99 protein-coding genes, 2 tRNA genes and 5 pseudogenes (1 of these 106 running past the window's edge) are annotated in these 115,343 nt (G+C 51.3%); 44 read left to right on the top strand and 62 right to left on the bottom strand.

What is annotated here, in order from left to right:
- The 11 genes in view from ACN0R1_RS10995 to ACN0R1_RS10945 are tightly spaced (at most 41 nt apart) and all read left to right on the top strand, a layout consistent with a single transcriptional unit that may run on beyond the window.
- Positions 1-284, top strand: partial view of a heme ABC transporter permease gene (locus ACN0R1_RS10995; protein WP_417582751.1) — the end only. It extends 472 nt beyond the left edge of the window; only the last 284 of its 756 coding nucleotides appear in the window; its start codon lies beyond the left edge, outside the window; it ends in the stop codon at positions 282-284.
- A 7-nt stretch (positions 285-291) separates the two neighbouring features.
- Positions 292-471 carry a heme exporter protein CcmD gene (gene ccmD / locus ACN0R1_RS10990; protein WP_417582749.1) on the top strand — a complete coding sequence of 60 codons (180 nt, stop codon included), beginning with the start codon at positions 292-294 and terminating at the stop codon, positions 469-471.
- On the top strand, positions 468-929 hold the full coding sequence (gene ccmE, locus ACN0R1_RS10985) for a cytochrome c maturation protein CcmE (protein WP_417582747.1): 462 nt from the start codon (positions 468-470) through the stop codon (positions 927-929). The genes ccmD and ccmE overlap by 4 nt, the downstream gene beginning before the upstream one ends.
- Positions 926-2,887, top strand: coding sequence for a heme lyase CcmF/NrfE family subunit (locus ACN0R1_RS10980; RefSeq protein WP_417582745.1), 1,962 nt, complete (start codon positions 926-928; stop codon positions 2,885-2,887). Before ccmE ends, ACN0R1_RS10980 begins: the two co-directional genes overlap by 4 nt.
- Before the next feature lie 15 nt (positions 2,888-2,902).
- Positions 2,903-3,454: a DsbE family thiol:disulfide interchange protein gene (locus ACN0R1_RS10975; protein ID WP_417582743.1), complete on the top strand. Its 552-nt coding sequence runs from the start codon at positions 2,903-2,905 to the stop codon at positions 3,452-3,454.
- Positions 3,451-3,972 carry a cytochrome c-type biogenesis protein gene (locus ACN0R1_RS10970; RefSeq protein WP_417582741.1) on the top strand — a complete coding sequence of 174 codons (522 nt, stop codon included), beginning with the start codon at positions 3,451-3,453 and terminating at the stop codon, positions 3,970-3,972. The genes ACN0R1_RS10975 and ACN0R1_RS10970 overlap by 4 nt, the downstream gene beginning before the upstream one ends.
- Positions 3,969-5,213 (top strand): c-type cytochrome biogenesis protein CcmI, encoded by a 1,245-nt coding sequence (gene ccmI / locus ACN0R1_RS10965; RefSeq protein ID WP_417582739.1) that lies wholly within the window; start codon positions 3,969-3,971, stop codon positions 5,211-5,213. The genes ACN0R1_RS10970 and ccmI overlap by 4 nt, the downstream gene beginning before the upstream one ends.
- 35 nt (positions 5,214-5,248) lie before the next feature.
- Entirely contained in the window at positions 5,249-6,622 is a 1,374-nt protein-coding gene (gene zipA / locus ACN0R1_RS10960) for a cell division protein ZipA (protein WP_417582737.1), read from the top strand.
- A gap of 41 nt (positions 6,623-6,663) precedes the next feature.
- A complete protein-coding gene (ligA, locus tag ACN0R1_RS10955; protein WP_417582735.1) occupies positions 6,664-9,027 on the top strand; it encodes an NAD-dependent DNA ligase LigA in 2,364 nt (787 codons plus the stop codon).
- Positions 9,024-9,251 (top strand): YheU family protein, encoded by a 228-nt coding sequence (locus ACN0R1_RS10950; RefSeq protein ID WP_417582733.1) that lies wholly within the window; start codon positions 9,024-9,026, stop codon positions 9,249-9,251. The genes ligA and ACN0R1_RS10950 overlap by 4 nt, the downstream gene beginning before the upstream one ends.
- A 16-nt stretch (positions 9,252-9,267) precedes the next feature.
- Positions 9,268-9,954 (top strand): DUF4126 domain-containing protein, encoded by a 687-nt coding sequence (locus ACN0R1_RS10945; RefSeq protein WP_417582731.1) that lies wholly within the window; start codon positions 9,268-9,270, stop codon positions 9,952-9,954.
- 3 nt (positions 9,955-9,957) lie between these two features.
- Here ACN0R1_RS10945 and ACN0R1_RS10940 read toward each other — a convergent pair whose 3' ends face one another.
- From ACN0R1_RS10940 to rpsU, 19 genes are all read right to left on the bottom strand, one after another.
- Positions 9,958-10,617, bottom strand: coding sequence for an HPP family protein (locus ACN0R1_RS10940; protein ID WP_417582729.1), 660 nt, complete (start codon positions 10,615-10,617; stop codon positions 9,958-9,960).
- A 42-nt stretch (positions 10,618-10,659) separates the two neighbouring features.
- On the bottom strand, positions 10,660-12,636 hold the full coding sequence (gene mnmC / locus ACN0R1_RS10935) for a bifunctional tRNA (5-methylaminomethyl-2-thiouridine)(34)-methyltransferase MnmD/FAD-dependent 5-carboxymethylaminomethyl-2-thiouridine(34) oxidoreductase MnmC (protein ID WP_417582727.1): 1,977 nt from the start codon (positions 12,634-12,636) through the stop codon (positions 10,660-10,662).
- Positions 12,629-13,012, bottom strand: coding sequence for a Na+/H+ antiporter subunit G (locus tag ACN0R1_RS10930; protein ID WP_417582725.1), 384 nt, complete (start codon positions 13,010-13,012; stop codon positions 12,629-12,631). Before ACN0R1_RS10930 ends, mnmC begins: the two co-directional genes overlap by 8 nt.
- 8 nt (positions 13,013-13,020) lie before the next feature.
- Positions 13,021-13,290, bottom strand: a complete 270-nt coding sequence (locus ACN0R1_RS10925) for a K+/H+ antiporter subunit F (RefSeq protein WP_417582723.1) — start codon at positions 13,288-13,290, stop codon at positions 13,021-13,023.
- Positions 13,284-13,778, bottom strand: coding sequence for a Na+/H+ antiporter subunit E (locus tag ACN0R1_RS10920; protein WP_417582721.1), 495 nt, complete (start codon positions 13,776-13,778; stop codon positions 13,284-13,286). Before ACN0R1_RS10920 ends, ACN0R1_RS10925 begins: the two co-directional genes overlap by 7 nt.
- On the bottom strand, positions 13,775-15,286 hold the full coding sequence (locus ACN0R1_RS10915; RefSeq protein WP_417582719.1) for a monovalent cation/H+ antiporter subunit D: 1,512 nt from the start codon (positions 15,284-15,286) through the stop codon (positions 13,775-13,777). Before ACN0R1_RS10915 ends, ACN0R1_RS10920 begins: the two co-directional genes overlap by 4 nt.
- Positions 15,283-15,648 carry a Na+/H+ antiporter subunit C gene (locus ACN0R1_RS10910; RefSeq protein WP_417582717.1) on the bottom strand — a complete coding sequence of 122 codons (366 nt, stop codon included), beginning with the start codon at positions 15,646-15,648 and terminating at the stop codon, positions 15,283-15,285. The genes ACN0R1_RS10915 and ACN0R1_RS10910 overlap by 4 nt, the downstream gene beginning before the upstream one ends.
- A 1-nt stretch (position 15,649) precedes the next feature.
- The gene (locus tag ACN0R1_RS10905) at positions 15,650-18,445 is read right to left on the bottom strand and encodes a monovalent cation/H+ antiporter subunit A (protein ID WP_417582715.1); all 2,796 of its coding nucleotides are present in this window, start codon (positions 18,443-18,445) and stop codon (positions 15,650-15,652) included.
- A 168-nt stretch (positions 18,446-18,613) separates the two neighbouring features.
- The gene (locus ACN0R1_RS10900) at positions 18,614-23,323 is read right to left on the bottom strand and encodes a hybrid sensor histidine kinase/response regulator (RefSeq protein ID WP_417582713.1); all 4,710 of its coding nucleotides are present in this window, start codon (positions 23,321-23,323) and stop codon (positions 18,614-18,616) included.
- Between the two features lie 28 nt (positions 23,324-23,351).
- Positions 23,352-25,166 carry a methyl-accepting chemotaxis protein gene (locus ACN0R1_RS10895; protein WP_417582711.1) on the bottom strand — a complete coding sequence of 605 codons (1,815 nt, stop codon included), beginning with the start codon at positions 25,164-25,166 and terminating at the stop codon, positions 23,352-23,354.
- 10 nt (positions 25,167-25,176) lie between these two features.
- Positions 25,177-25,740, bottom strand: coding sequence for a chemotaxis protein CheW (locus ACN0R1_RS10890; RefSeq protein ID WP_417582709.1), 564 nt, complete (start codon positions 25,738-25,740; stop codon positions 25,177-25,179).
- On the bottom strand, positions 25,733-26,098 hold the full coding sequence (locus tag ACN0R1_RS10885) for a response regulator (protein ID WP_417582707.1): 366 nt from the start codon (positions 26,096-26,098) through the stop codon (positions 25,733-25,735). Before ACN0R1_RS10885 ends, ACN0R1_RS10890 begins: the two co-directional genes overlap by 8 nt.
- 20 nt (positions 26,099-26,118) lie before the next feature.
- Positions 26,119-27,273, bottom strand: coding sequence for a response regulator (locus tag ACN0R1_RS10880; RefSeq protein WP_417582705.1), 1,155 nt, complete (start codon positions 27,271-27,273; stop codon positions 26,119-26,121).
- 239 nt (positions 27,274-27,512) lie between these two features.
- Entirely contained in the window at positions 27,513-28,550 is a 1,038-nt protein-coding gene (locus ACN0R1_RS10875) for a diguanylate cyclase (protein ID WP_417582703.1), read from the bottom strand.
- A gap of 217 nt (positions 28,551-28,767) precedes the next feature.
- A tRNA-Ile gene (locus tag ACN0R1_RS10870) sits at positions 28,768-28,844 on the bottom strand.
- Between the two features lie 60 nt (positions 28,845-28,904).
- Positions 28,905-30,752: an RNA polymerase sigma factor RpoD gene (rpoD, locus tag ACN0R1_RS10865; protein WP_417582701.1), complete on the bottom strand. Its 1,848-nt coding sequence runs from the start codon at positions 30,750-30,752 to the stop codon at positions 28,905-28,907.
- Between the two features lie 174 nt (positions 30,753-30,926).
- Positions 30,927-32,774, bottom strand: coding sequence for a DNA primase (dnaG, locus tag ACN0R1_RS10860; RefSeq protein ID WP_417582699.1), 1,848 nt, complete (start codon positions 32,772-32,774; stop codon positions 30,927-30,929).
- A 39-nt stretch (positions 32,775-32,813) separates the two neighbouring features.
- The gene (locus ACN0R1_RS10855) at positions 32,814-33,257 is read right to left on the bottom strand and encodes a GatB/YqeY domain-containing protein (protein ID WP_417582697.1); all 444 of its coding nucleotides are present in this window, start codon (positions 33,255-33,257) and stop codon (positions 32,814-32,816) included.
- Positions 33,258-33,302: 45 nt separating this feature from the next.
- Complete coding sequence (gene rpsU / locus ACN0R1_RS10850; RefSeq protein WP_417582695.1) at positions 33,303-33,518, bottom strand: 30S ribosomal protein S21; 216 nt, start codon at positions 33,516-33,518, stop codon at positions 33,303-33,305.
- A 168-nt stretch (positions 33,519-33,686) separates the two neighbouring features.
- On the opposite strand from rpsU, the gene tsaD reads away from it, so the two are divergent.
- Positions 33,687-34,715 (top strand): tRNA (adenosine(37)-N6)-threonylcarbamoyltransferase complex transferase subunit TsaD, encoded by a 1,029-nt coding sequence (gene tsaD, locus ACN0R1_RS10845; protein WP_417582767.1) that lies wholly within the window; start codon positions 33,687-33,689, stop codon positions 34,713-34,715.
- 36 nt (positions 34,716-34,751) lie between these two features.
- On the opposite strand, the gene plsY is transcribed toward tsaD, so the two are convergent.
- Positions 34,752-35,333 carry a glycerol-3-phosphate 1-O-acyltransferase PlsY gene (plsY, locus tag ACN0R1_RS10840; RefSeq protein WP_417582693.1) on the bottom strand — a complete coding sequence of 194 codons (582 nt, stop codon included), beginning with the start codon at positions 35,331-35,333 and terminating at the stop codon, positions 34,752-34,754.
- Positions 35,334-35,443: 110 nt separating this feature from the next.
- Here plsY and folB point away from each other — a divergent pair, with 110 nt between their 5' ends.
- Together folB and folK are read left to right on the top strand one after the other, a co-directional pair.
- On the top strand, positions 35,444-35,800 hold the full coding sequence (folB, locus tag ACN0R1_RS10835; RefSeq protein WP_417582691.1) for a dihydroneopterin aldolase: 357 nt from the start codon (positions 35,444-35,446) through the stop codon (positions 35,798-35,800).
- Positions 35,800-36,321, top strand: coding sequence for a 2-amino-4-hydroxy-6-hydroxymethyldihydropteridine diphosphokinase (gene folK, locus ACN0R1_RS10830; RefSeq protein WP_417582689.1), 522 nt, complete (start codon positions 35,800-35,802; stop codon positions 36,319-36,321). The genes folB and folK overlap by 1 nt, the downstream gene beginning before the upstream one ends.
- On the opposite strand, the gene ACN0R1_RS10825 is transcribed toward folK, so the two are convergent.
- The 4 genes from ACN0R1_RS10825 to ACN0R1_RS10810 are packed head-to-tail and all read right to left on the bottom strand — an operon-like array spanning position 36,307 to position 39,315.
- Positions 36,307-37,047, bottom strand: a complete 741-nt coding sequence (locus ACN0R1_RS10825) for a pteridine reductase (RefSeq protein WP_417582687.1) — start codon at positions 37,045-37,047, stop codon at positions 36,307-36,309. The two genes, folK and ACN0R1_RS10825, sit on opposite strands and share 15 nt — an antisense overlap.
- Positions 37,044-38,174, bottom strand: a complete 1,131-nt coding sequence (locus tag ACN0R1_RS10820) for a hypothetical protein (protein ID WP_417582685.1) — start codon at positions 38,172-38,174, stop codon at positions 37,044-37,046. The genes ACN0R1_RS10825 and ACN0R1_RS10820 overlap by 4 nt, the downstream gene beginning before the upstream one ends.
- On the bottom strand, positions 38,174-38,491 hold the full coding sequence (gene glpE, locus ACN0R1_RS10815) for a thiosulfate sulfurtransferase GlpE (protein WP_417582683.1): 318 nt from the start codon (positions 38,489-38,491) through the stop codon (positions 38,174-38,176). The genes ACN0R1_RS10820 and glpE overlap by 1 nt, the downstream gene beginning before the upstream one ends.
- Complete coding sequence (locus tag ACN0R1_RS10810; protein ID WP_417582681.1) at positions 38,491-39,315, bottom strand: symmetrical bis(5'-nucleosyl)-tetraphosphatase; 825 nt, start codon at positions 39,313-39,315, stop codon at positions 38,491-38,493. The genes glpE and ACN0R1_RS10810 overlap by 1 nt, the downstream gene beginning before the upstream one ends.
- 384 nt (positions 39,316-39,699) lie before the next feature.
- Here ACN0R1_RS10810 and ACN0R1_RS10805 point away from each other — a divergent pair, with 384 nt between their 5' ends.
- The 5 genes from ACN0R1_RS10805 (at position 39,700) to ACN0R1_RS10785 (ending at position 45,599) form a co-directional block, all read left to right on the top strand.
- Complete coding sequence (locus tag ACN0R1_RS10805; protein ID WP_417582679.1) at positions 39,700-41,277, top strand: methyl-accepting chemotaxis protein; 1,578 nt, start codon at positions 39,700-39,702, stop codon at positions 41,275-41,277.
- Positions 41,278-41,300: 23 nt separating this feature from the next.
- Positions 41,301-43,343 (top strand): putative bifunctional diguanylate cyclase/phosphodiesterase, encoded by a 2,043-nt coding sequence (locus ACN0R1_RS10800; RefSeq protein WP_417582677.1) that lies wholly within the window; start codon positions 41,301-41,303, stop codon positions 43,341-43,343.
- A 155-nt stretch (positions 43,344-43,498) separates the two neighbouring features.
- Positions 43,499-43,843: a CG2 omega domain protein gene (locus ACN0R1_RS10795; protein WP_417582675.1), complete on the top strand. Its 345-nt coding sequence runs from the start codon at positions 43,499-43,501 to the stop codon at positions 43,841-43,843.
- A gap of 1,181 nt (positions 43,844-45,024) precedes the next feature.
- The gene (locus ACN0R1_RS10790; protein WP_417582673.1) at positions 45,025-45,336 is read left to right on the top strand and encodes a helix-turn-helix domain-containing protein; all 312 of its coding nucleotides are present in this window, start codon (positions 45,025-45,027) and stop codon (positions 45,334-45,336) included.
- Positions 45,312-45,599, top strand: a complete 288-nt coding sequence (locus ACN0R1_RS10785) for a HipA N-terminal domain-containing protein (RefSeq protein ID WP_417582671.1) — start codon at positions 45,312-45,314, stop codon at positions 45,597-45,599. Before ACN0R1_RS10790 ends, ACN0R1_RS10785 begins: the two co-directional genes overlap by 25 nt.
- 139 nt (positions 45,600-45,738) lie before the next feature.
- On the opposite strand, the gene ACN0R1_RS10780 is transcribed toward ACN0R1_RS10785, so the two are convergent.
- The 4 genes from ACN0R1_RS10780 to tatA form a co-directional block, all read right to left on the bottom strand.
- On the bottom strand, positions 45,739-46,029 hold the full coding sequence (locus tag ACN0R1_RS10780) for a hypothetical protein (RefSeq protein WP_417582669.1): 291 nt from the start codon (positions 46,027-46,029) through the stop codon (positions 45,739-45,741).
- 171 nt (positions 46,030-46,200) lie between these two features.
- Positions 46,201-46,938: a twin-arginine translocase subunit TatC gene (tatC, locus tag ACN0R1_RS10775; RefSeq protein ID WP_417582667.1), complete on the bottom strand. Its 738-nt coding sequence runs from the start codon at positions 46,936-46,938 to the stop codon at positions 46,201-46,203.
- Positions 46,938-47,282: a Sec-independent protein translocase protein TatB gene (gene tatB, locus ACN0R1_RS10770; protein ID WP_417582665.1), complete on the bottom strand. Its 345-nt coding sequence runs from the start codon at positions 47,280-47,282 to the stop codon at positions 46,938-46,940. The genes tatC and tatB overlap by 1 nt, the downstream gene beginning before the upstream one ends.
- A gap of 11 nt (positions 47,283-47,293) precedes the next feature.
- Positions 47,294-47,548: a twin-arginine translocase TatA/TatE family subunit gene (gene tatA, locus ACN0R1_RS10765; protein ID WP_417582663.1), complete on the bottom strand. Its 255-nt coding sequence runs from the start codon at positions 47,546-47,548 to the stop codon at positions 47,294-47,296.
- Between the two features lie 245 nt (positions 47,549-47,793).
- On the opposite strand from tatA, the gene ACN0R1_RS10760 reads away from it, so the two are divergent.
- Both ACN0R1_RS10760 and ACN0R1_RS10755 read left to right on the top strand, forming a co-directional pair.
- Positions 47,794-49,071, top strand: coding sequence for a carbohydrate porin (locus ACN0R1_RS10760; RefSeq protein ID WP_417582661.1), 1,278 nt, complete (start codon positions 47,794-47,796; stop codon positions 49,069-49,071).
- Between the two features lie 436 nt (positions 49,072-49,507).
- On the top strand, positions 49,508-51,025 hold the full coding sequence (locus tag ACN0R1_RS10755; RefSeq protein ID WP_417582659.1) for a CoA-transferase: 1,518 nt from the start codon (positions 49,508-49,510) through the stop codon (positions 51,023-51,025).
- Between the two features lie 10 nt (positions 51,026-51,035).
- Here the strand turns inward: ACN0R1_RS10755 and ACN0R1_RS10750 are convergent, their stop codons facing one another.
- Positions 51,036-51,683, bottom strand: a complete 648-nt coding sequence (locus ACN0R1_RS10750) for a TetR/AcrR family transcriptional regulator (RefSeq protein WP_417582658.1) — start codon at positions 51,681-51,683, stop codon at positions 51,036-51,038.
- 153 nt (positions 51,684-51,836) lie between these two features.
- Between ACN0R1_RS10750 and ACN0R1_RS10745 the strand changes: the two genes are divergently transcribed.
- From ACN0R1_RS10745 to ACN0R1_RS10715, 7 genes are all read left to right on the top strand, one after another.
- Positions 51,837-52,619: an enoyl-CoA hydratase/isomerase family protein gene (locus ACN0R1_RS10745; RefSeq protein ID WP_417582656.1), complete on the top strand. Its 783-nt coding sequence runs from the start codon at positions 51,837-51,839 to the stop codon at positions 52,617-52,619.
- Positions 52,620-52,641: 22 nt separating this feature from the next.
- Positions 52,642-54,159 carry an aldehyde dehydrogenase family protein gene (locus ACN0R1_RS10740; protein ID WP_417582654.1) on the top strand — a complete coding sequence of 506 codons (1,518 nt, stop codon included), beginning with the start codon at positions 52,642-52,644 and terminating at the stop codon, positions 54,157-54,159.
- 22 nt (positions 54,160-54,181) lie between these two features.
- Positions 54,182-55,768, top strand: coding sequence for a GMC family oxidoreductase (locus ACN0R1_RS10735; RefSeq protein WP_417582652.1), 1,587 nt, complete (start codon positions 54,182-54,184; stop codon positions 55,766-55,768).
- A 256-nt stretch (positions 55,769-56,024) separates the two neighbouring features.
- A complete protein-coding gene (locus ACN0R1_RS10730) occupies positions 56,025-56,774 on the top strand; it encodes an electron transfer flavoprotein subunit beta/FixA family protein (protein ID WP_417582650.1) in 750 nt (249 codons plus the stop codon).
- 12 nt (positions 56,775-56,786) lie between these two features.
- Positions 56,787-57,728, top strand: coding sequence for an electron transfer flavoprotein subunit alpha/FixB family protein (locus tag ACN0R1_RS10725; RefSeq protein WP_417582648.1), 942 nt, complete (start codon positions 56,787-56,789; stop codon positions 57,726-57,728).
- A 123-nt stretch (positions 57,729-57,851) separates the two neighbouring features.
- On the top strand, positions 57,852-59,501 hold the full coding sequence (locus tag ACN0R1_RS10720) for an electron transfer flavoprotein-ubiquinone oxidoreductase (RefSeq protein ID WP_417582646.1): 1,650 nt from the start codon (positions 57,852-57,854) through the stop codon (positions 59,499-59,501).
- A gap of 77 nt (positions 59,502-59,578) precedes the next feature.
- Positions 59,579-60,415, top strand: a complete 837-nt coding sequence (locus ACN0R1_RS10715; RefSeq protein WP_417582644.1) for an aldo/keto reductase — start codon at positions 59,579-59,581, stop codon at positions 60,413-60,415.
- A 53-nt stretch (positions 60,416-60,468) separates the two neighbouring features.
- Here the strand turns inward: ACN0R1_RS10715 and ACN0R1_RS10710 are convergent, their stop codons facing one another.
- From ACN0R1_RS10710 to ACN0R1_RS10695, 4 genes are all read right to left on the bottom strand, one after another.
- A complete protein-coding gene (locus ACN0R1_RS10710; RefSeq protein WP_417582642.1) occupies positions 60,469-61,104 on the bottom strand; it encodes a TetR/AcrR family transcriptional regulator in 636 nt (211 codons plus the stop codon).
- A gap of 157 nt (positions 61,105-61,261) precedes the next feature.
- Positions 61,262-62,107, bottom strand: a complete 846-nt coding sequence (locus tag ACN0R1_RS10705; protein ID WP_417582640.1) for a sugar phosphate isomerase/epimerase family protein — start codon at positions 62,105-62,107, stop codon at positions 61,262-61,264.
- An 18-nt stretch (positions 62,108-62,125) separates the two neighbouring features.
- The gene (locus ACN0R1_RS10700) at positions 62,126-62,893 is read right to left on the bottom strand and encodes a 3-ketoacyl-ACP reductase (protein ID WP_417582638.1); all 768 of its coding nucleotides are present in this window, start codon (positions 62,891-62,893) and stop codon (positions 62,126-62,128) included.
- 19 nt (positions 62,894-62,912) lie between these two features.
- Positions 62,913-64,043 carry an acyl-CoA dehydrogenase family protein gene (locus tag ACN0R1_RS10695; RefSeq protein WP_417582636.1) on the bottom strand — a complete coding sequence of 377 codons (1,131 nt, stop codon included), beginning with the start codon at positions 64,041-64,043 and terminating at the stop codon, positions 62,913-62,915.
- A gap of 253 nt (positions 64,044-64,296) precedes the next feature.
- Here ACN0R1_RS10695 and ACN0R1_RS10690 point away from each other — a divergent pair, with 253 nt between their 5' ends.
- Entirely contained in the window at positions 64,297-65,463 is a 1,167-nt protein-coding gene (locus ACN0R1_RS10690) for a dihydrodipicolinate synthase family protein (protein WP_417582634.1), read from the top strand.
- Positions 65,464-65,892: 429 nt separating this feature from the next.
- Here ACN0R1_RS10690 and ACN0R1_RS10685 read toward each other — a convergent pair.
- The 7 genes and pseudogenes from ACN0R1_RS10685 to pyk all read right to left on the bottom strand — a co-directional run.
- Positions 65,893-66,044: pseudogene (locus ACN0R1_RS10685) on the bottom strand (integrase core domain-containing protein); the annotation flags it as partial.
- Positions 66,045-66,574: 530 nt separating this feature from the next.
- Positions 66,575-67,594 carry an ABC transporter permease gene (locus ACN0R1_RS10680; protein ID WP_417582632.1) on the bottom strand — a complete coding sequence of 340 codons (1,020 nt, stop codon included), beginning with the start codon at positions 67,592-67,594 and terminating at the stop codon, positions 66,575-66,577.
- A 15-nt stretch (positions 67,595-67,609) separates the two neighbouring features.
- Positions 67,610-69,115 carry a sugar ABC transporter ATP-binding protein gene (locus ACN0R1_RS10675; RefSeq protein ID WP_417582630.1) on the bottom strand — a complete coding sequence of 502 codons (1,506 nt, stop codon included), beginning with the start codon at positions 69,113-69,115 and terminating at the stop codon, positions 67,610-67,612.
- 7 nt (positions 69,116-69,122) lie between these two features.
- Positions 69,123-70,085: an ABC transporter permease gene (locus ACN0R1_RS10670; protein WP_417582628.1), complete on the bottom strand. Its 963-nt coding sequence runs from the start codon at positions 70,083-70,085 to the stop codon at positions 69,123-69,125.
- 83 nt (positions 70,086-70,168) lie between these two features.
- Positions 70,169-71,278, bottom strand: a complete 1,110-nt coding sequence (locus ACN0R1_RS10665; RefSeq protein ID WP_417582626.1) for a sugar ABC transporter substrate-binding protein — start codon at positions 71,276-71,278, stop codon at positions 70,169-70,171.
- A 456-nt stretch (positions 71,279-71,734) separates the two neighbouring features.
- Positions 71,735-73,036, bottom strand: a complete 1,302-nt coding sequence (gene eno / locus ACN0R1_RS10660) for a phosphopyruvate hydratase (protein ID WP_417582624.1) — start codon at positions 73,034-73,036, stop codon at positions 71,735-71,737.
- A 133-nt stretch (positions 73,037-73,169) separates the two neighbouring features.
- On the bottom strand, positions 73,170-74,615 hold the full coding sequence (gene pyk / locus ACN0R1_RS10655; protein ID WP_417582622.1) for a pyruvate kinase: 1,446 nt from the start codon (positions 74,613-74,615) through the stop codon (positions 73,170-73,172).
- Positions 74,616-74,811: 196 nt separating this feature from the next.
- On the opposite strand from pyk, the gene ACN0R1_RS10650 reads away from it, so the two are divergent.
- The 3 genes from ACN0R1_RS10650 to ACN0R1_RS10640 all read left to right on the top strand — a co-directional run bounded on the left by ACN0R1_RS10650 (position 74,812) and on the right by ACN0R1_RS10640 (position 77,639).
- A complete protein-coding gene (locus tag ACN0R1_RS10650; protein WP_417582620.1) occupies positions 74,812-75,972 on the top strand; it encodes a sugar diacid recognition domain-containing protein in 1,161 nt (386 codons plus the stop codon).
- 136 nt (positions 75,973-76,108) lie between these two features.
- Positions 76,109-77,242, top strand: coding sequence for a glycerate kinase (locus ACN0R1_RS10645; protein ID WP_417582618.1), 1,134 nt, complete (start codon positions 76,109-76,111; stop codon positions 77,240-77,242).
- Positions 77,243-77,432: 190 nt separating this feature from the next.
- Entirely contained in the window at positions 77,433-77,639 is a 207-nt protein-coding gene (locus ACN0R1_RS10640; RefSeq protein ID WP_417582616.1) for a hypothetical protein, read from the top strand.
- Between the two features lie 11 nt (positions 77,640-77,650).
- Here ACN0R1_RS10640 and ACN0R1_RS10635 read toward each other — a convergent pair whose 3' ends face one another.
- From ACN0R1_RS10635 to ACN0R1_RS10590, 10 genes and pseudogenes are all read right to left on the bottom strand, one after another.
- Positions 77,651-78,037 (bottom strand): antitoxin Xre-like helix-turn-helix domain-containing protein, encoded by a 387-nt coding sequence (locus ACN0R1_RS10635; protein WP_417582614.1) that lies wholly within the window; start codon positions 78,035-78,037, stop codon positions 77,651-77,653.
- A gap of 195 nt (positions 78,038-78,232) precedes the next feature.
- Complete coding sequence (locus tag ACN0R1_RS10630; protein WP_417582765.1) at positions 78,233-78,805, bottom strand: LysR substrate-binding domain-containing protein; 573 nt, start codon at positions 78,803-78,805, stop codon at positions 78,233-78,235.
- Entirely contained in the window at positions 78,805-79,146 is a 342-nt protein-coding gene (locus ACN0R1_RS10625) for a LysR family transcriptional regulator (protein ID WP_417582612.1), read from the bottom strand. The genes ACN0R1_RS10630 and ACN0R1_RS10625 overlap by 1 nt, the downstream gene beginning before the upstream one ends.
- A 159-nt stretch (positions 79,147-79,305) precedes the next feature.
- Entirely contained in the window at positions 79,306-79,713 is a 408-nt protein-coding gene (locus ACN0R1_RS10620) for a TA system antitoxin ParD family protein (RefSeq protein ID WP_417582610.1), read from the bottom strand.
- A 201-nt stretch (positions 79,714-79,914) separates the two neighbouring features.
- Positions 79,915-80,016, bottom strand: a pseudogene (locus ACN0R1_RS10615) (integrase core domain-containing protein); the annotation flags it as partial.
- 288 nt (positions 80,017-80,304) lie between these two features.
- On the bottom strand, positions 80,305-81,519 hold the full coding sequence (locus tag ACN0R1_RS10610) for a type II toxin-antitoxin system HipA family toxin (RefSeq protein ID WP_417582608.1): 1,215 nt from the start codon (positions 81,517-81,519) through the stop codon (positions 80,305-80,307).
- Positions 81,512-81,823, bottom strand: coding sequence for a helix-turn-helix domain-containing protein (locus ACN0R1_RS10605; protein WP_417582606.1), 312 nt, complete (start codon positions 81,821-81,823; stop codon positions 81,512-81,514). The genes ACN0R1_RS10610 and ACN0R1_RS10605 overlap by 8 nt, the downstream gene beginning before the upstream one ends.
- Before the next feature lie 272 nt (positions 81,824-82,095).
- Positions 82,096-84,423 (bottom strand): TOTE conflict system archaeo-eukaryotic primase domain-containing protein, encoded by a 2,328-nt coding sequence (locus ACN0R1_RS10600; RefSeq protein WP_417582604.1) that lies wholly within the window; start codon positions 84,421-84,423, stop codon positions 82,096-82,098.
- A 501-nt stretch (positions 84,424-84,924) separates the two neighbouring features.
- A pseudogene (locus ACN0R1_RS10595) lies at positions 84,925-85,173 on the bottom strand (IS21 family transposase); the annotation flags it as partial.
- 31 nt (positions 85,174-85,204) lie between these two features.
- A pseudogene (locus ACN0R1_RS10590) lies at positions 85,205-85,611 on the bottom strand (IS30 family transposase); the annotation flags it as partial.
- 101 nt (positions 85,612-85,712) lie between these two features.
- Between ACN0R1_RS10590 and ACN0R1_RS10585 the strand changes: the two are divergent.
- From ACN0R1_RS10585 to ACN0R1_RS10570, 4 genes and pseudogenes are all read left to right on the top strand, one after another.
- A pseudogene (locus ACN0R1_RS10585) lies at positions 85,713-85,868 on the top strand (UvrD-helicase domain-containing protein); the annotation flags it as partial.
- A gap of 122 nt (positions 85,869-85,990) precedes the next feature.
- The gene (locus tag ACN0R1_RS10580; RefSeq protein WP_417582602.1) at positions 85,991-86,545 is read left to right on the top strand and encodes a hypothetical protein; all 555 of its coding nucleotides are present in this window, start codon (positions 85,991-85,993) and stop codon (positions 86,543-86,545) included.
- Positions 86,546-86,672: 127 nt separating this feature from the next.
- Positions 86,673-89,027 carry a hypothetical protein gene (locus ACN0R1_RS10575; protein ID WP_417582600.1) on the top strand — a complete coding sequence of 785 codons (2,355 nt, stop codon included), beginning with the start codon at positions 86,673-86,675 and terminating at the stop codon, positions 89,025-89,027.
- Positions 89,020-92,184: a DNA breaking-rejoining enzyme, catalytic core gene (locus tag ACN0R1_RS10570; RefSeq protein ID WP_417582598.1), complete on the top strand. Its 3,165-nt coding sequence runs from the start codon at positions 89,020-89,022 to the stop codon at positions 92,182-92,184. Before ACN0R1_RS10575 ends, ACN0R1_RS10570 begins: the two co-directional genes overlap by 8 nt.
- Positions 92,185-92,357: 173 nt before the next feature.
- Here the strand turns inward: ACN0R1_RS10570 and ACN0R1_RS10565 are convergent, their stop codons facing one another.
- Positions 92,358-92,588 (bottom strand): hypothetical protein, encoded by a 231-nt coding sequence (locus ACN0R1_RS10565; protein WP_417582596.1) that lies wholly within the window; start codon positions 92,586-92,588, stop codon positions 92,358-92,360.
- A gap of 308 nt (positions 92,589-92,896) precedes the next feature.
- Between ACN0R1_RS10565 and ACN0R1_RS10560 the strand changes: the two genes are divergently transcribed.
- Entirely contained in the window at positions 92,897-93,181 is a 285-nt protein-coding gene (locus tag ACN0R1_RS10560; protein ID WP_417582594.1) for a hypothetical protein, read from the top strand.
- A gap of 7 nt (positions 93,182-93,188) precedes the next feature.
- Here ACN0R1_RS10560 and ACN0R1_RS10555 read toward each other — a convergent pair whose 3' ends face one another.
- Together ACN0R1_RS10555 and ACN0R1_RS10550 are read right to left on the bottom strand one after the other, a co-directional pair.
- Complete coding sequence (locus ACN0R1_RS10555) at positions 93,189-93,863, bottom strand: hypothetical protein (RefSeq protein ID WP_417582592.1); 675 nt, start codon at positions 93,861-93,863, stop codon at positions 93,189-93,191.
- Between the two features lies 1 nt (position 93,864).
- A complete protein-coding gene (locus ACN0R1_RS10550; RefSeq protein WP_417582590.1) occupies positions 93,865-94,800 on the bottom strand; it encodes a hypothetical protein in 936 nt (311 codons plus the stop codon).
- Between the two features lie 172 nt (positions 94,801-94,972).
- Here ACN0R1_RS10550 and ACN0R1_RS10545 point away from each other — a divergent pair, with 172 nt between their 5' ends.
- The gene (locus ACN0R1_RS10545; RefSeq protein ID WP_417582588.1) at positions 94,973-95,944 is read left to right on the top strand and encodes an IS5 family transposase; all 972 of its coding nucleotides are present in this window, start codon (positions 94,973-94,975) and stop codon (positions 95,942-95,944) included.
- 229 nt (positions 95,945-96,173) lie between these two features.
- Here ACN0R1_RS10545 and ACN0R1_RS10540 read toward each other — a convergent pair whose 3' ends face one another.
- Positions 96,174-97,112, bottom strand: coding sequence for a phosphorothioated DNA-binding restriction endonuclease (locus ACN0R1_RS10540; protein ID WP_417582586.1), 939 nt, complete (start codon positions 97,110-97,112; stop codon positions 96,174-96,176).
- A 172-nt stretch (positions 97,113-97,284) separates the two neighbouring features.
- Here ACN0R1_RS10540 and dptF point away from each other — a divergent pair, with 172 nt between their 5' ends.
- From dptF to ACN0R1_RS10515, 5 genes are read left to right on the top strand one after another with little or no spacing between them, the layout of a single operon-like run.
- Complete coding sequence (gene dptF / locus ACN0R1_RS10535; RefSeq protein WP_417582584.1) at positions 97,285-98,877, top strand: DNA phosphorothioation-dependent restriction protein DptF; 1,593 nt, start codon at positions 97,285-97,287, stop codon at positions 98,875-98,877.
- Positions 98,874-100,220 carry a DNA phosphorothioation-dependent restriction protein DptG gene (gene dptG, locus ACN0R1_RS10530; RefSeq protein WP_417582582.1) on the top strand — a complete coding sequence of 449 codons (1,347 nt, stop codon included), beginning with the start codon at positions 98,874-98,876 and terminating at the stop codon, positions 100,218-100,220. Before dptF ends, dptG begins: the two co-directional genes overlap by 4 nt.
- The gene (gene dptH / locus ACN0R1_RS10525; protein ID WP_417582580.1) at positions 100,201-105,291 is read left to right on the top strand and encodes a DNA phosphorothioation-dependent restriction protein DptH; all 5,091 of its coding nucleotides are present in this window, start codon (positions 100,201-100,203) and stop codon (positions 105,289-105,291) included. Before dptG ends, dptH begins: the two co-directional genes overlap by 20 nt.
- Complete coding sequence (locus tag ACN0R1_RS10520; protein WP_417582578.1) at positions 105,281-105,790, top strand: hypothetical protein; 510 nt, start codon at positions 105,281-105,283, stop codon at positions 105,788-105,790. Before dptH ends, ACN0R1_RS10520 begins: the two co-directional genes overlap by 11 nt.
- 12 nt (positions 105,791-105,802) lie before the next feature.
- The gene (locus tag ACN0R1_RS10515; RefSeq protein ID WP_417582576.1) at positions 105,803-107,038 is read left to right on the top strand and encodes a DGQHR domain-containing protein; all 1,236 of its coding nucleotides are present in this window, start codon (positions 105,803-105,805) and stop codon (positions 107,036-107,038) included.
- 51 nt (positions 107,039-107,089) lie between these two features.
- Here the strand turns inward: ACN0R1_RS10515 and dndE are convergent, their stop codons facing one another.
- From dndE to ACN0R1_RS10480, 7 genes are all read right to left on the bottom strand, one after another.
- Positions 107,090-107,437 carry a DNA sulfur modification protein DndE gene (gene dndE / locus ACN0R1_RS10510; RefSeq protein ID WP_417582574.1) on the bottom strand — a complete coding sequence of 116 codons (348 nt, stop codon included), beginning with the start codon at positions 107,435-107,437 and terminating at the stop codon, positions 107,090-107,092.
- Positions 107,437-109,431, bottom strand: a complete 1,995-nt coding sequence (gene dndD, locus ACN0R1_RS10505) for a DNA sulfur modification protein DndD (protein WP_417582572.1) — start codon at positions 109,429-109,431, stop codon at positions 107,437-107,439. The genes dndE and dndD overlap by 1 nt, the downstream gene beginning before the upstream one ends.
- A complete protein-coding gene (dndC, locus tag ACN0R1_RS10500; protein WP_417582570.1) occupies positions 109,428-111,032 on the bottom strand; it encodes a DNA phosphorothioation system sulfurtransferase DndC in 1,605 nt (534 codons plus the stop codon). The genes dndD and dndC overlap by 4 nt, the downstream gene beginning before the upstream one ends.
- Positions 111,029-112,108 carry a DNA sulfur modification protein DndB gene (gene dndB, locus ACN0R1_RS10495; RefSeq protein WP_417582568.1) on the bottom strand — a complete coding sequence of 360 codons (1,080 nt, stop codon included), beginning with the start codon at positions 112,106-112,108 and terminating at the stop codon, positions 111,029-111,031. Before dndB ends, dndC begins: the two co-directional genes overlap by 4 nt.
- 128 nt (positions 112,109-112,236) lie before the next feature.
- On the bottom strand, positions 112,237-113,223 hold the full coding sequence (locus ACN0R1_RS10490; RefSeq protein WP_417582566.1) for a TraI domain-containing protein: 987 nt from the start codon (positions 113,221-113,223) through the stop codon (positions 112,237-112,239).
- Positions 113,224-113,236: 13 nt separating this feature from the next.
- Positions 113,237-114,433: an Arm DNA-binding domain-containing protein gene (locus tag ACN0R1_RS10485; protein ID WP_417582564.1), complete on the bottom strand. Its 1,197-nt coding sequence runs from the start codon at positions 114,431-114,433 to the stop codon at positions 113,237-113,239.
- Entirely contained in the window at positions 114,426-114,668 is a 243-nt protein-coding gene (locus ACN0R1_RS10480) for a hypothetical protein (RefSeq protein WP_417582562.1), read from the bottom strand. Before ACN0R1_RS10480 ends, ACN0R1_RS10485 begins: the two co-directional genes overlap by 8 nt.
- Before the next feature lie 150 nt (positions 114,669-114,818).
- Between ACN0R1_RS10480 and ACN0R1_RS10475 the strand changes: the two genes are divergently transcribed.
- The gene (locus tag ACN0R1_RS10475; protein WP_417582560.1) at positions 114,819-115,028 is read left to right on the top strand and encodes a helix-turn-helix domain-containing protein; all 210 of its coding nucleotides are present in this window, start codon (positions 114,819-114,821) and stop codon (positions 115,026-115,028) included.
- A gap of 219 nt (positions 115,029-115,247) precedes the next feature.
- Here the strand turns inward: ACN0R1_RS10475 and ACN0R1_RS10470 are convergent.
- Positions 115,248-115,324, bottom strand: a tRNA-Met gene (locus tag ACN0R1_RS10470).
- Positions 115,325-115,343 lie beyond the last annotated feature (19 nt).

Raw genomic sequence — 115,343 nt, 5'->3', positions numbered from 1 at the left:
AGTCCACTGCTGCGCAGGCATCGGCGGTTCTGTCGCTGGTGGGGGTCGTCAACATCCCGATCATCAAGTATTCGGTGGAGTGGTGGAATACGCTGCACCAGCCGGCCACGTTCACATTGACGGAAAAGCCGGCCATGCCTGCCGAGATGTGGGTGCCATTGCTGGTGATGGTGGTGGGCTTCTACTGTCTCTTTGCGGTCTGTCTGATGATGCGACTGCGCAATGAAATCGTCTGGCGTGAGCGACGCACCGGTTGGGTGCGTGAACTCCTGAGCAAGCAGTGAGGTTGTGGTGAGTTTTAGCAGTTTTTCCGAGTTCCTGGCCATGGGTGGCCACGGGCTCTATGTCTGGCTTAGCTATGGATTGGGCGTCGCCGTCATATTGATGAACCTGGTACTGCCCTGGTTGCAACGTAACCGCTTGCTGGCGGAGCAGAAACGCCGTCTGCGCCGTGAGGAGAATGCTCAATGACACCGAAACGCAAACAACGCCTGATCATCGTGCTATTTATCGTTGTCGGCGTCAGTGTCGCTGTGGGGCTGACCATGTTCGCACTGAGCCAGAATATCAATCTGTTCTATTCCCCAACCCAGATAGCAGCGGGTGAAGCACCACAGGATACCCGTATCCGTGCCGGTGGCATGGTGGTAGATGGCAGTGTCCAGCGTGATCCGAACTCTCTCTTTGTGCGCTTTGATATTACCGACTACGACAAGACCGTAACCGTTGAGTACACCGGTATTTTGCCGGACCTGTTCCGTGAAGGTCAGGGTATCGTGGCTCAGGGTTCCCTGAATGAAAAGGGTGTATTGAACGCGGTAGAAGTGCTGGCCAAGCATGATGAAAACTACATGCCGCCAGAAGTTGCCGAAGCGCTCGAAAAAGCAGGCAAAATGCCGAAGCCTGAAGGTCAGGAGTTTAACAAATGATCGATATGGTCGTTCCTGAGCTGGGTGAATTCGCCCTGATTCTAGCTTTGTGTTTGTCTGTACTCCTGGCCGTGGTCCCCATGGTGGGTGCCACCCGCGGGAATGTGCTCTGGATGAGTTTTGCCCGTCCGCTTAGCAAGGGCATGTTCCTGTTCACGCTGTTCAGTTTTATCTGCCTGAGCTGGTCCTTCCTGTACAACGATTTCTCGGTTGCCTATGTGGCCAGTAACTCCAACTCGGCATTGCCCTGGTACTACCGCCTGAGTGCAGTTTGGGGTGGTCATGAAGGGTCGCTATTGCTGTGGGCTCTGATTTTGTCGGCCTGGACGCTGGCCGTGGCGATTAAAAGCGAGAACCTGCCGCAGGATATTATCGCCCGCGTACTGGCGGTGATGGGCTGGATTTCAATTGGTTTCTATCTGTTTATCCTGTTTACCTCCAGCCCGTTCGAGCGCCACCTGCCGGCTTTCCCGCAAGAAGGTGCTGACTTGAACCCGCTGCTGCAGGACTTCGGCCTGATCGTGCATCCGCCGATGCTGTATATGGGCTACGTAGGCTTCGCAGTTTCCTTCGCTTTTGCCATTGCGGCTCTGTTGAGTGGCCGTTTGGACGCGGCCTGGGCGCGTTGGTCACGTCCCTGGACGTCTGTGGCCTGGGCATTTTTGACCTTGGGTATCGCGCTGGGCAGCTGGTGGGCGTATTACGAGCTTGGCTGGGGCGGCTGGTGGTTCTGGGATCCGGTCGAAAACGCTTCTCTGATGCCCTGGCTGGTGGGTACCGCGCTGATTCACAGTCTGGCGGTCACCGAGAAACGTGGTGTATTCAAGAGCTGGACAGTACTGCTGGCGATCTTTGCCTTCTCACTGAGTCTGTTGGGAACCTTCCTGGTACGTTCCGGTGTCCTGACCTCGGTACATGCCTTTGCCTCCGATCCTGAGCGTGGCCTGTTTATTCTGGTAATGCTGGCGGTGGTGATCGGTGGTTCCCTGTTGCTGTATGCCCTGCGTGCCGGTCAGATGCGCAGTGAATCCAGCTTTGCATTGCTGTCGCGCGAGAGCCTGCTGCTGGTGAACAATGTTTTGTTGGTGGTGTCCTGTGCCATGGTGCTGTTGGGTACAATCTACCCGTTGATTGTCGATGCGCTGGGCATGGGCAAACTATCGGTAGGTCCTCCATATTTTAACGCTCTGTTTGTACCCCTAGGCGCAATACTGGTGGTGTTTATGGGCATCGGCGTGATCAGTCGCTGGAAGCAGATGCAGCTGAGTATGCTGGTGCAGCAGCTGTGGTTGCCGGGAGTTGTCGCACTGGTATTGGGTGTCGGATCTACCTGGCTGTTTGCCGCTGAACTCAAGCCTTGGGTCACTCTGGGGCTGGTGCTGGCCTGGTGGGTCGTGCTCAGCGGTGTACGTGATCTCTATAACCGTCTCCGCCATCGCCGCGAGAAACTGGCGGGTCTGTTCAAACAGACGCGCAGTTACTATGGCATGGTGCTGGCTCACCTGGGTGTGGCTGTACTGGTAGTGGGTGTGGCACTGGTATCCATCTACAGTGAACAGCGCGACCTGCGCATGCAGCAGGGTGACTCCATTACCTTCCGCGAGTACACCTTCATCTACGACGGTAACCGTCATGTAGAAGGTCCGAACTACACCTCGGATCAGGGGCAGATCCGTGTGCTGCGTGATGGTAAGCCTTATACCGAAATGCATCCGGAAAAACGTCTCTACACTGCGCGCGGTAATGTGATGACCGAGGCCGCGATTGACCCGGGCTTCACCCGAGACCTCTATGTGGCGTTGGGCGAACCGCTGGAGAACGGCGCCTGGGCGGTACGTGTGCAGTATAAACCCTATGTGCGCTGGCTCTGGCTGGGTGGTCTATTGATGACCTTTGGTGGCCTGTTGGCAGCGTCTGATCCGCGCTACCGCAAACGTCGTGCGGCCGTAGCGGCCTGATGCTGAGAGGTGAAGATGAATAACCGTAAGCTGTTTGCCTTTATCCCCCTGGTGATCTTTCTGGTGCTGGGCATTTTCCTCTGGCGTGGTTTGTCACTGGACCCGACCGAGCTGCCTTCGGAGCTGGCAGAGAAGAAACGTCCATTGCCGACGTTTGAACTGCCGTCCTTGACCGAGCCCGACAAGATGCTGACTCCGGCGGATCTGTCGGGAGAGGTATCCTTGCTGAATGTCTGGGCAACCTGGTGCCCGACCTGTAAGGAAGAGCATGGTTTCCTCAACCGCTTGGCCCAGGATGAGGGTGTGACCATCTACGGCATCAATTACAAGGATGAGCCGGGTAAGGCGCGTGAATGGCTGCGTCGTTACCTCAATCCGTACAAAGCGGTTGTGCTGGATCAGAACGGTACCCTTGGCCTGGACATGGGTGTTTACGGTGCCCCTGAAACCTACGTGCTGGATGCTGAGGGCCGCGTACGCTACCGCCACGTGGGAGCCGTTGATGCCAACGTTTGGAAGACCTTGCAGCAAGTGATGCAGCAGGTTCGTGCGGAGACACAGGGATGATAAGACAACTCTGCCTGTGGTTGCTCCTGCTGGCACCGCTCTCGGCTTCGGCTGCGATTGATGCCTACGAGTTCTCCAACGACCAGAATGCGGAACGTTTCCATCAGCTGACCGGCGAGCTGCGTTGTCCCAAGTGTCAGAATCAGAATATTGCCGACTCTGACGCCCCTCTGGCTGCCGACTTGCGCCGTGAGGTCCATCGTATGGTGGAAGCGGGTGAGGCCGACGACAGCATTATCGACTTCATGGTGACCCGCTATGGCGAGTTCGTGCTCTACCGTCCGCGCGTGACGACCACGACCTGGCTGCTCTGGTACGGTCCTTTTGTCTTGCTGGGTATCGGTATTCTGGTGGTAATCCTGATCAGCCGCAGTCGCAGGAATCGACAGGCCATGAAAACGAATGCGGCCGTTGCTGCCCCGTCTGCGCAAGATGAGCGCTATCGCCCCAGTGAGAGCCTGACGCCGGAAGAGGCGGAGCGCCTGAACAAGCTATTGCAACAGGAAAAAGATCAATGAGTACACTCTGGATCGGTATCGCAGTCCTGACACTGATCGCAATTGCGTTCATGTTTGCGCCGGTGGTGCGTCATCAGCGTCTTGCGCGCAGCGAGGCGACCGAACGTCGTCAGCAGAATATCGATATTTTCCGTGAGCGTCTGGACGAGCTGGAAAATGAGCGCCGCCAAGGCACTCTGGCCGAGCAGGAGTTTGCCACTCTAAAGCTGGAGCTGGAGCGCAACCTGCTGATTGACGCGGAAGACGAACCGGCTGCAGAAACACCCAAGCGCGCCCGTGTCGGGCAGGCGCAACTGGTGACGGTGACTCTGTTGGCTCTGATGATACCGGCTGCTGCGTTGGGTCTGTATAACCACCTGGGTCGCGCTGCCGATCTGGAGATTGCATTGAATACACCGCCCGGCTCCAACGGTCAGATGAGCATGGAGCAGGCAATCGCATCTCTGGAACAAGAGTTGGCGGCGAACCCTGAAAATCCCGAGGGCTGGTACCTGCTGGCGAATACTCATATGAACATGGGTAATTACGCAGCCGGGCGGGATGCCTTTGCCAAGGTACTCGACTTCCTGCCGCAGGACGCACCTCAGTACGCCAGCGTAATGGGCCAGCTGGCACAGGCAATGTACTTTGCCAATAACGCGGTCATGGATGCTCAGGTCCGCGAGCAGATCAATGCCACCCTGGCGTTGGAACCTTATGAAATTGCTGCCTTGGGGCTGCTGGGTATTGATGCCTTTGAACAGGAAAACTATCTGGCTGCCATCGAGCACTGGCGTAAGGCACTGATTAATGCCGATGGCACAGCAGCGGATTCCCTGCGCAGTGGTATCGCCCGTGCTCAAGAGCAACTGGCCGCGGCCGGTCAGCCGGTGCCTGATGTGCCTGAAATGAATCAGGCCAGCATTAAGGTACAGGTAAGCCTGGATCCCGCCTTGCTGGAGCAGGTTGACCCCGAACAAACACTGTTTATCTTCGCCCGCCCTGTGGGAGGTCGTATGCCACTGGCGGCTGTTAAGCGTCAGGTAAAGGATCTGCCGCTAGAGTTGGAACTGACAGATGCCATGGCGATGGCGCCGCAGGCCCGTCTGTCGATGCATGATCAAGTGGAAATCAGCGCGCGCATTAGCCTTTCGGGGCAGCCACAGCCTCAGGCGGGTGACCTGGAAGGAACACAAAGTCCGGTTGCGACGCGAGGCCGCGAGGCGCCTGTTTCACTGGTGATCGACCAAGTGTTAAAGTAAGGCACGGGCGTTTATTAACAGGGTAAGGCGAAAATATGGATATCAGTCTGCGCGAATGGCTAATCATCGGCGGTGTACTGATTGTAATACTGATTCTGGTGGACGGCTGGCGGCGCGTCAGTGCCAACCGCAGTCGACTCAAGCTGGAAATTGACCGAACCCTGTCGGAATTGGGTGATGGCGGCGGCGATGGACATAATCCTGAGCTGCCCAATGGTGGCGCGCGCAAGCGTCAGGGGGCAGAGATGCCACCCGCTCAGCCGCCTTCCATGCGCAGTAAGGAGCGGGTGGAGCCCAGTCTTGAGCCCTCGGTCGATGCAATCCCCGAGCTGACCGAAATGGATCCCCTGTTTGATGATATTCCGACGCGTGAGGAAGCCTCGGCTGCGCGTGGTCGGAGCAAGTCACGCTCGCGCAAGCCTGATGCTAAACCGGTTGCTACGCCTGCTCCCGTGATCGAAGAGCCCAGTCCTGAGCCTCTGTTTGCTGAGCCGGAAGTCGCTGCCCGCAATGACGACGAACTCCTGCAGGCCGTTGATCGTGGTGACCTTCAGGGTTCGGCGTTGGAGATGGACTATCCGCTGAAGGAAGAACCGCTACCGGTATATTCAGAAGCCAGGGACGCGGACTCCCAGCATGAGTTGGGGCTGGACCTGGATCAACCGATCCCGACGCTGTTTGATCAGATCGGCACGGATCTGCCGGATGATACCCTGGCAGCCTACCGTGACTCCTTTGAGCGCGAAGTTGAACGTGAGGAGTCCGTCCAGCCGGAAGCAAGCTCACTGAGCGCAGTGGAGCCGATTATTGAACCGGTTGCCGACACCGGTGCGCGAATAGAGCCGGAATTTGATACCGCACCTGAGCCGACTGTAGAGCCTGAACAACAGGCCGCCAGTGTTGAAGAGCCCACTCAGCCTGAAGACGCAGCGCCCGTTGTGAAACAGGGGCCCAAGCGGGCGTCTATGCCGGATCCCGAGCATGTGCTGGTGATCACGGTGGTTGGCCGTAACGGTGAACGCCTGCCTGGACCTGCGTTGGGCAAGATAGTCGATGCCTGTGGTATGGACTGGGGTGATATGTCGATTTACCACCGTGCTGAGGACAGCTCGCCGGGCTCTCCAATCCAGTTCAGTATGGCCAATGCCGTAGCACCGGGGACCTTCGACCCGGATAACATGGATGCACTGGAGACGCCTGCCGTTACCTTCTTCATGTCCATGAGTGAGCCTCAGGACCCGATGACGGCCTATGAGTGCATGCTCGCCACAGCGGAAACGCTGGCCAAACACCTTAATGGTGAACTGATCGATGAAGATCGCTCGGTGATGAGGCCCCAGACCAAGGAACATTATCGCGAACGCATCCGAGAGTTTCAGATGCATCAGCGGCAACGACGGGTCAATTAAGGCCCGTTTTTGTTTTTAACCGACTTAAGATATCCACAGACATGACCCTTCCCGCTTCTGTAATTGAACGTGCCGAGTCGCTGCGCAGCGAGCTCGAAGCGCACAACTATCGTTATTATGTCCTGGATGAGCCCAGCGTCACTGACAGTGAGTACGATCGACTGTTTCAGGAATTGAAGGCACTTGAGGCTGAATACCCCGAGCTGGTGACGCCAGATTCCCCCACTCAGCGTGTCGGGAAAAAGCCGGATACCGGTTTTGCCGAAGTGCGCCATGAGCAGCCCATGTTGTCACTGGATAACGCCTTCAATGATGAAGATATGGCCGCTTTTATCAAACGTATCGGTGAGCGCCTGGAGCTGGATGATACCGCCGGCCTGGAAATTGCCTGTGAGCCCAAGCTGGATGGCATCGCCGTCAGCCTGATGTATGAGCAGGGGCGTCTGGTGCGTGCTGCAACCCGTGGCGATGGCACCACTGGGGAAGATATTACCCTGAACGTACGTACCCTGCCTTCTGTGCCGCTGCGTCTTATGAGCACTGGCTGGCCGGAACGTCTGGAGGTCCGTGGCGAGATCTACATGCCCCGTGCCGGTTTTGAGCAGCTCAATGAACTGGCGCGAGCGGCGGATGAAAAAACCTTTGTGAACCCGCGCAATGCCGCCGCGGGCAGCCTGCGTCAACTTGATCCGTCGGTGACAGCCAGACGCCCGCTGGAGTTCTGCTGTTACAGCACCGGTGTTGTCGAAGGTGGCGATTTGCCCGACCGCCATGCCGAGCGCCTGCAGCAGTTGAACCTGTGGGGGCTGAAGATCAACAGCGAAATGCGTGTCGTACAAGGCCTGGCAGGTTGTCGCGAGTACTATGAGCAGCTTGCCGCGCGACGTGATCAATTGGCCTATGACATCGATGGCATCGTGTTCAAGGTCAACCGTTTGGAGCAGCAGACGCAGCTTGGCTATATCGCCCGTGCGCCGCGCTGGGCCATTGCCCACAAGTTTCCGGCACAGGAAGAAGCGACCCGGCTGAATGCGGTCGAGTTTCAGGTTGGCCGTACCGGTGCGATTACGCCGGTGGCACGTCTGGAGCCGGTATTTGTGGGGGGCGTCACGGTCAGCAATGCCACCCTGCATAACATGGACGAAATCGCTCGCCTGGGTGTGCGCGCCGGGGATTGGGTTATCGTGCGCCGTGCCGGTGATGTGATTCCCCAGATTGCAGCGGTGCAGCTAGAGAAGCGCACCGGTGAGGAAACCGAGGTTCTGATTCCTGAGCACTGCCCCGTGTGTGGTGCGGATGTAGAACGTGTGCGTCTGGTTAAACGCGGCAAGGGGCGTGAGCAGCACAGCGAAGGCTCGGTGTACCGCTGCGTTGGCCGTTTGTCCTGTCAGGCGCAATTGATTCAGGCGCTGATCCACTTTGTGTCGCGCAAGGCGATGGATATTGACGGTCTGGGCGAAAAGAATATTGAGCTGTTGGTTCAAAACGAGCTGGTGCGCTCCCCGGCAGACCTGTATCGCCTGACAGTGGATCAAGTACTGGCGCTGGAAGGCTTTGCTCAGTTGTCATCCGAGAACCTGGTCAACGCCATTGCTGCCAGCCGTGAGGTCGAACTCGCGCGCTTTATCTATGCTCTGGGCATTCCTGAAGTGGGTGAGGGCACTGCACGTACTCTGGCAGCCCAATTGGGTACTCTGCAACGACTGCGCGAAGCCGAACCGCTGTTACTGACCTGGTTGCCGGATATTGGTCTGGAAGTGGGTCATGAAATACACAACTTCATGCAGGACGAGCATAACCGCCAGGCGCTGGATGATCTGCTGGAGCAGGGTATCCAGCTGCAGAATGAGGCGGATATTGCAGTGGCGCTGCAAGGTGCCATAGGGCTGGATCAGCTGTTGCTGCGCATGGATATTCCAGGTGTCGCCAAAACTGGCGCAGAGGCCCTGGCTGGCTATTTCAAAGCCCTTGAGCCCCTGTTGGCGGCAGATGAGTCCGTGCTGGCCGAAATCCCCAAGTTGAGTCGCAAGGCGCGTGATGGCGTTATGCAGTGTCTGAGCAATGCACTGTGGGTTGAGCAGGTCCGTCGTCTGGAACAGCAACTGCGTGACTTTGGCATGCACTGGGAGTCCGAGGTCAAAGAAACGGCAGGCGCAAACACTCAGCCTTTGCTGGGACAAACCTGGGTGTTGACTGGCACGCTGGAGCAGATGACCCGTGATGAAGCCAAGGATCGCTTGTTGGCACTGGGTGCCAAGGTCAGTGGCAGTGTGTCTGGCAAGACGCACATGCTGGTGGCAGGCCCTGGCGCTGGCTCAAAACTGGCCAAAGCGGAAAAGCTGGGTGTGCCCGTGATGGATGAGGCTGCTTTTCTGCAGCAGCTGGCCGAGTGGGAGTCCGCATGATCGTACCCTGGCAGGAGCTGGACCCTGACACGCTGGATAACCTGATTCAGGAATTTGTCAGCCGAGACGGCACTGACTATGGTGAACAGGAGTACAGCCTTGCCGATAAGGTCAGTCAGGTGAGACGCGCGCTGGCAAAAGGTGAGGCGGTATTGATCTTCAGTGAGCACACAGGCCTGTGCAATATCGTACCGGCCGATCAGGTGCGTGACTGGAACCACTGAATAGCGGGGCAGACCTGTGGAACAGCTCGACCAGATGACATCATTGATCGCCTTGAGCATGGGGGTTGCCTGGGCGAGCGGGATTAACCTCTACGCCACAGTACTGATGTTGGGTGTTCTATCCAACATGGGCCACCTGACACTGCCGCCGGGGTTGGAAATTGTCAGTGATCCACTGGTGATGATGGCAGCCGGATTCATGTATTTTGTCGAGTTTTTTGCCGATAAAATTCCCGGCGTGGACACCGGTTGGGACAGCCTGCATACCTTCATCCGTATCCCGGCGGGAGCCGCATTAGCGGCAGGTGCTGTGGGTGATATGAGTCCGGTGGTGGAGCTGGCCGCTGCACTGGTTGGTGGTTCCATGGCGGCAGGTAGTCATGCCCTCAAAGCGGGTACGCGTGTCGTGATCAATACGTCCCCCGAACCGTTGAGCAACTGGACGGCGTCATTCAGTGAAGATCTTATAGTGATCGGCGGCCTGTGGACGGCTTTGAACCACCCGCTCTGGTTCCTGGGCGCACTGATTCTGTTTATCGGGCTGCTGATCTGGATACTGCCCAAACTATGGCGGGCGGTGAGAAAGGTTTTCAGCGTGCTGGCAGGGTGGCTGAGTGGCGGACAAAAAGCCTCAGGGCCACCTGAAGATCCTCTGGAACAAACGGCCTCAAAAGCGGCTGGGCGGCAGCTGCCACCTCAGTAGCTATCAAGCCCAGCTTTCAACCCGGGCATTGTTGATCAGCATACGCAGCAGGTCGGTACGGCAGACGATTCCTTTCAATCGATCCTGCTCATCAATCACGGGAATAGCGCCGATATCGTAGCGTACGAAGCTGGCAGCAATGCTTGAGACGGGAGTCGAGGGCGAAGCTACAACCATCTGCTTGTGGTAGGCCTGAGTCACGCTCACAGGTGAGTCGGTACCTTTTGCCAGAATATCGTCTCGTGACAGCAGGCCAAGTGCCCGTTCGTCATCGTCGATCAGTATCAGGTGATACACCTCTTGTGCCTGCATCAGCTCCCATGCTTTACGCAGACTGGTATCCGTTGTGACGGTCAGCACCGGGCTGCTCATGACCTGAGCCGCTTTTAGCTCCTGAGGTTTGCTGGAAACCGAAGCCTGTTCTCGCCCTGCCTGGTCATAGCCCTTGGGAGACTGGCGCCGGTCCTTGGGCGGCAGCTGAAAACGCTCCCGTGACAATTGTATCTGCTCTTCTGTTTCGAGCTGTCGTTGAGCCTTTTCCCCAGATGAGGGAAGGTGAGATGTTGTGCTGCTCTGTTGCATCGATTCCACACCGCGTTGCCGAAACAACGAGTCAACGGGAGTCTGAATCCGATATCCCTGATCGTAGATGACAAGTGCCATAGGCTACCTCCGCACTTCACCGGTAAACTCCGGCTATTCCTATTATAGCGACCCGCGGATGAGATTCTTGATGATAAAACGTCCCGGATGCAGGATGCGCAGCTGTTCTGCCGCCAATGGCAGAGGGGTTCCGGCAATCAAAGCGGCTAACAGCTCTCCTGTAATTGGACCCGTAATCAGTCCTTTGGATCCATGTCCCAGGTTAATAAACAGGCCCGTGTGATAGGCAGGCAGGGCATCCAAGGGCCAGCGCGCATCGTCCCTCAGTTTGGCATAATTTTGGATATAGGCCTCAAAGTCTGGCGCCGGGCCGGCCAAGGGCAAGTAATCCGGTGTACTGCAGCGTTGTGCCACACGGCCATCAAGCTTGGTTGAGGCGAGTGCCTCGCCCAGCTTTGGCAAGGCGCGGGCGAGAATATCAAGGTTGTGCTGGTGCTCGTCAGCACGGACATCCAGTTCAGTATCGCCGACCTTGAATGAGGCACCGAAACAGTAGCGCTTGGCAAAAGGTGGCGAGATATACCCCTCACCACAGACAACGGTTTTCAACGCGGCCTCTGTTTCCGGGGCATCGGCCTGGGACGTTTGTCCACGAATGGGTTTCAGTGGCAACCAGTTCAGGGGTGTGAAGTTGCGGCTACCGGTCGCGCAGCAGACCACAACCTGCGATGCGCTATGCTCAGTCCCCAGCAACTGCCAGCGCCCGTCACGGAACACCAGATCACTGACCTCAGTATCAAACTGACAACTGATTAACGGATGGTCGAGCAGGATCTGACAGAGTTCAGGGGGGGATACCCAGCCGGCCTTGGGGAAAAACAGGCCCGGTGCCGGCGTCTCTATCCCTGACAGTTGGCTAGCTTCTGCCTGAGTGACAGCTTGGGCCAGAGATTCCGGATAGGCATCGCCTCGAATAATGTCGGTCTGTCGCTCCAGCTCCTTGGCGTTCAGTGCCAGTTGAAGCACACCGCAGAGTTCACCCAGCGCAGGTTGTTGCCGCATCAGTGGATTGAGTAGCCCGCAGCTGTATTCCAGACCGCTGAGGTGAAAGCGACTATGGGCTGTCGGTTTGGCGGGCAACTTGGCATAGAGAGCGCCCTGAGGGTTACCCGAGCCTTCTTGAGCAGGCGCCGAGTGACGATCCAGTACTTGCACCTGAATCCCTTTCTCGGCCAGCGCACGTGCGGTTGAGGCGCCAGCCAGGCCGGCGCCGATGATGATGACGGGCTTGGTAGCCGGCTGAGGATCTGGAGGCCGGCTCCAGATCGGTAAAATGTCCGAATGTCGACTGGTGAGGGCTGGGTCTGTCTCTGATGCCCGCATGATACCGGCCAGCATTTCACGTTTGCGGCCAAAACCGGGGCGTTTCTCAACCTCGAACCCTACGTCCTGCAGCCCTCGCCGTACCAGGCCCGCCGCGGTAAAGGTCGCAAAACGAGTGCCGGGGCGGCTGAGGCGAGCGATCTGGTGGAACAGTGCCTCGGTCCAGAGGTCGGGGTTCTTGGCCGGGGCAAAGCCGTCCAGAAACCAGCTGTCGACCTTCGCTTCCAGCTGCGGAAGCTGGCTGCTGGCATCGCCAAACAGTAAGGTCAGCAGCACGCGGCCACCATCAAACCTGAGGGTGTAGAAGCCTTCGACCGGTGCCGGATAGGCGTCAATCAACTGACTGGCTCCGTCGCTGAACTGGGGGAAGGCTTCAAGGGCTTTGGTCAGGTCGCCCACCGCCAGCGGGTACTTCTCGCAGGAGATGAAGTGGAGCTGTTGGGGAGCGGAGGTCGTTTTCAGCCAAAGCTGACGTGCACACAGGAAGTTGAGACCGGTACCAAAGCCGGTTTCAGCGATGACAAAGTGCGGCTGGCTCAGGGCAGCAAAGCGGTCCTCCAAGTGGTTAGCCTGCAGGAATACATACTCGGTTTCAGCAATGCCGCCATCGCGATTGAAATAGATATCACCAAAACGATCGGACTCCGGCGAGCCCGCCTGCCAGCTAAGCTCGGCCGTTTGCAGGCGCTTACTCATGATTGGAGCTGTCTGCGGTCACCGGAGGCTGCTGTTCGCGAGCGGTTGCTATCAGGTGCTGCGAGCGCGTACGGCGAAGCGCCTTGTTTTCATGGTGCAGCGCGGTTTTAGCCAGCATATGAGCGGTAATGGGGGCGGTAATCAACAGGAACAGGGTGATTAGCAGTTCGTGTACGCTGAGATAACCCTGCTCATAGCTCATCATCACCATGGAGGCGATCAAAATGCCGCCCATCCCCACAGTTGTTGCCTTGGTCGGCGCATGCAAACGCGTATAGACATCCGGCAGTCGTGAAAGCCCCAGAGAACCAACCAAAACGAAAAAACCACCGACCAGCAGCAGCACACAAACCAGGATTTCAACCAAAGTATTCATACAAATCCTTATTCAATAATATCGCCGCGCAGCAGGTACTTGCACAGGGCTACGGTGCTGACAAAGCCCAGCATGGCGATCAGCAGAGCCGCTTCAAAATAGAGATTGGTGCCCATGTGCATGCCATATAACAGGATCAGAGCAATGCTGTTGATGTACATGGTATCCAGTGCAAGGATACGGTCGGACAGGTCCGGCCCCCGCAACAGCCGCCAGAGGTTCAACACCAGGGCGATACAGACGAAGGCGCTGACAATGTAAATGGTGGTATTCAGCATCCGAATATCTCCTTCAGCGGGGCTTCATAGCGCGCCTTGATCTCGGCAATCAGCGCCTGCTCATCGGTAATATGCAGAGCGTGTATGTAGAGCCACTGGTGGTCTTCGGAGACTTCAGCGCTGACCGTACCGGGAGTCAGTGAGATGGTACTGGCGAGCAGGGTAATCGGCAGGTCGCCCTTGATATCCAGAGGAATGGCAACGAAGCCGGGTTGCAGCTTGCGCATCGGTCCCAATACGAGAATGGCTACATCGATGTTGGCGGTGACGATATCACCCAGCACACGCAGGGTGTAGCGCACGGCAAGCAGGGGCTTGAGTACCCTTGGCTGCTCCGTTTTAAGCGGTGCACAGAGCAGCGGAATGGTGAAGGCAAGGAATGCGGCCAGCACCAGATGGCCCGGCGCTACGGAGTTGTTAAGCAGCAGCCAGCTGACAAACAGCAGCAGGCTGTGCACCGGCATGGGCAACCAGCTAGACAGACTCATGAAGGACCTCCAGGCAGCAGAACATCCAGGGATTCAGACACCTGGTGCAACTGTTTAGCGGTGGCGTCGGTGTATTCGGTCAGCGGGCCACCAAAGATGACCATCAGCGGCGCGGCCAGCAGCAAAAGGGTAACAGCCGCCACCTGCCAGTTGGACGCCGGGTCCGCCTGGCTCTTGTCACTGCTGCGGCGCCAGAACAGAGTCGTACCGGCACGGGACAGGGCAATGATGGTGATCAGGCTGCTGATCAGGATGGTGGGCCAGACCCACAGCATTTCAGCGCTGGACTGGGCTGACTGCAGCATCAGCAGTTTGCCGACGAAGCCGGAAAACGGTGGAATGCCGGCGATGGTCATCGCCGCGATAAAGAAGCAGACCCCCAGCAGGGCTGGCTGGCGCACCTTACGCGAGATCACAAAACGGTCACCGGCCTTGCCGCGTTGATCACTGATCAAGCCGGCCACCAGGAACAGTGCTGCGCTGATGAAAGTACTGTGGACCAGATAGTAGAGTCCTGCCGCAGTGGCCTGCTCATTCTGCAGGGCAACGGCAATCAGCAGGGTGCCGACGGACACAATTACCAGGTTGGCGGTCAGTTCACGCAGGTTGGGGCTGGCCAGGGCGCCGATGCTGCCGGCAACTACGGTCATAATGGCCAGCGGCCAGATCCAGGGCTCGATCATATTGGCCAGAGGACCGGCGTTGTCACCAAACACCACCGTATGCACACGGAACAGGCTGTAGATGCCGACCTTGGTCATGATGGCGAACAGGGCGGCCACCGGTGCTGCCGCTGACGCGTAGGCACGGGTCAGCCAGAAGTGCAGTGGCAACATGGCGGCCTTGAGACCAAAGACAGCCAGCAGCAGCATGCCGCCGGCACGTGCCAGCACCGCTTCGGCTTCAGACAGCTGCGCAACCTTGGTCGACATATCCGCAATATTCAGGGTGCCCAGCGTACCGTAGAGGATACCCAGAGCAAACAGGAACAGGCTGGAGCCGACCAGGTTCAGCGCTACATAGTGAAAGCTGGCCTGAGTCTTCTGTTTGCCACCGCCGTGAATCAACAGGGCATAGGAGGCAATCAGCAGCACCTCGAAGAATACGAACAGGTTGAAGATATCCCCGGTCAGAAACGCACCGTTGATACCCATCAGCTGGAACAAAATCAGCGGGTGGAAGTAGGCACCGGTTTTGTCCTCGCCAGCACAGGCATACAGCAAGGCTGCCAGGCCCAGTACCGAGGTCAGCAGTACCAGCAGTGATGACAGCAGGTCAGCTACCAGCACGATACCAAAGGGCGGATTCCAGTCACCCAGGACATAGATCTGAATGCCTTCAGAACGGCTGTGCAGCAATAAGGCAAGGCTAAGTACCAGCGTCAGGGCTGCTACAAACAGTGATGCAGCGCGCTGGCGTTCCAGACTGGAACTGAGCGGCGGCAGCAGAAGCAGCAAGGCGCCCAGAAGGGGCACCAGAACCGGCAGTATGGGGAGGTGGTCGATCATGCCTGGTCCTTCTTGCGGCGCGTTTTGGTTTCAGGTTGAGGCGGCAAACGACCATCGACGTGGTCGTTACCCAGATCGGCACGGGCGCGCATGGCCAGAATGACGACAAAAGCGGTCATGGCGAAGCCGATAACAATAGCGGTCAATACCAGTGCCTGCGGCAGTGGGTCGGCATAGGTGTAGGAGGTGCCGAGGATTGCGGCACCATCCAGCTTCAGACGGCCACTGGAGAACAGGAACAGGTTGACGGCATAGGACAGCATGGTCAGACCCAAAACAACGGGAAAAGTGCGTCCACGCAGGCAGAGAAAAATACCCGCAGAGGTTAGCAGACCGACACAGACGGCATATACGGCTTCCATATTATTCAGACTCCGGCTGAGTTGGACGGTGGTTGGTGGTGAGCTTGCCCAGATTGGCCAGGATAAGCAGGGTGGCACCGATTACGGTCAGGTACACACCCAGATCAAAGACCATGGCGCTGGCCAGTTCGAATTTGCCGATCCAGGGCAGCTTGAAGTAATCAAACCAGGAGGTCAGGAACGGGCGCTCGAAGGCCCAGCTGCCCAGGCCTGTCAGGGTTGCAATCAAAACCCCGCTGCCGATTAGCCACTGGTAATCCAGTTTCAGTCGCTCTTTGATCCAGTCGACACCATGGGCAACGTACTGCTGCACCAGCGCAACCGAGGTCACCAGACCTGCGATAAAGCCACCGCCTGGCAAGTTATGACCACGCAGGAAGATGTAGACGGAGACCAGCAGGGCCAGTGGCAGAAGGCTCTGGGAAATCACGGCCAGCATCATCGGGTGACGGTCACGCGCCCAGGGGCGTCCGTGTTCATCTCCGGCGGGCATGAACAGACGCATGCGGGCAATCAGCTTGAAGATACCCAGCGCGGCGATGCCCAGTACAGTGATTTCACCCAGCGTATCGAAGCCACGGAAGTCCACCAGTATGACGTTGACCACGTTGGTACCGCCGCCACCGACCTTACTGTTGGCGAGGAAGAAGTCAGAGATGCTGTCCAGCGGACGCGTCATCATGGCGTAGTTTATGGTACCGATAACGCCACCGATCATGGCTGAAATGGTCAGGTCCCGGACCACGCGGCGTGGTGAAGACTCTTTCGGCGTTTTCTGTGGCAGGAAGAAGAGTGCCAGCATCAGCAGAATAACCGTCGCAACCTCTACGGACAGCTGGGTCAGTGCAAGGTCCGGTGCCGAGAAGCGGGCAAAGGCGATCGATACGATCAGACCCACAACCGACAGTGTCAGCAGGGCAATCATACGTTTGCGATGCCAGATAACCGTAGCGATGGCACTCAGGCAGAGCAGGACTGCAGCCGTAATCTCAACGCCATCAATTGGCAGGTGCGGACGCAAACCGGCGGTGGTATTCAGGTCCATCAAGGGGCCTGCAATCATCACCAGCGCAAACAGCAACAGCATCCACATGTAGCGCTGCAGAGAGCCGTTCTCGTAAAACTTGTGGATGCGGGTTGCTGCAGCCACCAGCCACTGAATGGCACTCTCAAAGGCCATTTTGGCGTCATTTTCAGGGAACTGAGCCTGAAACTGGAACAGGTGACGGCGGTTATAGTAAATCAGCAGGCCACCCATCATGGCGATCAAGCTCATCAGCAACGGCAGGTTGAAACCGTGCCAGATGGACAGGCTGTACTCGGGCAGTTGCCCGGCCAGCACGGCCGATGAGGCCGAGTCCAGCAGGCTGCCGATGATGTAACCCGGGAAAATACCCAGCAGCAGACAGAGTGCTACCAGAATCTCGACCGGAATACGCATGTAGCGTGGTGGCTCGTGCGGTGTCTTCGGCAGGTCGATCGGTTCACCGTTAAAGAACACGTCATGGATAAAGCGAGTGGAGTAGGCCACCGAGAAAATACCCCCCAGTGTGGCCAGTACTGGCACCATCCAGGACAGGGAGCCCAGAGAGACCTGATGCAGGGTTTCCGCGAAGAACATCTCCTTCGACAGGAAGCCATTAAGCAGTGGCACACCGGCCATGGAGGCGGCTGCCACCATCGCCAGGGTGGCAGTGTACGGCATGTATTTCCACAGGCCGTTGAGCTTACGCATATCGCGCGAGCCGGACTCATGGTCGATGATGCCAGCCGCCATGAACAGTGATGCCTTAAAGGTGGCGTGGTTGATGATATGGAAGATGGCGGCCACGGCGGCCAGCTCGGTATCCATACCAAACAGCAATGTAATCAGACCCAGGTGACTGACAGTGGAGTAGGCCAACAGGCCTTTGAGGTCATGCTTGAACAGAGCGATATAGGCACCCAACAGCAGGGTAGCCAAACCGGTCAGACTGACAATCAGGAACCAGAGCTCGGTACCGGACAGTACCGGGTAGAAACGGGCCAGCAGGAAAATACCGGCCTTAACCATGGTGGCCGAATGCAGGTAAGCACTGACAGGTGTTGGTGCTGCCATGGCATGCGGCAGCCAGAAGTGGAACGGGAATTGAGCGGATTTGGTGAATGCACCCAGCAGCACAAGTACCAGAGCTACAGGGTAAGCGCTATGCTCACGCAGGGTATCGCCACTGGCCAGCACAACACTCAGATCGTAACTGCCCACAATATGGGCGATCAGCAGCAGGCCTGCCAGCAGTGCCAGACCACCGGCACCAGTGACGGTCAACGCCATACGGGCGCCTTTACGGGCCTCACTCTTATGATTCCAGAAGCTGATCAGCAGGAAGGAGCTTATACTGGTCAACTCCCAGAATAACCAGAGCTGGATCAGGTTGTTGGCGGTCACGATGCCCACCATTGCTGTCATGAACAGGATCAGGTAGGCGTAAAAACGGGACATGGAGTCTTCAGAAGACAGGTAATAGCGGGCATACAGGATAATCAGCAGCCCGATGCCCAGAATCAGCAGACAGAACAGCAGTGCCAGGCCGTCCAGACGAAAGGCCAGTTCAAGCCCCAGCGAGGGTATCCAGCTGAAACGCTCTTCCAGCGTAGCACCTGCGAACACCTGAGGGGCTGCGTACAGGACCATGAATAGTGCTATGGCCGGCAGAATCGCGGTCATCAGCGCACAGGCGCTGCGGCCGAACCTTTCGGTCAGGAGCGGCATCAGGGTACCGACGAGCGGCAATAAGGGTATCCAAAACAGGTTCATCAGCGGGACGAACTCCAGTCAGTTGAGTAGAGGTTAACGGCGACCGGCGGACGCCGATACACTATAACAAAAAGTAGTAATTTATACCGTTTGAGGAAGGAGGAGTCCACCGTCTCCGCCGTGCATCAGGAACTGAAAACACGGCAGAGGGTGAACGAAAACAGCGGGTTAGAAAAGAAGTTTCTGTACCTGGTCGAGTACCTGAGTTTCGGTCCAGGGCTTGGTCAGATAGGCGGAAACCCCCGCCGCTTCTGCTTCACCACGGTGCTTGTGGGTAGATCGTGAGGTGATCATCACCACCGGGATATTGTTGTACTGCCTGCTGTTGCGCAAAATCGCCGCCAGTTCCATGCCGCTCATGCGTGGCATCTCCAGGTCGGTGAGCACGATAGCGGGAGGCTCCTGACGAATCTTGTCCAGCGCATCCAGACCATCAATCGCGGTGCGTACCTCGTAACCGCTGTCACTGAGCAAGGTTGCCAGTGTCTTACGGGCGCTGAGAGAGTCATCCACCACCAATACTTCCGGCAGGTGCAGGTTAAACTCGGGCTCGGCCAGTTCAGCTACCGGACTCAGCGCCGAATGACGCTGACGAATGCGGCCCTGCAGGTCGACGATGGGGGCAACGCTGCCATCCGCCAGGATGGTGACGCCGGGCACACCCGGGATATCCGGCAGGTGTTCGCCCATGGATTTGAAAACCTGTTCACGGTGGGCAAGTACTTCGGGTACCAGCACCGCCGCTTTTTCACCCTGATCCAGTTTAACCAACAGGATCGGGAACAGGCGCTTACCGGTATAGTCTCCCGGTTTTTCGCCCAACAGAGTTTCCAGAGTGTAGGCGGGGTAGGTGCCTTCGTCTGTCGTAAACGTCATGCCATCGTCGGTGGTTGTAAGCTCACCGTCAGCAGACAGCAGGCTCTGCTCAATGGTATGGCTGGACAGTGCATGGATGCGTTTGTTGGCACTGCGTACCAACAATGTGTGCACCAGCAGTGAGGATGCTGGCAGAGCCAGGTCGAACCGTGTCCCTTCACCTTGTACAGAGTGAATACTGATCGTGCCCTGCAGGCGGGTCACCTGCTGGTACACCACGTCCATGCCGATGCCACGCCCGGATAGCTGGCTGACCTCGTCGCGGGTTGAGAAACCCGGGATCAGGATCAAACGCTGAGCTTCGTTGTCGGACAGTACTCGGCCACCTTTAAGAAGCCCCTTACGCTCGGCTATTTCCTTGACGCGGGTGACGTTGATGCCGCCACCGTCGTCGCTGCAGCTCACCTGTACCTGGTTCTGTGCCTGGCGGAAACTGATGGTCAGGGTGCCCGTCTCGTCCTTGCCGGATTCGGCACGTACGTCAGCGGCTTCCAGACCATGATCCACGGCATTACGGATGATATGCATCAGCGGGTCGGCCAGTTGGCCCAGTACCTGGCTGTCGATCAGGACGCCTTCACCCTCGATAACCAGGTTGGCTTCCTTGCCCGCCGCACGGCAAGCCTGGCGCATGATACGCTGCATGCGTGAGCTGAGCGTTTTGACCGGTACCAGGCGGGTGTTGAGCACGTTATCCAGTGACTCTTTCTGCAGGTTGGTCTGGGATGCGTGCATTTCGTCCAGATGACGAATATGGTCGGCCATTTCACGGCCCACCTCGCGAACGTCCGCCACCGCTTCCTGAAGCTGTGACAACGTGGTATGCATGCTGTGGTAACGGTCCATCTCGAGTGGATCGAAATGGCTGTCATCACTGCCTTCGGTCGGGTTCAGGGTGAAGTAATCCTGCAACTGCTGTTCGATATCGAACATCACCTTTTGCAGGATACGCTGGCGCTCACGGTTGGCGCGTGCCAGTCGGTGCATTTGGTTGAGACGATCATCCAGCTGGGCATTCAGGGTGCTGGATTCACCGGCAATTCGGAACAGGTTGTCCAACAGACTGACGGGAACGCGCAATTGCCCCTGTTCGCCGCCACCTTGAGCCGCCTGTTTCTGCTCAGACGGTTGTTCATCCTTGGCAACAGCGGGTGCGGCCTTGGGTGTGCGTTTTTTCTTGCCAGAGAGTGCCTGGCCAGCGGCTTCTATGCCTTCGGTACGCAAGCGATAGAACCAGTCCATCATGCTCTGCAGTACTTCAAGCGCGCCATCCGGCGCCGGTTCTGCTTCGCTGATGGATTCACTCATCTGGGCCAGGCAGTCGGTGGCTTCTGTCAGGTCTTCCGCCAGCTGAGGACCGGGCAGGGTCTTGGCATCGGTGAGGACTTCCAGCACGTCTTCCATGCAGTGAGTCAGCTTGGCCAGACCACGAATGCCAGCCATGTTCGCCAGACCCTTGATGGTGTGGGCCGCACGCTGGGCGCTCAGCAGAGAGTCTGTTTGCTGTTCATCCAGCACGGCTTGCAGGTGCTGCTGGAACTCATCCACCAGCGTCGGCAGTTCGTCATAGAGCATTTCCAGCAGCTGAGGATCGATGTCATCCGCAATGGATAGTTCGATGTCCTCGGCGGTGGCCTGAGGGTGCTCGATATCTTCCGGTGCCTGGATACCGGCCAGTGCCAGCAAACCGGTAATGAAGGCGGACTGCTGTGGGTCAGCGTGGGCCGGCAGGCCTGTATCGCTGATGGCGTCGACCAACTGGTCACGGTTGCCTTTATCACCCAAATCAGCCAGATGTGCCTGCAGGGCTTCAAGGCAGTGGGTAAAGTGGGTGTGTTCGAACACTTCCAGCGGCTGCTGGCGCTGCTCCAGATACTCCAGATTGCGACCCAGGCCTTCAAGTACGGTGCGAATACCGTTCAGGTGAACGGTTCCACAGGCGCGTTCCAGCGGCAGCAGGGCTTCCTGACTGGCAGCCAGCAGTGCCGAGTTGGAGTTGGGTTCGGTCTGCTCCCAGAGCTGCGTCAGTTGCAGTAGTGTGGCTGACAGCATGGCCAGAATCTGCGGATCGACCTTGGGACCAGCCTGCTCCAGCAGGCTCATTTCGACCTCACAGAAGCTTGGCAGCGCTAATGCCACTTCTGGGACTTGAGGCTCGGGTTCGGCCTGCAGGGGGGGCTGAGCACTCGCTTCAGTGTCAGTTTCAATGAAGGTTTCAACGCCTTCTAAGGGCTGTGCAAAACTCTCGGAGACCAGACTTTGCAGTTCTTCGGCGTCTTCGGGATCCAGCGGCGTTGGCCAATTGCTGTCGGACAGCAGGGATAGCGCCTGAGTGGCAGACTCTGCGGTGGGGTTTTGCACCAGCAGGTCCAGCTGCTGGCAAAGCGCAGCGACAATCGGAGGATTCAGGTCGTCCAGCGCTTCGCTGCCTTCACCCGCCAGCGCGAACAGATCCGAAATCAGCGTTGGCGCCATATCGGCCATCGCTTCGCTTAGCTCCAGCAACTGTTCGGACAGTTCTGCGCCGGTTTGGGCCGAGTGCAGTGCATTGACGGCAGGGCCTATCAAATCATCGGGCTCTGTGGCGGTAACCGCTACCACCGGCTCCAGATCGTCTGCGGTATCAGCGGCCAGAAACTCGGCATCGATCAGTTCCTGTAAACCTTCCTGGTCTTCAGGCTCAAGAGGGGCCGGCCAACTTGAGTCGCTCAGCATAGCCAGCGCCTGAGTTGCCGTTTCATGGCTGGGCTCCTCCAGCAACCGATCCAGCTGTATCATTAAGACGGGCAGGGCGTCTCCATCCAGTGATTCCAGGCTGCCACAGAGTTCAGCTGCCAGAGCGACAAGGTCAGACAGCAGCGTGGGCTCACGCTCGACAAGGGCTTCACTCAGTTCCGCCAGTAACTCGCTCAGCGCTTCGGGCTCTGCACAGGCAGCGAGAGCTGAAGTGGCAGGACCTGTCGGAGCGATTGCGTCCGTTTCATTGGTTTCATTGTCAGTGTCTGCTATGAGGGTAGAGGCCAGGTCGTGTTCCTGATCGATCTCAACCTCGGGCTCCAGCTCTAACGAGAGCACCGGTTCCTGAACAGGTTCCTGAGCCAGGTCCAGTTCGGCACTGGCCGAATCGGTCAGGAAGGCTTCGTCGATCAGCGCCTGCTGTTCGGCCCGGTCTTCAGGATCCAGGGGTTCAGGCCAGGCGTCATTGCCGAGCAGTTCGAGCGCAGTACTGGTGCAGGGGTGGTCAGGTGTGTCCAGTAGCTGGTCCAGTTGAGAAGCCAGGGTAGGAAGGATCTCAATGTCCAGGCTTTCCAGAGAAGCGATCTGCTCTGAAGCGAGCGCAAACAGGTCAGAGATCAGTGGCGGATCTTGCTCGGCGAGAGACTCGCTCAGGTCCGCCAGCTGTTCACTGAAAGTCTCGGGGCCATCAGCCTGTTGCAACGCTTGGGTCACAGGACCGGGAAGTTGAGAGGGCGTATCCGAGGCCCAGCTTTCTTCAGCTTGGTCAAACACGGTAACGTCCAGCATGTCAGCTGCATCAATCGCAGTCTCAACTACAGAATCGGTCATTTCAGGTTCGATGTCTGTATCCGGCGTCTCGGTGGCTTCGACTTCCGTTTTCGCATCGGTGGTTGAGCCTGCAAGCAGGAGTGGCCAGTCCTCTTCCAGTAGCTCCGGAAGCGCCTCAATATCGTCCGTTTCCAGAGGGGCTTGCCAGATGTCGGCTGTGAGGATGCTGGCTGAGGCAGTCAACAGATCCTCCAATGACATCTGCTTGCCGGGCGCACCCAGAATCATGCCAAGCGCAGCCTGATGTTCGGGCGTTAGCCCTTCCTCTTCAGCCGTAACCAGCTCGGATATCAGGGCCAGTAAGTCGCCCATTCCGGAAAACTCGGCTTCCTGGCATTGTTCAGACAGCTCGGCCAGGGTCTCGGCCAGCTGCTCCGTCGGCTGGTCGAGCTGATCGCAAAGCGACGTCAGCTGGTCGGCCAGCGTCGGATTCATACCGCATTCCTCCATCTGCCGACGTCCCTCAGTCTTCTACCTGGTGCTGCAGTTTGAACACGCTGATTGATCGTTGCAGTTCGTCGGCGGCGCCTACCAGACGGGAGGACAGCTGTTTCTGCTGCACCATCTCGCTGTTGGTCGCCTGAGTGAAGGCGTTAATACTGTCGGCACGCTGGCGCAGGCTCTGGGCCAGCTTGGCCTGACCGGTCGCGTTCTGGGCGATACGGACTACCGACTCTACCAGTGACTGAGTGGTGCTACGGGTTTGCTCCATGTGCTCACCGGCTTTTTCGGCCAGGCGAGTACCGGTGACAACGTCCTCGATCGCGGTGTTGATAACGTGGATGGTATCGGCGGTTTCCAGCTGGATATTGTTAACCAGGTTCTCGATTTCGGCGGTTGCTTCACGTGAGTTTTCCGCCAGACGTTGTACCTCGTCTACCACCACCATCAGACCACGACCGGCTTCACCGGCAGAGGCAGCGTGCATACTCGCGTTCAGTGACAGAATGTGGGTACGTTCGGAGATGTTGTTGATCAGGTTGATGATACCGCCGATCTCCTGAGAACGTTCACCTAGACGCTTGATACGCTTTTCCGCCTCGTGGATGGTCTGGCGCATCTTGTTGATACTGTTGATGGTTGCCGATACTGACTCTTTCGCAGTCTCGGAAGTGCTGATTGCCTGCTGGGATGCAGTGTTGGATACACTGGCCAGTTTGGAGATCAACTGCATGGCATCAATTGCCGAGTCCAGACCTTCCAGCGTGGCGTTGATCTCTTCCTGCTCCTTGTTGGCCTGTTCCAGTACCGCTTCGGACTGGCTCTTAACCTGTACGGAGGAGGTGTTGACCTCTTTGGTGATATGGCTGACTTCCAGCAGTACCTTCTCGATCGATTGGGTCAGCTGGTTGATGGAGTCGGCGATGGCGCCCGTGATGTCTTCTGCTACCGGCACGCGGACGGTGAGGTCACGCTGACTGATTTTGAATACGCTCTGAATCAGCTCAATGATGGAATTGTTGAGCTTCTTGTTCTCTTCCGCCTGTTTGGCCAGCGCAGTTTCCTTCTCGTCCAGCAGCATGTCGAGTACGTTAGCCATCTGGCCCAGCTCGTCACCACTTTCCAGACGGGTACGGGCTTCGGTATCGCCGCCACGTACAGCATCCACGGTTTTCTGAATACGGCGCACAGGGTCAAGTACCCCGTATTTAACGATGGCCAGCGCAACGGCCATGGCCAGACCCAGAATAACCAGAGAGGCAAAGAACAGCTTGATCATCTGCGCCGTATCGGCGTTACGTTTTTCGCTGTCTTCGTCGGCGTACACGGATGTCAGCAGCTGAAGCTGCTCGTTCACTTCGCGCAAGTCGACCAGTGCCTGGCCGAAGCTTTGCTGCAGTGACGCAATCTCGCTACCCGGAGTAGGGGTACGCAGATTGACGCGGTTCAGGGTGGCCATTTTCTCGCTCAACTGCAGCTGATCCAGTCGTTGCTGAATATTCTGGCGATCAGCGTTGGAACGCAGGTGCGGCAGCAGCGCAGTGAGTTCATTGTTCAGACGAGTTGCGGAGACAATGAACTGCTTGAGGGAGTTGTTGCTGGGTGACAGGCGTGCGTTGGTGAGGGCTACCTGGGCATCCGCCAGCGAAAGGTCAAGCTGGCTGGCATCTTCAGCCAGCTGGCGCGTTTCGCGGCTGACAACCTGCGCTCGCTCATCGATCAGGATGGTTTGGTAATAGGCGACAGCGATTGCGACGATGCCGATAACTAGCAGAACACCGGCAACCGCAAACTTGATCCCCATGCGAAGGTTTTGTAATTCCCAGAAAACTGGCATGGTGCGTCCCTCATGAATTGTCTTGCACTTCGGCTTTCGCCACAGGCTGATGAAAGTTATTTTTTAAATGATTCAGTAGCGCAGTATGGTCGATTTCAACCCAGTACTGTCCCTGGCTGCTATAGCCGGTACGGGCAAACGCCTCAAGCTCCGGGTAACGGGGAGGCGGTGTCTGATCCATATGTTCAGGGTCTGTCAGCACCGTGGGGAACTGCTCCAGCAAAATCCCGGCGGTGTGGGGCTGACTTCCGAACAGAAGGATGTAGACGGTCTGGCGACGATCAACCGGGGTGCCGGTTAGCCAGTATTGGAGGTCATACACGGGTACGGTATGACCTCGGTTATTAATAAAACCGCTGAACCAGGGGGGAGTATCTGGAATGGCGCAGATCCTGGCGCCGGAGGCGATCTCCGAAAGCACGCTGGCAGCCAGCAGCATGGGCTGCTCGGCCACCAAAAAACCGTGGCGTACCTCACGATACTCGCCCATACCTTCGGGTGAACTCAGCAGAGTATCGTTTTCGTTGGCAAAAGGGCTTGGTCGGGTATTGAGGATATCCTCGGTATCAGCCATATGCTTCTACCTGCTCCAGAATATCCTGCTCGGTGAAGGGTTTGGCCACCACGGCCGATGCGCCTTGTAACTGTGCCCAGACCTTGTCAGCGTCCTGGTGCTTGCTGGAAACAATAATGACCGGAATGTGCTTGGTGGTATCTCCAGTCGTGATCTGGCGGCAGGCGGAAAAGCCGTCAATCCCGGGCATTACAATGTCCATGAATATCAGGTCAGGGTGTTCCTGCTCTGCCATGTTTACGCCTTGCTGGCCGTCTGAGGCAACCAAAACCTCTGCGCTGGTCTGACTTAGAATGTCACGCAGTCGCTGTTGGTAAACCGGATCATCTTCAACAACCAAAATTTTCTTTACCGACATGGGGTGTTACGTCCTTACTGTCACTGGTCCCGTTTGGATTGAAAGTCACTTACCCAGCGCGACACACGTTTGATCACCTTACGAAACTCTTCAGAGTCGATGGGTTTGGTCAGGTATGTGGAGGAACCTGCCATGATGCCCTTCACCTCATCCAGCGGAGAGGTTTTAGATGACAGCATGATGATCGGTGTCTTTTTCAGCGCAGGCATGGCACGCATTTTTGTGCAGGTTTCGAAGCCGTCGATCCCCGGCATCATGATGTCGAGGAAAATAAAGTCAAAATGCTTGGCGGCTACTTTTTCCAGTGCGGTTTCACCATCATCTGCGAAATCCACATTGATCTTCTGTTCCAGCTGAGACAACTCTTTAGCCAGTACCTGCTGCATCGGGTGGCTGTCATCGACAACCAGAACCGAGTATTCCATCTCTGATGCGGCGGCATCCTGCTCGGCTTTCTGGCGCTGTGCTTCTTCAACTTGTGCGTCGTACTTCTTGAACAGGTTGTCCTTGTCTTCCTGCGGCTCTCTGACCTGCTTCTCCGCAGCCGGCTGGGGCTGGGGTACGACCGGAGCCGGTTGTACGGGTGCAGGAGCTGGCGCGGGCGCTGCAGCCGCTGGTGCTTGAGTACTGTCTACAGAAGATGATGCAACTGGCTGTGCAGGGCTAGCTTCCGGCGCGGCTGGCGTCGGAGGAGTGCTTTCTGCAGCCGGGGTGGACTGTGCCGGTTTAGCCTCAGCTGTGCGATCTTTGAAAAAACGTTTGAACAGGCCTGTTGAGGCCGGGGCCGGCGCGGGTTTTACAGGCTCCGCTGCCGGTTGAACAGGTGTGGCAGCCGCACTTTGGGGCTCTGGTGGCTGAGCGCTGGCTGTGGCTGCGGAACCGGTTAACGGGTCGGTGCTGTCGATGATGCGCAGCACACGGGATGAAATAAAGGGTATTTTAAGGTGTGGGTGGCCGTTTGGCGGAGTGTTGCGGCTGGCAACCATCACATGACTGGCGGGAAGAGCAAAGCCGTTGGACTGGCCCAGGTTTTCTTCACCGAAAACAATCAGAAGGTCTACTTTTCCGCTCTCCGGAGCTTCTACCAGTTCATAGCTGCGTGTCTTGGATAAACTAAGAATACGTTGCAGCTTGATGTGTTGGTCGGCCGGGAATGCCAGGATCCCAATCTTCATACTGTTCCCTGCGGGCACTATGCTCGGCCGGAGGGCCGTGCTGTTATCAGAATGGCATCGTATTCAACCACGAAAACAATGCAGTTCCGTTACGTTTGTAGAAGATTTGCAGGATGATGACAACAAAAACCCGGTAATTACTGTGATCTTTTAGTTGGGTGTTGCGAAAAAATGACACTCGGGTTTTGTGGATTCAAATAGGTGTTTTTGTTGGCCTTCAGTTGCGCTTTCAGATTCTATTAATCTCGCCAGGAGGGCGGGACCAGGTCGTCGGGCAAGGCGGTGCAAACCTTGTTGCGGCCAGTTGCCTTGGCGCGATACAGAGCATCATCGGCCGCCTTGAGCCAGGAACGGTAGTTGGTTCCTTTCTGCTTTTGTGCAACGCCCAGTGAAATGGTGATCGGTGCCGAAAGTTCGCGGATCAGCTTGCTCTGTTCAACCTGCTGCCGAAGCCGTTCAGCCAAAAGTGAGGCTTGATCAAGATCTGTAGGGGTCAAAATCAAGAACTCCTCCCCCCCGTAACGGTAGACGCGTACATTCGAAGGCATCTTGGATTTAATCAGGTCCGCCAGCCGGGCCAGTACCAAGTCCCCTGTGGTATGGCCGTAGGAATCATTGATCTGCTTGAAGTGATCCAGGTCGAACATGATCAGACTGTAAGCGGTTGAGGGTGGGTCATCGCTATTGGCAACCTTGTTGATATGGTCATCAAGAGAGCGTCGGTTACCCAGTCCTGTGAGCGCATCCTGGAGGGCTTCCTGACTCAGTCGAGAGTTGTCGGCCAGCAAACGGGTTGAAAAGTTGAAACAGAAAAACGTAATCAGCAGAAAGCAGGCTGAATAGGTGAACAGTAGCTGGGGTTCGGCGATATTCCACACTGCATGGATACAGGTGAGATAAATAACGATGGCAACCAGAATCGCTTCCCAGCGCCTCGCCGAGAAGAATACGGCGACGGTTGCAGCATTGGACCAGAAGAGTCCGATAATACCGGTGTACTGGATAGTGATGAGCACGCCCAGCGTGTAGCTGATCGCAAATATGCGTGAGACCAGATGAAAATACTGATCCTTGCTGCCGATGTAAGCGATCACAACGAACAGAGTCGACAGGGTTAGATCAAAAACGCCCTGTGGGTACTCCTGTATTGTGAATCTCCAGATTCCCATGGGGGCTATCAGAGACGCAGCCAGCAGCGCCTGAAAGATCATAAAACCTTTCTTGGGATGGCTCTCGCGATATGCCTCCAGGGCTGATTGAATCAGTCCTACCTTCACAGGATTCCCCTTGATCCACTCTGACGCCTGCTCTTCTGATGGAGCCGCTGACATGAGCTTGCACGACTGTATCTGCTTTCATTCTATGCCCATAACGATGCGTTTGTAACGTGTGTTTGAATGCAATACAGAAAAATACCCGTTAATTTTTGAGGGTATTGTCGGGATCTGGGTGCTGGAGCGTAATTCTGAGAGGGGGTTGCAGTATCTGAAGGATTGGTGGGCCCACCAGGACTTGAACCTGGGACCAACGGATTATGAGTCCGCTGCTCTAACCAACTGAGCTATAGGCCCGAAAAGCAGCGCCAATGATAGCATGTCCTACCATTGGCGCAATATCATGAAAATAAACGATTATTCGTCGATGAAGGTACGCAGGTGATCGGAGCGGCTCGGATGACGCAGTTTGCGCAGTGCCTTGGCTTCGATCTGACGGATACGCTCACGGGTAACGTCGAACTGTTTGCCCACTTCCTCAAGGGTGTGGTCGGTGTTCATGTCAATACCGAAACGCATGCGCAGTACTTTGGCTTCACGTGCGGTGAGGCCAGACAGAATTTCACGTGTAGATTCACGCAGGCCTTCGCCAGTGGCTGTTTCAACCGGTGAAGACAGGGTGGTGTCTTCGATGAAATCGCCCAGGCTGGAATCTTCGTCATCGCCGATCGGGGTTTCCATGGAGATCGGCTCTTTGGCGATCTTCAGGACCTTACGGATCTTGTCTTCCGGCATTTCCATGCGCTCGGCCAGTTCTTCCGGCGTTGCTTCACGGCCCATCTCCTGCAACATCTGGCGGGAGATACGGTTGAGCTTGTTGATCGTTTCGATCATGTGCACCGGAATACGGATGGTACGGGCCTGGTCCGCGATGGAACGGGTGATCGCCTGACGAATCCACCAGGTTGCATAGGTTGAGAACTTGTAACCGCGACGGTATTCGAACTTGTCCACAGCCTTCATCAGACCGATGTTGCCTTCCTGGATCAGATCCAGGAACTGCAGGCCACGGTTGGTGTATTTCTTGGCGATGGAGATTACCAGTCGCAGGTTGGCCTCAACCATTTCCTTCTTGGCGCGACGGGCACGGGCTTCACCAATAGAGAGATCGCGGTTTACTTCCTTGATCTCGGCCAAGCTCATGCCAATACTTTCTTCGATCTGGCGCAGGCGGCGCTGTGCACGCTGCAGGTCAGGCAGGCTGCGTGCGATCGGAGCGGCAAACGGCTTGCCGCAGTTTACCAGTTCGTCCAGCCATTCCTGGCTGGTTTCGTTGCCCGGGAAAGACTTGATGAACAGCGGGCGCGGCATTTTTGCACGCTGGGTGCAGATGCGCATGATAGTGCGCTCCTGCTTACGGATGCTGTCGATGCAGTCACGCACACGCTCGACCAGCAGGTCGTAGAAGCGCGGGGACAGTTTGATCGGTGCGAATGCGTTTGCCAGAGACATGGCCGCAAACTCGATCTCGTCGGGCGAGCTGTTGCTGGCGATGACTGCTTTCAGCTGGTCGAGGGCGTCTTGAATCAGACCGAAGCGCTGACGTGCTTCTTCGGGATCCGGGCCGCGCTCTTTTTCGTCACTGGAATCGTCGCTGTCCTTGTCGTCTTCATCGTCATCGTCGTCATCATTCTGATCTTCATCATCGTCGATTTCGTCGATCTCTTCTTTTTCTTCGGCCGGAACGTCAGAATCAGGGTCGATGTAGCCACTGAAGATATCGCTCAGGCGGCCTTCTTCCTGTAGCACGCCATTGTAGGCATCCAAGATCAGGTCCACGCTGCCCGGGAAGCGGGACAGGGCCATCATGACTTCACGAATGCCTTCTTCGATACGCTTGGCGATGTCGATTTCGCCTTCACGGGTCAGCAGCTCAACAGTACCCATCTCACGCATGTACATGCGAACCGGGTCGGTGGTGCGACCAGCGTCGGACTCTACAGCAGCCAGTGCCGCTACGGCCTCATCGTCTGCTTCCTCAGCAGAGTCGCCGCCGCTCAGCAGCAGGTCTTCGGCATCGGGCGCTTCTTCAGCAACACGAATGCCCATGTCGTTGATCATACGGATGATATCTTCGACCTGATCTGGATCGGCAATATCTTCCGGAAGATGATCGTTAACCTCGGCGTAAGTAAGATAGCCCTGTTCTTTACCTCGGGCGATCAGTTCCTTAAGTCGAGACTGCTGTTGGGATTTATCTGACATAGAGCCCCTGCAACGAATGAAAGCTGATGTGACTGGTGGCGGAAAAGTGAGCGCGACATTATACCGAAAAGGGCTGTCGGCAGCTACAACTATAAGTGCCGCACCTGCGTAAAAAGTCTATTGATAGGAGAATAGACCAGAAATCAGGTGCTTGCTGAAGATTTGCCGCAACTCTCAGCTGTGTTGGTTGAGCACCAGCTGGCGCAGTGTTTGTTTCTCTTCTTCTGTTAATGGGGACTGGCGCGACTTTTTCAAGAGTTGATCCATTAGTGCCTCCTGGCGGCGCGCCAGAATGCGGTTCAAGGTTTCTTGTAAAAGGTGGGCGGCATTGGTGTCGCCGAGCACCGGATCCAGGTGAGAAATCTCGTTCAATAGCATCAGATCGGCCCTGCGTGCCTCGTCATCCTGCCAGTCTACCAGCAGGGTTCCCAAAGAACTTCCGGGTGTGTCCTGTAAGTACTCCAGCAGGTGAATCAGAACGCTGATATTGGGTTCGTCCACCAGGGTGAACTCGGCAGACTTGGGTGCCTGTGCCGCCAGATTGGGCTGATGCAGCAGTATCGAAATGGCTTGATTGACCAGATGGCGCGACTGCTGCTTGCGACGTGGCGCAGCGGTGGAGTAAGAGTCTGGGCCGCTGGGTTCTTCATAGCGAGGTGGTGCTGGTGTGTACTGCTCTACTGCGGCCGGTGGTGGGTTGTTGGGTTGAGTTACCTGGTGCAGATCTATAACACTGCTGAGTTGTTCCAGCGACAGACCGGTTATCTCACAGATGCGATCCATCATCATTTGCTTAAGCAGGCCCGGCTGCATGGATTGAATCAGGGGCAGTGCGGTATTGCTGAAGCGGGCACGGCCATCCATGCTGCTCAAGTCGGCTTCTTCGGTCAGCGATTTGAAGAAGAACTCGCTCAGCGGCAGGGCTTGGGTGACGCGCTGTCCGAAGGCGGTTTCGCCTTCCTTGCGTACCAGGGTGTCCGGGTCTTCGCCATCGGGCAGAAACAGGAAGCGTGCTTCCTGACCATCCTTGATGACGGGCAGGGTGGTATGCAAGGCACGCAATGCGGCTGTTCGACCGGCCTGGTCACCATCGAAGCAGAAGATGACCTCGGGGACGAGCTTGAATAGCCGCTCCAGGTGTTGGGCGGTGGTGGCGGTGCCCAGGGTGGCAACCGACCAGTGGATGCCGTGTTGTGCCAGGCTGACCACGTCCATGTAGCCTTCAACAATGAGCAGTCGGTCCAGCTGGTTGCTGTGCTTGCGTGCTTCGTAGAGGCCGTACAGCTCGCGTCCTTTGTGGAAGGTCGGTGTTTCGGGTGAATTCAGATACTTGGGCTTTTCATCGCCCAGGACACGGCCACCAAAGCCGAGCACTCGGCCTCGTACATCGCGGATCGGAAACATGATGCGATCGCGGAAACGGTCGTAGTGGCTGTCTTTTTCTTCGTTGTGGATCACCATGCCGGACTGCTCCAGCAGTTCAGTGGCGTTATCCACAGCGTTAAAATGTGTGAGCAGGTTGTCCCAGCCGGGCGGGGCGTAACCGATCTCGAATGCGGCGGCTATCTGGCCGCTGAGTCCGCGTTGTTTGAGGTAATTGACGGCGCGCTCGCGTTCGGATGATTGGCGCAACTGCTGCTGGAAAAAGCTGCTAGCTTGCTCCAGTGCTTCAAATTGGCGCTTGAGTTGCTGTTCGCGCTGAGGATCCTGGTTGCGGCCTTCTTCGCGGGGCACGTCAATACCGGCCAGCTTAGCCAGTTCTTCAACGGCTTCGGGGAAATTGAGGCGGTCGTATTCCATCAGGAAGCCAAGTGCATTGCCGCCAGCACCACAGCCGAAACAGTAATAGAACTGCTTGTCGGGGCTTACGGAAAATGAGGGGCTTTTTTCCTTATGGAAGGGGCAAAGGCCGGAGTAGTTTTTACCTGCACGCTTGAGTTTGACGCGGCCGTCTATCACATCAACGATGTTGATGCGTGCCAGTAGGTCGTCAATGAAATGCTGAGGTATTCGACCTGCCATCTTCGCTCCGTTGCGGACAGGTCAGCGTGTAGCGGACCTTTAGAGTTTCTGTTTCACCAGTCCGGAAATCTTGCCCACGTCGGCTCGACCCTGGACCTGGGGTTTGATCAATGCCATCACTTTACCCATGTCCTGCATGGACAAAGCGCCGGATGTGGCGATGGCGTCATCAATAATCTGAGTGATCTCAGCATCGCTGAGTGGCTGCGGCAGGAAAGTTTTAATCACCTCCAGCTCCTGCTGCTCCTTAGCTGCCAGTTCGGGTCGCTCAGCCGCCTCGTACTGGGTAATGGAGTCTCGTCTCTGTTTGACCATCTTGTCCAGCACGATCAGGATACGAGCGTCATCGAGTTCGATGCGTTCGTCTACTTCGATGCGCTTGATCTCGGCCAGCATAAGGCGGATGGTGCCCAGACGTTCTTTGTCTTTGGCGCGCATGGCATCTTTCATCTGCTCTGTAATGGTGTTTTTCAGATCAGACATTGGGATGCTCCTTGGCTGGTTAGGTCAAATTAACAGAGGTATTGCTTAGTACAGGCGTACGCGACGAGCGTTTTCGCGAGATACTTTCTTAGCGTGACGCTTAACAGCAGCAGCTGCTTTACGCTTGCGGATAGAAGTCGGCTTTTCGTAGTGCTCACGACGACGAACTTCAGCCAGGATGCCAGCTTTTTCGCAAGAACGCTTGAAACGACGCAGAGCTACGTCGAACGGCTCGTTATCTTTAACTTTAACCTGAGGCATTGAATGCTCCTTTTGGTTGGGTGGGTATAGACCTATCGTAATGATAGAGATTAAGGCGGCATATTCTAGTGAAGCCACCTGTTCATGTAAAGCTATACAGGCTGTATTTTGCTGGCCACAGCAGGGATAATAGATGACTGATTGATCAGCTTTGAAAATGAGGCCGCTATGCGAGTGCTGGGCATTGAAACTTCCTGTGATGAAACCGGTGTGGCGCTGTATGACAGCGAGCGCGGACTCCTGTCTGATGCGCTCTACAGCCAGGTGAAAATGCACGCCGAATACGGCGGTGTGGTGCCCGAGCTGGCATCGCGTGACCATGTGCGCAAGCTGCTGCCTCTGATTCGGGAAGTGATGGCTAAAGCCAATCTGGAACTTAAAGATCTGGATGCTCTGGCTTACACCTCAGGGCCGGGACTGATCGGTGCGTTGATGGTCGGTGCATCGACCGGGCGTTCACTGGCGTTGGGCTTGGGTGTGCCTGCCATTGGTGTGCACCATATGGAAGGGCATTTGTTGGCGCCCATGCTGGAAGAAAACCCGCCTTCGTTTCCCTTTGTGGCGCTGCTGGTGTCGGGCGGTCACACCCAGCTGGTCAGTGTTAAAGGCATTGGCCAGTATGAACTATTGGGTGAGTCGCTGGATGATGCTGCCGGTGAAGCCTTCGATAAGGCTGCCAAGATGTTGGGTCTTGATTACCCAGGTGGCCCCCTGATTGCCAAGCTTGCCGAGCGTGGTACACCGGGACGTTATCGTTTCCCGCGTCCGATGACCGATCGTCCAGGGCTGGATTTCAGCTTTTCCGGATTGAAAACCTTCACTCTGAATACGGCGAATGCCGAGCGTGACGAGAATGGTCAGATCGACGAGCAGACCATGGCCGATATCGCCTTCGCGTTTGAAGAAGCCGTGGTGGAAACTTTGGCGATCAAATGTCGCCGTGCCTTGCAGCAGACCGGTATGAAACAGTTGATCATTGCCGGTGGTGTCAGTGCCAACAAGCGTCTGCGTGAACGTCTGGATGAAGTGGTTCGTAAGGAAAAGTCAGGCCTTTTCTATGCCCGTCCCGAATTCTGCACCGATAACGGTGCCATGATTGCCTATGCTGGCTGCCAGCGCCTGTTGGCCGGTCAGCACGCCGATCTGACCATTCTGGCGCGTCCGCGCTGGCCGATGGATACGCTGGATTCGATCTAAGCCTTCGTCGAAGTCTTAGAGAGCAGAGCGCCTTGATTAGAAGTGGCGCTCTCGACCATTCAGCAGCCTGCGAATATTGCCGCTGTGTGTCAAAATCAGTAGCACCGACATCAGGCTGAACGTCAGCGTTAATGAAGGCACGGTCAGGTAGCAGAACAGGGGCGCAACCGTGGCGGTGGCAATCGATGCCAAGGAGGCGATTCGCCCCAGCAGAAATACCAGCCCCCAAAATAGTGTCAGGCAAAACGCCAGGGGCCAGCTTAGCAGGAGCGTACAGCCCAGAGTGGTCGCAACGCCCTTGCCGCCTTTAAAGCGGGAGAAGATCGGGAACAGGTGTCCGCTGACCGCTGCCAATAGAGTCCATCCCTTAAGGCTGTCATCAGCTCCAGCCATAATTGCCAGCAAAATGGCGGCAGCGCCTTTGCTGAGATCGCCCAGCAGCGTCAGGGTGGCAGCCTGGCGACCACCTATACGCATCACGTTGGTGGTGCCCGGATTATGGGACCCTGCCTTGCGAGGGTCTTCAAGCCCCATGGCCTTGCATACAAGGATTGCACTGGGGATAGACCCCAGAAGATAGGCAATCAGCAGCAGTATCCAATCGGACCCTTCGGGCATAAATGACGTCCAGTCGTGCGCCGGTAATAACAGGCGTGGTAAATTAACAGTCTTGAAACAAGCATATACAAGCTCGAAGCGGGCCTCAATCGGCCCTCAGCGGAGGCAGGATGGATATCGTTTATATACGTGAGTTGGAAGTTGAGACCGTGATCGGCATCTATGACTGGGAACGCGAAGTGCGTCAGACCGTCAGCCTGGATCTGGAAATGGGTACGGATATTCGGGCGGCAGCGTCCACTGAAGATATCGAGCAGACACTCAACTACAAGTCGGTATCCAAGCGTTTGATCAGCTTTATCAGTGAAAGCGAGTTCCTGCTGGTCGAGACCATGGCGGAGGAGATTTCGCAGATTGTCATGAACGAGTTTGATGTGCCCTGGCTGCGCCTGCGCCTGAGCAAGCCCGGTGCAGTCCGTGGTGCCAAGGATGTGGGTGTGGTGATCGAGCGTGGAGAGCGCAGCTGATGACCCATGTGTACCTGAGCCTTGGCAGCAATAGGGACAGGGAACGCCATATTTTGGCTGCGCTGGACGCCTTGGCAGACCGCTTTGGCACCATCGAAATCTCGTCGGTGTATGAAAGTGAAGCGGTTGGATTTGACGGCACCAATTTTTACAACCTGGTGGTGGGAGTTGAGTGTGATCTGCCGTTAGCTGAGCTTTCTGCCTGGTTGAAGCAGGTTGAGGATGACAACGGCCGTGATCGGTCAGGTCCGCGTTTCAGCGGTCGTACGCTGGATATCGATGTACTGACCTATGGCGAGTTGGATCAGCCACAGGATGGCGTTCAGGTACCGCGTGATGAGATTACTGAAAACGCCTTTGTGCTGTTGCCGTTGGCCGAGATAGCGCCAGATCAGTCCCATCCGGTATTGAAACAGACCTATGCCGAGCTGTGGCAGGCCTATGATCGAGCGCAAAAGCTTTGGCCGATCGACTTCAGTTGGCGTGGACAGCAGGTTTCAAAGGCACTAACTGAAGATTGAGCGACCGCCATCGACGGCCAGAACCTGCCCGGTGATATAGCCGGCTGAGGCCAGAAATGAAACGGCCTCGGCGATATCCTCGGGTCGGCCCGTTCGCTCCAATGGGACCTTGAATAAAATGGCTTGGCGGGCATCCTCATCCAGCTCGGCGTCTGCCTCCGGCCAGAGGATGGCGCCGGGTGAAACGCCATTGACCCGCACCTCTGGGGCAAGCTCCTTCGCCAGGCTCAGGGTCATCATTTTGACACCGGCTTTGGCAATCGAGTAAATCGGGTAGCCTGATAGCCCGCGGTCGGCATGCACGTCGACCAGATTGATGATGCAGCCCTGGCTCTCCTTCAATAGCGGCGCCAGAGCACTGCTCAGGAAGAAGGGGCCGCGCAGATTACTGTTGATCAGCAAATCCCAGTCATCCTGGGCTGCTGTATCCATAGGGGTGGGAAAGAAGCTGGACGCATTGTTGACCAGTAAATCGAGCTTTCCCTGTTGGCGCACTTCAGTGGCCAGCGCTTCGACGGCCTGCATGTCGTTGAGGTCGGCTTGCAGGCAGATGCAAGAGTCTGTGCGCTGTGCATTCAGTGCCTGACATAAGGCCTCTGCCTCAGTGGCTGAATCGCGGTAATGCAGAATCAGATCATAGCCCTGCCAATGAAGCCGGCGTGCTATACAGGCACCGATGCGCCGTGCTGCGCCGGTGATCAGGGCGCGAGGTTTGGGATCGCTCACGCTTCCGGCTCCTGATACCGGTTGCAGCATTCCAGCTGGCGCTGCTGAATGGCTTCTCCCAGTGCCTTGCCAGTGTAACCCTCTGCCTGAATAGCCCGGTTATCGATGGCGGCGATCTGCGTGAGAACCGCTTGAATGCCTTGCTCTAACTGCTTCAGGTTGCATTTGGGGTAAAGGCGCGCGATCAGTGGCAGCAGGCGTATCAAACGTTCCGGCTGGCGCAGCAGGCTAAAGGCTTTCAGAGCTTCCAGACGCGCTGCGGCGTCGATTTGACTCATGTGTGCCAAAGCTTCAAGGCTGCCACGTACCTGCATGGCCAAGTCCTTGAAGCGGTTGGGTATGCGCCAGTGGCGGCAAAGCGCGCGAATGCTTTCCTGGGCGCTGTCCAAAGGTTCGTTTTCCGTCAGGCTGACCGCAAAGAGGGCAAAGCACTGCTCGCTGTCGAGATCGACTGAGGCTTCAGTCAGCAGCTGAAAGCGGTTTGGATTATAGTGCTCTGCGCCGGGCATCACTTTTTCCAGTGCGCCAACCATTTGCAGCAGGTTAAAGAAACAGGCCGGTGATCGGGTGCTCAGGGCGCGTTCGCACTCCTGCCAAACACGCTCGGGCGTCAGGTGTTCCAGCTCATCAGTGGCGCTGATCTCTTTCAGCAACAGCTCGGTTTCGGGCGCCAGGGTAAAGCCAAGATGCGCGAAACGGGCATAGAAACGTGCCACTCGAAGCACGCGCAGAGGGTCTTCGGTGAATGCTGGGGATACATGACGCAGCAGACGTGCGTCCAGATCGGCCAGGCCGCCACAGGGGTCGTGCAGTTGGCCGTCGAGGTCCTCAGCGATGGCGTTGATGGTCAGGTCTCGGCGCAGCAGGTCCTGCTCCAGCGTAACATCGGGGCTGGTGTGGAAAGTAAAGCCGGTGTAACCCTTGCCGCTTTTACGTTCGGTACGGGCTAGCGCATACTCTTCCGAGGTTTCCGGGTGCAGAAAAACAGGGAAGTCGCTGCCGACGGCTTTAAAGCCTTGAACACCCATCTCTTCGGGGGTCGCCCCAACAACAACCCAGTCACGGTCCTTGACCTCAAGGCCCAACAGGCGGTCGCGAACGGCACCGCCCACCAGATAGATCTGCATCAGCGTTCACAACGGTCCGGGCACTGGGCGCGCCAGGCTTCGAAACCGCCATCCAGGCTGTACACTTCATCAAATCCCTGATGTGCCAGATAGGCCGCCGCCGACTGACTGCTGATACCGTGGTAGCAGCATACGATCAGTGGCTTGTCGAAATCGGCTTGAGCCATGTAGTCGGGCATATTGTGATTGTTCAAATTATAGGACTGGCTGATATGCAGTTCCTTGTAGCTGCCTTCGTCGCGAATATCGACGATTTGGACGCCTTGTTCGATCAGTTCACAGGCCTGATCAATATTGATGCAGCGATACTCTGACATCATGTTTCTCCCGCTGTCTGGCTATGCAGGCAAGCTTGCGTGAAAACACAAGCGTCTTCAAGCCGATAAGCTGTAAGGGTATTACCCCAGACACAGCCACTATCCAGAGCAATAATCTGGTGCTCGCGATGAAAACCGAGAGCGGCCCAGTGGCCAAATAGTTGAATGCGCTTCAACGGCGTACGGCGTGGTTGACGAAACCAGGGCGAAAAGCCATCCGGTGCTGTATCGGGCGGTCCATTGCCTTTGAACTCCAGCTGTCCTGCCTCGGTGATAAAACGCATCCGGGTAAAGTAGTTGGTGATCGCTCTGAACCGGTCCATGCCCCTCAGGTCATCCCGCCAAAGATCCGGCTGGTTGCCATACATCTGATGCAGAAAGGCTTCGCACTCCTGTCCCTGCAATACCTGCTCCAATTCCTGAGCTAACGTACGGGCCTGCTTCAATGACCATATATGCGGTATGCCGGCGTGGGTCATGACAAAGCCCTTGTCCTTGTCATCGTGCAGAACGGGTTGATGTTTGAGCCAATGCAGCAACTCATCGCAATCTTTTGCCTGCAGTATAGGCTCCAGTGTGGGGTGAATCTTGCGGTCAACGCCCACTGAAAGCGCTAAAAGATGCAGATCGTGGTTGCCCAGCACGGTAACGGCCTGTGAGCCCAGGTCTCGGACGAAGCGCAGTGTTTCGAGAGATTCGGGGCCTCGGTTGATCAGATCACCGGTAAACCAGACCTGATCCTCCTGATTTAAGCCAACCTGGTCCAGCAGCTTGATGAGTTCAGAGTAGCAACCCTGAAGGTCGCCAATGACATAGGTCGCCATAGGGATTTCCGCAGCTCGAAGGAGTGTCGCATCATACCCGAAGCCGGAGTTTGGCAAAAATTGAATAAAGGTGAAAAAAAGAGCCCCTGCAAGAGGGGCTAGAAGAAGTCGGGATACCTGCTGCTTTGGAATATCCCGGTTCTTTGGTATAGCCAGATTCGTGCCAACTTTGAAACCGGGGAGAAATGGGTATTTATCAGGGAAATAGCTGTTTTTTACGCACCAATATTGTGCGCGCAGGCATAAAAAAGTGCATGTAAAAATGCGGTAAAACTAATATGCCATCATTCTTTGTAGGGTTATTGTTAGGCCTAAAAAACTAGAGTAATGTTTTGTCTAACAATACCAACAAAGTGAACTTTTTGCCGCAGGCAAGGGACTGTGATGAAAATTAATGAACCGGTGACACAAAAAGAACAAATCGTCTCGGAACATGCGAACATCCTTTCAACCACCGACCTCAAGGGAGCGGTCACCTACGTTAACCCTGACTTTATAGACGTCAGTGGATTCACTTCTGAAGAGTTGCTTGGACACAATCACAATATCGTCCGTCATCCCGATATGCCTCCGGCCGCATTTGCGGGCTTGTGGCAACGGGTGAAGTCCGGCCAAACCTGGATGGGACTGGTTAAGAATCGCTGTAAAAACGGTGATCACTATTGGGTAGACGCCTTCGTGATGCCGGTAGAGCGTGATGGCAGGGTCTGTGAGTATCAATCCGTACGTCGCAAGGCGACCCCCGAGGCTATTGCCCGGGCGGAACAGGTTTATCCCCGTCTGATGGCCGGGCGCAATCCGCTGTCATTTAATCCCTGGGCGAGCCTGGGACTGACCGGGCGCTTATTGGCAGCCGTCCTGATCCCCGGGCTGGCCGGGTTGGCACTTAACCTGTCGCATCCCGAAGAAAGTCCCATGATTTGGGCTGCCTTGATGACATTAATGTTGGCGGGCATGTTGTTGGTACTGTCGCCCTGGCGTCGACTGGTAGCAGAGTGCCAACAGCGTTTGAATGACCCCGTGGCTCGCTTTGTGTACACCGGTCGTCAGGATGATATAGGCCAGATTCGACTGGTGATTAAACAGTTGGGTTCAGAGTGTGATGGGCTGGTGGGGCGAATGGATGATTCGGCGAGGCAGCTTAAGGACGATGCTGAAATACTGAGCGAAGCGGTCAGCCAGTCGCACACAGGCATCCGCCAGCAATCAATTGAGATGGAGCAGTCTGCAGCAGCCATTAGCCAAATGTCTGCTTCCGTACAGGAAGTGGCGACCAATGCTCAACAGAGCTCCCAGGCGGCCGAAGAGGCTGTTGGCGAGGTGGCTCACAGCAAGCGCACCGTTGAAGCCACAACCACAGCGGTACACGATCTCCAGGCGCATATCGAGGAAGCCGAAGCGGTGATTGCTCAGGTGAGCGACCATAGCCGCAGCATTGCCAATGTGCTGGATGTGATTACTGATATATCGGAACAAACCAATCTGCTGGCGCTGAATGCGGCCATTGAAGCGTCCAGGGCCGGGGAGGCCGGGCGTGGTTTTGCCGTCGTCGCAGATGAAGTGCGCTCTTTATCCCTGCGGACGCAGAATTCGACCGGTGAAGTGCGCGCCATGATTGAGCAGCTGCAGGGCAGTGCCCGTAACGCTGTGGAAACCATCAACCAGGGACGTGCACGGGCAGATCACTGTGTTGGATTAAGCGATGAAACTGTACAGGCGTTGGACAAGATTCTGAGCGCGATTCGATGTATCAGTGATATGAGTGTGCAAACCGCCTCGGCGGTTGAGCAGCAGAGCAGCGTTGCCAGTGAGATAGATCGGAGTATTGTGTCTATTCAGGCTCTGTCTGAGCAAAACCTGGTGGCTGTCGAGCAAAGTGCTCATGCGGGTCAGCAGGTATTAACGGTGGCAACAGAACTGAATGCGCTCGCACACCAGTTCTGGTGTCGGCAGTCCGTATAATAAGAATGTGCAACGGTACACCGATGGATAAACAACGCCAGTTCCTGGATCTGACTGGGGATTTTATTGCCAGTCTGGATAAGGATTATCGCATTGAGTTCATGAACCGCTCGGGGCGACGTACATTGGGTGTCGCTCTGGATCATGATTTCCACACCGACCCCATGTATGTGCATGATTTCCACGACGAGGAAAATCTGCGCCTGCTACGTGAAGAAATTTTTCCCCAGGTTATATCCACAGGGGCCTGGACAGGCGCGATCCAGTTTCGTGCACTTGATGGACGTGCAATCCCTTTCAGACTCCGTGTGTTGGCGCATCTGGATGAACAGGGGTGTGTGACCGGCCTTACCGGTATTGGTCAGGATCTTCGTCTGCAGCAGGCCTTGCAAACACAGGAAGCGATGGCAGACCGTATTCTGGATAGCACCATCGAAGGCATCATGGTCACGGATGCAGATGCGCGTATTCAGCGTATCAACCCGGCCTTTACCCAGATTACGGGTTACTCGCTCGGTGAAATCCGTGGACTCACCCCTCGCTTCCTGCGTTCCAATCATCATGATCAGGCTTTTTATGACCTGATGAATGCTGCGCTAAGGGAGCATGGGCAGTGGCAGGGGGAGGTCTGGAACCGTCGCAAGTCGGGTGAAGTCTATCTGCAGTGGATGTCGATCAGTGCCTTGCGAGGGCAGGATGAGCAGGTCACGCATTACGTTTCGGTGTTACATGATTTGACCGAAATGCGGGCCAAAGAGGCTGAAATCGAGCAGCTGGCCTTTACCGATCCGCTAACGGGGGTCGGCAACCGTCACAAGCTGATTCAAACCCTGCATCAGCAGCTGGGCTGCAATGTCGATGAGCTGACGCCACTTGCGCTGATGTGCGTGGATTTGGGACAGCTGTCACCGATCAATGATCGCTTCGGTATGCGTGGCGGGGATCAATTGATTCGATGCCTCAGTCAGCGTTTGCGGGAGCTGACCAGCAATTCCTTGCAGCTGTATCGTCTCACGGGTGATGAGTTTGTGATTCTGCAGCTGAACTCCTGCGATTTGACCGATATCGCCCGTCAGGCGGTGCGCTGTATTCAGCTGCTGCAGCAGCCGGTTTCACTGGAGGGTGAAGTTATTCGCCTCAGCCCCTCGGCAGGCATTGCGCTGGCACCGAAGGATGCCGAGGATGCCGATACTCTGCTGGCCTCGGCTCAAACGGCCATGGCAGCGGCTAAACAGTCCGGTCGTGATGGTTTTCGTTTCTATGACGAAGCGATCAGCAACGCCATGTGGCGCCGCTTGATGCTGGAGCAACAGCTTATGCTGGCGACTCAGCCGGAGGCTGATCTGGGTCTGGAACTGTATCTGCAGCCCAAGGTGTCCTTACCGAGTGGTGAAGTCACGGGGGCAGAGGTCTTGCTGCGCTGGAATCATCCCGAGAAGGGGCTGATCTCGCCCGTCGACTTTATCCCGCTGGCCGAAGAAAGCCGCTTGATCGTGGCGTTGGATCGATGGGTATTTGTGCGCAGTTGCAAACTGCTGCAGGAAACGGCTCGGTCAGGACTGAAGCTGCCATGCATCAGTATCAACCTTTCGGCCAAGCAGCTGCAGGAACCGGATCTGGTCAGTTGGTGCCTGAAAACCGTGCAGCATTATGAGCTGGATCCCAGTTGTATTGAACTCGAAATTACCGAGACCGCCTTTATCAATTTGGCGGACTGCGTGCTTGAGCGTTTGCAGGGTCTGCGTGAGGCGGGTTTCAGCCTGGCGCTGGATGACTTCGGTACAGGTTACTCCAGCCTGACCTACCTGCGCCGCTTGCCGCTGGATGTGGTCAAAATTGATCGCAGCTTTGTTGCTGATCTTTGCCAGGATGAACGTGCTACAACCCTGTTACAAGGAGTGATGCAGCTGTTGGAAAAGCTGGATTTTTCCGTTGTGGCAGAAGGGATCGAGACTGAGGAGCAGGCCTCTCTACTGCATAATATTGGCTGCCGTATGGCGCAGGGGTTTCTGTTTTACCAGCCAATGCCTGCGGCTGAGTTTGTGGCGCTATATGAAGAGAAATAACAAGCCTCGGATGAGCCTGAGCGCGACTGAAACGGTTGCCTGAATATGGTAATTCCTGTTCCCTGACTATTATCCTAGGGCGTCTCAAGGATCGTTCGAGTGAGGAAATGGCAGTAATCTGCAGATATATCCAGCGCTACCTGGAATGTTGTGAGATGCGCAAAGCCAAACTGGCTTTGTCCGAGCTGGTTTATTGCACCAGAACGATGCGTACCCATACCCCCACACAAGGGAGGAAGGCCATGAATAAAAAAGTACTGATGATCACAGCGGTTCTCCTTTTCCCGTTGTCAGCGGCCCATGCCGAGATCACCGTATCTGGTGACAATATCGAGATCAGTAAGGATTGCATCAAGCTGGAAAGCGAAAATGTGACGGTTAAAACCGATGACTGTCGGTCAGATAAATTTGACAAGAAAGAACATGAGAATCGCAGTGTCCATGGTGACAATAACCCCGGTAAGGGGCACGACAAGGACAAACCGAAAAAGGATAAATAGCAGGATAGGGCAGTGGGCTTTTAGCCGAAGGGATGATTAGCCCGTTGCTACCAATCAAGAGCTGAGCTAGATGAGTGAGGTTGGCTCATACCTCTTTGCTTTAAAAACGAAAAAGCCGATCTCTTTCGAAATCGGCTTTCTCTGAATTTGGTAGCGGCGGCTGGATTTGCACCAACGACCTTCGCCCGGGGTTATCAAGGGCTGAGCCCGACGAGCTGCCAGTTCGTATCCCGTTGTTCTAAAAGCGAAAAAGCCGATCTCTTTCGAAATCGGCTTTCTCTGAATTTGGTAGCGGGGGCTGGATTTGAACCAACGACCTTCGGGTTATGAGAATGAAGTCGCTAAGATGCATTGTCAGTCTTAGATCACATAAAGTGCCATATAATCAGTACATTATGATGGTTTTGTTAGATTTTGGCTAGCTGTGTATGACACTTTTTGTCACTTATCGACAGTTGATACTGTCACAAGGATAAAATCATTTTTTACACATAAAATGACCTTCGGTGAGCGAATCTGAGACAGGCTTGGAGGGGGGCAGTGGTTCTGAGCTAGTCAAGCAGGCCAACAGGCAGTTAGATGGCCAGGGAGGGACGGCCTTTGCAATGCGCTTACAGCTGTATCAATGTACCTTTTAGGTGTGTGGCGGATCGTATGACGATTAATGAAGAGCTTATATACAAGAGGAGCAACAACTATCTGATCAATCCTCGATAGTATTTTAACCACCCGCTGCTTGTGCAGATAAGCCTGAATAATGGTTGCTATGCGGTTTGCTGCGCGTTGCAATGACAGTCTGGTCTATCTGCAGCCGGAAGAAACGTCGCTATGGGCGTACTCATGTCCGACAACGCCCTCAGTGAGATAACCGATAACCCTGAAGAAGTGTCGGAGCTGAAAACTCGATCTGATCTGATGGTACGCAGTTCATGCCATTGTAGAGGAAAGAGCTTGGTCAGGGTGGAAGCGTGTGATCAGCGCATTGTGCTCAAGATGGGTTCGCTGAGCGGTCACTGTTTAATTCTCCCCCTGACTACTAACATCAATAGTAAATATAACTGAACGGTTATTTTATGCCCGTAATACGCTAATAGGTTACATCTATAACCGATCGGTTATATTTTTTGTAAAGGCTCTAGTGTCCGGTATACTATAACCGTACGGTTATTTTAGAGGGTTTTATGAAGCTTCAAATAGAGAGCGTGGAGGACATCGGAACACTTGTTCGGTTTACACGTAAAGCCCAAGGGCTTCGTCAGGACGATCTGGGAGCAATGGCTGGGTGCAGTCACAAGTACGTGGTGGATGTCGAAAAGGGCAAGGCTACTATCCAGGCTGGGCTTTTGCTGAAATTACTGGAAGAGCTGGGCATTGAGGTAACCGTTGATTTACCCGGTGATGCGTCCGATCTACTCAAGAATACGCTGCTTTCTCAAGATACAAGTATTGCCGACCATAGGCGTGCAAAATGGCTATCTCAGATCGCACGTTAGTGGTGTGGTCGAACCACACCAGGGTCGGCACACTTCGGGAGCATAACAACCTCAGGGCCTTTGACTACGATCCAGAGTGGACGTTGTTCGACTTGTGCCCAATGCTGCCGTGTTCAGCAGGCAGCATTGAGGATGGATCGAGTAAGAGGCCAATCCAGTGGTTCTTCGATAATTTGCTCCCTGAAGAGGGCGCACGGGCGCTGCTGGCGGTTGATGCACAGATTAATGAGTCTGATGGCTTGTTTGTACCGAGTTGGTTTTAGATCTGAGTGACATACCTGGGTGCGTTGAGCAATACGAAGTAGTGACCAGCAGATCCTGTCAGTTCACGATGACTCAGCTCCGAATTCTAAGTTTGGCTGCCTGAGCGAGGCGGTGAAAGCTGGCTGTTGGTTCGGGAGATCACGAAGGTTTGCGGCTAGGCTTGAACGCAGAAGGGGCCTCTGCCGCGTGTTCTGAAATGGTTTGATTAGCCTGGTGTTGCTCTTTCAGGGTCGCCAGTGTCGAGAAAAAACAACCTTCACACAGGTGAATCTCGTATTGCTCACCATCATGGTTTGAGCCGTACCCCCAGTCGGCCTGCAGCGTGGCAAACTCAGGTGTAAATCCGTTCCCCTTTGTGGTGCTACCACCGCAGAGATCGCAGACAACATCGCTGACAGCTTCAATGGTTTGCGGGGTCATGACTTTCATAGTTGTTCTCCAGATGTATGCAGGTTGTGACCAGAACTCATTCGTTCAGGCTGCGCCGAATGCACGAGAACATGTATGAATCCCTGCATACTACAAGTGAAACTAATACCTACACCTAGTGTAGTATCTGGTGATTCAAATTGGCCATCTGAATGAGTTGCATCGAATTTATTAGTCTCGGGTTGTGTGCTTGACTATAAGGCCTCCCAGCAAGATCCCAAGCTCAAAAAGCATCCACATAGGAACAGCCAGAAGGCTTTGTGAGATGATGTCTGGTGGTGTCATCAACATACCCAGTACGAAGCAGCCAACAATTACATACGCCCGCTTTGAAGTGAGTTCTTCTACGCTTACTACTCGTGACCAGAGTAGCAGTAGGGTGGCGACTGGAATTTCAAATACGATACCGAATGCAAAGAAAAGCTTGATAACAAAATTCAGGTAGCTACTTATATCAGTCATCACCGCAATATTTTCTGGTCCGACACTGGTGAAAAAATCGAAGATGAGAGGAAATACGACAAAGTAAGCAAAGGATATGCCCAAATAGAACAGAAATATACTGGATAGCAGTAGAGGGATAGCTAACCTCTTCTCATGCAAATACAGGCCTGGTGCTATAAAGCTCCAGGCTTGGTGCAGCAAAAATGGCATTGCTAAGAAAGCGGAGAGAACCAATGTTAGCTTGAACGGTGCGAAAAAAGGGGAGGTAACATCAGTTGCTATCATGCTGGTACCCTCCGGCAATAGCGTGCTTAGAGGAGCTGACAGCCAAGTATAGAGTTCATTAGCGAAGTAGAAAAGGCAGAGAAAAATAATCAGCACTGCCATGAAGCAGCGTAGCAGGCGTTGACGTAACTCTATAAGGTGCGTCGCAACGCTCTGTTCTTTATCTATATATTTGCTCATCACGTTTCACCATTGTCAGTACATCCTATAGAGCCATGTGGGTCTGAAAGACGCTTCGAAGTCTTGTTCGGCTGATAATTTTCTGCAGCTGGTTGCTGTTGAAGAACATGATTGACCTCTCCCATTTCTTTTTTTGGGGCTCTCCTATCAGTGGCTGTAGTCCTTCGTGGTTCTTCAGCTCTCAATTCGTCACGAATTTCGGACTGAATTGAGGAGAATGAACGCCTGACTCTACCTAGCAAAAGGCCGCAGGTACGAGCTGCATGGGGCAGGCGTTCGGGGCCGAGAACAAGCAACGCTACTACGCCGATAACAAGTAGTTCTAAGAAGCCGATATCAAACATCGAAGGCGCTCTTACCTATTAGCACTGAGATCGGTTTTGTGATTAGCCGCATGGTGATTACTGAACTCATTGCTCTGCTCCGAAGACAGCTTCTTTGCGCTAGCATCGAACTGGGCTTCAGAGGGTTCTTCATCGACAGCTTTTTTGAAGCTCTTCAACGCGCCACCAAGGTCGCCACCAAGGTGGCGCAGTTTCTTGGTTCCAAACAGCAAAATGATGATGGCCAAGACTATCAGTAGCTGCCAAACACTAATTCCACCAAGCATGATATTCTCCTAACTCATTGTTTTTATGGTTTTAATCGCATTTTGGATTGTCAAGCATGTGATTAGGCACTGCCTCCATCTGATTTCTGAAGATGGCTTCATCTTTCAGTAACCATTGGGCTTGCACTCAGTGCAGAAGCACTATAACATCTCTTTTCGTTACTAACTAGTTAGTTACATAAATCTTGGTGCAAGATGCCAAGAAAGGCTCCCTAAAGAAACAGAAACTAAAATGGGAAATAACCGTGAAAAACAATCTTAATAAGAAGCACGGCTACTTGCTCGCTGGTTTGATTTCGAGCCTCATGGCTTCGAACATGACAATGGCTGCAATCGATGTTACTGACAAGAGTACTCTAGGTTTCGAAGGTTATATTCGAACAGGGCTTGGTGTTTCTAAAGATGGTGAAGGTTTGGTTGAGTTTACAGCGCCAGGTGCTGGGTCCAACTACCGACTTGGCAATGAGGCTGATACCAATCTTGAAATGGCATTCAATTACCGACAATTTTTCGATGCATCGAAGGATCCATCTGATCCATCTGTTCAGGCTTATCTGATGTTGGATGGATATACGGTTCACGACAGCGGAATTGATATCACCCTTGATCATGTAGCTCAGGCATACATTAGTTTCGATAATTTTGTAGGTGATGGAACTAAGGTTTGGGTTGGTCGTCGGTATTATGATCGACAAATCACTTATATGACTGACCATTTCTGGCTTAATACTGCTCAGAATAGCCAGGCTGGTGCAGGTATTGAGAATCTGAAGTTTGCTGGTGGCGATTTCAGTGCAGCTTTGATCCACGGTGAGGATAACCGGGATGGTTACGCAGTGGATTCCATGGGGTTGGACTTCCGGCTGAAAAACCTGGCGGTCAATGATGGTGGGTCTCTAAATTTGTGGGCATATTATAATGTGCGCCCTGAGGACGAGATCGCGGGCCTGGATAGTGAGTCAGGCTATGGTTTTGGTGTCTGGCATACCCAGAGCCTGTTTGATGGCAAAGGCTCAAATACAGTCCGGGCCCTCTATCGCGAGGGTACAGCTGTTCCTCAGCATGCATTTACACCCAACCCGCTAATGAATAACGGTACAACTGAAGATATTGATACTTTTGAGTTGGCTACTGACTTGGTTTTTTCTGCATCTGAAGATGTGGATGTTGGCTTTACAGCGCTCTATCGTGAAACCGATGAGACGACACTTGGCAATACCGTTTCAACCAAGTGGTACAGTGTTGGTGTAAGGCCCCAGATTGCTGTGACCGATCATCTGAGCTGGGTTTTTGACCTCGGGTATGACCGAGTAGATAACGGTATTACCGATGCTGGGGTTACAAAAACTGCTGCCGCATTCCAGATTGGTGCGGGCAAGGGGTATTGGGCCAGGCCGGTAGTGCGTTTCTTTGGAACATATGCATTCTGGGATGATGAGTTTAAAGGTCAAGTCGGCGGCGACACTTATGCCGACGATACCGATGGCTGGACTGCAGGTATCCAGGCCGAGTGGTGGTGGTAACACCAAATAGAGCGTTGTGACTTGTGAGATCTTTGTTGGTAAATTTTTCCCCTTCAATGCATATAGCTGACGAAATTTCGTGAGCTCGTAATGCTCTATAGTCGAGGTGCTGCCTTTCAGGGCTGAAGGGCAGCACCTTGGCTCCCCTGTTGTATCTATCTCTTTATTCCTCGATTTTTTGTTTGAACTCGGCTTTAAGGGTCTATGACTTTGAAGTCTGTCTCCGTGCGTCTTATCTGTCGCATATGATTGCGGGAGGTAGTTCCTTGTGTGTTCGGGTATTGGTTTACCTTGTGTAGAGACCGGTGAGTGATGGCTAGTCTCGGTGAAGAATAATTCTGGTTGACAAAGTAACTAACTGGTTAGTAATCTTTCGTTATTGGCATTACCGTTAGTAGTTAGCTATGCGGTTTAGATCGAATTTCGGAGATGTAATATGAAGATCAAGCAGTTGAGCGTAGAGGAAGCGGTAGCGCGAGTCCCCGATGGCGCGACATTGGCTCTGACAGGTTCTGGTGGAGGTTTGATGGAGCCTGATCTGGTGCTTGATGCTCTAGGAGATCGGTACCGTAAGACGGGCCACCCCTGTGGTCTGACAATTGTCCATGCTTTAGGTATTGGAAATGGCAAGGGTGGCGGCCTTGGTCACTTCGCTCAACCAGGAATGGTAAAGCGAGTAATTGGGGGGCACTGGTCTTGGGCTCCTGAGCTGCAACGCATGGCAAAGGATGGTGAGATTGAAGCCTACACGTTGCCAGCAGGTGTTATTTCGACTCTTTTGCGTGAGGTTGGGGCGGGTCGTCCAGGTGTTATCACGCCTATTGGGTTGGGGACTTTTGCTGACCCTGAAAATGGTGGAGGAAAGTGCAGCCCGACAGCATCAGAGGATATCGTAGAGCGTATCGAGCTTGATGGTCGCCCTTACCTTCGATATAAGCCGATTAAGATTGATGTAGGCATATTGCGCGGCTCTCGTGCCGATCTTCATGGGAATATTTCGACTGCAGATGAACCCGCTGATATGGACGCCTATGCTGTGGCGCTTGCTGCACACAACAGCGGTGGTTTTGTTATTGCACAGGTTAAAGGTATTCAGGAAGAACCCTTTGTACCAGCGCGTCAAGTAACAGTGCCGGGCGTGATGGTGGATGTATTGGTACATCATCCGGAACAGCATCAAAGTTATGCTGGTGAATACGATCCAGCTCTTTCTGGACAAGCTCTCCCTTCTAGTCGATCGGGCTGTAAGGAAGGACCGCAAGGCGTCCGTCGTATCATTGCAGGTTTGGCTGCTCGTGAGCTCCGTGCAGGAATGACGGTTAATTATGGTTTTGGTATCCCTGGTGGTATTTCGGCAGTGAGTGATCCTCAGGTTGTCAGTAACTGTTGGGAAATGGTCGAACAGGGAATTCACAATGGTGAGCTTCTCGATGGAGCCCTGTTTGGAGCAGCACGCTTTCCGGAAGCGATCGTGAGCTCATTGGAACAGTTCGACTTCTTTGCTGGTGGTGGCCTCGATATCGCTTTTCTTGGAATGGGGGAGATGGACGCGCAAGGTAATGTGAATGTTTCTCAATTGGGGGCATCTGTTGTAGGTCCTGGCGGATTTGTAGAGATTACTCAGGGGGCGCGTAAAGTTGTGTTCTGTGGCACGTTCGAGGCCAAGGGTTTGAGCGTTGCTGTCAAAAATGGAGCGCTTGAATTTATCTCCATGGGGGAAATTCCGAAGCTGGTTAAGCAGGTGCGGCATGTTACTTTTAGCGGTGCTGAAGCGGTTCGTCGTGGGCAAGAAGTGCTCTACGTGACTGAACGAGCGGTTTTTCGCTTAACGGCAGATGGCGTCGAACTGGTCGCCGTTGCCAAAGGGGTGGATGCTCAGCGAGACGTTATCGAGCGTATGGAGTTTCAGCCAGTGGTTGGAAACCTGGAAGAGATCGTGATCAGGGGAGAGTAGTCTCTCCCATTTAGTCGGGGCCTAGTGTTCGAAGGATGGTTTCAATATTGAATTGAATGCGTGCCTCCAGGGCCTGCGGGTCCATAAGATCACGACCATAGATGATGGAGCCGGTGAAGCGGTTGGTCAGGTAGTAATAGCCAATTGCAGCAATAGTAATATTGAGTTGTACGGGGTCGATACCGGCCCTGAAGACTCCTTCCTGTACGCCTCTATCAAGAATGAGGCTAACAGTATTGACCATGCTGCTATGTGCCTCTTGGATTACCTCTGAACTTTTCAGATGTTTGGCACGATGCAAGTTCTCGCTGTTGACCAGAGTCAGAAACTCAGGATGTTTTAAGTAGTAGTTCCAAGTGAAACGTACCAGGGTTTCAATCGCGTCACGAGGTGGTAGCTGCTCCAGGTTCAGCTTCTGCTCTGCTGCGCGGATATCTAGGTAGGCGTCTTCGATGACTCTCTGAAAGAGCTGTTCTTTATTACCGAAGTAGTGGTAAATCATGCGCTTGTTCGATTTCGCGCGCTCGGCAACTTCGTCAATGCGAGCTCCGCCTAGTCCCTTCTTTGCGAATTCTTTTTTTGCAGCATCAAGAATGCGTTTTTGTGTTGCCTCTGGGTCCCTGATTCTTGCTTTCTCAGGTGTAGTATCCATCTTCATGACCGTGATTCTATGTTTGCAATTGGCTGTCTTGGGCTTGCTTTTACCTGTCTAGTATTGGTTTTGCAAGTGTGTTGGCGCCTCGCGGGATTTCTGACTGGCTCACATCGCTAGTTGTCGAAACCTAAAAAAAGGTGCTAGTATACTAACTAGTTGGTTACTTATGGTGGTTGCGTGATTACATTCAATGTCGTGAATGATACTGCCCGACTCGTTCTAAAGCGTGCTGATCGTTGTAACGCTTTGACGGCATCTATGCTGGAGGAGCTTAAAGGGGCGCTTCGTCAAATTGAAAGCAACCATGACATTCGCGTGGTTTTGATTACCGCAGAGGGTGAGCGCTTTTTCTCATCCGGTGCTGATGTTAATGACTGGGGAAGGTTAAGTCCTCATCAAATGGGCCTTGAGTGGATTAGGCAGGGCAATCGAATTTTTCAGCGCCTTTCCGAGCTTCCGGTTCCTGTAATTTGTGGTTTACAAGGTCTCGTGTTGGGCGGAGGCGCCGAACTGGCACTAGCAGCTGATTTTTGTATCGCATCTGAAGATGTTGAGCTCGGATTTCCAGAAACAGGTATTGGGGCTATTCCTGGTTGGATGGGCTGTGCTCGCTTGGTTCAAAGCGTTGGTGTAGCACGAGCTCGTAGTCTGGTTTTGTCCGGTGATCTTATTGATGCCAAGAGTTTGAAAGGATGTGGCCTGGTTTACGAGGTTGTTCCGGTATCAAAGTTGGATCAGGCGATGGAAGCTTTGGCTGAAAGGCTTTGTCAGCGCTCAAGGACAGCTATAGCCGCTGCCAAACAGGTATTTGATGCAATCAGTGAAACTACAAAATTTGCGCCAGTGCACGAGCTGGCCGCATCTGTTTGTCGAGGATCTGTCGATGGGCAGGAAGGCGTCAATGCATTCCGCGAAAAGCGTGCCCCAAGATTTGAATAACAACAAAACGGAGAACGCCGTTATGAGTTTTAACTTTGTTCCGGTCAATATGTCGGATTCGAGACTACCCAAGACCGCTAAGCGCTATCAGATGTTTATCGATGGCAAGTGGACAGATGGGAGTGCTGAAAGTACTTTCGTTCGGAATAGTCCTGCCCACGGGATCCCGGTCAGTGAATATCCTCGAGGTGGTGAAGTCGATGTGAATGCTGCCGTCTCAGCGGCACGCCATGCATTTGACGCCGGTGTCTGGTCGCGTATCAGTGGCGCTGAACGTGCGGAGGTATTGTTGAAGGCCGCCGCACTTATTCGAGAAAATGCAGAGCAGTTGGCGCTGGTTGAAACGCTTGAGACCGGTAAGCCAATTCAGCAGTCTCGTGGAGAAATTCTTGGCGCAGCTGGCTGTTGGGAATATGCGGCGGGGATGGCACGTGCGATTCATGGTGAGAGTTTTAATAACTTGGGCGAGTCGATGTTTGGGCTTGTTACCCGAGAGCCTGTGGGCGTAGTTGGTGTAATCACCCCGTGGAATTTTCCATTCTTTATCGCATCTGAGCGTTATCCCTTCGTTCTAGCTTCGGGTTGCACCTTGGTAGCCAAGGCAGCAGAGATTACCTCAGGGACAACCTTGATGCTTGCGGGCCTACTCAAGGAAGCTGGCCTGCCGGATGGGGTTTTCAATGTTGTAACTGGCCCGGGTTCGGTAATTGGTAAGGCGCTAACCGAGCATCATGACGTTAATATGGTGTCGTTCACCGGTTCGACAACTGTCGGTCAGTCCACCATCGCTGCTTCTGCCAAAAATATTAAAAAACTGGGTTTGGAACTGGGCGGAAAGAATCCACAGGTTGTTTTCGCAGATGCCGACATTGATGCTGCGATCGACGGTACTTTGTTCGGGCTGCTGTTCAATAGTGGTCAGTGCTGTGTAAGTGGTAGTCGACTTATCGTTGAACGTTCAATTCATGCCGAGTTCTGTGAACGTTTGCTTGAACGAGCAGCGAAGGTGAAAATTGGCGATCCTCTCAACGAGGAAACCCAGGTTGGGGCAATCATTGATGAGCGTCAGTTCACAACCATCATGCGCTACATTGGCCAAGGCCAGAATGAAGGTGCCAAGTTGGTTACTGGCGGCGATGTGTTGGGGGATAGGCCGGGACTATTCATCCAGCCGACTGTCTTCGATAAGGTCGATTCTGGAATGTCGATCTTCAGGGAAGAGATTTTCGGTCCGGTACTCTGTATAACGTCGTTCGACACTTATGAGGAAGCCATTAGCATTGCCAACGATTCTTGCTTTGGCCTGGCTGCAAGTATCTGGACATCCAATCTGGATAATGCCATTCGAGGGTTCCGCGACCTGAAGGCTGGTCGCCTTTGGGTAAATACTACCATTAGTGGTGGGCCTGAGCTTCCGGTTGGAGGTTTCAAAGAGTCAGGTTATGGTCGTGAGACGGGCTCCTATGGTCTCGAGGAGTACACTGAAGTGAAATCGGTGCATGTGCATCTTGGTAAGCGCCACAAGTGGCTCGTAGAGTGACGAGTGCGTTACGGAGGTTAGTATGTACGACTATATCATAGTTGGCGGCGGTTCATCTGGTTGTGTATTGGCTTCTCGGCTAAGCGAGATGACAGACGCTAAAGTATTGCTACTTGAAGCGGGACCGAGAGATCGAAACCCCTATATCCATATACCTGTTGGTTTCTTCAAGATGACGGGAGGCCCGCTTACATGGGGGCTTACAACCGCACCTCAGCGCCATGTAAATAACCGGGAAATCCCGTTTGCACAAGCGCGTGTTATCGGAGGAGGGGGATCCATCAATGCTGAAGTCTTCACTCGTGGGGCTCGTGAGGATTATGACCGTTGGGCGGAAGCCGAGGGGTGTTCAGGCTGGACTTATGATGAGGTAATGCCTTATTTCAAAAAGTCTGAGGATAACGACACCCTTGCTGATGGCTATCATGGTGTTGGAGGGCCGCTTGGTGTCTCCAATCCAATTAGCCCAAATCGTATGAGCAAGGTTTTTGTGCAGGCTTGCCAGCAAGCGGGGTTGCCTTACAACCCTGACTTCAACGGGAAAAAACAGGATGGTTGTGGTCTATATCAGACCACAACACGTGGTGCGAAACGCTGCTCAGCCGCTGTTGGCTACCTTAATGATGCACGTCAGCGACGAAATCTTGATATTTGGGATGGCTGTGTATCGACACGTATCTTGATTGAGAATGGCCGTGCGGTTGGCGTGGAATTCCAGCGCAAAGGCAAGGTTGAGCAGGTTCGGGCTTCCCAGGAAGTGATCGTGGCATCTGGTGCTATTGGTTCTCCTAAACTTCTGATGCTATCTGGTGTTGGGCCTGCTGACCATCTGCGCTCCCTGGGAATTGATGTGCATGCTGACTTGGCGGGTGTCGGGCAAAACTTGCAGGACCACTTTGGTACAGATGTTATATATGAACTGAATGGGCAATACAGCTTCGATAAATATGCCAAGCCTCACTGGATGCTATGGGCTGGGCTTGAATACCTGCTGTTCAAAAAGGGCCCGGTTGCATCGAATATCGTTGAGGGCGGCGCCTTCTGGTATGCGGACAAATCGTCGGATACGGTTGATACTCAATTCCACTTCTTGTCGGGTGCTGGCGTTGAAGAGGGCATACCGGATGTGCAGTCCGGCGCAGGTGTCACAATGAACAGTTATTTTCTCCGGCCTCGCAGTCGTGGGGCTGTGAGCTTGAATAGCGCTGACCCGTCAGACTCGCCTATTGTTGACCCTAATTATTTAGCTGACCCTTATGACTTACGTATGTCGGTAGAGGGGGTAAAACAGATGCGTGAAATTATGGCTCAGAGCGCATTCAGCAAGTATATCCGGGGTGAGCATATGCCAGGAGGGCACGTCCGAACTGACAAGGATTATGAGAACTATATCCGGCAGTATGGGCGTACATGTTATCACCCGGTTGGTACCTGCAAGATGGGTTTGGACGATATGTCTGTTGTCGACCCTGAGCTCAGGGTGAGAGGGGTGGAAGGGCTACGGGTTGTGGATTCCTCAGTAATGCCAAGCTTGGTCAGCTCAAACACCAATGCTCCAACCATCATGATTGCTGAGAAAGCGAGCGACCTCATACGTAGCTCTTTCTAGTTGCTAATTGTCATGCCCTGTTCTACGTAAGACTACCAGTCTTGTGTTATAGCCCGAGTACTATTGTACCGGGCTTTTTTTGGCCCTCATTTAAGCTTTGTATATAGGGGAAAAATTCTCAAATTACCTGCTATAAGACCATTTTGTATTCATTCAATGGACTGTTGCTAGATAAATAGCATGCTGCTACTATACTAACTAGTTAGTTACAAATAGTGTTTAAAAGCATGATATCAATCTATTCTGGGAAGTGACTATGAAGGTACTAGTCTCCGTAAAACGAGTCATCGACTACAACGTCAAGGTGCGCGTCAAGTCGGACAACACCGACGTGGATCTGGCCAACGTCAAAATGGCCCTGAACCCCTTCTGTGAAATCGCCGTGGAAGAGGCCGTACGCCTGAGGGAAGCGGATACCGCCTCTGAAGTGGTGGTCGTTTCCATCGGTCCTAAGGCTTGCCAGGAGCAGATCCGTACCGCACTGGCGCTGGGCGCCGACCGTGGTATCCAGATCGAGACCGACGAAATGCCGGAGTCTCTCACCGTGGCCAAGCTGCTGGCCAAGGTGGTTGAGGAAGAGAAGCCGGAGCTGGTCATCCTGGGTAAACAGTCCATCGATTCCGACAACAACCAGACCGGCCAGATGCTGGGTGCGCTGCTCGATATGCCGCAGGGTACCTTCGCCTCCGAGGTCAAGGTTGCAGACGGCAAGGCCAGCGTGACCCGTGAAGTCGATGGCGGCCTGCAGACCGTTGCGCTGAACCTGCCGGCGATCGTCACTACCGATCTGCGTCTGAACGAGCCGCGTTATGCCTCTCTGCCGAATATCATGAAGGCGAAGAAGAAGCCGCTGGACGTGAAAACGCCGGCTGACCTGGGCGTCGAGCTGAAGGCTCACACCCGTCTGTTGAAAGTGACGCCGCCGGCCGAGCGCCAGGCGGGCATCCGCATCAGCAGCGTGGATGAGCTGGTCGACAAACTGAAAAACGAAGCCAAAGTCGTATAAGGGGGTGATCTGATGGCTATTCTGGTAATTGCAGAACATGACAACAGCACCCTGAAGGGTGCAACTCTGAACGCCGTTACTGCGGCTTCCCAGATCGGCGGTGAACTGCACCTGCTGGTGGCGGGCGAAGGTTGCGGTGCCGTGGCCGATGCCGCTGCACAGGTTGCCGGTGTCAGCAAGGTGCTGGTGGCAGACAATGCGGCTTACGGACACCAGCTGGCCGAGAACCTGTCCAAGCTGGTAGCTGATTTGGCTAAAGAGCAGGGCAAGGACTACAGCCATGTGATCGCACCGGCGACCACCACCGGCAAGAACGTGATGCCGCGCGTCGCAGCTCTGCTGGATGTGGCACAGTTGTCCGACATTACTGCCGTTGAGTCCGAAAACACCTTCCAGCGTCCGATCTACGCCGGTAACGCCATCGCGACCGTCGAGTCGCTGGACCCGATCAAGGTGATTACTGTACGCGGTACCGCTTTCGACGCCGCCGCCGAAACCGGTGGCAGTGCCAGCGTGGAAGCCGTGGCTGCTGTCCATGATTCAGGTACCTCTGACTTCGTCGTTGAAGAGATGGCGCAGTCCGACCGTCCAGAACTGACCGCGGCCAAGGTCGTCGTATCCGGTGGTCGTGGCATGGGCAACGGCGAAAATTTCGCCATTCTGGAAAAACTGGCCGACAAGCTGGGTGCTGCCGTGGGTGCATCCCGTGCCGCTGTCGATGCCGGCTTTGTGCCCAACGACATGCAGGTCGGTCAGACCGGCAAGATCGTGGCGCCAGAATTGTATATCGCTGTGGGCATCTCCGGCGCCATCCAACACCTGGCGGGCATGAAGGAATCCAAGATCATCGTCGCGATCAACAAGGATGAGGAAGCACCGATCTTCCAGGTGGCGGACTACGGTCTGGTCGCCGACCTGTTCGAGGCAGTGCCAGAACTACAGGAAAAACTGTAGCAATTATCTGTTTTGAAATTACAGGTATAGCACTGTGAAATTCTCCACTGGGGAATAAGTGAAGACGGCTCTTTACCCTAGGTTTCCCTAGGGTTTTTTTTACTTGAGGGGAGGTCATCAAAGATGGATCGAGAAGCGATGGAATTCGATGTGGTTATCATCGGAGCAGGCCCTGCGGGCCTGTCCACCGCCTGCCGTTTAATGCAGCAGGCACAGGAAAACGAACAGGAACTGACCGTCTGTGTGGTCGAAAAGGGCTCTGAAGTCGGTGCTCATATTCTGTCCGGCGCGGTGGTTGAGACCCGTGCCCTGGATGAGCTGTTCCCGAACTGGAAAGAGCAGGGTGCACCGCTGAATACGGCGGTGACCGAAGACGAAGTCTATCTGCTGAAAAATGAGCAGCAGGGTACCAGGGTGCCCAACGCGTTCGTGCCCAAAACCATGCACAACCAGGGTAACTACATTGTCAGCCTGGGTAACCTGTGCCGCTGGCTGGCGGAGCAGGCGGAAGCGCTGGGCGTTGAAGTCTTTCCCGGTTTTGCCGCCTCCGAAGTGCTGTTCAACGGGGATGGCAGTGTCAAAGGCATCGCCACCGGCGATATGGGTGTCACCGCCGAAGGCGAGCAGGGTCCCAACTACATGCCGGGGATGGAGCTGCACGCCAAGTACACCATCTTCTCTGAAGGCTGCCGTGGCCATCTGGGCAAGCAGCTGATCAACAAGTTTAGTCTGTACAAGGGCGCTGATGCCCAGCATTACGGCCTGGGCATCAAGGAGCTGTGGGATATTCCGGCGGAACAGCACCAGCCCGGTCTGGTGGTGCACGGTTCCGGCTGGCCGCTGGATAAGGAAACCAGTGGTGGCTTCTTCCTCTACCACACCGATAATAATCAGGTGGTCGTTGGTTTGATTATCGACCTGAACTACAAGAACCCGCATCTGAGTCCGTTCGACGAGTTCCAGCGTCTCAAACATCACCCGGTACTGGCGCGTCATCTTAAGGGCGGCAAGCGTGTGTCCTATGGTGCCCGTGCGATTACAAAGGGCGGCTACAACTCCCTGCCGAAGATGACCTTCCCGGGCGGTCTACTGCTTGGCTGTGATGCCGGCACCCTGAACTTCAGCAAGATCAAGGGCACGCACACGGCCATGAAATCGGGCCTGATTGCAGCTGAAGCGATCTTCGAAGCACTGAAACAGAACGATGAGGGCGGCCAGGAACTGGAGCGCTTTAACGCGCTGTTCAAGGAGTCCTGGCTGTATGACGAGCTGTATCGCTCACGCAACTTCGGCCCGGCGATGCACAAGTTCGGTCAGTTGGCGGGTGGTGCCTTCAACTACATCGACCAGAACTGGTTTGGCGGTCGTATTCCGGTGACCCTGCATGACAACCATCCGGATCATGCCCAGCTGGTACCGGCGGATCACTATGAGCCGATCAAGTATCCTAAGCCGGATGGTGAACTGAGTTTCGACAAGCTGTCGTCAGTGTTCCTGTCCAACACCAACCACGAAGAAAATCAGCCCTGCCACCTGAAACTGGCCGATGCAGATATCCCACTCAAGCAGAATCTGAAGCTGTTTGCAGAGCCGGCGCAGCGTTACTGCCCGGCTGGGGTGTACGAGATCGTCGAGGACGAAAACGGCAAGCGGTTCCTGATCAACGGTCAGAACTGCCTGCACTGCAAGACCTGCGACATCAAGGATCCGGCCCAGAATATCACCTGGGTCACGCCTGAAGGCATGGGCGGGCCCAACTACCCGAACATGTAGGTAGCCGGGTAGGTAGGCGCTACTCGGGCTGCCTCTTTTATATTTTATAATACGTACTCAAAGTAACAGTGGTGACAATGTTTGAAATTGGTAAAACACAGATTCCTGCAGTTGGGTTTGGAACATTTCCGTTAAAATCGAGTCAAGCACAAAATGCTGTGGAGATGGCTTTTGATGTTGGCTATCGGCATATTGATACAGCACAAATGTATGGAAATGAAAAAGATGTAGGCGAAGCTATACGTTTTTCAGGTTTGTCTAGGGAAGACTTTATTATAACTACAAAGATTGATCCATTAAATGTAGTACCTGAGCGTTTTTTGGCATCTGTAGAGCGTAGTCTTAAAGACTTGAGGCTATTCTATGTTGACTATTTGTTGTTGCATTGGCCAATTAATAGTAAAAGTCAAATTCAACCACTCGAGCTTTTGATGGAAGCTAAACGCAGGGGCTACGCCAAACACATTGGAGTGAGTAACTTTACATGCTCGCAGCTGAAGGAAGCTGAGAGCGAGTTCCCGGGACTTATTTCAATCAACCAGATTGAGTTTCATCCATTGCTTGACCAGAGGCTTTTGCAAAATGCTTGTAGTGACTTAGGTATAAGCTTGGGTGGCTATTGCGCTTTAGCCAGAGGGGCCTTTATGAATAATGAAGTTTTAGATTCCATAGCTCATAGTTATGGTAAATCAGTGCCGCAAGTTGCATTGCGTTGGATTATTCAGCAGGGGGTAGCAGCTGTCGCAATGTCTACTAAAGAATCAAATGCTCGGGCCAATTTGGATATTTTCGACTTTGAATTATCAGAGAATGAAATGAATACTATAGGCTTGCTTCGGAAAGCGAATAAGCGTGTTGTTTCTCCACGTGAATTGTCCCCGGTCTGGGATGCCCCAATAGTGAAGATTGAATAGGCAGCGCTCCTGGATCAGAGGTTTGGTTAGGGAATCTTGATCCAGGGGGAATGTTACGAGCACACAAGTCTTAATATAGTATCAATATTGAAATCAAGACGCTCGGCTTGAGCTTCGGGACTCATAAGGTCACGCTGAAATATGATTGATCCAGTGTGGCGATTGGTTTGATAGTAATAACTGATGCTCGCAATAGTAATTACCAGCTGTACTGGGTCTATGTTATCCCTGAAAATTCCAAGCTTTACACCACGGTTTAGAATTTCCTTCATCATGAGAACAAAGCCTTCATGAACTTCTATGATTTTCTGTGCTTTCTTCAAATGACGGGCTCTATGCAGGTTCTCACTGTTGACCAAGGCGAGAAATTCGGGATTTTTGAGGTAGTAGTCCCATGAAAAACGAACCAATGTTTCAATTGCTTCGATAGGCTCTAGTTGCACAATATTAAGTTTTTTTTCAGCACTACGAATGTCTAGATAAGCTTCTTCTATAACTTTTTGGAATAGCTCTTCCTTGTTACCAAAGTAGTGGTAAATCATGCGTTTGTTGGCTTTTGCTCGATCGGCAATTGTATCAACCCTCGCGCCAGCAAGGCCTTTCAATGCAAACTCTTTTTTTGCTGAGTTGAGGATCCGCTTGCGAGTCTCTTCTGGATCTCTTTTTTGTCGGGGGCTGCTTATAGTCATATAGCTAATATTTCACCTTGTCTGGATTGAGGAGTTATGGGAAAGGATTGTGAGAGGTATAAATTATAAATATACAATCTAATTGCATAGATAGTTATAAAAGAGTGCCGGCAAAAAGGATGCCAGCATTCTTTGGATTAGAGAAAAAAGATATTGGTTAAACATGAGTTTGGAAACGTTCCATACAGGTACGCAGTGTCTCAGCAGGAGATTTTTTCCACCAATTCTTACTGGAAAAAATTTCCACCTCTATGAGTCCGTTATAACCAGCCCTTTCAACCGAGTTGCGGATGGTGGGTAATTGGATGACGCCATCTCCCATCATTCCTCTGTCTGTCAAGAGGTCTTCAGTAGGGACCAGCCAGTCAGATACATGGTATGCCAAAAGGCGGCTACCAGCCTGGGTCAGCTGTTTATCTAGATCTGGATCCCACCAAAGGTGGTAGACATCAGCAGCAATGCCGACTGAACCAGGATGTTCAGCATCAATAATGTCGCACCATTCAATAGCTTGAGATAAGCTGCTCAGGCAGCTGCGATCTCCTACATACATCGGATGTAAGGGTTCAAGTGCTATCGGAACCTGAAGCTCTCGTGCTCTGCCGGCTAACTGGATAAGGCTTTCTAATGTCTGCTGCCGGACATCCTCCAAGCTTGGATTTTCATGGGTGATGCTACCGACTACTGCAACAAAACAATCTGCGCCTAGTGTTGCAGCATCTTCCAGAGCTTTAATATTATCCTGGACAGCGGCCAAGCGTTCTTCCTTGGTGGCCGCTGGAAAGTAGCTGCTGCGACAGTAACCAGTTACTTCCAGGCCCGCATCACGAATTAATCGAGCTGCTTTGTCTACACCGAAAGCTTCCACTTCACGTCGCCAAGGCGCTATGCCGCCGATATTATGAGATGCAAGCAAGTCAACGGTTTTGTCCAACTCCGTCTGGTAGCCGAAAGTCGCTGTATTAATCGATAATAAGTCGAAACGGCCCTTAAGATCTCTCATGCTGGCGCCTCCTTGAGGTCAGAATTTAGGCATCATTAGGCCGCCATCAACACGAATTTCCTGGCCTACGGTATAAGGAAGATTCCCGTTGGCCATGGAAACAGCCACACTGGCGACTTCTTCTGGTTGTCCCCAGCGGGGGATAGAAGTAAGACCCTGTTCGATGAGAACGTCATATTTCGGCTTAGATGGGGCTGTCATCTGTGTTTCGATCAGCCCTGGCTGAATTTCATAGACACCGATACCGGCGCTTGCCAAGCGTTGTGCAAAGAGTCGGCTTCCCATGGATGAGGCTGCCTTGGAAATACAATATTCACCACGGTTAACTGAAACTGCAACGGCATTCGACGATGTGATGTTGATGATCGAACGATGGTGTTTACAAGCATCAGTGGTAAGCATCCTTCGAGCAGCATTTTGTGTCAGGAAAAATGTGCCCCGGGTATTAACCGTATGACAGCGGTCGAAGCTTTCCGTTGATACATCCAGCAAGTCTCCGCGAGACATTACTGAAACACCTGCATTGTTAATTAGGCAGTCCAAACGACCGAAGTGTGCCTGAACCAGGTCTAGCATGGTGTTATGGGTCTCTAAGTCAGCAACATCACCAGGTACTGCAATTACCTGTGCGCCGGTTGCCTGAACTGTTGTGACTGCGTCATTCAAGGCTTTGTCTTCAGGTAATGAATTCAGAGCTACATTGAATCCAGACTGGCCCATTGCGACAGCAATAGCCAGTCCGATACCGCCAGATGCACCAGTGATTAATACTACAGGTTTGGTCATGGTTACGAGTCCTTGTTGATCAAGCCAGCAGCTGGCGAGCAATAATCATGCGCTGAATTTGGTTAGTGCCTTCATAGATCTGAGTGATCTTGGCATCTCGATAAAGGCGCTCAACTTCGAAACCACGGATAAAGCCACTACCACCAAAAATCTGTACAGCATTAGCGCTATGCTGAACAGCGGTGTCTCCTGCGAAACACTTTGCCATCGAGCAGGCTGACGTTGCTTCTTCACCATTGTCGATTTTGTGCGCTGCGTTATGAACCAGCAATCGGGCCGCTTCTGTATCCTTGGCCATATCTGCCAACATGAACTGGACCCCTTGGAAGTCAGCGATATTCTGTCCGAACTGTTTACGCTGTTTTGCATAGTCGACAGCTGCCTCGAGGCCGGCCCTTGCAATTCCAACTGCCAGCGCGCCTATACCGACTCTGCCTTTGTTGAGTGCGCTCATCATCATGTGAAAGCCGCGGTTTTCCTGACCAAGAAGAGCCGATGACGGCAGCTGAACGTTGTCGAAATGCAGCTCTCCTACCTGGGAGGCACGTTGCCCCATCTTGTGTTCTTTCGGTCCTTTGGACACGCCTTCAAGATTACAGTCAACAATAAAAATGCTCATGCCACGATGTCCGGCATCTTTGTCTGTACGAGCAAGAACGAAGGCAACATCTGCGACAGGAGCATTGTGGATCCAAAGCTTAGCTCCATTCAGCAGCCAACCGTTTTCATTGCGGGCTGCTGTGGTTTTGACACCAGAAACGTCAGAGCCGGCACCGGCTTCAGTGATGCAATATGCGCCTCTGCTCTCGGCTCGAAGAAGCTTACCAAGATAGGCGTCGCGCTGTTCCTGGTTACCGTAGTGAGAAAGCAGGGTTGCAAGCAGCTCGACTAGACCGCATTGGTCGGCAACAGAAGCGTAGCCTCGGGAGAGCTCCTCCATAACAACCGCATAGGCTACGGCATCAAGACCTGCACCGCCGTGTTCTTCAGGAATGGCAATACCAAAAAGACCCAGCTCACCCATTTGACTATAGATTTCCGCTGGAAAACGTTCCTCCCGGTCCAGTTCTTCGGCGACTGGGCGGATGACATCATCCGCAAACTTTCGGGTCATGTCACGGATCTGTTCATGTACTTCGGTCATATACATTGTGGTATTTCCTCTTTGGCTAGACGCCGGAATGTTCTGTTGGGCTACTTTACAACAATTCACAAGTAACTAACTAGTTAGATTAATGATTGGTGGTCTCTCGGTCAAGCGAATCAGCATGGGCGTTTCATCGATGATGAACACAGGGCTCTTATGCCACTTACTTGACTTGACAAAATGAAGTATTTTGGTAACTATCCGGATACTTGTAAGTAACCTTTTGGATACTTGTTGGCAACTTGGACGGTAAACGATGACGACTATTCTTCTTCCTCAGGCCGATGGCAGCCTGAATAAATATCAACTCAGCAACGAGGCTCCAGTGCTGGCGCCAGAGAACCCTGAGTTCAACCGCATTGCTTATGCTGCTGCTCATGTGGTTGTTGATCCCCTTCGACAGGGTAGTAGCTGGCTGGACAAGCCGAGTATTGACTGGGAAGCGACGATGGCTTTTCGGCATCACTTATGGAGTCAAGGTTTTAAAATTGCAGAAGCGATGGATACCTCTCAAAGGGGGATGGGCGTGGACTGGCCGACAGCAAAAGAGCTCATTCACCGGAGTCTGGATGAGGCGCGTGCTGTAGATGGAGCAGACCTGGCAGCTGGGGCCGGTACAGATCAACTAAGTGTTGCAGACGTTCAGTCCCTGGATGATGTAGTGGCAGCTTACGAAGAGCAAATGGATGCTATTGAATCAAAAGGTGGTCGCCTTATCCTGATGGCAAGCCGAGCTTTGGCCGCAGTAGCACAATCGGCAGAGGACTATATCCGTGTCTATGATCGTTTGCTGAACCAAGCTCAGGATAAAGTCATCTTGCATTGGCTTGGTGATGTTTTTGATCCGGCCCTGAAAGGATACTGGGGAAGTGAGGATATTGGCCTGGCAATGGGTACAGTATTGCAAATCATTGAATCAAATCGTGAGAAGGTTGATGGCATCAAAATCTCACTTTTGAGTAAAGAGTGGGAAGTTGAGCTCCGGAATCGTTTGCCTGATGGTGTCAAAATGTATACAGGTGATGATTTTAACTATTCCGAGCTTATAGAAGGCGACGGTGAGAAATATTCACATGCACTATTAGGTATCTTTGATGCCATCGCTCCAGCTGCCTCGGCGGCGCTTTGTAAGCTAGCCAAGGGGGATACAAAGGGATACAGGGACTTGTTGGAGCCAACCGTTCCCTTGTCACGTGAAATCTTTAAAGCACCGACACAATATTATAAAGCCGGCGTGGTTTTCCTTGCGTGGCTCAACGGACATCAAAACCACTTTGTAATGGCTGGAGGAATGCAGTCGGCTCGGGAGATTACACACTATTCAAGAGTATTCCAGTTTGCTGATCAGGCGGGCCTACTTAGAGACCGCTCAATGGCAGTGACACGGATGCAGTCGCTCTTGGCTATGTATGGGGTCAACTAATATATCGCCGCCAGCGTGAGTTGGCGGCAGCCTTTTCCAATATAAAGCTCAGGTATATCGCTGGTTAGACTTGTGTTGTACAGTCTAGAGATACTTGGCTTTTTCATACCAAGCCGGATCTGGCTTTAGCACTGAGTCGCTCCGAGTTTCTTAGACACTCTGCAGATTAGAAAATACTGCTTTTCAAAGTCTACTGGCTACGCTCCTGCATTGGAACCATGGCGCTGATTCGAGTTGTAAACATCGCGGTATAAACGGACACGTCACTTCGCGCTTCAGCGTGGCTTGGGCAGATTCTGCCCTTGATTCGCTCACGCTTAAGTATCTGGAATAAGCTCTTGTAAACTTTTCTGTTTTAGTGCCAGTGATTATTGGAGAATCCGGTCGTTAAGTTGGGACTGGAAAGCAGGACGAAATATATCCCTGTAATTCATATGGTCTCTCGCCGTTGTATTTGATAAGCCACTTGCCGGTGATTCCCGCACTTCCGCAAGCATATAGAAATCCAACACCTCCTCACGGTAGGTACGATTAAAGTGTTCGATGTAGGAACTCTGTGTTGGCTTGCCGGGTTCGATGAAGTCCGAACTGCTGTCTACCGCTCACTTTTAGCGGCTTCCACCGCCGACGACGATCTGATTCAGTGTCCTGGTGATCAGAGCCGCCGGCAGGCTCTGATCTATCTCGATAGCCAGTGTTCGAGGTTGAAGTTGTCCATCAGACAGATCCGGCTGGTAGTGATAGACCGAAGGGTGAAGACTTCTCGCTACACGGGCTTACCGGATAATCAAACCGTGCTCTTCTGTACGCATGTGGTCGATCAAGTCCCGATGCTGCGAAGGCTTTAGAGCTTTTTTCGATGACATCCTTCAGGGCGAGGTGCTCCGTCGGCATCGTTGCAATATGCCGGAGAACAACAGTTTTTCCTGGTCCGGTTTTAGGAGAGGGTGTATTTAAAGAATCAGGTGCGATGTAAGACTACCTTTTTGCCTTTTTGAAAAATTCTTGACCGCATTTGGGGTAGTGGCGAGTAATAAGGGAGCTGTAGTGAAAAGGGGCTGCAAAGGGCGGGCTCTGATACAGAGCCCGATTTAATGTCCTTGCTAGAAGGCTACTTCACGACCTTGACCTTTGATCGGTCAATAGTCAGTGCAATTGCGGAGATGAGCACAATGCCAAAGAAGATCTGCTGTGCTTCAGCGGGAACTTCAAGGTAAGTCATGCTTGTACGAATTACTGCTACGATAAGTGCACCGACAAGAGTGTTAAGTACACCACCGATGCCGCCAGTCAACGGTGTACCGCCGACCAATACAGCTACAATTGCGGGCAAAAGGAATTGGTCTGCCATGGTTGGAGAGCCACCCGATAGTCGGGTGGCGAGCATGACGCCAGCAATTGCCGCGAAAGCACCTGAAAGGGCAAATGCCATAATCTTAATTTTTGTTACCTTCAGGCCACTAGCAACTGCTGCTAGTTCGCCAGAGCCTACAGCCTTAAGAGACCTGCCAAAAACTGTACGACGTTCAATAAATAATGCAATCAAGAGGAGGGCAAGAGCAACCAGGATTTCATGTGGAATTCCAGCAGTATTTCCAACCAGCCAGCCCAGGCTTTGTTCGCGCAGATCAGCTGGCATATAGATTGACCGCTGGCCTGATACGACTTGGCCGGTAGCATAGGCAATACCACCTACTGCAAGGGTCGCGATAAAAGATGCGATTTTAAATCTTGTATGTACAATACCCGATATCATGCCGTAGAACGCACCGATGAGTACGGCGGCTAAAGCAGCACCAACACCAAGAGACGGTAATAGAAGTGCAACAATAACAGTGGTCATGCTGGCAACAGACTGAGATGAAAGGTCAATGCCGGCAATATATATCACGAATGTCATACCCAATGCCATAATGAATAGAGTTGAGATATCCTGCGCTGTTTGGAGCAGGTTTTCTATTCTTATAAAAGCCGGGTCATAAAGGCTAATTAACACAACAAGGCTGAAAAGTGTAATATATGGCAGATACTTTGTAATCTGCGTTTTATTTATTTTTTTGTGTTTTCTTTCTGATGTAGCTTCAGATTCTAGAGTAGTACCCGGAGCCTGGATTGTTTTACTTTTAGTCATTATTAGACTCCTATTTCAAATCATATAGTGCAGCAGGTCATACTGATCAGGCTGATTGCTTTCACCGCTTTTAAACCACTTCTGAATTTTTCCATCCTTGAAAACAGCAATTGTATGCGCTAATCCAAGCGCTTCTTCAAGTGTGTCAGCAATTAAAATAACACCACAGCCATCATCACACATCTCCCGGACCATATCATAGACATCTTCCTTAGCACCGATATCTAGGCCACGAGTTGGATGGTCCAATAGAATGATTTTTGCTCCAGCGCTTCTCCATTTCGCCAAAACTACTTTCTGCTGGTTTCCACCAGAAAGATTTCCACAGTTTGTATCAATATTGGCTGTTTTTATTGAAAGTTTTTTAACCCAGTCTTGTGCCAAATTTCGTTCAATGGAGGGTTTGAGTACGCCCCAGGTGCTGTAGTCGTTCATGTTTGCCAGTGTCATGTTTTCAACGACTGACATGCCTCCTACAATACCTTCAATTTTTCGTTCACGCGGAATATACCCAATACCATTTTTTACGCCATTGTATGCACTAAAGTTAAAGACCTGACTCCCATTAAGAAATAGTTTGCCGTTGCTAGGGTGTTCCAATCCGAATATGCTGCGGATAACACCTTCGGTTCCACAACCTTCAGTGCCGACCAGAGCTAAGACTTCACCTGCTCGGAGCTTAATGGATACATCCTGGAATTCTCCGTCTTTACCCAACCCCTGTGTTTCGACCAAAACTTCATCCTGCTTATAGGGGCTTTTTTTATCTTCACGGTAGTAGCGTTTATCTATTTCACGCCCCACCATTTTGTGCTGGATTGCATCAACATCACAGTTCTCACTGTCAACGACATCTACAACTTCACCATCTTTCATTACATAGATGCGATCAGATAGCTCAATCACCTCATCCATGCGGTGTGAGACAAAGACAAAAGAGGCTCGGCTACGCAGCTCTCTAACCAGGTCAAAGAGTAGTTCGATTTCTTTACGCGGTAATACAGAGGTCGGTTCGTCAAGCAATATAACAAGGTCGCCTTTGACCCGCTCTTCGAGAGTCAATACTTTGGCAAGTTCAACCAACTGACGTTGGGTAAACGATAGCTCTGATGTTGTAGTATAAGGGTCAATATCAAGCTTTACTTTTTTAAGTTGATCGCGTGCAGCGGAAGCCATCTTTCGCCAGTTAATGATTCCCAGCGTCATGAACTGATCTTCAAAGCCGAGGAAAATATTTTCCATTACAGACAGGTTCGTGATCAGAGACTGCTCTTGGAAAACCATCCCAATGCCATTTTCCATGGCGTCACGAGGATTCTTGAAAACAACAGGCTTTTCGTTTATTAGAACCTCACCACCATCGTGCTGATAGGCTCCATAAATAACCTTCATCAAGGTGGATTTTCCAGCACCATTCTCGCCGACAAGCCCTACAATCTCGCCACGCTTGATTTCGAAGTCAATTCCTTTAAGGGCTCGAACCCCTGGAAATGTCTTCTCTACTTTTTTAAATTGCAGCATGGCAGCCTCACTTAACGAGTTGAACTGATTTACGATTAGTAGCTACAGCTACAGAAAGGATAACTAGAACACCGAGTACACCTTCTTGAATGTAGGTCGGTAAACCAGCAAGAACCATTCCATTGCTGATAACTGCAACTATTAGTACGCCTGTAAGGGTCTGCCAGATACCACCGATACCACCAATAAGAGCTGTGCCACCAACAACAACGGATGTAATTGAAACAAACATAAAACCGGTGCCAAGATTACTTGCAACAGAGCCTATCTGTGCGACAGCAAACATAGCACCTAATGCATAAAAGGCACCGGCAAGTGCAAATGCAATGATTCGTACACGCTCAACTTTTACACCGGATGCATGGGCAAGCTCTTCACCACCACCTATAGCGTAAAGGTTGCGGCCAAGCGCTGTTTTTTTCTGAATGAAGTAGGCCAGTAGCAGTGCAGCGAAGGCTACATAAACCATCAGAGGAAAGCCAAAGAAACGCTCGGTTAGCAGTAAGCGAAATACTTGGTCATTAGCGGAAATTCTGATTCCACCAGTCATAACCATTGTCAGCCCAATACAGGAAAAACCGATGCCAAGGCTAGCGAGAAAAGAAGGTATTTTAAGTTTTACATGAATGAATCCATTTACAAGCCCTAGTGCTATACCTATAAGGATAGAAGCGGGAATAGCAAGAAACCCCCATTCAAGGAAACTATTAAATTCTAGCATTATCATCGCTAAAGCTGCGCCACAGAAAGCCATGATCCCTTCCATGGATAGGTCAATAGAGCCCATGATGATGATAAATGTAACACCTATAGCCAGCATCAAAGGTGCTGCAGATGCAGTAGTAAGGCGAGCAAAGTTTCGCACTGACAAAAAGTTAGGATTAATAATGGATACGACTACACAAAGTACAATAAGTACAATGAGAGGTGCCCATCTTTGCAGAAAGTCTTTATTAAATGAAGTAAGCATTTTGTTGCCTGGATATTTCGTTAAGGAAAAATTAATAAGGTGGTAGCAGAATTTTCTACCACCTTACAAACCCCTTTTATATATCAGAGTTTTTCGTAGCTGATTTGTCCGCTAGAAAACTTCCAGAAATCTTTCCAGTCATATTCTGGTATCTGAGCAATTTGCTCCTCATACCATTTTTTCGCATCTTTCTGTGTAATCAAAATAGCTGGACCAAGGAATTCACGATGTTCATGTGGTTCAGCGGATGGTTTATAAGTACCAATAGCAGCATGATAAGCAAGGGATAGTGCAATACCACCGGCCCAATATGGGTTGGTGCTAACAGTGCAAAGTACCTCACCGCCAATAATCAATTTCACTACATCTGCTGCACCATCAAATGAGACAATCGGAATCTGACCAGCCAAGCCTTCGGCACGTAATGCTTCAAGAATACCCAGTGTCATCGAATCGTTTGAAGAGAAAATCCCTTTAATCTCATCACCGAAACGAGTCAACATGGTTGCCATCACGTTATTGGCTTTGGTTGTACTCCAGTCTGCGGCCTGCCAATCCAGCAGCTCGACTTCGGGATAATTTTCCAGGACTTTTAGTAGGCCGGCTTTTCGTTCGATAGCAGGGATATTGGATGCAATACCACCGATACCGACAATGCCACCTTTACCGCCAATTGCCTCCATGAGAATTTCAGCAACCTCTTGAGCCGGTTTGTAATCAGACCAGCTAATGTGACAAACATAGTTGTCCCCAAATTCCCAAGGATGCAGGTCGTCAGTTTTGTTCCAGATAGTGCTAACAAAACCGCCCTTTTCTGCACAGGCCTGAACAATTGATCGGGCGTTTGGTGAGTCGTTGGCATCAACTGAAAGAGCCAGGTTTCCTCTTGTCTTGGAAAGCAACGCTTTTACATCCGCCAGGATCTTTTCGTTGTTGCCGCCGTGGATCAGGTGGGTCATGTCGAGTCCAACAGACTTGGCAAAGTTTTCCCCACCAGAAGCGATTGAGTTCCAGTAAGGGTTATCAGGTGTCCGGTAGCCCCAAGCCAAAGTAGGAGTTGTTGAAGCCATAGCCATCCCTGCTGGGCCTATCATTGAAGCAGCTGCCACACCACCAATGCCAAGAGAGGTCTTGAGCAGAAAGTCTCTGCGAGACAACTTACTTTCTTCAACGAATTTTTTCATAAAAGACATGGCAATTTTTCCTCTTATTATCTTCACCATTCAGCGCGATCGCTGTGATCTCAAGATCAATCATTCAACTTGCCTAATAACTAACTAGTTATTTAGTGGTGTCATTTATAGCACTCTAGGTGTCGCTTAGCAACACGGTTTTGACGCTTATCAACTCAAGCCAGTCGTTGCACCATCCATGTGCTTGAATTTAGCTCTGCATTGCAGAGCTGTGTGGCTTCTTGCGGGAGGGGGGAGGAGGCGCATACGGTGAAAGGAAAGAAGGGGCAGATTCGTTTACTGATGGAGCTGAGAGGGGGGAGAGGGTCAGTTTATTCTAGCATTGAGGTCAGTAACAGGCCTGAAAGTCTGGATCTTGACAGCAGGGCCAGCCTCGTTTTGAGGCTGGCCCTGCCAACTCTGCTCATGGTTTAAGGTCGGGTTACCACTGATCCTGCCGTGAAAGCTCTCAAGGAACTAACCTGCAACCTTGAGTTCTATCAAGCCGTTATAAACCGCGCCGGCACCCAGCTCTTCCGTGATGCGCAGCAGGCGGTTGTACTTGGCCACACGGTCGGAACGGCACAGAGATCCGGTCTTGATCTGGCCCGCTGCTGTACCCACTGCCAGATCGGCAATGGTGGTGTCTTCGGTTTCACCGGAGCGGTGAGAGATAACAACAGTGTAACCGGCATCCTTGGCCATCTTGATCGCATCCAGGGTTTCGGACAGAGAGCCGATCTGGTTGAACTTGATCAGAATGGAGTTACCGATGGACTTGTCGATACCTTCCTTCAGGATCTTGGTGTTGGTTACGAACAGGTCGTCACCGACCAGCTGTACCTTGTCACCGATCTTGCGGGTCAGGCTGGCCCAGCCGTCCCAGTCGGATTCGTCCATGCCATCTTCGATGGAGACGATCGGATAGTTTTCGCACAACTGCGCCAGGTAGTCACCGAAACCTTCAGCATCGAACACCTTGCCTTCACCGGCCAGGTCGTACTTGCCATCCTTGTAGAACTCGGAAGAGGCACAGTCCAGCGCCAGGGTCACATCAGTACCCAGCTTGTAGCCGGCATTGTCGATCGCTTCCTTGATCACAACCAGGGCTTCTTCGTTGGAACCCAGGTTCGGCGCGAAACCACCTTCGTCACCCACTGCAGTGTTCAGGCCGCGTGCCTTGAGAACAGATTTCAGGGCGTGGAAGATCTCAGCGCCGCAACGCAGGGCATCACCAAAGTTGTCGAAGCTCACCGGCTGAACCATGAACTCCTGGATATCAACGTTGTTATCCGCGTGCTCACCACCGTTGAGGATGTTCATCATCGGTACCGGCATGGAGAACTGACCCGCAGTGCCGTTGATGTCGGCAATGTGCGCGTACAGGGGAATGCCTTTTTCGGTCGCAGCCGCTTTCGCCGCTGCCAGAGACACCGCCAGAATGGCATTGGCGCCCAGGTTGGATTTGTTTTCGGTACCGTCCAGCGCCAGCATCTTGTCATCCAGCGCACGCTGGTCGGTTACGTCCATGCCGACCAGGGCTTCACGGATTGCACCGTTAATCGCAGCAACCGCTTTCTGAACGCCCTTGCCCAGGTAACGGGACTTGTCGCCGTCACGCAGTTCCAGTGCTTCACGGGAACCGGTCGATGCACCGGACGGTGCGCAGGCAGAACCCACCACGCCGGAAGCCAGGATCACGTCCGCTTCAACCGTCGGGTTACCACGTGAATCCAGAACTTCACGTCCAAGAATGTTTGAGATGTGGAAGTCCAGCATATGCCCTCCTATTTGTTAAGCAGGTGATAATTTAGATCTGGCTATACCGGTTGAAAGTCAGTATGAAAACTGGTTCCTGTTCGATATGATTGCCGTAGAACTAATATTTTCTTTAAAAAAATATTTTTCTGTCTTATAAAATATTATCGCCTACGCGAACTATCTTCATTGTGTTTGTGCCGCCGTGTACATTGAGGTAATCGCCTTTAGTCATAACTACAAGATCACCATCTTTCGCTTCATTGAATGAAACAAGGCTGTTAACGGCACGTTGATTGATTTCACTTTTGTAAATCCTGGATGTATCAAACTCTAAGGGTTTAACTCCCCGATAAAGTGCAACACGTCGCAAAGTTTCTTCATTCGGAGAAAGCGCAAATATTGGAAGACCGGAGCTCAATCGTGACATCAATAGGGGGGTTGCCCCGGTTTCGGTCAGACAAACTAAAGCCTTAACACCAGACAAGTGATTAGCCGCGTACATCGCTGCTAAGCCAATTGTTTCATCAATCTTGCTAAATGTTTGATTCAATCGATAACTGGAATTTCTAACCAAAGGGTGCTTCTCGGTACCCATGATGATGCGGACCATCGTTTCAACAGCTTCTATAGGATATTGGCCTGCTGCTGTTTCTGCCGAAAGCATTACAGCATCTGTACCATCTAATACTGCATTGGCAATATCTGATACTTCTGCCCTGGTTGGCATAGGGCTGTTAATCATGGATTCCATCATCTGGGTAGCTGTAATTACTACCTTATTTCGCTTCCTGGCATTTTCGATGATTTGCTTCTGAACACTGATTAGTTCGGCATCGCCAATTTCTACACCTAAGTCACCTCGTGCTACCATAACACCATCAGCAGCATCTATGATTTCATGTAGTGTTTCGAGGCTGCTAACAGCCTCTGCCCTTTCGATTTTTGCAATAATGCCCGCAATACTGCCTGTCTGAGCTAAAAGCTTTCTTGCATGTTCTATATCAGAAGCATACCTAGGAAAAGATACGGCAAGGTAATCAACCCCAATTATATTTGCTAATGAAATGTCTTTTTTATCCTTTTCAGTTAGGGCGTCGGCAGAAAGACCACCGCCTTTTCTATTAATACCTTTGTTGTTTGAAAGCTTTCCGCCTACTGATACTTTACAATGGATTTCATTGTTTTTGATGGATTCTATTTCCAGTATGATTCGTCCATCATCAAGTAAAAGAGTATCACCTGAAGAGCAGTCGTTTGCCAATTCTGGATAATCAACACCAACTCTCTCCAGTGTCCCAGATTCTTTATCAAGGTTGGTGTCAAGAATGAAACCTTGTCCTTCCTTTAGTATTATTTGCCCTTCTTTAAAGCGTGATATTCTAATTTTTGGACCCTGAAGGTCACCCAAGATGGCAACATGTCGGCTGTGTTTGGCTGCAGCTTCTCGAACATATGCGGCGCGTTGAATATGCTCATCGTTAGAGCCATGAGAAAAGTTGAGTCGGACAGTATCAACACCTGCCAGAATGAGTTGTTCTATTTTCTCTGGGGAGTTACACGCAGGGCCAAGTGTGGCTACTATTTTTGTGCGCCTCATGATCTTGAATCTCCAGTTGCTCGCATTAATAATGCTAATTATGAGCCTGTTTAGATCATGAAGCTTCGTGCATAAGAACGAAAAAAAGCTGGAACTATCTGTTTATTTTGTAGAGATGCACAATAGCCTCTATGCTCTCTTTGGGCACTAGCATGTTGTGCTAGACTATTGGTAGTTAATTTTAGTGAGAATTCTAATGCTACTGGATCAGTATGTTGCCCAAAAAATTGTTGATAGGGCAATGAAAATATGTGGTTTCAACATCAATGTGATGGATAGGAATGGCCTCATTATTGGATCAGGCGATGAAGGCCGTATCGGGAGAGTCCACGAAGGAGCCTTGAGAGTTATATCTAGTAGAGGGGAGATAGATATTCATATTGATCGTGAGAGCTCGATTGATGGTGTCAAAAGTGGATTGAATATACCTATATTTAGTCAGGGAGATATTGTTGGTGTTGTAGGCATTACTGGTAACCCGGAACGTGTTAGAAAGTATGCTGACTTGGTGGCGATGACGGCTGAGCTTGTGGTTGAGCAGGCCCTGATAGCAACAGAAGTGCAATGGGATCGGCGTCAACGGGAAGAGGTGCTGCTTAGGCTTGTTGAGGGTGGGCCGTTTGATAGTTTCTTTTCTGACAGAGAGTACAGGTTGGGGCTTGATCTGGATACCCCATCGGTTGTTGTCGTTATGCATATCGGAAGTGATGATTTAAGAGGTGAAAAGGACTTTCAGCGTGTCCAGAGAATTTATGAATCTTGGAATAAAAATCTATCATCAATCGAAATTAGTGGCATGATATCTGCCAGTCATATTGTTCAGCTTCGGTCGTTGAATTGTTTGAAATATAAGAAGACTATAGAAGGCCTGCGTGAGAGTGTAATAAATGAGTTTAACTATATAAGGGAAAATTTTACATGTGATTTAACGGTTTCTGTAGGCGTCGTTGCCAGTAGTAGAGAAGATATAATATCTTCTTATCAGTCTGCTATGGATATGCTTGAGATGAATTTGGAACGTGATCGGAAAGTCTATTTTGCGGCTGATTTTTTTTTGGATTTGTATATATATCAGGCTCGAAACAATCCTTCCTCACTTCCTTTTTTGGAAAGATTCGTTTTTTTGGATAAGAAAGATTCAAGTGGTGTTTTATTTAAGACGCTAAAAGTTTTTTTTGAGGAGGATTGTGACTATACGCGATGTTCTGAGCGTTTGTTCATACACAGGAATACGTTGAGGTATAGGTTGGGTAAAATATCGGATTACCTTGAACTTGATGTCAGCTCTTGGCGGTCTATGATGGAATGCTATATCGCTGCTCGTTTATATGAATATAAAATCAATGGTAGAGGGTGATTTTTTATTTATAGCTTGTTTTTGTACTCTTGCACAATTCTTTAGTATCTCGTGGTCTGATATCTGTGCCTCCTGCCAAAGTAAGCTATCGTACTTTGAACGATAATGCTCAAGGTGATTAGGCTAGGACAGAGATATGAAAATAGTTATAGCGCCAGATTCGTTTAAGGAAAGCCTTACTGCGATTGAGGCCGCCTCCTCGATTGCTGAAGGGATGGCTTCAGTTCTTACAGATGCTGAAATAGTACAAGTGCCGGTTGCAGATGGTGGTGAGGGCACAACTGATGCGCTGGTAACTGCGACCAATGGATATTGGTTTACTTCGCGCGTGAGCGATCCTCTGGGCAACTGCATTAATGCTAGATGGGCAATGCTGGGTGATGGAAAGACGGCTGTAATCGAAGCGGCAGCTGCTTCCGGCCTGGACCTGGTTGAGCCAGGCTCTCGTAACCCTTGGCTAGCTACCTCTCGTGGTACGGGGGAACTCATTCTTGCTGCACTCGATCATGGTGCTCGTCATTTCATTGTGGGGCTAGGTGGAACGGCTACTAATGATGCTGGTGCCGGTTTGTTACAAGCCTTAGGTGCCCGCCTTTTAGATGAACAGGGTCAAGACCTGTCTCTAGGTGGTGGTGCATTATCAAGGCTCGTTACCATCGATCTTAATAGCCTGGATGAGCGTTTATTTGATGCTCGGTTTGAAATAGCTTGTGATGTCGATAATCCCTTGGTTGGTGCGAATGGAGCTTCTGCTGTTTTTGGGCCTCAGAAAGGGGCTGATGATGGTATGGTGAAGCTCTTGGATGAAAGCCTTAGGCATTTTGGGCAGGTTCTCGAGCGTATTACATCAAAACATATCTTGAACACTCCAGGGGCAGGAGCTGCTGGTGGCTTAGGTGCAATGTTCTTGGCCTTCTTCAATTCAAATCTCAGGAGCGGAATTGATATTGTATTGGATGCTGTATCTATCGATAGGCATTTTGAAGATGCTGATTTGGTAGTGACCGGTGAGGGCCGAATTGATGGTCAATCTGTGCGTGGAAAAACACCAATTGGTGTGGCCAGGAGGGCTCGGGAACATGGCATCCCTGTTGTAGTCATTGCAGGCTCTGTATCTAAAGATGTTGATGCTGTGTACCGAGAGGGGGTTAATGCAGTTTTTAGTATTACGCAAGGTGTTACCGACCTGTCAAGTGCGTTGAAAGATGGCGCTGTTAACCTAAGGTTTACAGCTGAGAATATTGCTAGAGTTCTGCAGGTAAAGTTATGAATAAGTCTATCTACCCTAGCTGACGTACTCGCAACAATTTCCAAGCGCGCTGGTACACTTTGATAGGCTCATTTAGCAATTAGCTGTCATGTATATTTTGCCTCAGCCTGCTACCCTTTATGGACAGACTGGTAAGACCGCATTTACTTGTTACTTGTGGTGTTCGGCAAGTAATCAAAGAAAGGAAGTCATGGCAAAAAGTAAGCCATTTTCAAAGCCATCAAGCTTGGTCAAAGGCCCTCGAGGGGACCGCGATGGATGTGAAATCGTAGAGCTAAGCCCCAAAGAGCAAGTTGAGATTATCAATGCAATTATGAAGGCGGCTCAGTTGAACGCTGGCCTACTTGAAATTTCAATAAAAATTAAGGAGGATTACGGTATTTTCATCAAGCCATAAGCTATTTATTGTTAAGTTAGGTTTAATCTTCGCATTACTTCATATAGATTCACGACTTTACCCTGAGTCATAACGTCCATAGCACTACGGCCATCAAAGAAAGTGGAGCTGTTTGGCTTCTTTACCCACCCATAGACAGAAGCCGGATCTGAAAACTGTGTTCTCAGCAGTGCATGGATATTGAGCAGATATGAAAGACGTTCCATGGTGTCCAGTGAAATGTCTATCGGGTCGCGTTGGTAATCGTAAAATACGGCTTCGGTTTCAACTCCCAGCAGTGCCATCTTCTCTTCTGTGGTGCACCCCCATTTTTCCAATATGTTTAACACTGCTAGCAATGCAGCATGACGCTGTTGCTGGGGCACGAGGCTGCTAGCTGTAAATGTTGATTTACCCATGGTTAGGTAATACCTCCGAGTCCCATGTTGGGTCGTTCGTGATTGTGATACCAAAGCCGCCGAGGGCGCAATCCCGAATTTATTCGGTGTTGACAAACAGATCTGAGAACAGTTTAGCACACAGTCCAATTCTAACGTTCAATGTAGGTGTTCTTACTGAGTTATAGGTTTGGCTTCGTCCTGAATATCATAGACTTAACCCCCACATTTCTCTATTAGAGCCCCTTCGGGTAGAAGGTTTATAAATTGATCAACAAATTGATTTACAAGCGGACTAGGCGCAGAGACAGGTGGGTACATCAGATGGAATTCGTAAAACATAGGAGTCCTCAGCGGTAGATAGCATAAGTTTGGCTGCTTGTTCTGGGTAGCATTAATCTGATCAACAATAGAAATACCATGCCCTCTGGCTACTAAGTTGCAAACCACTTGGGACAGTGATGCTTGTATCCGACGTTTTGGATTGACTCGTTTAGCATTACAAAGGTTGTTGAATTTTTTGCTGATGTGGCTACTGGGGTTGAGCTCAATGAATGTTTCACCATCCATGTCCTCTATGCCTATGTCGCTTAGATCTGAGAATGGATGGTTGCGGTGACAAATACAGACGCAGGGGATCTGAATGTGTAGGTGGCGCTCTGGTGTAATGAACTGAGGCACTAAATTTGTTTGAACGAAGCCTAGATCAACCCGATGTTCCTGAAGTAGATCAACGACCATTGGAGATGAGTGAATTTCAATATGTAGGGCGATATCAGGATGTAGCATCAGCATCGATCAACAACCTCTGGAATCATTGAGCCACCTAATGCTGGCATTGCTGCGATTCTTAATCGCCCGGACTGAAGCTCCTGGAGCTGTTTCGCAGCATGCCTAATCTTTTCGAAACCAATAAATGATCGCTCAACTTCTTGGAAGAGCGTCAACGCTTCGTGCGTTGGAGTCATACGCCCCTTTTCTCGGGTAAATAAAGTGAGCCCGAGCTCATCGCTCAGATCTTTGATCATTCGACTTACGGCTGGTTGAGAGATATCTAGTGTCAACGCTGCGGCAGTAAGACTGCCGTTGAGCACAACTTCTCGGAAAGCCTCAATCTGTCTTGGAGTCATTGTTCATAGCCTCTCAAATAAACATAACATTAGGTTATGATAAATTCATTTTAATTGCATTTGTGTGTGGTAATGTTTTGTTCCGTAGGCGCATGTTTTAGGCGATTCAAGCTTAATTAAAAAGATAAGGAAAGATTGATGAGACTGAAAAAAACGTGATCATTCACTGTCTGCTTGAAATTCACCGCCGCTAAATATACCCACCTCAATCCGACCGTCGAGACTGATACGCTCCAGCTTGCCAGGATACCGACTCGAAGCTTGGTAGCGCAGAGCGCTTCGCGTTACAGAATGACTGAGGGTTCCAAGACGACGTTTCTCTTCGAGAGCTTGAAATACGTCACCAGAATTTACGACTGAATCCGCAATGGGCTCGAGCTTTGCTTGCGCGAAGCCTGAAGAAAGTTCCAATAGCTCGATTGGACTCAAGTGTGGGGCCACACGCTTCCCAATATCAGCCCAAAACTCGATCTGTTCAGCCGCTGAGCGCTGCTCTTTGAGCCCAGCCGCTTTAGCCGCTTCAATCAGCGAAGCCGGTAAGTTAACGGATGAATAAGTTTTCGCCATGAGTACCTCTCACGCTGTTTGCTTCCCAAAGCAAGCGAAGGAAAGCCCCGATTGTTGAAGGAGCATTGCTAACACACTCTTTGTCGTGCGGGTAAAGCGTTACTGGGATGTCAGTAGGTTTAGCTCATTTCAGTCCCAACCGCTCATGAACGCCTGGCAAGAATTCACACCATCACTTGACAAACGCTCCATAATAAACTGATTTGCGTAGGGCACCGCATATGCCCACTCCCTGATCATCGTCTGTATAAAACGCTCCGCCTTGCCATTCGTTTTCGGCGTGTATGGGCGCGTGTACACATGTATGTATTCGCCAGCCTTCAGACGAGCAATGGCTTGCAGCAAGCGTTCTGCATTTTTGGGGTTAGCCATCAAATAAGCGGTTTCTGCGTAACTTTGTATGCCGTCGTGAAGGTCGACTAGAAGTGAATCGATATGCCCAAACGGGTCTGCCATGATTTGCTTGAGTCCTCGTGATTTTTTCGTTGCTCCCTGAAGCTGCATGATCGATAGCCAACCTATAGCTCATGCTGGATTTCATCCCAAGTGAGGCAGCCTTTTCCGCCAAATATTGCTTTCGGGTCCCACTCATCACCAAATTGGTATGCTGCGCAGGTGCCGCTCGATGGCCTCGATCATGGATTGGGTCAGGGGCAAGTGTGCTTTCTCTTTCGCCCAAACCTCATGGAAACCTGCAACGGTTTCCTTGGCAATTTCCAACACCCACTTTTCCGGCAACATGGCTTTCGCAGCCAAGTGTGATAACTCATCTACCGTGAAGTCGCTGAACTTTTTACTGCGGCTGACCTTTAGGGCCGCACTATCATCGGGGATATAGGGTACGGTCGAAACAAAGTCATACGCGGGGGCAATAGATGCTGTGTGCTTGTCTTTGTATATCACCGACCAATTTTTCAGGTGCATATCCGCATTGCCTATCAGCGTATTGAAGACCAATCGGCGGGTAAATTCGGCAATGTCTTCATCTTGACCTTCTACGCCCAGCACCTGAGCAATGTTACGCATACTGGCTTTTTGATACTTGTCGTGAGGGTATACGCCAAACACCTGGGCAAAGTCCTCGATATGTATGGCACGGCCATCCGCACGGTCAAAACGCTTAATCACAAAGGCACTTTCACCAAACTGTCCGATCCCTTCCGGGATATTGGCAATCTGATTAATCGGCAGCAGCTGGGTCTCTGGCACATCCATTCCCAGCATGCGTGCCAATTCCATCATCGAATATTCATTTTCGGGTACAGCTTCGAATCGAGACGACGGCAACTTCACAATCCATGAGCCGCCCTGGCCTGTTGCCGGGATCGTTAAACCACCCTTTGCCTGTTGCACGGCGGAAAATTTCAACTGCACACCCGCTAATGAAAAGCGCATAGGTGCCTCACGTTTCGGATCACCTTGCGTTTCGTTATGATAATTTGGTGGGAGCACTTCACCATTGGCTGGCTCTACTGTGATCGCACCGGGCAAGTCTTGTCCGAGTGCCCACAATAGAAAAAATTCCCGCGCCGGGTTCACACCTGCACGCTCTGCCAGGTAGTGGCGCATCCTTTCTTCTGGCAGTAGATTGGAGAAAAACGGAAGCAGTCGGGTTTGGGTTGGTTTGAAATCAGTCAGCAAGCCACCCAGCGAATCTTTAAAGCCAAGTCCTAACACCGGTCGCGATTCATCATTGATGTAGCCATCTGTAAAAGCAAATAGCGTTCTGTCATGACCCACGTTGGTGATCGTGCCGACAGGTTCACCGTGCAGCAAAACATTCAGAGTGGACACAAGGTTAGTCATCGTCTTCCTCATCTAAAAGGTAAGCTGGCGACACGTGCTCACCTTCAACGTGAGTACCGCTACTGCTTCTAATGATCGACTGTATCGCAGGAACAGACTTTTTAGGCGCAACCAATAGCTCTAGGTCGAGCACACGGGCGAGTGCAATCAAACTGGACACGCGTAGATCAACACTCCCTGACTCGATTTTCGAGATATGGCTTTGAGGTACACCCGAGCGAGCGCTCAGCTCCCGTTGGCTCAGCCCTTTACGTACCCGTGCTTCGCGAAGGGTCGCCACTATCGGCTCGGTTACATAGCTCATTTTGATATACCATAACGAATCACTGATATCATAATATATATATTAGCATATCAACTTGATCCCGGGATCTAGAAATCCTCATTCGACTGGATCAGCTGCTGGTCCTGCATGGTGGACATGAACAGGTTGGCGAAGGCCGGTTTTCCTTACTGGCTCTAGCAAAATGATTTGGCCCTTCTGTCCGCATTCCGGGTCATCGGGTGCCGCTGCTCAGAACACTCACTCTATAATCTCTCAGCCTATTAGGCGTACACCGGAAGCATTTTCGTTAGTTACAACAATCGTGTTTGCCCAATAGCAGAGAACTCATACCCCATAGCCTTATAACCTTTCTCCCGTTTCCGGTACATCCGCTCAAGCATGGGTAGACCCGTATCTAAATAGTCATAGATGGTCACCTCCTGCTTGCCATCCGCTTCCCGGTGAAGCCTGCCCGCGTACTGAGACAAGGTTCCTTTCCATGCAATGGGTAGTGCGAGAAACAGGGTATCCAATCTGGGAAGGTCGAATCCCTCTCCAATGTACTTACCGGTTGCGACAATGACTTGAATGTCCGAGAGCCTGGCTTCAACTACCCTGCGTTCTTTTACCCCCATTCCACCCCGGAGTACGACTGTATCCACTGATTGTTCATCTAACAGGTGGGCCAGGACATCCGCATGCTCACGACGCTCGGTAAGCACAAGACATTGGGCGCCATTGGCAGCACAGCTCACAACGTCCTGAACGATGTACTCATTTCTGGAAGGGTTTTGAGAAAGCCAGTGATAAACAGATGCAACGTGAGGGCGCTGGCCAGAAGCTGAAATGTCGATCGGGGGGAGATCGCGCCGTTCTCTCACGATCACGCGCTGTGCAAAATTCTGGCCGTGTTCTGCCCGAACTTTATACCGAACAGGTCCAGCCACCATAAACATGATTTTCTGGTGGCCATCCTGGCGATCAGGCGTTGCCGTCAGCCCAAGTACATATTGAGCACAGACTTCATTCAAAAGCATCTCATAGCGTGGTGCTGAGATATGATGGCATTCATCAATAATGACCTGACCATAATCTCTGACCAGATCTGATACGGTATTGTCTTTCTTATTAATCAAGCTTTGGTAAGTCGCAACATCAATCTGACAAGTTGGTTTCCTCTTGCCGCCGCCGATCACGCCCACTGCGGCGCCGTCAATGAAGGTCTCCAGACGCTCCCTCCACTGATCCAGGAGCTGCCTGCTATGTGTCAGAATCAGTGTATTGACCTTCCTGTTGGCTATAACTCCGATTGCCGTTACGGTTTTCCCAAAAGCCGTCGGAGCGTGCAGAATTCCGGTATCCCTCTCGGTTAAAGACTTTACGGCCTTATCTTGCTGAGCTCTTAACGTCACTTTCAAGCTGATCTCGGCCAGCGCTTGGCCTGATATCCTTCGATCATCGAGTACGATCTCTATCCCCTGTTCCTTCAAAACGGTTTCCAGAGCGTCGAAACAGCCTCTTGGGATGGAAAGGTAACCTTGTTCGACCCTGGCACAGGTGATGTACCGGGGAATGCCATGGGTGGAAAAACGAAGAGCCTGAGTTTTGAAAAATACCGGGTTGGCAAAACTGGCCAGGCGCCTGATGCGTGCAATCAATGGCGCTGGCAAATCAGATACCTTGATGTAGATATGGTTTGCCAGAGTGACAGCAATTTTTTCAGGACACCCTATAATCATTGCGGCCTCAGTGGGAAGCGATTGTTCCCACGGTGCAACAACGTCCTCCAAGCCATTCTGGATAGGCTCATTTCCAACCATTTCGTGTAATTGTTCTGGCGTAACCGTTTTTTGAGCGCGTAGAACCCTCCACTGATCCGTATGCGGGATCAAATTGTCGTCAACGAACACTGTACAACCACGCATTCTCGCCTGATTCTGAAGGGGCAGTGCAATCAGATTTCCGAAACCACCCTCTGGCATCATGTCCTGATTGGGAAATAATCGGTCGTATGAATCAAATGATAAGCTAGGATGGAGCTCCATCGCGTCATCTAACAGCTTGAATCCCAAAGCCCTTGTAGCCCAAGCAGAAACAGGTTCCGAAAAGAAGATCCACAGATGCGCGCCGTAACCAGACTGAGAGATCTCAACAAGATATGGAATATCCCTGTTCCGACAGGCCTGTGCCAGTGCCTGAACTTCAGCTTTCCAGTCGTCTTTATCAAAATCAACAGCCAGCAGATAGCAGCGGTTGTCGGGTAGCAGGGGATAAAGCCCAGCTACATGTTTACCTGCCAAGTGATCATAGACTGCGTTGAAGTCGAGGGGCTTAAACTGCCTGTGCTGACAGTCTCCACACTTTACTCTGGGTTTCTGGCAGATTCCCGGTGCCCATTCGTTTGCACAAGACACCGCGTAACCAGATCGACCGTTTGTAGCCTCCCATCGAATTGCATACACATCCGTGCGTCCGCGAAATAGGCTCCGAAAGAGTTCCACTTTCTGGTTGGGGGTGAGTGGTGTCTGAACTGGAGTCTTGTACGCCTGCAGTAGCGCCGATTTTCGCGCAAGCAAATCGGCTTTCTCCTGCTCAATCTCAGCCAGTCTCTGATCGATGTCAGCGAGTTCGTCATTCACTAAGGCAATTACCTTATTGGTCTCAGAAAAGTCTGTTATGAGAATCCCCGAGTGTATTCAAACAAGTCCCACACGTCCCTGAGAGCCAAGCGGGACGGTAGATTAAGCCGCTGCATGTTGCGGTGGGTCGGCAATGTTGCCAGATCAGGTTCGTGCATCGGAGGTCCTTATTTGCGGTTCCAGCAATGCAAAATATAGCCGTACACGTCTTGAGTGAGCGAGTCCATCGATATCACCTTCAGCTCACCGGCCTGGTATGTTAACAAGCATACCTAAAGGAGTTGCACGGCTGCACATAGGCAGGCACGGGGTCTTTGTCGAAGGCTGGATTGAGAGGCGGTCCATTCTATTAACCACGGTGCGCTCTGTACCAATGACTTCCTCGATCTCAGCAAAGTGACGTGGATGGCGAACGAAGATCAAGGCGCAAGGCGGCGATGCTGGTCAGTTTGAGGGCGTGGAGCTTATCCAGCGTAGGATGCTTCAACATGTCAGATTCCTTCAGTGGTAGTAGGCAGGGCCGCGAATGTTGTCGTGCATGTCGGGCAAGGCCCGTTCCTGCTGCTCTTCCAGGGGCTGCTCATCCAGACGGTGTTTGAAAATGGATTCGATACTCTTGTATCGGCAACTGCCCAGCATGAGGGCACGTTGGCAGGCACGTTCTAATCGTGCCTCGTCCTAGCTTTGGCCCAACCGGAGAATGCCCAGACAGGACCGATAGGCCTGTTGTGGATGCTTTCTCGCCCCTAGACGGACCTCTTCATCTGTCACACGTCGCAGGCAGGTCCGTACCTTTCGGAATGAACTGCCGCAGCAGGCCATTAAAGTTCTCGTTCAGCCCACGCTCCCATGATGAGTATGGGGGGCAAAATAAAACTCTGTATTCAATGCCTTGGCGATTGCTTGGTGCTCTACAAATTCGCTTCCGTTGTCTGCCGTGATCGTATGCACATGGTCAGCATAGGGGGTGAGCATTGTGATAACCGCGTCACGAACGTCTGTCGCTCGTTTGGAGTCGACTCTACGTACCAGATACAAGCGACTTTTGCGTTCAGCCAACGTCACCAAGGCACCCGTTCCGTTTTTGCCCAGAACAGTATCAATTCCCCAGTCACCAAAGCGTGCCCGTGCGTCCACAATAGCAGGGCGCTTATCGATCGAAAGCGGCTCAGGGATAGCTGATCGCTTCACTCGCGCTGTATGGCTACTGGCTGAGGCATACGCCAGCAAGTTGACTGAGGCCCAGAGCATCGACTACGAAGGCATGACCGCGCAATGCGGTTAAACTCATCCAGAATGGGCGATACCCAAGCCCATTCAAGCTGATTCTGATTGATGAGTGCCAGGATATCTCCGAACTACGAGCAAACCTGATTAAAGCACTGCGCTCTCAACGCCCCTTCACCAAAGTCTTTGCTGTCGGTGACGACTGGCAGTCCATATACCGGTTCGCCGGAAAATTATTTCACCGATTACATGAACTTATTGTCTCTAAAAGAGGTCGTATTTTTAGTATGGATGCTCTCTTTCACAAACCCGGCCTAAACTCACTGATCAATATCATTTCATGCCGATTGCAATCAAAGAAGAAACTCTCAATCTGCCTCTGTCCAAGGTTCAGTCCCCAGCACTTGATGCCCTCATCGATATCGAGCAGACCTCGCTCGCACTGTCCAGTCGGCAGCCTGTATACGCCTGGCTTGATGCTAGTGATATGGGTTGGTTCCTGCGCTATAACCCCGTGATGGTTATTCAAGTTTCGCGGCACTTTGAGGTGGTGGCCGGATTTAGGACCTATCATGCTGCCATAAGCATACTGGATCCTGACGAGCAGATAACGGTCCAGAGAATACGAAAGGTTGAAGACATAATCTTGGTCAAGGGCGCTTTCTATGAGCTGGTCAGTCAATCGCTAATGCATACACCAACGTCGAGCTCAGAGGGGGTTGAGGCATATGATCAGTTGAGAAAATTATCACTCCGGCTGCGCAAGCAGCATGGGCTGAAACTACCAGAAAAATTCTCTGCCAAAAGTCTGAAATCACTATTCGGTGTGAAATCAAAGGAGATGCGGCCTGCTCGCAAACGCAAGTCCGAGCTAACGCGGCTCATGGAGGAATAGTCATATGTCTGAGCACATCGACAGCTTGCTACGCTTATCAGGCCTAAGCGGCTCCGAGCTGACTGACATTGAACTATTACTGCAGCGACTGCACGCACCAGAGTCACTGACCCACCTGCGCTTAGTGATGCAGAATTTGCTGCATGCTTTGGATGCAATTGAGCCTCTGATCGGGGTATGTGCGGGTTTTATGAGCAAGCCACCGCAAGCAACCCCCCAGCTTCTCGACCAAAAGCCATTGATTACACGTATCGTTACTGCAATGGAAACTAATGTCGCATTATTCCCAGAAGCTTGGCTCGAACAGTCTGGTAAGAAGCGCGGAATTATAAATGATCATCCAGAGTGGGCCATGTTGATCCTGACCCCAGCATCACAAGGCTATGACAGAGGTATTTTTTGGCAACATGTTGGCATTGTAATTGGGTGCTCAGTTCTTCAGAGGGAGCGGCACCAAGAACAAATCGGTTCCGAGATTTCTTTAGCCTGCCTGTGCCTGCGTCAGATTGGTGAAGGGAAGAAAGAGTTGTCATTGCTGAACAATGTCGTGACCGATATCTCGTTGAAAGAGTTTCACCAGCAACACCTGATGGACGATGGTGCTCTATCTGGTATTGAGCTGCTGGTGCGGAGAATTCTGGAGCATAGTGGTAAAACTCGAGAGGGTGGAGGCGGCCGCACTAGTCGGCAGGTCGATTTGGAGGTCATTTCAATCGACGATGGTGATGATGAGTTCGAAGGGCCGCAAGGTGAAATGCGGATATTGGAATCAATTGGGGATGAGCACACTCAAAGTCGGATGCGATCGCTAGGCCTTCATCCAAAAGAAACCCAGACGATACGGTCTGTATCGTTTACTGAGAAAAAATCATCACCGACACTGGGATTTGATTTTGCTGACCTGATAAGGCGCCAAGATAGGCAGGTCAAACACATTAGCCAATCCAATCAACGCTCTCCTTACCGATATTCAAGTCTGAGTCGAATAGAGTTGGCCGAAGTTGCCCGCGCAGGCTTCGAGCTTTTTACAGGCCGCGAACGGTTTGCACACAGGGGAGAGCACGAGATCTATGCGGGTTTACTGCTATTAATGATGCTCTGGCTCGGGCGTCCTTTAGAACAGCTGTTGGCTATGCGGGTATATACAAACCAGAGCATGCTGCCCAAGCAGCGAAAGGGTGTGTTGGCTTTTCTCCGTGAGGAGGAAGCATTTGTACTGCCTATTCCGTCCCCCGACACACGAAACAGTCTCAAGGATGATGCCAAGCGGCTGTTGTATAACGTTGGAAACAGCTCGCCATCACTGGTGGACGACAGCTTGATCGTGGCAAGTCCCGTTAATATCAAACAGTATATTGAGAAACTAGAATTACCGAGGAACAAACGTACTCAATACAGCGAATTGTTCCCCGAAAAGCAGCGAGACAATATTGTTAAGTCCATGGGGCGTGCGCTGTCCCGTATTAATCGAACTCGACGGATGCGCATCACACCTTTGCGTATCAGTCAGACCCTATTTGACGAAATATCAAAGCAATCTGGTGACTGGGTTGATGCCTACCTTTTGACTGGGCATGCTTTCACAATCACTGAAGTTGCTGCTCACTACTACAGTGTTTCGGCTGATGTACTGGAGAAATATTACCATTGTGCGGTAGTAGCACTGCGTAACAGTGTCTATGAATACCTTGGTGTGCGAGAGCAAAATTATTATGAATTTTACCAAGGTGTTATTAATCAAGGAGACCACGGCAGCAAACTTAATGTAAAGTCTGAGTTGATTATCCAGCTGGTTAAACACTTGAAACACCAACTGCGAGCAGCGCGTCGCCTACCCGCAGGGGAGGAAAGCTACCGACAGATACATAACTGTTACGTGGCTTACATCGCCTTTTGGATACTGTTTGCAACGGGCTACCGTGCTGTCAATGACTTGATCTTTCGTTTAAGGGAGATTGATTTCGATACAGGGTTCCTTGTCATCTCCGACAAAGATGACGAGATGCTGAGCCAGTCACGTGTCATCTGGCTGCTACCAGAACTGCGCGATCAGATACGACGTTATGTTGAGCATCTGAGTGTGTTACAGACCCTACTGTACAGGCATTCCTCTCTATATGAGCATTTTGAAGATGTACTCAGTGAGCCTGAATCAAATACCCCGCTGATGTTTTTTATCAGCGACAGCTGGCAGCTTCAAAAACTGTCACCGGAGAATTTGAAGCATCAGGTTCCTGAGTTTACGTTGCCCGTCAATGCCAGCCGGCATTACCTACGAAGTGCTATGCGTGCAGAAGGTGTTCACGGTGAACTTGTTAATGCCTTTATGGGACACGCTCAACAAGGTCAGGAACAATTCGGTTCCTTTTCGACATTAACCCCTACCGAGCTCTTCTCGGTGCTGGAGCCCACATTGCAAAAGTTCCGGTTGGACGCTGGCTGGACTGTACAACTGGGGCTAGCGGATGGCCACCTTGGATAATATCTGGAAGAACTGGAAAGTAGTAGCTGTTCCCTCTGGCACTGGTGGTGCGGAGGCGCGTCACCGGAATTTGTTGGTCAACAAACACCGCCAACAAATAACCGTTCTGAAGATGATCAATGAGACTTATCCCCAGCTGGTGCGAGGAGAGCTGAACGTACAGGTACCCGATGATGTTGTCAGACAGTGGGAATCTGAGATTTTCGCGTCTCGAAGCGGCTCGGCTACAGAGATCAGAAATAAAATCAACTTTCTTGCTCTAGGGTTATTGCAGGGAAAAAGGGAGCTGGGCTGGGATGTATTGATTCCAGCCCCACAGCGGGTTGTTCGATCTGCGGCCAGCCCGTTTACACCACAGTCATTTCACGGTTTGAGCTACCATCGAGATTGGCAGAAGGCCATAGAATCAAGCATACGTCATCCGAATTTTCAGCAGTTGCTGAATAATGGCAATACATCAAAAGGCCACAGGCGACTGGATCCTGAATATATCAGTTGGGGACTTTTCCTCTACGTGGCTATCACGCGGGACGGGGTGATTAACAGCAAGCATCTGTATGGGCTTGCTTTATCCACAGGTACCTTGTCAGGACGTCATTCATCAGCCTGGTTAGTTCTACATGATACTGGTGCCGATCAATTAAAAGGAAAAAAACCGCCGCTTACCCGGTGGCTATTAGGTGTACAGTCACTGTCGATTTTAATGCGTCACCTCCATCATTTTGGAAGCCCTGTTCGAGATGAAATCAGCGCCGATCAGCTGGAAAAATTCACTCAAGCGGCCTGGCGACAGTTTTGCCGTGCGCTGGGTGTAGAAAAAGTCTCGCTCACAGAGTGTATGCGGCATACAGCGACCGCTTTGCGGTTGCACACCCCTGAATACTTGGTCAGAAGTGCTTTGGGAAAGCACAGCGGAACGTCGATTTCCGAGACGCGCTGGCGACAGTTACTTATGGGAGGCTATCTCGAGCAATCCGGTCAAAATGTCTCTGAAGGGAGTGATGATCAGTATAGTGAAGAGGGACGGTACGCTGAAATTCTGAGTCAGCAAGATCGATCAGATTCTCTGGACGAAGCGCACCAGCTGCTTAAATCACTGAGGGATAAACTCTACAAAAACAGAGGTACAAAAAGGCTCATCTTTCGAGAGCTCACTGAGCAGCTGGAGCTGGCTGTCGAGAAATCTTGCAAAATGGCACCCATTGTAGAATGCCTTTGCCGCTGGCTGCTTTTTCTGCATATCAAGAAAAAACGAAAACAATCGACCCTGTATAAATATCTGAGTACCAACCTGTCACTGCTTCAGTCGTTAGGCAATACTCCTGTAGACCAGGAGCGGCTTCCACATTTGGTTGAAGCTTATCAATATGTTGTTGAGCAAGCTAAAACAGAAAAAAACCGCTGTTATCGCTGGGCAATTCTAAGCTCATTTCATTCTTTCCTTGTTGCAGAGCTTGGTCTTCCGCATGTTTCAATGGAATTTGATGGCCAAGCGGCTCAGGTAGAACGCCATGCAGATGCGAACTGCATCTCTGAAGATGAGTACCGGGTCGTCGCACATCATTTATCACAAGGGTCTGGCAGCGCCTTGGGAGCAATTCAGTACTGGGTGTTTGTATTGGGTTACAGGGCCGGGCTCAGAATTGGTGAAGCACTCTCCATTCAAGTCCATGATGTTCTGATATCACAGGATGTACAGGACACAGAGGTCATCTTGCTGATACGCAATAACGTGTATTTCGATACCAAAAGTCATGACTCTCGAAGGCAATTACCGCTTCACTTGTTACTGACGGACTCTGAGCTTGAGGCGTTCAAGTCATTTTATTGCAGCCGGAATGCACTAGCTGCTCATGGGCGTGTAATGCTGTTTGGGCTGGGTGGACATTCAGTTGCTCCATTACAAGACGGTATTGTTCAGTCTGATATCCACAGCGCAATGCGTCAGCTGATAGGCGATCCGAGCCTGCGATATCAACACTTACGCCATTCGCTGGCGAATTATTTGCTGCTGAGCTTTCACGGTATTGATATACCCTGGAGTGCCCCAAGTCATCTCGGTAAATTATGGGGTGCCGTTCGGGATGAGCCGTCTCGGTCGGGGCTGTACTTTATTGCACAGATCATGGGGCATTCATCTCCAGATGTGACGTTGCGCAGCTACCTGCATTTCACCGACTTGCTACTTAATCATTTTTGTCATCAGCGCTCGAAAATCACTGCAGGTGCTGGAATCGACCATCCTATTGCCCAACTGGAAGTACTAAATGGGATCGTTGATATTAAGCCTGCTACTCTGCGTCAGTGGAAGCGCCGTTTTGGTGAGAAGCCGCCGCTGTGGCTTGCTAGAGCCTATCCCTTATGTGAATGGAGTGACATATCAGAACACCCTGTTACTCCCTATCCCTCGATACCCACTGATTCAGTCCTCGCGCGTCCTGGTTTGCAGCAGCTTTCACTTGAACAAATTGAGACTATATTGCAGTACCTGAACAAGCGAAGTGTAGACGAGGTCGTGCGCATTTTTAATCTGCTGGAACATGAAGCGGGACTGCTGAAATCTTGTGCCAAAAAAGTGCTTTCGGCCCGTACAGGGCGTGGCAATCGTGCATATCGCCACGTTAGAAAAACAGCTGGTAAACACCAGCCCCCAGACGGAAATGGTCCTCCACGTTTGTCTGTACCCCATAGTCTCAGGGATCGGCAGGTTACCGTCAGTCTGTATCAGGCCGTTTGGGCCAGCCTTTCTCAAGATCCAGACGTACTGAGAAGGCAACTGCGCTATTTTTACCGTTTCCATCGAGCAACTGATGGTCATGTATGGGTTCGTGATATCGAAGATGGCCTGTCATTTGTGGCATGGGTGTTAAGCCTTGATGCTCGGGTCAGAGCCGTAATCAAGGTCACACCGAGTGCTCACTCATCTCTGACAGAGCAAGAGCAAGAAAAAGCGTGGCAAAATTTGTTGTCATCTCAATCTCACAAGGTCAGCTGGGAACTAAAAGAAGCAGGGCGGCGATATCGCCAGTCGCTGGGCACTGGAGTGATTGAGTTTTACATTGATAGCCAGAGTAGGAAATCGAGAAGCGGTTACCCTGTTCGCTACACGTTGGTGATGGCTTGTATCATCATGGCAGCGTTTGCATCTGGCCATTGAAGACCCTGGCACTGTACGCCAAAGGGCTGAGCACACGGGATGTCGTGGATGACTTCCAGGAAATGTACGATGCCGATCCGAAATTGGAAGTAAGCACTGAATCGCTTTATTATCGAGTTCGGTGACCGTCTTGACGGCCACCTGTAATGGAGTGGACAGTTACACAGGATTATTTACAGGCTCCGCGTCTGTTTTAGATGCTCAATTTCAGCCTCTTGTTCAGTTATTGTTTGCTTCAGTTTAGCAATCTCAGCCATGAGTTCTTCCTGGGATATATTGGATTCAGTTAACTCTCCTATAACCTCCCGAAAATGGATAGAGAGCCTAGATTTAACAGGCTTTTGCTCCGCTGTGTCATCAATTTCTTTAGCTAGTTGTTCTAAAATATCGTTATTGTTTTTCATATAGTACCTTCTAACGAGTTATAATCGAGTTTGCTGTCGAGATGAGTCGACAAATAATTTTATTGAAAATGGGGCTTCAGTCGACTGTAGCTCTGAATTTGGTGAAAAGCCAGTTCTAATTGCACTACAGGCACTGAATGTTACGAGTATGATCTCAGAGTCTCTAGATAGGTGCTTCTTTGATTTTATATGGCCAGTATCTATATGACCCTACCACTATAAAAAATCGAATCCAGAAAAAAGGCTATTACCCATTATCACGTATAAGGATAGGATCAACGAATAAACGAATATATGACACTCGACACATGTGCCAGATCGCCGGGATACTCATTGACGCCGGTGCTGACGTAAACGCCGAATATCGCAGCCCCTTGTTCGGCTATACGCCATTAATGCTGGCCGCCGAGCTGAATGAGCGAAAACTCTTTGAACATATGCTGGTTAAGGGTGGCGATCTGTCAAAAGCATATACTGACCCCCGTACGGAACGCGCTGTGGATTGCTGGGAGATCGCAAATTACTTCAACTCATATGAGGTGAGCACGGTTCTGACCGATATTGCTCCCTATTGGAGGACTTCTGGAGGTTAACACCCATTCAAAATGGCCGGAAAAACTCCATGGGTAGTTTCCCGTAGTCTGGCAACAGCTGCTTAAGCAGGCGTTGACCGGGGCGGCTGATAACATAGTCCCCTTGGTTATAGTGCCTGCTGCGCAGTATCGCGAGGCCTTGCTCGAGACGGCACTCCCGAATTGAGTACCGCTCCATTCGTGGGAGGCAGGCCTGCTCGAGCGGCCTCTCCTGTGAAGCTTGGGCGTCATAGCGAAGGACGGCCAACACATCTTTAAGCGTTATCTGGAGCTTCGTATGTTCAGCTGGAGGTGAGGGTTTAGCCAGCTGGCGCGCCCGTTTCAGCACCTGATGGATGAAGGCATCATAGGCTTCAGGCAGAAGCGGATCATTGGGCAGAGGCTGCCAGATCCAGCGGGTACCTCGTCGCTGCCAGGCGCGGGCACGCAGGTACAGCTTAGGCCCGGCGATGGTTGGGGGAAGTTTCAGGTAGGGGCTTGATGCTAGCTGTTCTATCAGGTCGGTAACGGGGAGCGCTGGTGTCGCCAGGCACAATGAAAGTTCCCAGTCGGTTGGGCGCTCTGGTGTAGTGAGCAATATTGCACCCCAATGGTCTATTTGAATGCCGAAGCCTGTTGCCTTCAATGCTTTGAAGAGCCCCTTGACTGCACTGAGTGCTGTATCGAAGTCGTCGTCAGGCACCTCAATACCGGCGACGAAATCGTCGTGATAGCGTAGGCAAGGTCTCAGTTTGCGGGTACGTCTCAGGTGTTGAAGTTTTTGTGTCAGATTCATCGTTTGGTACCAGTGGAATCATGAGGTATTCCTGGCGTTTGCCAAGCTGGCCACGCTGGGTGATGTTGGGGCCGGATATCACCAGCTTGCCAGCGTAATAGTGAACCGACTCAACACAGACTTGGCGTCGACGACCTTGATCATCAATGTATACCACCCAGTCCCCAGGTCGAGCTCCGAAGCTGCGTTTTAGCAGGGCTTTGCCCAAGGCTTCCAATTCAAGCTCGGTCTGCTCGTAGTAATGTTGAAGTTGAGCCAGCTCGGCTAGCAAGGCTTCGGTATATTCCGCCAGGGGGATGGGCGCCGAATTAGCGAGAGTGTGATCAACCGCTGTCAGTGCGCGCTGCAATTCTTCCAAGGCCTCAATCCGATCGGACAGCTGCTGTTGTTCCGCATCAGCGGCGATGATTTCTTCCATAAGTCCGCCTGGGTAAAGCGTGCGCAGTGATTTCAGGTTCAAAGGTATCAGTGGGGCGTCTGGGGCCAATAGTTCTTTCAGAGGCACCGATGTGGATTGAAATGTGGGCGTTGTCTCTGGGGACCAGGCGCCGGCAAAACGGACATGATGCTCACTGACTTGGACCCAGGTTCGGGTGTTGACTAGGTAGCGGTCACCCGGTGGGTAGTACCAGGCTATGGCGGTAGTTCGGCGGGAAACGTCGGTCAGCTGGTGCTGTTCCAGTAGCTCGCGCAGCTCGGTCAATGTCTCGATCAGTTCCGGAGTCAGGGCGCACAGGCATAGGCTAGGCTGGTTGCGCCCGTAATGGGGGGAGTAGTAGTGGTCCGGTGATGCCGTGGCGTATAGTGGGCGCACGCCAAGGCAGTAGAGCCGTGCGGCGGTCATCACAGGGATCTCCTGTTGTACGGATACCCAGAGGATAGTTCAGTGAAGGCGGTCGCATCATGGATGTTATGGATACATGATCCAGTCCCCAGTTGTTCGCTACACTAGGGAAGGTGTGATCAAGTCCGCTACATGTGACAATGCTGACTGCACGTGATCGAGGACGCATAAGATGGATCAGCAACTTACATTCGCGGACAGCGAGTTCAGCAACAAGCGCCGTCAGACCCGCAAGGAGAAATTCCTCGGCCGCATGGATAAGCTGATTCCATGGGCGCGCCTCGAAGCCGTTATCGAGCCTCACTATCCCAAGGCTGGAAACGGTCGTCGGCCGTACCCCTTGTCTAGCATGTTGCGCATTCACTGCATGCAGCAGTGGTATAACCTCAGTGACCCCGCCATGGAAGATGCGCTGTATGAGATTGCTTCAATGCGGCTGTTTGCAGGCTTGTCACTGGATAAAGCCATCCCCGATCACTCCACCATTCTGAAGTTCCGGCACTTGCTCGAACGCCACGATCTGGCCCGACAGGTTTTTGAAGAGGTGAACCAATGGCTGTGTGAGGCCGGTGTTCTTCTGAAAGAGGGCTCACTGGTTGATGCCACCATCATCGAAGCCCCCAGCTCCACCAAGAACAAAGCGGGTGAGCGTGACCCTGAGATGCATCAGGCCAAAAAAGGCAATCAGTGGCATTTCGGTATGAAAGCCCATATAGGTGTGGATGCCCGCACCGGTATCACACACAGTTTCAGCACAACTGCCGCTAACGAGCACGATCTCAATCAGGCTGACCAGCTTCTACATGGTGAAGAAGCATTCATCTTTGCTGATGCGGGTTACCGTGGCGCCGAAAAACGGGAAGAGCTGAAAGATGTCAGTGCCGACTGGCACATCGCCGAACAACCCGGGCAGCTGAAGACCCTGAAAAAGCATCCCCGGGTCAATAAGGTCAAAATCCGCACCGAGTATCTGAAGGCCAGCCTCCGCGCCAAGGTCGAGCATCCGTTCCGGATCATCAAATGCCAGTTTGGTTTTGTAAAAGCACGCTACCGTGGCCTTAAGAAAAATGACTGCAAGCTGGCCATGCTGTTCACGCTGGCCAACGTTGTGAGGGTAGACCAGATGTTGAGAGCGCAGGGGTAATCCGTCTGTACTGCCTGAAAAGGCGGTTGCAGTCGGTTAAAAAGGGTAAATACGCGCATTTTATGCCCCATATACAGAGAAAAAGCCGTTTTGATGGCTCTTGGGGGGCTTGTTCATACGTTCCCTAGGAAGCATTGCTCTCAATATTTAACATTGGGAGCCAAACTGTATCGAAACCTCAAAACTGCGCAGACTTTTAACCTACTTAAATAGATGTGTTTGAGTTTTACTAAACGGGGCGTGCAGGACACCTGAATACTTCACTTTTGTGCCAGGAGATATACTTCTGATGAAGGGCCGCTGCTGGGTCGATTGGGGTGGCAATAGTATTGCCATTAAGGCCGATTATCACATCATCCACAACAGGGCCTCCATGTACATGTTGAGAAACACATACTTTCCTATCACTGGTAAGACCTATAGCACCTCTATCGAAAGCTAGATGGTGTAGAGAGCACAGAAGTAACCCATTTTGGGGCTCGTCAGGTCCGCCCTGTGAATGCCATTTGACGTGCGCAGCCTCTAAGCCAATATCCGTATTGCCTAAGCGACCATCGAAAGAGCAAATTGCACACCGATGCTCATACAGCCTTAACAGTTTCCGTCGAAACTCAGGGTCCCGTTTCGCCTTGATAGTCTGGTCGTGAGTAGCAGGCATACCGACAGCGCTCAGAAGACCCTCATGTAGAGATGATGGGAAATGTTCTTCAAGAATCATTTGGGCGAGGTCGTTTACGATGTTTGGGTGAGAGGAAAGATAGGTGTGTAGAGGTTTGCTGAAGCCACCTTTGCAATCGACTTGCGACAAAACTGATGGAGGAATATCCCCAGTTTTTATTTGATTGCCGCGTGTTTGGATCACAGCATCCCGCTGGGGAATATCCCAGAAGTTCCCGTCGTTTTGCAGCCGCCAAAACGGGTATTCAGGATGGACTGACTGCCTTGGAGGGCCAAATTCCCTCAAGAGCTCCCCTAACTGATCATGCACACTGCTGTAGTTGGTTAAGCGTGGCTCATTACGTTGAAGAGATGCCAGCGCAAATAACAAGAGTAAAGGTTTGTGAGGAGCACGCTGCTTTCCTCTTTTCCAGACAGAGACATCACGCAGATCTTCGATCATCCTTTCAACTTCGTTAGATGGGCTGTCATGAAGCTTCCCTGGAGTCATCTCACTATCCTGGATTGATAAAGGTTTTGCTGGCTGAGGGGGTGTTGTATCCATAAGCACGAGTAGTTGTGCTAGGCTAATTGTCCTTAAGCGTTATTCCGATAGATCTCTAGTTGTCTTTCTTGAAGTGCTTGAGAACTATAAGGAAGTCGTCAACTACAAGGAAGCAGCGATGAACTTCACAAAGCTAATGGACACGCTGGCTCGTTCCTCTGCCCAAGCGGTCAGCACACTCGGTCATGGCTCTCCCGAAGCTGATCAACTTAAAGATTACCTTTACATCGAAACATCCATCGAGCACGACTTCAAAGTAGCTCTAGACAATATCTCGGATCAACGCGCCATCATATTTTTGTGCGGATCTAGCGGAGATGGGAAGTCTGAAATCCTAAAAAGGCACTATCAGAAGTATTCCGATCATATCACCTTCCATCTTGATGCTACCCATAGCTTCAAGCCTGATCAGAATGCAATAGAAGCCTTAGACCAAGTGTTTGACAGATACAAAGAGGCTGGTAAACCGTTGGTGGTAGGGATAAACGTGGGGATGCTTTTTAACTATGCATCGACTGGCTCCGAACGTCACGTTGAGATCAAGCAGTCGATCGAGCGATTCACACAAAGCGAGTCGCCTATAGACGGGCATATTTTTCTTAACTTTGAAGACTACCCCAAATTCAGTCTGCAAAATGGAGAGGCTGGTTCGGCGTTCATAAGCGAGTTATTGGATAAGATCGCTGCTCCCATCGAAGCCAACCCTCTCTACTTGTCCTACCAAAATGCATGCCGCAATCATCAGTCTCGGGTCTTTGATAACTACAGACTGTTACAGATAAAGGAGGTTCGTGAGCGTATTGTCACTCTGCTCCTGTTCGCACGACTGAGGTACGATCAATTCTTATCAGCGCGAACGCTACTAGATTTTGTCCACCACTTGATCTGCGGACCGGGCTCTCTGTTCGATAACCTGTTTATTCGAGGACAAAACGAACTGGCAGACATCGTTAGTCACTTCGATCCATGCTCCGTCCGGACTCAAAAAATTGATCAGTTCTTGGTTCAGCAGTCTCTGGGCGTCAGTGGAACAGAGTTTGGAGAGTTCAAGTCACAGTTTTTGAATGATTTCTGCTTTGGTGACCTCGAGCCTAGTGAATGGCTACGAGCCTTTTATGTATTGTCAGGTCACCCTATCGGTAATAATTACCATCAGCGTTTCGCTTCGGATTTTAAAGAGAGTCTATACGAACGCTATATCGAAGTATGGCGATTACATCAGCACTATGACCACAGTAGCGAGAAGAAACAGCTTGTTCGCCACTTTTACAAAGACCAAATCGTCTCTGCTCTTATGCGCTTCGGCAACCGCCTTCAACCTTCCCTTACAAGCAGGCGCCAAATTTATCTCAGCGAGCGAAATGGGGTTGTAATCTCGGCAGAGGCCGATGTTCGCCCTGATTTGAAGCGCATACAAGAAGCGCAGACCAAGAGCATTCACCATTTCTACGTTTGCCTCAAGGTCGGTGACGAACAGGTGAGGCCTTTGCCTATTAACGTAAGCTTTCTAGAGCTCATCTTGAAAATTAATGATGGTTATCGACCCAACAAGCACGATAAAAACACCATTGTCATTCTTGAAGAAATGATTGATGAGATCACCAAAGTGGCGAGGCAGGCCAAAACCATCCACTTCACATCGGGAACTAACCATGTGTCGCTAACAAACGAGGTGGATGATGACGAATTTGTAGTGGGAGGCATGGAATGAGCATCCAAACAAATTTGGAGCGGTTAGCGCACCAAGAGATTCAAGAGCGTAATCTGATCAATCACTATCTGCCGTTTAGACAACAGCGTAACAAACCTGCCGAGTATGACTTTGATGCCATCGCTGGTGATGTGCTCTCCAGTGCTCTTAGGATAAAGCTGAAGCAAGGTTATAGCCTGGAATCGTTTGTGGAGAGAGCTCGTGCCGCAGTCAGTTCTAAACTAAGCGATGACTCGATCAATGACTTCATTGACCAGATGTACTTTGATGGGTCTGGAAAATCGGGTTTGTTTAAGGTATCGCCGGAATTTCTTCTATTCAAGGCAAACTCCGCAGAAGCGGGCGCAAGTAAGCATGTCTGCCGCCTCTTTCGTAGCTTTCTGGCTACACGTCAAAAAGAAATACCGCTCCTGATGAACGAGGTGAACTTTCTTGAGGCTGAATTGCTCTCGGAGCTTCAAGAGAACCTCACCTCGCACGCACCTGACTCTACTGAAGTACCATACCTTCCTTTTTTGGCGGAGTTTTTTTCTAAGGACCTCAACTTTCTATGTCAGCACCCTAGCTATCTGCTTCAGAACACTAGGGCATTCCTTGGGTTGTACAATTTTTTATATAGTGCGCAGCTCGCGCTTAATATAAATGCTTGGGACTCAACGCCAGAAACAAAGCCACTTTACTTCATTCTCGATACGGAGCGTGCAAGTGTTGAGAGAAAGCAGGTGCGCGAGTCTTACCCTTGGCTAAAGGAAAAAGTCGCAGATCTCTTTCCGATTCTGTCGATGCTCGAGTACTTCAATCAGATTCAAGAAAAAAACGCACCTCGCTATCCGCTATGGCGCTTTGTCGAACATATAAAAAACGCCTCGTCCGAAGAGCAATTGGTTGGAGTAAAAGCCATGCAGGAGTTCGCAAAGAACTATTGCGCAAAACGTGGAGTGGACATCCCCGACCAATTACCCCATTCAGAAGCTTCCATGGTGAAATTTCTGACGGCTAGTGCGCGTGAAATTTTTAGCAAACGGGGATCAAGCCAGTTCACGGTTAACAGCCGTGTTGTGAATGCGTTTGAGAATGAGGTCGCGCAGCACTTTGTACAGTCTCGAGGGCGCTCTGGCCGGGTGTTGATACTTAACCAAGACTACCTCCTTCTGCTCACAAACTTGGCTGTGGGAGAGCGGGAACAGCTCCAGTTTCAGCAGCTACTAGAAGCTTTCAAGAATCGAGGGATTTGGTTCGACCGACAGTCAGAACAAGCGCTTATCAATTTTTACGAGCGCGTCGGAAATGTTGAACGGATGAGTGATAGCGGGGATGCAGTCTATGTCAGAAAAACACTTTGAAGCTTTTCTCATTAAGAATTTGCGGGAATGGCTCGAGCTGCGAATAGAGCCAGGTGCTCGCTATCAGTTTAAATCACCGGATCCTGACAACACCAAAAAGCTCGTTGATCAGCTGGCTGCCTCCCGCGATGGGGTGCTTTCCGTAGAAGGCCAAGGCCTTTCGTTTTTACATGTCGCAAACCAGCGACTCATTATCGCGGGACATCTAGAGCAGCATGATGTCACACACAGCTGCTATACCGAAAACTACATTTCTAGACTACGTGATGCTGTTGCTGCACAGGAACCGCCTTTTGATAACTGCGCCTTGCTTGTTGTTCACAACAGCCTGCTCGATACCCTGATCAACAGTGCGCTAGATCTTGCGCAGGGAAGATCAGTGTGGTCGCCTCAGGTGATTAAAGAACAGCTTGAAAGCCTTATCTCTCAGGATCTAAACAACCAGGTCGCTTCGCATTGCTTGCTCGAGCACCAAGTGCGGCTGATTACAGAAGATGGATCCAGCGTGTTTGGCTTCAGGCACCTTCATGACTCTATGATCGATGGTGATCTCCGCTTCGACGAACTTGGCCTTTTCAATGACCCTGCTGTTCTCAGCAACACCAATGTCAAACAAGTTGAAAAGCGCCTTGAGGCCAACCGTCAGTTGCGCGCTGAAATAGAGTTTGCGGTAGAGCACTATCCAAACGAACTGGAGGATCGGCTTTCAAAGTTTGGTTCAAAATTCATCCAGAAACACTTTGGCGAGAATGCGGAAGAGCCCTGGACCGAACTCGACTTTGGCGCCTTCAAAGAGGAAGAAGAGCGCCAAAAGAAACTGTCTCTGGAGTTTGAGTCGCTTGAGAGCGAAGGCTGCGTTGTTCACCAGCGCAATAAAAGAGAAACAGCAGCGGGGCTTCGCGATAAGCACTTAATGATCGTCGTACCATCTGGGCAAGATAGTTTCGATTTCAAGATTAAGTTCGTTGGGCAGAAGCTAGAGAAGAAGGAACTGCAAGTTCAGCCTAAACAGGTCTCCAATAGCCTCGTTATTGATCATCTCCCCCGGGGAACACGTACAACCTTTCATGTCAGCGGCCCTTCCACTACCGACCCCCTATTTTTCAGCCTGCGACTAAACCGTGATTCGGCCAATGAAAAGTACAGCTTTCACTGCATGGTCGTCACAGAAGGAGGTTTTCACCTCAGCAGCTTAGAAAATCAGTTCCTCATTAATCGCAGCAAGCAGGCACTGATTCTTCAGGCGGAGCAGCAGGTTATTGAAATCAACCCCGACCTTGATGAGACACTGGTTCTTGAAGACAGTGGCCAAATGGTTTCTATACAGCAGTATGGAAAGCTGGATTTCCAGCAGTTATATGAAGAGTCGGATGAGGTTCGGTTTACTCTTAATAACGGTGCTTCCGAGCTCCGCATATTGGTTGAGGGCGAATCCAGCAAGGAGAGCCTCTATCTACCTCTCATGCTCGACTCGGGTCGTTTCAGCCAGCTATACAGTAACGATGATTACAACGCCGTCTATCGCAAGAGCAAAGAGACCGTAGTCCTCGACAACCAGGAATCTGAGCCACTATTCTTCAGGAAACAGATGCTCCTTGTTGAGTCGGCTTTCGTTGATGAGCAACTAATTCAATGGAATCAGACGTCGGGTAAGGGGCTTCCCGCAAAATTCTTGGAAATGGCGGATAGCGAGCTTTACTGCAGCTACAAAGCCTTTCTTAGTTACTTCTCTGAGCGCAAGACCTTACCCTCTTTGGCTAGTTGGGGGCCAGAGCTTGTCGAACTTGCCACTGCTTTCGTTAATTCCTATATCGAATACCTGGCAACGCTCCCGAAGGGACACACACTATCAACAACAGCAGGCCCGGTTATGAAGTTGGGCTATGCAAACATAGAGGGCAAGAAGTACTTCACACCTTTCCACCCCCTAGTGATAGCGTATTTTATAAATCTGATCGAACGGATCAAAATCGATGGGGATGCTCGTAGCTTCAAACAGCTGCCCGACGTCACAAAAAGTCGACTTACCCCCAGAGGGCTTATCCCTCATCTTTATGATCCGGCATCCGGCTACAGCTATACCCAGTCCGTAGACGAAAATGCGCTGTGGTTGGAGGTAGTTCCTCACCAAGACACCAGCTTTGACTTCGTCAGCACGCTAGTCAGACACAAGATAGAAGAGTTCACGTCGACCTTTTCGCAACTCTTCAAACAGGTTGAAGATGCCCCAATTCTGATAAATTCCGTCAACAACGGGGACAACAAGGAGCTGTTCAAAGGCTTGTTGTCGTATTACCAAGCCCACCTCGAAAAAGGGCTTCATGTTCATGTAAACCTCTACGACGACGAACAGGAAGAGACAGAGTTCGACGTCTTCGCTGAGATGGGTCTCTACGACGAAATTAAGGCGCGTTATCGGTTGGATAAAGGCGCTTCACGACGTAATGCGGACACCATCATCGACTTACTTCGTACACGGCTCACATTTAGCAAATTCAAACATGAAGCGGCAGAAAAGCAGGCCTACGCCCATCTAACGTTCTTTAAGAACAATCAGAAGGTGGAAGCGGTTGATAACAACATTGATGAGCACTTGTCGGGTGCGGCCTGTGGCGGGCTGTTAAATGGCGAGTCGTCGCGGAGCGAAAATGGCCGCTTCTTTACTGCGTTTGGTCTTAAAGGGGTCGAGTATAGTGATAAGCCACATCTTCAGCTGGCGAAGCTAATCGGGACCCTCTCACGTCCCGCACAATCCAAGAACGACGTGTACCACGATCACTCAGCGATTAGCTTGGCGGTTAGCGAAGAGTTTCGAAATCTCTTGCAGCGCTCCTACGACAGCTCAGTATGGACAACCATCATCGACCCCAAGGTTACCCTCGAATTTTTTGAGAGCACCAAGGGGGTTATCCTGATTCATTACTCCGATCAGTACACCAGCTCTGCAGGTTATGACGCCATCACTGTTACAAAGCAAGTCGACCTATATAAAAGTGTATTGGGTAGTAGTGGCGATGACCTTATCCGTGAGTTCAACGCTTTTAACGGCGAGTGGTTGCTGAAGCTCATCACTGACCCCTCTACCGAAAAGATTGCTAAGCAGGGAATCATTGGTGCCTACAAAGTCGTTTCCACAATGCTGGGTGACACCGATATCACCTGGGTACCTCTTTCAGTTGCTGAAATGATTAGAGTGGCCGGCAATATTGGTCTTGCTATGTCAGACAGCGATTTTTCCCGCTACAACCGGAATCTACGTAAAGGCGCGATCTCCGACGACATCCTATTTGCTGGCTTTAAAGAGGGGCAACTTTATTTGTTGCCTGTTGAAGTCAAGGCGGGCTCACGCCCCAACTATGAGAAGGCGCGTACACAAGCCATCGAGCTGAAGCGCTATATGGAGGAGGATCTGCTGGGACCGGATACGCTTGAAGCAACAATCTATCGTGCCCTGTTCATCCGCCAGGTTTTACTACAGATCGAAAAGTATCAGCTTTACGATGTGTTTGAAGACGGCTACTTTCAGTCGCTACTTTCAGAACGCGAGTACTGGCTGGACGGTAACTATAGTATTGCGCAGCTACCCAATTACCCCAAGGGAATGGTGGTCGCTCATATCAACGCGGAAAGCTGCTTCTCAGAGCACTACGAAGAGAAAGAGAGTGTGTTACAGGTTGAAATTCCCATGGGAATTTTGGACACACTCGTCAGCACACCCCAGAAACAGCTCACAGCAGACATCCGTGACAAGAAGATTCTGCAGATACCGAGCAACTACTTCTTGGACCAAGTACTAAATCACGAACCAACTGCGCCTGAGAGTACTGAAGCTCCGGTTCAGCCACAGCCGGAGTCAGTCGTTCAACAAGCAGAACCTAGTGTTGATAGCCAAGAAGGCAACGAGGTTGATACACCGCCAGTATTATTGCCAAATGCCGAACCGCTGAGAGTCCAGTTTGGGACCGATGTACAAACAGGTCAGCCGGTCTACTGGGAGCCGACCAACACGGAAAAGCTTTTTAACACCAATACCGGAATTATCGGGACCATGGGTACCGGTAAGACCCAGTTCACTAAGTCTGTAATCACGCAGCTCTATCGTAATCAGCACCAAAACGTATGCGGAACACCTATAGGCATTCTGATCTTCGACTACAAAGCGGACTATGTGAAAGAGGACTTCGTTGAGGCGACCAACGCCAAAGTGTTTGACCTTTACCATTTACCGTTCAACCCGTTTGCATTGTTTGGCAATCGGCCGATGCAGCCGGTACATACCGCTAACTTGTTCCGCAGCACCCTGGCTAAGGCGTTTGGGCTAGGCAACAAGCAACAAAACAAGATTCGTACTCTAGTGATGGACGCCTACGAACGCGCAGGAATCCAACCACAGGACCGAAGCAGCTGGACGAAACCTGTTCCTACCCTGGCGGATGTTTGGGCGCTATTTCAAGACCAAGAGAAAGTTGAACAAGACTCCCTTTACGCGGCGCTTGATGACCTGATGAGCTTTGCGATATTTGAACCAGATAATGCGAAGACCAAGTCGCTTTATGATCTTGTCGATGGTGTGAGCGTCATAAATCTTTCTGGCTATGATCCCCAGATTCAAAACTTAGTCGTCGCACTGACTTTGGATTTGTTCTATACGCAGATGCATCAGCAGGGCAGCTCCAAGCTGGATGGAAGTTATCGCCAAATATCCAAGATGATATTGGTAGATGAAGCCGATAACTTTATGTCGCAGGATTTCGAAAGCCTGAAGAAAATTCTAAAGGAAGGACGCGAGTTTGGCGTTGGTACGATCCTATCAACTCAGGAACTTACGCACTTCAAGACAGGTGATAACGACTATTCCAGCCTTGTTCTTTCCTGGATTATTCATCAGGTCGCTAATATAAAATCTCAGGAAATTAAGGCTATTTTCAATACAAAGGGCAAACAGGATGAAGAATCCTATATGAACCATATTCGAAAACTTGAAAAGCACTTTAGTTTGTATGTCGATGGAAAAAAGGAAGTCAGAAAGATTAAAGATTTGGCTTTTTGGGAAATAAAAAATGAGCAGTAAATCAAGAACAAGAGAAAATGCTTGGAAAGGAATACCAAATTATTTTTTTTCAACGTTATTCAATGCCCTCAAAAGCATAAAATTCATGGTCTCTTTTTTCTTGGGAATGCTCCTAATTGGAGGCATGGGAATTTGGGTACCATATATATTCAACAGGTCTGAAAATGACGTTTTTTTAGATAGCCAAGCCCTTTTTACTTATAGCCTTGCCATACTTGGCACTATTTTTATTGAATACGCTCTAAGTAAAAAAGACACCGGAGACAAAGCTCTCCTGGCAATTTTACTCGGTGTTATTTCATTTTGCCTTTGTATATATGGATACTATGAAACAAATGCAGGCTTTGAAAAATATACAGCTTTTGGTGCCGCCTTATCGATGACCCTTTTTATACTAGCAAACGCAAATGACGAAAAGTACGACTCCGACGATGAGCCCCCGAAAGCTAGCAGTACGGGGTATAAAACTGCGGAAGCCAATAGAATAACAGATGAATAGGAGTCGGAAGTAATGTTTCCTTTTACAGCCCCTGCAATAAAAATAGAACAGCCTCTAGGTATATTTTATATAGTTTCTCTGCCTGCATCTTTGTTACTAGAGACCTGTCACTCAATTAAAACAGAAGTTTTAGAAGACTTAGAAGAAGATGCCTATCATCCTATAGGAAAAATATTTGATAGAATAAAGGGCACTCAGAGAGAGAGGAAAAAATCCAGACTAGAGGAGATAAAGAGATACTCAGAAACTGTTGATGCCTGCTTTCCTAATTCTATAATATTGGGAGCTAACTACGATGAATTAGGGAGACTAGAATCAAACTCTGAACTAAAGTGGTCTGTAGAAGCATTTGACGATAATTTTTATTATCTGACAATACCTACAAAAGCCAAACTTGCTTCGATCATTGATGGACAACATCGTGTTTTTGGTTTCAAAGACTCCTCAGCTAAGAATATGAGTCTACTATGTTCTGTTTTTATTGATCTACCAATGGCATACCATGCTCAAATCTTCACAAAGATCAACACAACGCAAAAAAGAGTAGATAAAAATCTTGCTTACAACCTCTTTCAATTCGATATGGCACAAGGAGACTCTAATACATGGTCTCCCGAAACCCTATCAGTATATTTCTCCCGAGTCTTGGCTGAAGACAATGAGTCCCCTCTTAAAGGAATGATAAAATTGGGAGTCTCAGGATCGAGAACAGAAACATCTATATCGATGGCATCTGTAGTAGATGGAATTTTGTCCCTAATTACATCGAACCCTGAAATTGATCGAAACAAAATGCATGCTGTTGCACTTGAGGATGGTAGGGATAGATCATTACTTAAAGATATAAATTCTAATGCACCGTTAAGAGGTCTTTTTTTGCATAAGAAAGACAGAACCCTTTACAACATCATAAATGATTACTTAACCGCTGTTACTAAGCAGATTTGGAAAGGAAGAGGGCAAGATAGTATATTTAGAAAAACACTTGGAATACAAGCTTGTTTTGATGTTCTAAAGGAATTAGCAAAAAAAGAAAATAATAAAACCGATCTTAATTTTGATTATTTCTATGATTTAATGCGAAATTCTAACAATATTGACTTTAACGTTGAGTTTTTTGGTGTTCAGTCGAAAGTAAGGGCCAGGATAAAAAACACCCTTTTAGTTTCTTTTGGGATTAAAGATATAGATGAGCTAAGGTGCTCAAGAGAAGACAAAGAAAGAATAAAAGAAATAACAGCTTGTTAGAGTAAAAAACATGGGCGTTACGGAGTAAACGTAGCGCCCACTCAAAACATCTCACAAAGCGCAGGAGAAAGACTGTAGAGTTTTTTGATTTCTTAAACTTGCAATTCCATCTTCAACATGAGCTGCCCAGGCTTGCTCTAGCTCTTTCGGTGTATGGTCCGGATAGTATCTTCTAAGTAAAGTTTCCACTGCCAACTCGAGATCACCTAACCAGACAGATTTTTCTAAATCCATGCCCTTCGACAAATCGATAGGCTCCCCTGAAAAGCGATACCCACTTTCCATTGACCGAAAAAAAGCGATTCTCGAAGATATATTAGGACTAACACCAGTATAGGCCTTAAGCTTCTTCAGCTGTTCACCGGTCTGGTATTTAACGTGCATACGATTGGGCAGCATTAGATAGCCTCCTGCTGAGCACTCTTCCAGAAATAGCCTTCAGATAGTCGCGATGACTTCGTATGGCCATCAAAGACAATTTCGTAGCCGTGGGAGATATCGTCTTCCAACTCTTCGAAGTAGCCGTTATCTATCTCTGTATCAGTGGATAGGATAACCACCTGATGACTGGCAGAGGGAAAGTAGAACTGAACCAGCTTATCCCTATGATGCGAATCCAATCGTCCGAGAGGGGTATCAATAATAACCGGCAATTTACGCCCTGAGGTGCGGCCTAAAGCTTCCAAGATTGCGATGGCATAGATCTGCTTCTCACCAGCGGACAGCTCTTTACGGTTAATCACTTGCTCTTGGTCATCTACCAGTTCCACATCAAAGCTTTTAGCGTTAATGCGAGCGTGGATATTAAGATCTTCCTTACGGGCCAGCTGTTGGTACGAGTTCATAAACTCGACTTCCAGTTTTTTCACCCGCGTATGTGTCAATAATTCAGCGAAGCGATCGAGTAGTAGCAATGCCTTTTGCGCGTTACTAACACCTTCTGAGCTGTTGGTAAGCGCACGATGCTTGTCATGTAGCTTCTGCTCTTTGCGCGCCAACTCTAATGCCTTGCGATACGTATCCTTCGCATTGAGCAGTGCCTGGCGGTAATCAACTTGGTGCTGCACACGCTCACGCTCGAGCTGACGGATTTCTTCGAAGGTCGACTGAAGCTGCTCCTCATCGGGGGCGCGAGCAATATTGAGCGAGGCATTGTCTAGTTCATATTCAGTCTTTTTCAGCGCTTTACGGTCGGCATCAAAGCGACTCCAGGCCGATTCTGATGCCTCTGTAAATTGCTGCTCCAGAAGACGATATTCCCTATCTGATAAGTCCAGCAGCACCGGTGCAGCTTCGGCAGGACTCAACTGTTCTACGAAACATTGATTTATTGCGTTAAGAGCTTCTTCAGGTATAGCTTTTACGCCAGCTAGTGCACTTTGCAACTGCTCACGCAACCGACCCACCTCGGCACTAACATGCTGTTTCTGCTTTGCAATCGCTTCTTGCTCCAAGGTGTCTAGCAATGACTTCATAGTGTTGGGAGCCAGGGCGAGCGGTAACAGACCATCCAACTCGAGTCGAATAGCTTTCTCTAAGCGAACTTTCTCATTGTCTAGTGTTTTAACTTTCGCTGTTTCACTCTCTTTGCTCTGCGCCCACGCCCCACCTTCAGCACTTAAGACCGCCTCAAGTTGAGCAATACGCGCCGCCGCTCCGGTTATGCTGGTTTCCTTAAGAGCAGCCTCATTACGATACCCTTCTGCTACTCGGTCTAAAGTCGTCCGAGATTCGCTAATCGCGTTTAGCTCTTCGATGATTTTCTGAGGTAGGGCTTCGGCACCTTGCCGCTTAAGGTAGATCTCGAGATCACTTTTCAAACGGTTGATCAGGTCAATGCCGAGCAGGCGTTTCACCGCGGTTTGCAGAATTGTTCCTGATTCATCTTCGGCGAGTTCGGCAATTTTCTCGCCATCGAAGAAGAACAGGTCTGCAATGCCTGCAGGAATCAACTCGTTGAGAAACCCCTGGCATTGATCGTAATTGAGCTCAGAGCGTGGTTCACCGTTCTGAACAATACTAAGACGATCTCTCTTACCGCGTTTCCAGCTGCGGATCACCACATACTCGCTTTCTTCACCATCTTGGGCAAAGGTGAAAACAAGCTCGATGCTAGCCTGGTCTGGTCGGCTGCCTTGGCCCTCTCCCTTGTGGATCAGTGCATCCAGTTGGTCTGTGTATTCATTCTGGCTAAGCGTGCGTCCAAAGGCTTGCCGTCCATAGAGCACCGTTCGTACTGCGGAGAGAATGGATGTCTTCCCAGCCCCGTTGAGTCCGCCAAACAGAACAATAGGTTTAGCGTGTCCAAAACGGTCAACGGTTGGTTGAAGGTCGACCTCGTGGACGCCTCTAAATACTCGAAAATTATGCAGGACTAATTTTTTAATAATCATATTAATTCGGGCTCCTGTGCTCGCTTCAGGAGTCCGTCGACTTCTCTAATGGCTTCTTCGTATTGCTCGATTGTTTTCTTATGCAGATCGAATTCGTGCTTGGCTTGAACCTGTGAATGCTTGGCCTGAATCTGCTCCAGGGAGCCCCAGTCCTGCTTCAACAAGGTGCCTATCTTATTGAAGACATTGCTCCGACGGCTCAGCCCTTCCATAGACAATTCGAGCTCAATCAGCTTTTTGATCAGTGCAGGAGCAACGTCAAACTCATCACCCAGCTGCTCAAGCAGCTTTGCATCTTCAGCATCGAAGCGAGCGCGATCGTTCTCAGACCATTTCAAATCTTTGCCGTAGACCCGCTGGTAGATGGTTGGTAAGGAATCCTCCCAGTCGGGCTCGTTAGGGTCAGCAAACCATTGCTGTCGGATTGCATGCAGCTCAGGTTCCGTGATCAAAGTGATGGTGTGACCACTATCATTGAGTTGTTTTTCAATTGTGAGTAGTTCTTCGAGCCATTTCTTTCGGTACTTAAGCCAGTAAGGGCCCAGAATGATATCGCGCTCATTAGCGAGCTCATTTTCATTTTTGGCGCGCTGGTAAATTACGCGGCCATCTCGACGCTTATAATTCCGATACTTTTCTTTGTTTACTGGCTCACTAGTCATGGCTAGCAGATCACGGAACCGGAGAAGTGGAAGCATCCATTCCTCACCGTTCTCTATAAGCGCTTCCATGGCTTTATCTTTGGTAACCACAGTGCACGTCCAGCAACCAAATCGAGAGTTGCCGCAAGAAGGCGTACTTTCATCAATGACTAGCGGACACTCGCCCTGATTCGATGAATGCATGTAGAGCGTCCAAAGAGGAAGGTTGCTGGTCCCCCAGGGGCTTTCCCATTCATCGATGAAATCAGAATACTTATAGCCGCCACGTAATAGCGCCCAGACATCATTCACATCCCATGTTTCTATAGGTGTATAAACGAAGGCGTTCGACAGAGTAGTATGTCTCGCCAAGCGAGAGCCATCCATTTTATGTTTGGCTATAACCTGTGCACGAGAGGAGCTCTCAGCGCTACGAGAGCCCAATACGATGATGACTTCATCATATTCTGCCACAGTCTCCTTAATAAACTGGCTGACTGGGTCAATTTTCATGCGCTCTGTACACCAGCGAAATTGCCGTGTTGGGGCTGGGTAACCTTTACCCAAGAGGTTGACCCAAAAAGTATCACTAGTTTTGGGTGTAACTAGGTGAGTGCTAATGGGTAAGTTGTCTCTTTCTGCGCCCTTAGCAATAGCATCTAAAGTACCTGTGATCATGTCGACGACAACAGGTGTCTCAACAAGAGTATCTGACGAAATTACGAAGATAGGCTTGGTCCTATCTTCTGGCTTTAGCCCTAAAAGAGCAATGTAAATCAAAGCCATAGTAGCGGTAGAGTCTTTGCCGCCACTAAACCCGATAACCCAAGGGCGTTTGTCCGAGCAGTAGATGCGTTGAACTTCAGACACAAAGTCGGAGAGGTTGCGGCCAGCAAACTGACCGTCGTTGATGAAGTTCTCATAGTCTTCTAAGTCGAAGTTTTGGACTAAAGTATTCATGATGAGAGCTGCTCTTCCAGTGCTCGTTCTTCAGGTGTCAATTTCAAGTCAAGCGTCAGTTTGAGCTTGTTGCAGGTCAGCTGGATCGCCACATTGGACTTGCTCAGCTTTCCATGGACCATATTGCGTTGTAGCCACTCGGGATTGGCTTTGCGCCAGTCGACTGACTTGAGTTTTTCCAGACGCTCTTTCCAATTGTTGGGGGACTCGCAAAGAAGATCCTTTCCAAGAAGCCCCAAAGCGTGTAGCCCAACTCCATGTGCGTGAATATATTCCTGCCTTAGCTGTGCAGGCGTAACTTCCTTTCGGTGGGCATGGTGCCAGTCTGGAATGTTGTTATAAACAGCTTGCCAGTATTCGAAGGCCGTAACTTTTTCACTGTCGTCATAGCCGTCTTTGGGGCCCTTGCTCAATAGGGCTCGAGTTGCTTGTCGAATACTTGAGAGAGTAAATAACTTGTTTGAATTTAATGAGATGCTTGATTTTTCCATCTCAGTGAGCCCTTTGAAAGGTAAGCCTTCTGTTGCCAAGTAACGCGCCAAATGTGAAGACGGATCTCTATGGTCATATAGAGTTGAAAGGGATGGGCTTGGTTTGACCGCGTACTTGTTCAGGTCAGCGAACATTTGCTGACTTCTTTGAAGGCCTTCATCTACAAAGAAGAGAACGGGTATGTTGTCATGCCCAAGTTCGGGGCGTTCTTTTACCGCTTCCTCTATAGCTTTGCGTCTGTGTTGCCCATCATTCACCAGAATCTGTGCATCCATGGGCACTTTGAGAGTGCCCATATTGCTGCCCGTACTTAGCTCTTCAAACTGTACCTCAGCTCCAACAGAGGCTGTAAGTGCAGAGAAAACATAGCTTTTGGGGTTGTCTAGCAGGTACCTTACCATATCCGGGATACGGGATTTGTTCAGGGTACGTTGCGCCCGCAGCTCAGGGGGAACTTCCTCTTCGTCGTACATGAAGATGCGAGGGATGATTCTAAGTGGGCAAGTGGCTATATAGAATGGATGCCCTGCTTGAACACCTCTTACAGCAGGGAAGGCGTAACAATATCCAGATGTATCACTCATGACTATTACCGTTTATCTGATCACGTAAATCGCAGACACTTACGTAATCTGGTCACGTAATTTTAAAGTAATTGACTCTTCGAGTCTGCGCTTGCAGCATCAATTTTCTCTACGGAATGTAGAGCGTACTACTGAGAATGCATTAACAATCCCTCTTGGCCCTCAGAATGAAGGGGGGCGCATTCAAGCAGCCAACGCTGATGTCTACTACTGCGGATACCTCTCTTTGAAGAGCTATGGGATACCCATTTTGGGTTGTTACTCATGGCACTTTGGCCACCGGCATCACGCAGATAGCGGGCCAAAGTGGTCATGGAGGAATTCCCACACCGTGTCCTGGGTGACATGCAGGTCCAAATATTCCTCAACACGGTGGCAATGTTCGGCAGCACACGATCCAAGTAGGCCAGTCCGACGGAGCAAAGCTCCAGTGTTAGTTGATCATGGTCCATCAGTGACACTATGGGTTGCTGATAGCTACCATTGCGGTAAGTCGTAGTCTTGCCAATATCGTGAAGGAGTCCGGCGATAAACCCTGCTTCTTGCATCTCGATTGGCATTTCGGGTTCGTTTAGTTGAATCATACTAACCACATTGCCTGCAACAGACAGAGAATGCTCCAGCAAGCCACCTGGGTAAGCGTGATGATCATTCTGACTGGCAGGGAATTGCGTGAATGCCTGCAACCGATCACGGCGCTCAAGTACCAGCTTCACGAAGTGCTGAAGGGGCTTGGTTTGCAGACCAACAACTGCATGTACTAGCTGATTGGAAGTATCCGGTAAAGGACATAGGTCCCGGGGCAGAGTATAGAGGCAGGGCAGAGACATGAACTGGTCCAACTTGGGTTTACCAATATAGGTTAGGTCGAGCACAGGGTTCTGATCCTCCCAGATACAGTGCCCCATCACTTCAACCAGCGATAGGTGACCTAGTGCACCGTCCTCGATATAGCACTGAGCATCGGCAAATGCCGTATATGTCATACTCCAGCAGCTGAGTTTCAACTCATGAACAGGTTCTCCATTCTGGTCTGTGTGAGTGACCAGTTTGGTGATGCGCAGCAGGTCGTGGTGAGGCTGCGTATGGTTAGCTAAGAAGCTATAAATGGCCATAACGTTTCTCCTGTCAGCCAGATGACTGATCGTTCTCGTCTTTGTGAGTGCGAACCAGATTTTCAAATGCAGATCCGTCCATTCGCGTCAGGTTGGGGATATAGCGCGAGTAGACCTTGAACAACATTTCCGTGGATGAGTGCCCAAGAAATCGTGCGACCCACTCTGCGACTTCACCTGATGCCAGAAGTAGCGTGGCGCAGGTATGGCGAGTTTGGTAAGGGCGGCGCTTTTTGAGCCCAAGGTAACGGAGGAGCGGGTACCAGACGCGTTTGGTAACGTTGTGCTGATCCAAAGGCTTACCTAGGGTGTTACAGAACACATAAGGGCTTAACCGCCCGGTACTCTGGTATTGATCCCTCAGCGCATCATAAACAGGCCCGAGCATCGGGATCTCGCGCTGAGAACCATCGGTCTTGGTATATTCCGTCTGCCCAGCAATTAATGTTTCCCGAACCAAAATTTGGCGTTTTTCGAAATCTACGTACTCCCATTTAAGACCATCGATTTCACCGGAGCGCATGCCTGTAAAGAACCGCAAGGTGTAGTAGTTGCGGTAGTCTTCACGTACTTGCTCAATGATGCGATTGACTTCAAACAGTGAGAAAGGCTCGATATGTACCTTCTGTAACCTGAGCGGTTTGATGTTCCGGTAAGGGTTTTCAAAGGCAAAACGATCTGATGCTTCGTCCAAGAGCAGTTTTACCAAGCCCATCCGGTTATTCAGGCTCTTGGCGGAGATGCACTTATTTCCGTTGCGCCCAGGCAGTTTTGATTGCTGACTGCGGTACTCCATCAGTTCGGCTTTGGTGATTTGAGTGACCGGCTTGTCACCAAAAAATGGCAGGATGGAACTGTCCAACAATGAGCGAACATTTCGGATATGCGAGTTGCGCCATTCAATTTTGACTTCAGAGAACCACTGCTCGGCAAACTCAGAGAAGAGAGGGGCTGTAGCGTCACTGCGGACCTTCTGCTCATCTGTATGAGCAACAGAAAACTTCTTGGCGTTTTTGCTGGTTGGGAAAAAATCCGCATACTGGAATTGGCCGAGCACTATCAATGCTTCGATTCGTTTCAGCAATGCCTCAACTTTTTTCTTGTTGGCAGGGGTATCAGGTAAAGCTGTTTGCTCGCGGCAGCGGACTCCCATGAAATTAAAGTCCATGTAGAGGTTGCCAGTCTCCTTACGTGTACGGACCTTACCCATAGCACACACCGCCATTTGCCATTGGAATCTCCAAACTGCTGGTGCGTGTGCCATGCAGCATTTCTTCTTCCACCGCTTCCCAGAGGTACAAGATCTTACGGCGGCCAAAGGGCTTGATGTAGTGCTTGCCTTCAATCAGTACGCTGTCTTTCAACGACTGGCGAATTGTGCGGCAGTCATACTTGATCCGCTCGGAGAGCTCTTCTGTGGTCAGGTAAGTGTATTCAGTTCCCATAGCCTTTAACCCTATGCGCTGTTACGCTATCTCAACTAAAAATATTCTCAATGACAGAATGTCATCCTGAATGGCATTATAGATAGCAAAAACACTTTTGCAATAGCTTTATGCCATTCTGAGTGACATTTGTTTGCCTAAGGTGGTTTTATGGTTCGTTGTCATTTGGCGCGGCTCATGGGTGAGCACAAAATGAAGGTGATAGATGTCGCTAGGGAAACCGGGCTAAACCGCAACACGGTTACCTTGCTTTACAAAGAAACGGCCCAGCGTATTGATCTAGATGCCATCGATAAGCTTTGCAAGTTGTTCAACTGTGCGGTAGGTGATTTGCTCGAATATGTACCAAGTGAGGAGTAAGCCTCTGGGCTTTAGATCTGTTAAGTCCAGCGCAACTAGCTGGGCTTAATGAAAAGAAGGGGATTGTGTATATTTGCCTGAAGGTCAGGCTAAAAAACGGCAAATTTAAGATTTGGTTTTTCGTGTCACGGGATTTGTCACATTTTGTCACAAGCAGAGTGTTGGAGAGCACAACGAAAAAAGGCAGACCGGTAAGTACCTGATCTGCCTCTTAAAATTTGGTAGCGGGGGCTGGATTTGAACCAACGACCTTCGGGTTATGAGCCCGACGAGCTACCAGACTGCTCCACCCCGCATCAACTTGATGACGCGTAT

The sequence above is a fragment of the Nitrincola sp. genome (assembly GCF_048264025.1).
GTDB lineage: Bacteria > Pseudomonadota > Gammaproteobacteria > Pseudomonadales > Balneatricaceae > Nitrincola.
Note: the sequence above shows the minus strand (reverse complement) of the source record. Positions and strands in the feature narration are given on the sequence as shown.

What these genes read in the sequence shown, in the direction of transcription:
- dndD (WP_417582572.1), bottom strand. Translation starts at nt 109,431, where the DNA reads ATGATTATTAAAAAATTAGTCCTGCATAATTTTCGAGTATTTAGAGGC.
- ACN0R1_RS10575 (WP_417582600.1), top strand. Translation starts at nt 86,673, where the DNA reads ATGCAGAATTTGCTGCATGCTTTGGATGCAATTGAGCCTCTGATCGGG.
- ccmE (WP_417582747.1), top strand. Translation starts at nt 468, where the DNA reads ATGACACCGAAACGCAAACAACGCCTGATCATCGTGCTATTTATCGTT.
- tsaD (WP_417582767.1), top strand. Translation starts at nt 33,687, where the DNA reads ATGCGAGTGCTGGGCATTGAAACTTCCTGTGATGAAACCGGTGTGGCG.
- tatC (WP_417582667.1), bottom strand. Translation starts at nt 46,938, where the DNA reads ATGAGCAAATATATAGATAAAGAACAGAGCGTTGCGACGCACCTTATA.
- rpsU (WP_417582695.1), bottom strand. Translation starts at nt 33,518, where the DNA reads ATGCCTCAGGTTAAAGTTAAAGATAACGAGCCGTTCGACGTAGCTCTG.
- rpoD (WP_417582701.1), bottom strand. Translation starts at nt 30,752, where the DNA reads ATGTCAGATAAATCCCAACAGCAGTCTCGACTTAAGGAACTGATCGCC.
- ACN0R1_RS10920 (WP_417582721.1), bottom strand. Translation starts at nt 13,778, where the DNA reads ATGAGTCTGTCTAGCTGGTTGCCCATGCCGGTGCACAGCCTGCTGCTG.
- zipA (WP_417582737.1), top strand. Translation starts at nt 5,249, where the DNA reads ATGGATATCAGTCTGCGCGAATGGCTAATCATCGGCGGTGTACTGATT.
- dptG (WP_417582582.1), top strand. Translation starts at nt 98,874, where the DNA reads ATGAGCATCCAAACAAATTTGGAGCGGTTAGCGCACCAAGAGATTCAA.
- ACN0R1_RS10780 (WP_417582669.1), bottom strand. Translation starts at nt 46,029, where the DNA reads ATGAAAGTCATGACCCCGCAAACCATTGAAGCTGTCAGCGATGTTGTC.
- ACN0R1_RS10620 (WP_417582610.1), bottom strand. Translation starts at nt 79,713, where the DNA reads ATGGCGAAAACTTATTCATCCGTTAACTTACCGGCTTCGCTGATTGAA.
- glpE (WP_417582683.1), bottom strand. Translation starts at nt 38,491, where the DNA reads ATGTCAGAGTATCGCTGCATCAATATTGATCAGGCCTGTGAACTGATC.
- ACN0R1_RS10610 (WP_417582608.1), bottom strand. Translation starts at nt 81,519, where the DNA reads ATGACTAACCTTGTGTCCACTCTGAATGTTTTGCTGCACGGTGAACCT.
- ACN0R1_RS10855 (WP_417582697.1), bottom strand. Translation starts at nt 33,257, where the DNA reads ATGTCTGATCTGAAAAACACCATTACAGAGCAGATGAAAGATGCCATG.
- ACN0R1_RS10690 (WP_417582634.1), top strand. Translation starts at nt 64,297, where the DNA reads ATGACGACTATTCTTCTTCCTCAGGCCGATGGCAGCCTGAATAAATAT.
- ACN0R1_RS10750 (WP_417582658.1), bottom strand. Translation starts at nt 51,683, where the DNA reads ATGAAGATGGATACTACACCTGAGAAAGCAAGAATCAGGGACCCAGAG.
- ACN0R1_RS10925 (WP_417582723.1), bottom strand. Translation starts at nt 13,290, where the DNA reads ATGCTGAATACCACCATTTACATTGTCAGCGCCTTCGTCTGTATCGCC.
- ACN0R1_RS10820 (WP_417582685.1), bottom strand. Translation starts at nt 38,174, where the DNA reads ATGCAGATCTATCTGGTGGGCGGTGCCGTTCGCGACCGCCTGTTGGGC.
- ACN0R1_RS10950 (WP_417582733.1), top strand. Translation starts at nt 9,024, where the DNA reads ATGATCGTACCCTGGCAGGAGCTGGACCCTGACACGCTGGATAACCTG.
- ACN0R1_RS10880 (WP_417582705.1), bottom strand. Translation starts at nt 27,273, where the DNA reads ATGAAGATTGGGATCCTGGCATTCCCGGCCGACCAACACATCAAGCTG.
- ACN0R1_RS10710 (WP_417582642.1), bottom strand. Translation starts at nt 61,104, where the DNA reads ATGACTATAAGCAGCCCCCGACAAAAAAGAGATCCAGAAGAGACTCGC.
- ACN0R1_RS10550 (WP_417582590.1), bottom strand. Translation starts at nt 94,800, where the DNA reads ATGACCGCCGCACGGCTCTACTGCCTTGGCGTGCGCCCACTATACGCC.
- pyk (WP_417582622.1), bottom strand. Translation starts at nt 74,615, where the DNA reads ATGAGGCGCACAAAAATAGTAGCCACACTTGGCCCTGCGTGTAACTCC.
- ACN0R1_RS10980 (WP_417582745.1), top strand. Translation starts at nt 926, where the DNA reads ATGATCGATATGGTCGTTCCTGAGCTGGGTGAATTCGCCCTGATTCTA.
- ACN0R1_RS10810 (WP_417582681.1), bottom strand. Translation starts at nt 39,315, where the DNA reads ATGGCGACCTATGTCATTGGCGACCTTCAGGGTTGCTACTCTGAACTC.
- ACN0R1_RS10645 (WP_417582618.1), top strand. Translation starts at nt 76,109, where the DNA reads ATGAAAATAGTTATAGCGCCAGATTCGTTTAAGGAAAGCCTTACTGCG.
- ACN0R1_RS10540 (WP_417582586.1), bottom strand. Translation starts at nt 97,112, where the DNA reads ATGACTCCAGGGAAGCTTCATGACAGCCCATCTAACGAAGTTGAAAGG.
- tatB (WP_417582665.1), bottom strand. Translation starts at nt 47,282, where the DNA reads ATGTTTGATATCGGCTTCTTAGAACTACTTGTTATCGGCGTAGTAGCG.
- dndE (WP_417582574.1), bottom strand. Translation starts at nt 107,437, where the DNA reads ATGCTGCCCAATCGTATGCACGTTAAATACCAGACCGGTGAACAGCTG.
- ACN0R1_RS10900 (WP_417582713.1), bottom strand. Translation starts at nt 23,323, where the DNA reads ATGAATCCGACGCTGGCCGACCAGCTGACGTCGCTTTGCGATCAGCTC.
- ACN0R1_RS10975 (WP_417582743.1), top strand. Translation starts at nt 2,903, where the DNA reads ATGAATAACCGTAAGCTGTTTGCCTTTATCCCCCTGGTGATCTTTCTG.
- ACN0R1_RS10800 (WP_417582677.1), top strand. Translation starts at nt 41,301, where the DNA reads ATGGATAAACAACGCCAGTTCCTGGATCTGACTGGGGATTTTATTGCC.
- ACN0R1_RS10695 (WP_417582636.1), bottom strand. Translation starts at nt 64,043, where the DNA reads ATGTATATGACCGAAGTACATGAACAGATCCGTGACATGACCCGAAAG.
- dptF (WP_417582584.1), top strand. Translation starts at nt 97,285, where the DNA reads ATGAACTTCACAAAGCTAATGGACACGCTGGCTCGTTCCTCTGCCCAA.
- ACN0R1_RS10625 (WP_417582612.1), bottom strand. Translation starts at nt 79,146, where the DNA reads ATGACTCCAAGACAGATTGAGGCTTTCCGAGAAGTTGTGCTCAACGGC.
- ACN0R1_RS10890 (WP_417582709.1), bottom strand. Translation starts at nt 25,740, where the DNA reads ATGGCTGATACCGAGGATATCCTCAATACCCGACCAAGCCCTTTTGCC.
- ACN0R1_RS10795 (WP_417582675.1), top strand. Translation starts at nt 43,499, where the DNA reads ATGCGCAAAGCCAAACTGGCTTTGTCCGAGCTGGTTTATTGCACCAGA.
- ACN0R1_RS10485 (WP_417582564.1), bottom strand. Translation starts at nt 114,433, where the DNA reads ATGGGTAAGGTCCGTACACGTAAGGAGACTGGCAACCTCTACATGGAC.
- ACN0R1_RS10735 (WP_417582652.1), top strand. Translation starts at nt 54,182, where the DNA reads ATGTACGACTATATCATAGTTGGCGGCGGTTCATCTGGTTGTGTATTG.
- ACN0R1_RS10700 (WP_417582638.1), bottom strand. Translation starts at nt 62,893, where the DNA reads ATGACCAAACCTGTAGTATTAATCACTGGTGCATCTGGCGGTATCGGA.
- ACN0R1_RS10515 (WP_417582576.1), top strand. Translation starts at nt 105,803, where the DNA reads ATGTTTCCTTTTACAGCCCCTGCAATAAAAATAGAACAGCCTCTAGGT.
- ACN0R1_RS10910 (WP_417582717.1), bottom strand. Translation starts at nt 15,648, where the DNA reads ATGGAAGCCGTATATGCCGTCTGTGTCGGTCTGCTAACCTCTGCGGGT.
- ACN0R1_RS10680 (WP_417582632.1), bottom strand. Translation starts at nt 67,594, where the DNA reads ATGACTAAAAGTAAAACAATCCAGGCTCCGGGTACTACTCTAGAATCT.
- ACN0R1_RS10805 (WP_417582679.1), top strand. Translation starts at nt 39,700, where the DNA reads ATGAAAATTAATGAACCGGTGACACAAAAAGAACAAATCGTCTCGGAA.
- ACN0R1_RS10705 (WP_417582640.1), bottom strand. Translation starts at nt 62,107, where the DNA reads ATGAGAGATCTTAAGGGCCGTTTCGACTTATTATCGATTAATACAGCG.
- ACN0R1_RS10885 (WP_417582707.1), bottom strand. Translation starts at nt 26,098, where the DNA reads ATGTCGGTAAAGAAAATTTTGGTTGTTGAAGATGATCCGGTTTACCAA.
- dptH (WP_417582580.1), top strand. Translation starts at nt 100,201, where the DNA reads ATGTCAGAAAAACACTTTGAAGCTTTTCTCATTAAGAATTTGCGGGAA.
- ACN0R1_RS10970 (WP_417582741.1), top strand. Translation starts at nt 3,451, where the DNA reads ATGATAAGACAACTCTGCCTGTGGTTGCTCCTGCTGGCACCGCTCTCG.
- ACN0R1_RS10670 (WP_417582628.1), bottom strand. Translation starts at nt 70,085, where the DNA reads ATGCTTACTTCATTTAATAAAGACTTTCTGCAAAGATGGGCACCTCTC.
- ACN0R1_RS10905 (WP_417582715.1), bottom strand. Translation starts at nt 18,445, where the DNA reads ATGAACCTGTTTTGGATACCCTTATTGCCGCTCGTCGGTACCCTGATG.
- ACN0R1_RS10940 (WP_417582729.1), bottom strand. Translation starts at nt 10,617, where the DNA reads ATGGCACTTGTCATCTACGATCAGGGATATCGGATTCAGACTCCCGTT.
- ACN0R1_RS10790 (WP_417582673.1), top strand. Translation starts at nt 45,025, where the DNA reads ATGAAGCTTCAAATAGAGAGCGTGGAGGACATCGGAACACTTGTTCGG.
- ACN0R1_RS10480 (WP_417582562.1), bottom strand. Translation starts at nt 114,668, where the DNA reads ATGGGAACTGAATACACTTACCTGACCACAGAAGAGCTCTCCGAGCGG.
- ACN0R1_RS10785 (WP_417582671.1), top strand. Translation starts at nt 45,312, where the DNA reads ATGGCTATCTCAGATCGCACGTTAGTGGTGTGGTCGAACCACACCAGG.
- ligA (WP_417582735.1), top strand. Translation starts at nt 6,664, where the DNA reads ATGACCCTTCCCGCTTCTGTAATTGAACGTGCCGAGTCGCTGCGCAGC.
- ACN0R1_RS10560 (WP_417582594.1), top strand. Translation starts at nt 92,897, where the DNA reads ATGTGCCAGATCGCCGGGATACTCATTGACGCCGGTGCTGACGTAAAC.
- eno (WP_417582624.1), bottom strand. Translation starts at nt 73,036, where the DNA reads ATGCTGGACTTCCACATCTCAAACATTCTTGGACGTGAAGTTCTGGAT.
- dndC (WP_417582570.1), bottom strand. Translation starts at nt 111,032, where the DNA reads ATGAATACTTTAGTCCAAAACTTCGACTTAGAAGACTATGAGAACTTC.
- ACN0R1_RS10915 (WP_417582719.1), bottom strand. Translation starts at nt 15,286, where the DNA reads ATGATCGACCACCTCCCCATACTGCCGGTTCTGGTGCCCCTTCTGGGC.
- ACN0R1_RS10580 (WP_417582602.1), top strand. Translation starts at nt 85,991, where the DNA reads ATGCCGATTGCAATCAAAGAAGAAACTCTCAATCTGCCTCTGTCCAAG.
- ACN0R1_RS10630 (WP_417582765.1), bottom strand. Translation starts at nt 78,805, where the DNA reads ATGCTACATCCTGATATCGCCCTACATATTGAAATTCACTCATCTCCA.
- folB (WP_417582691.1), top strand. Translation starts at nt 35,444, where the DNA reads ATGGATATCGTTTATATACGTGAGTTGGAAGTTGAGACCGTGATCGGC.
- dnaG (WP_417582699.1), bottom strand. Translation starts at nt 32,774, where the DNA reads ATGGCAGGTCGAATACCTCAGCATTTCATTGACGACCTACTGGCACGC.
- ACN0R1_RS10730 (WP_417582650.1), top strand. Translation starts at nt 56,025, where the DNA reads ATGAAGGTACTAGTCTCCGTAAAACGAGTCATCGACTACAACGTCAAG.
- ACN0R1_RS10490 (WP_417582566.1), bottom strand. Translation starts at nt 113,223, where the DNA reads ATGGCCATTTATAGCTTCTTAGCTAACCATACGCAGCCTCACCACGAC.
- ACN0R1_RS10675 (WP_417582630.1), bottom strand. Translation starts at nt 69,115, where the DNA reads ATGCTGCAATTTAAAAAAGTAGAGAAGACATTTCCAGGGGTTCGAGCC.
- plsY (WP_417582693.1), bottom strand. Translation starts at nt 35,333, where the DNA reads ATGCCCGAAGGGTCCGATTGGATACTGCTGCTGATTGCCTATCTTCTG.
- ACN0R1_RS10725 (WP_417582648.1), top strand. Translation starts at nt 56,787, where the DNA reads ATGGCTATTCTGGTAATTGCAGAACATGACAACAGCACCCTGAAGGGT.
- ACN0R1_RS10715 (WP_417582644.1), top strand. Translation starts at nt 59,579, where the DNA reads ATGTTTGAAATTGGTAAAACACAGATTCCTGCAGTTGGGTTTGGAACA.
- ACN0R1_RS10755 (WP_417582659.1), top strand. Translation starts at nt 49,508, where the DNA reads ATGAAGATCAAGCAGTTGAGCGTAGAGGAAGCGGTAGCGCGAGTCCCC.
- ACN0R1_RS10930 (WP_417582725.1), bottom strand. Translation starts at nt 13,012, where the DNA reads ATGAATACTTTGGTTGAAATCCTGGTTTGTGTGCTGCTGCTGGTCGGT.
- ACN0R1_RS10665 (WP_417582626.1), bottom strand. Translation starts at nt 71,278, where the DNA reads ATGTCTTTTATGAAAAAATTCGTTGAAGAAAGTAAGTTGTCTCGCAGA.
- folK (WP_417582689.1), top strand. Translation starts at nt 35,800, where the DNA reads ATGACCCATGTGTACCTGAGCCTTGGCAGCAATAGGGACAGGGAACGC.
- ACN0R1_RS10520 (WP_417582578.1), top strand. Translation starts at nt 105,281, where the DNA reads ATGAGCAGTAAATCAAGAACAAGAGAAAATGCTTGGAAAGGAATACCA.
- ACN0R1_RS10635 (WP_417582614.1), bottom strand. Translation starts at nt 78,037, where the DNA reads ATGGGTAAATCAACATTTACAGCTAGCAGCCTCGTGCCCCAGCAACAG.
- dndB (WP_417582568.1), bottom strand. Translation starts at nt 112,108, where the DNA reads ATGAGTGATACATCTGGATATTGTTACGCCTTCCCTGCTGTAAGAGGT.
- ACN0R1_RS10565 (WP_417582596.1), bottom strand. Translation starts at nt 92,588, where the DNA reads ATGAAAAACAATAACGATATTTTAGAACAACTAGCTAAAGAAATTGAT.
- ACN0R1_RS10475 (WP_417582560.1), top strand. Translation starts at nt 114,819, where the DNA reads ATGGTTCGTTGTCATTTGGCGCGGCTCATGGGTGAGCACAAAATGAAG.
- ACN0R1_RS10650 (WP_417582620.1), top strand. Translation starts at nt 74,812, where the DNA reads ATGCTACTGGATCAGTATGTTGCCCAAAAAATTGTTGATAGGGCAATG.
- mnmC (WP_417582727.1), bottom strand. Translation starts at nt 12,636, where the DNA reads ATGAGTAAGCGCCTGCAAACGGCCGAGCTTAGCTGGCAGGCGGGCTCG.
- ccmI (WP_417582739.1), top strand. Translation starts at nt 3,969, where the DNA reads ATGAGTACACTCTGGATCGGTATCGCAGTCCTGACACTGATCGCAATT.
- ACN0R1_RS10720 (WP_417582646.1), top strand. Translation starts at nt 57,852, where the DNA reads ATGGATCGAGAAGCGATGGAATTCGATGTGGTTATCATCGGAGCAGGC.
- ACN0R1_RS10640 (WP_417582616.1), top strand. Translation starts at nt 77,433, where the DNA reads ATGGCAAAAAGTAAGCCATTTTCAAAGCCATCAAGCTTGGTCAAAGGC.
- ACN0R1_RS10740 (WP_417582654.1), top strand. Translation starts at nt 52,642, where the DNA reads ATGAGTTTTAACTTTGTTCCGGTCAATATGTCGGATTCGAGACTACCC.
- ACN0R1_RS10895 (WP_417582711.1), bottom strand. Translation starts at nt 25,166, where the DNA reads ATGCCAGTTTTCTGGGAATTACAAAACCTTCGCATGGGGATCAAGTTT.
- ACN0R1_RS10545 (WP_417582588.1), top strand. Translation starts at nt 94,973, where the DNA reads ATGGATCAGCAACTTACATTCGCGGACAGCGAGTTCAGCAACAAGCGC.
- ACN0R1_RS10605 (WP_417582606.1), bottom strand. Translation starts at nt 81,823, where the DNA reads ATGAGCTATGTAACCGAGCCGATAGTGGCGACCCTTCGCGAAGCACGG.
- tatA (WP_417582663.1), bottom strand. Translation starts at nt 47,548, where the DNA reads ATGCTTGGTGGAATTAGTGTTTGGCAGCTACTGATAGTCTTGGCCATC.